This is a genomic window from Microbacterium sp. NPDC089696, from assembly GCF_044749125.1.
Classification (GTDB): Bacteria; Actinomycetota; Actinomycetes; order Actinomycetales; family Microbacteriaceae; genus Microbacterium.
Window position 1 is genome coordinate 1 of the sequence record NZ_JBIVHF010000003.1, and the last position, 111186, is coordinate 111186.

The 111186-nt window shown below is 69.4% G+C and carries 117 protein-coding genes and 2 tRNA genes (1 of these 119 only partly in view); 63 read left to right on the plus strand and 56 right to left on the minus strand.

What is annotated here, in order from left to right; translation table 11 throughout:
- From ACIPY8_RS16290 to ACIPY8_RS16300, 3 genes are all read left to right on the plus strand, one after another.
- Positions 1 to 509: DUF222 domain-containing protein (locus ACIPY8_RS16290; protein WP_400820407.1), on the plus strand; the 509-nt coding region annotated here is incomplete at its 5' end.
- A gap of 59 nt (positions 510 to 568) precedes the next feature.
- Positions 569 to 1612, plus strand: coding sequence for a DNA polymerase III subunit delta (holA, locus tag ACIPY8_RS16295; RefSeq protein ID WP_400820409.1), 1044 nt, complete (start codon positions 569 to 571; stop codon positions 1610 to 1612).
- On the plus strand, positions 1609 to 2304 hold the full coding sequence (locus ACIPY8_RS16300) for a histidine phosphatase family protein (RefSeq protein ID WP_400820412.1): 696 nt from the start codon (positions 1609 to 1611) through the stop codon (positions 2302 to 2304). Before holA ends, ACIPY8_RS16300 begins: the two co-directional genes overlap by 4 nt.
- A 69-nt stretch (positions 2305 to 2373) precedes the next feature.
- Here the strand turns inward: ACIPY8_RS16300 and rpsT are convergent, their stop codons facing one another.
- The gene (gene rpsT, locus ACIPY8_RS16305) at positions 2374 to 2634 is read right to left on the minus strand and encodes a 30S ribosomal protein S20 (protein ID WP_400820414.1); all 261 of its coding nucleotides are present in this window, start codon (positions 2632 to 2634) and stop codon (positions 2374 to 2376) included.
- Between the two features lie 170 nt (positions 2635 to 2804).
- Between rpsT and ACIPY8_RS16310 the strand changes: the two genes are divergently transcribed.
- On the plus strand, positions 2805 to 4109 hold the full coding sequence (locus ACIPY8_RS16310) for an MFS transporter (protein WP_400820962.1): 1305 nt from the start codon (positions 2805 to 2807) through the stop codon (positions 4107 to 4109).
- Here ACIPY8_RS16310 and ACIPY8_RS16315 read toward each other — a convergent pair.
- The 5 genes from ACIPY8_RS16315 to ACIPY8_RS16335 all read right to left on the minus strand — a co-directional run bounded on the left by ACIPY8_RS16315 (position 4081) and on the right by ACIPY8_RS16335 (position 10582).
- On the minus strand, positions 4081 to 4830 hold the full coding sequence (locus ACIPY8_RS16315; RefSeq protein WP_400820416.1) for an alpha/beta fold hydrolase: 750 nt from the start codon (positions 4828 to 4830) through the stop codon (positions 4081 to 4083). The genes ACIPY8_RS16310 and ACIPY8_RS16315 overlap by 29 nt on opposite strands.
- A 68-nt stretch (positions 4831 to 4898) precedes the next feature.
- Complete coding sequence (locus ACIPY8_RS16320) at positions 4899 to 6611, minus strand: ABC transporter family substrate-binding protein (RefSeq protein ID WP_400820418.1); 1713 nt, start codon at positions 6609 to 6611, stop codon at positions 4899 to 4901.
- A gap of 118 nt (positions 6612 to 6729) precedes the next feature.
- Positions 6730 to 8676 (minus strand): dipeptide ABC transporter ATP-binding protein, encoded by a 1947-nt coding sequence (locus ACIPY8_RS16325; protein ID WP_400820421.1) that lies wholly within the window; start codon positions 8674 to 8676, stop codon positions 6730 to 6732.
- Positions 8673 to 9599 carry an ABC transporter permease gene (locus ACIPY8_RS16330; RefSeq protein WP_400820424.1) on the minus strand — a complete coding sequence of 309 codons (927 nt, stop codon included), beginning with the start codon at positions 9597 to 9599 and terminating at the stop codon, positions 8673 to 8675. Before ACIPY8_RS16330 ends, ACIPY8_RS16325 begins: the two co-directional genes overlap by 4 nt.
- Positions 9599 to 10582: an ABC transporter permease gene (locus ACIPY8_RS16335; protein ID WP_400820426.1), complete on the minus strand. Its 984-nt coding sequence runs from the start codon at positions 10580 to 10582 to the stop codon at positions 9599 to 9601. Before ACIPY8_RS16335 ends, ACIPY8_RS16330 begins: the two co-directional genes overlap by 1 nt.
- Positions 10583 to 10822: 240 nt before the next feature.
- Between ACIPY8_RS16335 and lepA the strand changes: the two genes are divergently transcribed.
- Genes lepA through hemW form a run of 4 tightly spaced genes read left to right on the plus strand, consistent with a single transcriptional unit; the run spans position 10823 to position 15093 of the window.
- Positions 10823 to 12676, plus strand: coding sequence for a translation elongation factor 4 (gene lepA, locus ACIPY8_RS16340; RefSeq protein WP_400820429.1), 1854 nt, complete (start codon positions 10823 to 10825; stop codon positions 12674 to 12676).
- On the plus strand, positions 12677 to 13210 hold the full coding sequence (locus tag ACIPY8_RS16345; RefSeq protein WP_400820431.1) for a DUF1990 family protein: 534 nt from the start codon (positions 12677 to 12679) through the stop codon (positions 13208 to 13210).
- 10 nt (positions 13211 to 13220) lie between these two features.
- Positions 13221 to 13874 carry a DUF1990 family protein gene (locus tag ACIPY8_RS16350; protein WP_400820433.1) on the plus strand — a complete coding sequence of 218 codons (654 nt, stop codon included), beginning with the start codon at positions 13221 to 13223 and terminating at the stop codon, positions 13872 to 13874.
- Between the two features lies 1 nt (position 13875).
- Complete coding sequence (hemW, locus tag ACIPY8_RS16355) at positions 13876 to 15093, plus strand: radical SAM family heme chaperone HemW (RefSeq protein ID WP_400820436.1); 1218 nt, start codon at positions 13876 to 13878, stop codon at positions 15091 to 15093.
- Between the two features lie 15 nt (positions 15094 to 15108).
- Here hemW and ACIPY8_RS16360 read toward each other — a convergent pair whose 3' ends face one another.
- Complete coding sequence (locus tag ACIPY8_RS16360; protein ID WP_400820438.1) at positions 15109 to 16524, minus strand: carboxylesterase/lipase family protein; 1416 nt, start codon at positions 16522 to 16524, stop codon at positions 15109 to 15111.
- Positions 16525 to 16616: 92 nt separating this feature from the next.
- Here ACIPY8_RS16360 and hrcA point away from each other — a divergent pair, with 92 nt between their 5' ends.
- The 9 genes from hrcA (at position 16617) to ACIPY8_RS16405 (ending at position 24634) form a co-directional block, all read left to right on the plus strand.
- Entirely contained in the window at positions 16617 to 17648 is a 1032-nt protein-coding gene (gene hrcA, locus ACIPY8_RS16365) for a heat-inducible transcriptional repressor HrcA (protein ID WP_400820440.1), read from the plus strand.
- Between the two features lie 35 nt (positions 17649 to 17683).
- A complete protein-coding gene (gene dnaJ, locus ACIPY8_RS16370) occupies positions 17684 to 18799 on the plus strand; it encodes a molecular chaperone DnaJ (protein WP_400820442.1) in 1116 nt (371 codons plus the stop codon).
- A 13-nt stretch (positions 18800 to 18812) separates the two neighbouring features.
- Positions 18813 to 19541 carry a 16S rRNA (uracil(1498)-N(3))-methyltransferase gene (locus ACIPY8_RS16375; protein ID WP_400820445.1) on the plus strand — a complete coding sequence of 243 codons (729 nt, stop codon included), beginning with the start codon at positions 18813 to 18815 and terminating at the stop codon, positions 19539 to 19541.
- A gap of 44 nt (positions 19542 to 19585) precedes the next feature.
- Positions 19586 to 19933 (plus strand): HIT domain-containing protein, encoded by a 348-nt coding sequence (locus ACIPY8_RS16380; RefSeq protein ID WP_363370565.1) that lies wholly within the window; start codon positions 19586 to 19588, stop codon positions 19931 to 19933.
- A gap of 61 nt (positions 19934 to 19994) precedes the next feature.
- Positions 19995 to 21020 (plus strand): PhoH family protein, encoded by a 1026-nt coding sequence (locus ACIPY8_RS16385; protein WP_400820965.1) that lies wholly within the window; start codon positions 19995 to 19997, stop codon positions 21018 to 21020.
- Positions 21021 to 21057: 37 nt separating this feature from the next.
- A complete protein-coding gene (gene ybeY / locus ACIPY8_RS16390) occupies positions 21058 to 21516 on the plus strand; it encodes an rRNA maturation RNase YbeY (RefSeq protein ID WP_017202321.1) in 459 nt (152 codons plus the stop codon).
- Positions 21513 to 22805, plus strand: a complete 1293-nt coding sequence (locus ACIPY8_RS16395; RefSeq protein ID WP_400820449.1) for a hemolysin family protein — start codon at positions 21513 to 21515, stop codon at positions 22803 to 22805. Before ybeY ends, ACIPY8_RS16395 begins: the two co-directional genes overlap by 4 nt.
- Positions 22798 to 23694 (plus strand): GTPase Era, encoded by an 897-nt coding sequence (gene era / locus ACIPY8_RS16400; protein ID WP_400820451.1) that lies wholly within the window; start codon positions 22798 to 22800, stop codon positions 23692 to 23694. Before ACIPY8_RS16395 ends, era begins: the two co-directional genes overlap by 8 nt.
- Position 23695: 1 nt before the next feature.
- Entirely contained in the window at positions 23696 to 24634 is a 939-nt protein-coding gene (locus ACIPY8_RS16405; protein ID WP_400820454.1) for an NADP-dependent oxidoreductase, read from the plus strand.
- Here ACIPY8_RS16405 and ACIPY8_RS16410 read toward each other — a convergent pair whose 3' ends face one another.
- Genes ACIPY8_RS16410 through ACIPY8_RS16425 form a run of 4 tightly spaced genes read right to left on the minus strand, consistent with a single transcriptional unit; the run spans position 24635 to position 26231 of the window.
- A complete protein-coding gene (locus tag ACIPY8_RS16410) occupies positions 24635 to 25000 on the minus strand; it encodes a bleomycin resistance protein (RefSeq protein WP_400820456.1) in 366 nt (121 codons plus the stop codon).
- A gap of 40 nt (positions 25001 to 25040) precedes the next feature.
- On the minus strand, positions 25041 to 25538 hold the full coding sequence (locus ACIPY8_RS16415) for a hypothetical protein (protein WP_400820459.1): 498 nt from the start codon (positions 25536 to 25538) through the stop codon (positions 25041 to 25043).
- Between the two features lie 57 nt (positions 25539 to 25595).
- Positions 25596 to 25733, minus strand: coding sequence for a hypothetical protein (locus tag ACIPY8_RS16420; RefSeq protein ID WP_400820461.1), 138 nt, complete (start codon positions 25731 to 25733; stop codon positions 25596 to 25598).
- Between the two features lie 30 nt (positions 25734 to 25763).
- Positions 25764 to 26231: a hypothetical protein gene (locus tag ACIPY8_RS16425; protein ID WP_400820463.1), complete on the minus strand. Its 468-nt coding sequence runs from the start codon at positions 26229 to 26231 to the stop codon at positions 25764 to 25766.
- 196 nt (positions 26232 to 26427) lie between these two features.
- Between ACIPY8_RS16425 and leuA the strand changes: the two genes are divergently transcribed.
- Complete coding sequence (gene leuA / locus ACIPY8_RS16430; protein WP_400820465.1) at positions 26428 to 28182, plus strand: 2-isopropylmalate synthase; 1755 nt, start codon at positions 26428 to 26430, stop codon at positions 28180 to 28182.
- A gap of 113 nt (positions 28183 to 28295) precedes the next feature.
- Here the strand turns inward: leuA and ACIPY8_RS16435 are convergent, their stop codons facing one another.
- Complete coding sequence (locus ACIPY8_RS16435; protein WP_400820467.1) at positions 28296 to 28991, minus strand: trimeric intracellular cation channel family protein; 696 nt, start codon at positions 28989 to 28991, stop codon at positions 28296 to 28298.
- 34 nt (positions 28992 to 29025) lie between these two features.
- Here ACIPY8_RS16435 and recO point away from each other — a divergent pair, with 34 nt between their 5' ends.
- Positions 29026 to 29769 carry a DNA repair protein RecO gene (gene recO, locus ACIPY8_RS16440; protein ID WP_400820469.1) on the plus strand — a complete coding sequence of 248 codons (744 nt, stop codon included), beginning with the start codon at positions 29026 to 29028 and terminating at the stop codon, positions 29767 to 29769.
- A complete protein-coding gene (locus ACIPY8_RS16445; protein ID WP_400820472.1) occupies positions 29766 to 30569 on the plus strand; it encodes an isoprenyl transferase in 804 nt (267 codons plus the stop codon). Before recO ends, ACIPY8_RS16445 begins: the two co-directional genes overlap by 4 nt.
- Here ACIPY8_RS16445 and ACIPY8_RS16450 read toward each other — a convergent pair.
- On the minus strand, positions 30509 to 31120 hold the full coding sequence (locus tag ACIPY8_RS16450; protein ID WP_400820475.1) for an AAA family ATPase: 612 nt from the start codon (positions 31118 to 31120) through the stop codon (positions 30509 to 30511). The genes ACIPY8_RS16445 and ACIPY8_RS16450 overlap by 61 nt on opposite strands.
- Positions 31121 to 31174: 54 nt before the next feature.
- On the opposite strand from ACIPY8_RS16450, the gene ACIPY8_RS16455 reads away from it, so the two are divergent.
- Both ACIPY8_RS16455 and ACIPY8_RS16460 read left to right on the plus strand, forming a co-directional pair.
- A complete protein-coding gene (locus ACIPY8_RS16455; protein ID WP_400820477.1) occupies positions 31175 to 31861 on the plus strand; it encodes a DsbA family protein in 687 nt (228 codons plus the stop codon).
- Positions 31862 to 31985: 124 nt separating this feature from the next.
- On the plus strand, positions 31986 to 32366 hold the full coding sequence (locus tag ACIPY8_RS16460; RefSeq protein ID WP_400820479.1) for a hypothetical protein: 381 nt from the start codon (positions 31986 to 31988) through the stop codon (positions 32364 to 32366).
- On the opposite strand, the gene ACIPY8_RS16465 is transcribed toward ACIPY8_RS16460, so the two are convergent.
- Positions 32335 to 33105: a phosphotransferase gene (locus ACIPY8_RS16465; protein WP_400820481.1), complete on the minus strand. Its 771-nt coding sequence runs from the start codon at positions 33103 to 33105 to the stop codon at positions 32335 to 32337. The genes ACIPY8_RS16460 and ACIPY8_RS16465 overlap by 32 nt on opposite strands.
- 20 nt (positions 33106 to 33125) lie before the next feature.
- Positions 33126 to 33617, minus strand: coding sequence for a glutathione peroxidase (locus ACIPY8_RS16470; RefSeq protein WP_400820483.1), 492 nt, complete (start codon positions 33615 to 33617; stop codon positions 33126 to 33128).
- Positions 33618 to 33676: 59 nt separating this feature from the next.
- Between ACIPY8_RS16470 and dusB the strand changes: the two genes are divergently transcribed.
- From dusB to ACIPY8_RS16495, 5 genes are all read left to right on the plus strand, one after another.
- Positions 33677 to 34831: a tRNA dihydrouridine synthase DusB gene (dusB, locus tag ACIPY8_RS16475; protein ID WP_400820485.1), complete on the plus strand. Its 1155-nt coding sequence runs from the start codon at positions 33677 to 33679 to the stop codon at positions 34829 to 34831.
- Positions 34821 to 36206, plus strand: coding sequence for a deoxyguanosinetriphosphate triphosphohydrolase (locus ACIPY8_RS16480; RefSeq protein ID WP_400820487.1), 1386 nt, complete (start codon positions 34821 to 34823; stop codon positions 36204 to 36206). The genes dusB and ACIPY8_RS16480 overlap by 11 nt, the downstream gene beginning before the upstream one ends.
- Positions 36206 to 38074: a DNA primase gene (dnaG, locus tag ACIPY8_RS16485; protein ID WP_400820489.1), complete on the plus strand. Its 1869-nt coding sequence runs from the start codon at positions 36206 to 36208 to the stop codon at positions 38072 to 38074. The genes ACIPY8_RS16480 and dnaG overlap by 1 nt, the downstream gene beginning before the upstream one ends.
- 36 nt (positions 38075 to 38110) lie before the next feature.
- The gene (locus ACIPY8_RS16490; protein WP_400820492.1) at positions 38111 to 38884 is read left to right on the plus strand and encodes an ATP-binding cassette domain-containing protein; all 774 of its coding nucleotides are present in this window, start codon (positions 38111 to 38113) and stop codon (positions 38882 to 38884) included.
- Positions 38885 to 38980: 96 nt separating this feature from the next.
- Positions 38981 to 39056, plus strand: a tRNA-Asn gene (locus ACIPY8_RS16495).
- A 123-nt stretch (positions 39057 to 39179) separates the two neighbouring features.
- Here the strand turns inward: ACIPY8_RS16495 and ACIPY8_RS16500 are convergent.
- Both ACIPY8_RS16500 and def read right to left on the minus strand, forming a co-directional pair.
- Positions 39180 to 39695 carry a hypothetical protein gene (locus tag ACIPY8_RS16500; RefSeq protein ID WP_400820494.1) on the minus strand — a complete coding sequence of 172 codons (516 nt, stop codon included), beginning with the start codon at positions 39693 to 39695 and terminating at the stop codon, positions 39180 to 39182.
- Between the two features lie 118 nt (positions 39696 to 39813).
- Entirely contained in the window at positions 39814 to 40380 is a 567-nt protein-coding gene (gene def, locus ACIPY8_RS16505; protein ID WP_400820497.1) for a peptide deformylase, read from the minus strand.
- Between the two features lie 61 nt (positions 40381 to 40441).
- Here def and ACIPY8_RS16510 point away from each other — a divergent pair, with 61 nt between their 5' ends.
- Positions 40442 to 41446 carry a DMT family transporter gene (locus ACIPY8_RS16510; protein WP_400820499.1) on the plus strand — a complete coding sequence of 335 codons (1005 nt, stop codon included), beginning with the start codon at positions 40442 to 40444 and terminating at the stop codon, positions 41444 to 41446.
- 10 nt (positions 41447 to 41456) lie between these two features.
- Here ACIPY8_RS16510 and pgl read toward each other — a convergent pair whose 3' ends face one another.
- The 8 genes from pgl to ACIPY8_RS16550 all read right to left on the minus strand — a co-directional run bounded on the left by pgl (position 41457) and on the right by ACIPY8_RS16550 (position 51144).
- Positions 41457 to 42242, minus strand: coding sequence for a 6-phosphogluconolactonase (gene pgl, locus ACIPY8_RS16515; protein WP_400820502.1), 786 nt, complete (start codon positions 42240 to 42242; stop codon positions 41457 to 41459).
- Complete coding sequence (locus ACIPY8_RS16520; RefSeq protein ID WP_400820505.1) at positions 42242 to 43177, minus strand: glucose-6-phosphate dehydrogenase assembly protein OpcA; 936 nt, start codon at positions 43175 to 43177, stop codon at positions 42242 to 42244. The genes pgl and ACIPY8_RS16520 overlap by 1 nt, the downstream gene beginning before the upstream one ends.
- Positions 43174 to 44724 (minus strand): glucose-6-phosphate dehydrogenase, encoded by a 1551-nt coding sequence (gene zwf, locus ACIPY8_RS16525; protein ID WP_400820508.1) that lies wholly within the window; start codon positions 44722 to 44724, stop codon positions 43174 to 43176. The genes ACIPY8_RS16520 and zwf overlap by 4 nt, the downstream gene beginning before the upstream one ends.
- Before the next feature lie 20 nt (positions 44725 to 44744).
- Positions 44745 to 46352, minus strand: a complete 1608-nt coding sequence (locus ACIPY8_RS16530) for a glucose-6-phosphate isomerase (RefSeq protein WP_400820510.1) — start codon at positions 46350 to 46352, stop codon at positions 44745 to 44747.
- Positions 46349 to 47461 (minus strand): transaldolase, encoded by a 1113-nt coding sequence (gene tal, locus ACIPY8_RS16535; protein ID WP_400820512.1) that lies wholly within the window; start codon positions 47459 to 47461, stop codon positions 46349 to 46351. Before tal ends, ACIPY8_RS16530 begins: the two co-directional genes overlap by 4 nt.
- 13 nt (positions 47462 to 47474) lie before the next feature.
- The gene (gene tkt / locus ACIPY8_RS16540; RefSeq protein ID WP_400820515.1) at positions 47475 to 49574 is read right to left on the minus strand and encodes a transketolase; all 2100 of its coding nucleotides are present in this window, start codon (positions 49572 to 49574) and stop codon (positions 47475 to 47477) included.
- Between the two features lie 230 nt (positions 49575 to 49804).
- Positions 49805 to 50620 carry a hypothetical protein gene (locus tag ACIPY8_RS16545; protein WP_400820517.1) on the minus strand — a complete coding sequence of 272 codons (816 nt, stop codon included), beginning with the start codon at positions 50618 to 50620 and terminating at the stop codon, positions 49805 to 49807.
- Positions 50608 to 51144 (minus strand): hypothetical protein, encoded by a 537-nt coding sequence (locus ACIPY8_RS16550; RefSeq protein ID WP_400820520.1) that lies wholly within the window; start codon positions 51142 to 51144, stop codon positions 50608 to 50610. Before ACIPY8_RS16550 ends, ACIPY8_RS16545 begins: the two co-directional genes overlap by 13 nt.
- Positions 51145 to 51303: 159 nt before the next feature.
- Between ACIPY8_RS16550 and ACIPY8_RS16555 the strand changes: the two genes are divergently transcribed.
- Entirely contained in the window at positions 51304 to 52209 is a 906-nt protein-coding gene (locus tag ACIPY8_RS16555; protein WP_400820522.1) for a heme o synthase, read from the plus strand.
- Here ACIPY8_RS16555 and ACIPY8_RS16560 read toward each other — a convergent pair.
- Entirely contained in the window at positions 52155 to 52622 is a 468-nt protein-coding gene (locus tag ACIPY8_RS16560; RefSeq protein WP_400820524.1) for a hypothetical protein, read from the minus strand. The genes ACIPY8_RS16555 and ACIPY8_RS16560 overlap by 55 nt on opposite strands.
- A gap of 80 nt (positions 52623 to 52702) precedes the next feature.
- Positions 52703 to 53818, minus strand: coding sequence for a heme A synthase (locus tag ACIPY8_RS16565; protein ID WP_400820527.1), 1116 nt, complete (start codon positions 53816 to 53818; stop codon positions 52703 to 52705).
- A 233-nt stretch (positions 53819 to 54051) separates the two neighbouring features.
- Here ACIPY8_RS16565 and sufB point away from each other — a divergent pair, with 233 nt between their 5' ends.
- Genes sufB through ACIPY8_RS16600 form a run of 7 tightly spaced genes read left to right on the plus strand, consistent with a single transcriptional unit; the run spans position 54052 to position 60634 of the window.
- Positions 54052 to 55470, plus strand: coding sequence for a Fe-S cluster assembly protein SufB (sufB, locus tag ACIPY8_RS16570; protein WP_400820529.1), 1419 nt, complete (start codon positions 54052 to 54054; stop codon positions 55468 to 55470).
- A gap of 1 nt (position 55471) precedes the next feature.
- Complete coding sequence (sufD, locus tag ACIPY8_RS16575; RefSeq protein ID WP_400820532.1) at positions 55472 to 56677, plus strand: Fe-S cluster assembly protein SufD; 1206 nt, start codon at positions 55472 to 55474, stop codon at positions 56675 to 56677.
- On the plus strand, positions 56674 to 57000 hold the full coding sequence (locus ACIPY8_RS16580) for a non-heme iron oxygenase ferredoxin subunit (RefSeq protein ID WP_400820535.1): 327 nt from the start codon (positions 56674 to 56676) through the stop codon (positions 56998 to 57000). Before sufD ends, ACIPY8_RS16580 begins: the two co-directional genes overlap by 4 nt.
- Positions 57001 to 57771, plus strand: coding sequence for a Fe-S cluster assembly ATPase SufC (sufC, locus tag ACIPY8_RS16585; RefSeq protein ID WP_400820538.1), 771 nt, complete (start codon positions 57001 to 57003; stop codon positions 57769 to 57771).
- Positions 57772 to 57780: 9 nt separating this feature from the next.
- Complete coding sequence (locus tag ACIPY8_RS16590) at positions 57781 to 58110, plus strand: metal-sulfur cluster assembly factor (protein WP_050720744.1); 330 nt, start codon at positions 57781 to 57783, stop codon at positions 58108 to 58110.
- A gap of 2 nt (positions 58111 to 58112) precedes the next feature.
- Positions 58113 to 59267 (plus strand): MalY/PatB family protein, encoded by a 1155-nt coding sequence (locus ACIPY8_RS16595; RefSeq protein WP_400820542.1) that lies wholly within the window; start codon positions 58113 to 58115, stop codon positions 59265 to 59267.
- On the plus strand, positions 59264 to 60634 hold the full coding sequence (locus ACIPY8_RS16600; RefSeq protein ID WP_400820544.1) for an MFS transporter: 1371 nt from the start codon (positions 59264 to 59266) through the stop codon (positions 60632 to 60634). Before ACIPY8_RS16595 ends, ACIPY8_RS16600 begins: the two co-directional genes overlap by 4 nt.
- Positions 60635 to 60641: 7 nt before the next feature.
- On the opposite strand, the gene ACIPY8_RS16605 is transcribed toward ACIPY8_RS16600, so the two are convergent.
- Complete coding sequence (locus tag ACIPY8_RS16605; RefSeq protein ID WP_400820547.1) at positions 60642 to 61214, minus strand: TetR family transcriptional regulator; 573 nt, start codon at positions 61212 to 61214, stop codon at positions 60642 to 60644.
- Positions 61215 to 61268: 54 nt separating this feature from the next.
- Between ACIPY8_RS16605 and ACIPY8_RS16610 the strand changes: the two genes are divergently transcribed.
- Genes ACIPY8_RS16610 through ACIPY8_RS16620 form a run of 3 tightly spaced genes read left to right on the plus strand, consistent with a single transcriptional unit; the run spans position 61269 to position 63122 of the window.
- Entirely contained in the window at positions 61269 to 61853 is a 585-nt protein-coding gene (locus tag ACIPY8_RS16610; protein WP_400820550.1) for a biotin transporter BioY, read from the plus strand.
- Positions 61843 to 62535, plus strand: coding sequence for an energy-coupling factor ABC transporter ATP-binding protein (locus ACIPY8_RS16615; protein ID WP_400820553.1), 693 nt, complete (start codon positions 61843 to 61845; stop codon positions 62533 to 62535). Before ACIPY8_RS16610 ends, ACIPY8_RS16615 begins: the two co-directional genes overlap by 11 nt.
- Complete coding sequence (locus ACIPY8_RS16620; protein WP_400820555.1) at positions 62532 to 63122, plus strand: energy-coupling factor transporter transmembrane component T family protein; 591 nt, start codon at positions 62532 to 62534, stop codon at positions 63120 to 63122. Before ACIPY8_RS16615 ends, ACIPY8_RS16620 begins: the two co-directional genes overlap by 4 nt.
- Here the strand turns inward: ACIPY8_RS16620 and ACIPY8_RS16625 are convergent.
- The 4 genes from ACIPY8_RS16625 to ACIPY8_RS16640 all read right to left on the minus strand — a co-directional run bounded on the left by ACIPY8_RS16625 (position 63069) and on the right by ACIPY8_RS16640 (position 67033).
- A complete protein-coding gene (locus tag ACIPY8_RS16625; RefSeq protein WP_400820557.1) occupies positions 63069 to 64385 on the minus strand; it encodes an acyltransferase in 1317 nt (438 codons plus the stop codon). The two genes, ACIPY8_RS16620 and ACIPY8_RS16625, sit on opposite strands and share 54 nt — an antisense overlap.
- A 97-nt stretch (positions 64386 to 64482) precedes the next feature.
- Entirely contained in the window at positions 64483 to 65154 is a 672-nt protein-coding gene (locus ACIPY8_RS16630) for a response regulator (RefSeq protein ID WP_400820560.1), read from the minus strand.
- Positions 65151 to 66407: a histidine kinase gene (locus ACIPY8_RS16635; protein WP_400820562.1), complete on the minus strand. Its 1257-nt coding sequence runs from the start codon at positions 66405 to 66407 to the stop codon at positions 65151 to 65153. Before ACIPY8_RS16635 ends, ACIPY8_RS16630 begins: the two co-directional genes overlap by 4 nt.
- Positions 66408 to 66412: 5 nt before the next feature.
- Positions 66413 to 67033, minus strand: a complete 621-nt coding sequence (locus ACIPY8_RS16640) for a DedA family protein (RefSeq protein WP_400820565.1) — start codon at positions 67031 to 67033, stop codon at positions 66413 to 66415.
- A gap of 69 nt (positions 67034 to 67102) precedes the next feature.
- Here ACIPY8_RS16640 and ACIPY8_RS16645 point away from each other — a divergent pair, with 69 nt between their 5' ends.
- The 3 genes from ACIPY8_RS16645 to ACIPY8_RS16655 all read left to right on the plus strand — a co-directional run bounded on the left by ACIPY8_RS16645 (position 67103) and on the right by ACIPY8_RS16655 (position 69742).
- Complete coding sequence (locus ACIPY8_RS16645; protein WP_400820567.1) at positions 67103 to 67444, plus strand: CHY zinc finger protein; 342 nt, start codon at positions 67103 to 67105, stop codon at positions 67442 to 67444.
- 75 nt (positions 67445 to 67519) lie between these two features.
- The gene (locus ACIPY8_RS16650; protein WP_400820570.1) at positions 67520 to 69118 is read left to right on the plus strand and encodes an ABC-F family ATP-binding cassette domain-containing protein; all 1599 of its coding nucleotides are present in this window, start codon (positions 67520 to 67522) and stop codon (positions 69116 to 69118) included.
- Positions 69119 to 69178: 60 nt separating this feature from the next.
- The gene (locus tag ACIPY8_RS16655) at positions 69179 to 69742 is read left to right on the plus strand and encodes a pyridoxamine 5'-phosphate oxidase family protein (RefSeq protein ID WP_400820967.1); all 564 of its coding nucleotides are present in this window, start codon (positions 69179 to 69181) and stop codon (positions 69740 to 69742) included.
- A 21-nt stretch (positions 69743 to 69763) separates the two neighbouring features.
- On the opposite strand, the gene ACIPY8_RS16660 is transcribed toward ACIPY8_RS16655, so the two are convergent.
- The 4 genes from ACIPY8_RS16660 to ACIPY8_RS16675 form a co-directional block, all read right to left on the minus strand.
- Positions 69764 to 70576 carry an SURF1 family protein gene (locus ACIPY8_RS16660; protein WP_400820571.1) on the minus strand — a complete coding sequence of 271 codons (813 nt, stop codon included), beginning with the start codon at positions 70574 to 70576 and terminating at the stop codon, positions 69764 to 69766.
- The gene (locus ACIPY8_RS16665; protein WP_400820572.1) at positions 70573 to 70788 is read right to left on the minus strand and encodes a hypothetical protein; all 216 of its coding nucleotides are present in this window, start codon (positions 70786 to 70788) and stop codon (positions 70573 to 70575) included. Before ACIPY8_RS16665 ends, ACIPY8_RS16660 begins: the two co-directional genes overlap by 4 nt.
- On the minus strand, positions 70785 to 71147 hold the full coding sequence (locus ACIPY8_RS16670) for a DUF3099 domain-containing protein (protein WP_400820574.1): 363 nt from the start codon (positions 71145 to 71147) through the stop codon (positions 70785 to 70787). Before ACIPY8_RS16670 ends, ACIPY8_RS16665 begins: the two co-directional genes overlap by 4 nt.
- Positions 71148 to 71232: 85 nt before the next feature.
- Positions 71233 to 71835: a DUF4190 domain-containing protein gene (locus ACIPY8_RS16675; protein ID WP_400820577.1), complete on the minus strand. Its 603-nt coding sequence runs from the start codon at positions 71833 to 71835 to the stop codon at positions 71233 to 71235.
- 138 nt (positions 71836 to 71973) lie between these two features.
- Between ACIPY8_RS16675 and ACIPY8_RS16680 the strand changes: the two genes are divergently transcribed.
- Complete coding sequence (locus ACIPY8_RS16680) at positions 71974 to 72684, plus strand: beta-ketoacyl-ACP reductase (RefSeq protein ID WP_400820579.1); 711 nt, start codon at positions 71974 to 71976, stop codon at positions 72682 to 72684.
- Between the two features lie 43 nt (positions 72685 to 72727).
- On the opposite strand, the gene ACIPY8_RS16685 is transcribed toward ACIPY8_RS16680, so the two are convergent.
- The 3 genes from ACIPY8_RS16685 to ACIPY8_RS16695 are packed head-to-tail and all read right to left on the minus strand — an operon-like array spanning position 72728 to position 75389.
- Entirely contained in the window at positions 72728 to 73426 is a 699-nt protein-coding gene (locus ACIPY8_RS16685) for an alpha/beta fold hydrolase (RefSeq protein ID WP_400820582.1), read from the minus strand.
- Positions 73427 to 73458: 32 nt separating this feature from the next.
- Positions 73459 to 74094 (minus strand): phosphoserine phosphatase SerB, encoded by a 636-nt coding sequence (gene serB, locus ACIPY8_RS16690; protein ID WP_400820584.1) that lies wholly within the window; start codon positions 74092 to 74094, stop codon positions 73459 to 73461.
- A 53-nt stretch (positions 74095 to 74147) separates the two neighbouring features.
- The gene (locus ACIPY8_RS16695; protein WP_400820587.1) at positions 74148 to 75389 is read right to left on the minus strand and encodes a glucose-1-phosphate adenylyltransferase; all 1242 of its coding nucleotides are present in this window, start codon (positions 75387 to 75389) and stop codon (positions 74148 to 74150) included.
- A gap of 69 nt (positions 75390 to 75458) precedes the next feature.
- Between ACIPY8_RS16695 and glgA the strand changes: the two genes are divergently transcribed.
- The 3 genes from glgA (at position 75459) to ACIPY8_RS16710 (ending at position 77816) form a co-directional block, all read left to right on the plus strand.
- Positions 75459 to 76643: a glycogen synthase gene (glgA, locus tag ACIPY8_RS16700; protein WP_400820589.1), complete on the plus strand. Its 1185-nt coding sequence runs from the start codon at positions 75459 to 75461 to the stop codon at positions 76641 to 76643.
- Between the two features lie 18 nt (positions 76644 to 76661).
- Positions 76662 to 77447, plus strand: a complete 786-nt coding sequence (locus ACIPY8_RS16705; RefSeq protein WP_400820592.1) for an ABC transporter ATP-binding protein — start codon at positions 76662 to 76664, stop codon at positions 77445 to 77447.
- 111 nt (positions 77448 to 77558) lie between these two features.
- Positions 77559 to 77816, plus strand: coding sequence for a type B 50S ribosomal protein L31 (locus ACIPY8_RS16710; RefSeq protein ID WP_028501712.1), 258 nt, complete (start codon positions 77559 to 77561; stop codon positions 77814 to 77816).
- A gap of 81 nt (positions 77817 to 77897) precedes the next feature.
- Here ACIPY8_RS16710 and ACIPY8_RS16715 read toward each other — a convergent pair whose 3' ends face one another.
- The 3 genes from ACIPY8_RS16715 to ACIPY8_RS16725 are packed head-to-tail and all read right to left on the minus strand — an operon-like array spanning position 77898 to position 81489.
- Entirely contained in the window at positions 77898 to 78179 is a 282-nt protein-coding gene (locus ACIPY8_RS16715; protein ID WP_400820594.1) for a hypothetical protein, read from the minus strand.
- Between the two features lie 54 nt (positions 78180 to 78233).
- On the minus strand, positions 78234 to 79484 hold the full coding sequence (locus tag ACIPY8_RS16720; protein ID WP_400820596.1) for an alpha/beta fold hydrolase: 1251 nt from the start codon (positions 79482 to 79484) through the stop codon (positions 78234 to 78236).
- A gap of 1 nt (position 79485) precedes the next feature.
- Positions 79486 to 81489, minus strand: coding sequence for a DUF262 domain-containing protein (locus ACIPY8_RS16725; protein WP_400820598.1), 2004 nt, complete (start codon positions 81487 to 81489; stop codon positions 79486 to 79488).
- A 177-nt stretch (positions 81490 to 81666) separates the two neighbouring features.
- On the opposite strand from ACIPY8_RS16725, the gene ACIPY8_RS16730 reads away from it, so the two are divergent.
- Both ACIPY8_RS16730 and ACIPY8_RS16735 read left to right on the plus strand, forming a co-directional pair.
- Positions 81667 to 82440, plus strand: a complete 774-nt coding sequence (locus ACIPY8_RS16730; RefSeq protein WP_400820970.1) for a hypothetical protein — start codon at positions 81667 to 81669, stop codon at positions 82438 to 82440.
- A 173-nt stretch (positions 82441 to 82613) separates the two neighbouring features.
- The gene (locus ACIPY8_RS16735; protein ID WP_400820600.1) at positions 82614 to 83117 is read left to right on the plus strand and encodes a DUF3145 domain-containing protein; all 504 of its coding nucleotides are present in this window, start codon (positions 82614 to 82616) and stop codon (positions 83115 to 83117) included.
- Between the two features lie 135 nt (positions 83118 to 83252).
- Here ACIPY8_RS16735 and ACIPY8_RS16740 read toward each other — a convergent pair whose 3' ends face one another.
- On the minus strand, positions 83253 to 84656 hold the full coding sequence (locus ACIPY8_RS16740; RefSeq protein ID WP_400820603.1) for a PLP-dependent aminotransferase family protein: 1404 nt from the start codon (positions 84654 to 84656) through the stop codon (positions 83253 to 83255).
- Between the two features lie 95 nt (positions 84657 to 84751).
- Between ACIPY8_RS16740 and ACIPY8_RS16745 the strand changes: the two genes are divergently transcribed.
- Positions 84752 to 85417, plus strand: a complete 666-nt coding sequence (locus ACIPY8_RS16745) for a YitT family protein (RefSeq protein WP_400820605.1) — start codon at positions 84752 to 84754, stop codon at positions 85415 to 85417.
- A gap of 63 nt (positions 85418 to 85480) precedes the next feature.
- Here the strand turns inward: ACIPY8_RS16745 and ACIPY8_RS16750 are convergent, their stop codons facing one another.
- From ACIPY8_RS16750 to aceE, 6 genes are all read right to left on the minus strand, one after another.
- Positions 85481 to 86719: a beta-ketoacyl-[acyl-carrier-protein] synthase family protein gene (locus tag ACIPY8_RS16750; RefSeq protein WP_400820607.1), complete on the minus strand. Its 1239-nt coding sequence runs from the start codon at positions 86717 to 86719 to the stop codon at positions 85481 to 85483.
- A 90-nt stretch (positions 86720 to 86809) separates the two neighbouring features.
- Positions 86810 to 87058 carry an acyl carrier protein gene (locus ACIPY8_RS16755; protein WP_050720772.1) on the minus strand — a complete coding sequence of 83 codons (249 nt, stop codon included), beginning with the start codon at positions 87056 to 87058 and terminating at the stop codon, positions 86810 to 86812.
- A 69-nt stretch (positions 87059 to 87127) separates the two neighbouring features.
- Positions 87128 to 88129: a beta-ketoacyl-ACP synthase III gene (locus tag ACIPY8_RS16760; RefSeq protein WP_400820610.1), complete on the minus strand. Its 1002-nt coding sequence runs from the start codon at positions 88127 to 88129 to the stop codon at positions 87128 to 87130.
- Positions 88126 to 89046, minus strand: a complete 921-nt coding sequence (locus ACIPY8_RS16765) for an ACP S-malonyltransferase (protein WP_400820611.1) — start codon at positions 89044 to 89046, stop codon at positions 88126 to 88128. The genes ACIPY8_RS16760 and ACIPY8_RS16765 overlap by 4 nt, the downstream gene beginning before the upstream one ends.
- Before the next feature lie 103 nt (positions 89047 to 89149).
- The gene (locus tag ACIPY8_RS16770; protein WP_400820613.1) at positions 89150 to 90346 is read right to left on the minus strand and encodes a PucR family transcriptional regulator; all 1197 of its coding nucleotides are present in this window, start codon (positions 90344 to 90346) and stop codon (positions 89150 to 89152) included.
- A gap of 31 nt (positions 90347 to 90377) precedes the next feature.
- A complete protein-coding gene (gene aceE, locus ACIPY8_RS16775; RefSeq protein ID WP_400820616.1) occupies positions 90378 to 93104 on the minus strand; it encodes a pyruvate dehydrogenase (acetyl-transferring), homodimeric type in 2727 nt (908 codons plus the stop codon).
- 153 nt (positions 93105 to 93257) lie between these two features.
- Between aceE and ACIPY8_RS16780 the strand changes: the two genes are divergently transcribed.
- Positions 93258 to 93330 (plus strand) — tRNA-Val (locus ACIPY8_RS16780).
- 19 nt (positions 93331 to 93349) lie between these two features.
- On the opposite strand, the gene ACIPY8_RS16785 is transcribed toward ACIPY8_RS16780, so the two are convergent.
- From ACIPY8_RS16785 to ACIPY8_RS16815, 7 genes are read right to left on the minus strand one after another with little or no spacing between them, the layout of a single operon-like run.
- Complete coding sequence (locus ACIPY8_RS16785; RefSeq protein WP_400820618.1) at positions 93350 to 94141, minus strand: polyprenol monophosphomannose synthase; 792 nt, start codon at positions 94139 to 94141, stop codon at positions 93350 to 93352.
- 19 nt (positions 94142 to 94160) lie between these two features.
- The gene (locus tag ACIPY8_RS16790) at positions 94161 to 94781 is read right to left on the minus strand and encodes a class F sortase (protein ID WP_400820620.1); all 621 of its coding nucleotides are present in this window, start codon (positions 94779 to 94781) and stop codon (positions 94161 to 94163) included.
- Positions 94778 to 95935, minus strand: coding sequence for a glycosyl hydrolase family 8 (locus ACIPY8_RS16795; RefSeq protein ID WP_400820623.1), 1158 nt, complete (start codon positions 95933 to 95935; stop codon positions 94778 to 94780). Before ACIPY8_RS16795 ends, ACIPY8_RS16790 begins: the two co-directional genes overlap by 4 nt.
- Positions 95935 to 96771, minus strand: a complete 837-nt coding sequence (locus ACIPY8_RS16800) for a DUF4397 domain-containing protein (protein ID WP_400820625.1) — start codon at positions 96769 to 96771, stop codon at positions 95935 to 95937. Before ACIPY8_RS16800 ends, ACIPY8_RS16795 begins: the two co-directional genes overlap by 1 nt.
- 32 nt (positions 96772 to 96803) lie before the next feature.
- A complete protein-coding gene (locus tag ACIPY8_RS16805; RefSeq protein ID WP_400820627.1) occupies positions 96804 to 98816 on the minus strand; it encodes an ArnT family glycosyltransferase in 2013 nt (670 codons plus the stop codon).
- Entirely contained in the window at positions 98813 to 100282 is a 1470-nt protein-coding gene (locus ACIPY8_RS16810; protein WP_400820629.1) for a glycosyltransferase, read from the minus strand. The genes ACIPY8_RS16805 and ACIPY8_RS16810 overlap by 4 nt, the downstream gene beginning before the upstream one ends.
- A complete protein-coding gene (locus tag ACIPY8_RS16815; RefSeq protein WP_400820631.1) occupies positions 100279 to 100755 on the minus strand; it encodes a GtrA family protein in 477 nt (158 codons plus the stop codon). Before ACIPY8_RS16815 ends, ACIPY8_RS16810 begins: the two co-directional genes overlap by 4 nt.
- 193 nt (positions 100756 to 100948) lie before the next feature.
- On the opposite strand from ACIPY8_RS16815, the gene ACIPY8_RS16820 reads away from it, so the two are divergent.
- The 13 genes from ACIPY8_RS16820 to ACIPY8_RS16880 form a co-directional block, all read left to right on the plus strand.
- Complete coding sequence (locus ACIPY8_RS16820; RefSeq protein WP_400820633.1) at positions 100949 to 102070, plus strand: VanZ family protein; 1122 nt, start codon at positions 100949 to 100951, stop codon at positions 102068 to 102070.
- A gap of 122 nt (positions 102071 to 102192) precedes the next feature.
- On the plus strand, positions 102193 to 103068 hold the full coding sequence (locus ACIPY8_RS16825) for a sigma-70 family RNA polymerase sigma factor (RefSeq protein ID WP_400820636.1): 876 nt from the start codon (positions 102193 to 102195) through the stop codon (positions 103066 to 103068).
- 113 nt (positions 103069 to 103181) lie between these two features.
- Entirely contained in the window at positions 103182 to 104006 is an 825-nt protein-coding gene (locus tag ACIPY8_RS16830) for a flagellin (RefSeq protein ID WP_400820638.1), read from the plus strand.
- A 117-nt stretch (positions 104007 to 104123) separates the two neighbouring features.
- Positions 104124 to 105485, plus strand: a complete 1362-nt coding sequence (gene fliD, locus ACIPY8_RS16835; protein WP_400820640.1) for a flagellar filament capping protein FliD — start codon at positions 104124 to 104126, stop codon at positions 105483 to 105485.
- A 19-nt stretch (positions 105486 to 105504) separates the two neighbouring features.
- A complete protein-coding gene (fliS, locus tag ACIPY8_RS16840) occupies positions 105505 to 105921 on the plus strand; it encodes a flagellar export chaperone FliS (RefSeq protein WP_400820642.1) in 417 nt (138 codons plus the stop codon).
- A 6-nt stretch (positions 105922 to 105927) separates the two neighbouring features.
- A complete protein-coding gene (locus ACIPY8_RS16845; RefSeq protein ID WP_400820644.1) occupies positions 105928 to 106203 on the plus strand; it encodes a hypothetical protein in 276 nt (91 codons plus the stop codon).
- Between the two features lie 105 nt (positions 106204 to 106308).
- Entirely contained in the window at positions 106309 to 106656 is a 348-nt protein-coding gene (locus ACIPY8_RS16850) for a flagellar basal body rod protein FlgB (protein WP_400820647.1), read from the plus strand.
- Positions 106653 to 107045: a flagellar basal body rod protein FlgC gene (gene flgC, locus ACIPY8_RS16855; protein WP_050720808.1), complete on the plus strand. Its 393-nt coding sequence runs from the start codon at positions 106653 to 106655 to the stop codon at positions 107043 to 107045. Before ACIPY8_RS16850 ends, flgC begins: the two co-directional genes overlap by 4 nt.
- Positions 107045 to 107365, plus strand: a complete 321-nt coding sequence (fliE, locus tag ACIPY8_RS16860) for a flagellar hook-basal body complex protein FliE (RefSeq protein WP_400820651.1) — start codon at positions 107045 to 107047, stop codon at positions 107363 to 107365. The genes flgC and fliE overlap by 1 nt, the downstream gene beginning before the upstream one ends.
- A 2-nt stretch (positions 107366 to 107367) precedes the next feature.
- Entirely contained in the window at positions 107368 to 109014 is a 1647-nt protein-coding gene (fliF, locus tag ACIPY8_RS16865; RefSeq protein WP_400820653.1) for a flagellar basal-body MS-ring/collar protein FliF, read from the plus strand.
- Entirely contained in the window at positions 109011 to 110087 is a 1077-nt protein-coding gene (gene fliG / locus ACIPY8_RS16870; protein WP_400820656.1) for a flagellar motor switch protein FliG, read from the plus strand. Before fliF ends, fliG begins: the two co-directional genes overlap by 4 nt.
- A gap of 112 nt (positions 110088 to 110199) precedes the next feature.
- Positions 110200 to 110853 carry a FliH/SctL family protein gene (locus tag ACIPY8_RS16875; RefSeq protein ID WP_400820658.1) on the plus strand — a complete coding sequence of 218 codons (654 nt, stop codon included), beginning with the start codon at positions 110200 to 110202 and terminating at the stop codon, positions 110851 to 110853.
- A protein-coding gene (locus ACIPY8_RS16880) for a FliI/YscN family ATPase (RefSeq protein ID WP_400820660.1) crosses the window boundary here: on the plus strand, positions 110850 to 111186 show its start. Its footprint extends 992 nt past the window's final position; only the first 337 of its 1329 coding nucleotides appear in the window; it begins with the start codon at positions 110850 to 110852; the stop codon falls past the right edge of the window. Before ACIPY8_RS16875 ends, ACIPY8_RS16880 begins: the two co-directional genes overlap by 4 nt.

Consider the following 111186-nt stretch of genomic DNA (forward strand, 5'->3'; position numbering starts at 1 on the left):
GGATGCCGACGACCGGGGCGACCGTGATCGTCCGCGTCGGGCTCGACGAGCTCACCACCGGGACCGGGGCCGCGTCGATCGACGGGACCGATCAGTCGGTGAGTATCAGCACCTGTCGACGGATCGCGGCCAGCGGCGGGGTGATCCCGGTCGTGCTGGGCACCGCCGGGGAGATCCTGGACTGGGGGCGGGAGAAACGCCTGTTCACGAGAGCACAGCGGCTCGCGCTCGTGGAACGCGACGGCGGGTGCGTGATGTGCGGACTCCCACCCCAGATGACCAAAGCCCACCACCTGAAATGGTGGCACCGCGACACCGGACCGACGGATCTCGACAACGGGGTCCTGCTGTGCACGTCCTGTCACCACCGCGTCCACGACAACGGGTGGGACATCCACACCACCGGCACCGGAACAACAGCACGGGTCTGGCTCATCCCACCCGACACCATCGACCCCGCACGCACCCCACGCCTGGGCGGATGCGCCCGCTACGACATCGCCGCCTGACCGCGCGCCGGGTCACGCACGAGCATCGGATGTCGGAGGGCCCCGGGTAGGCTGAAGACATGGCTGCTCCGCGTTCTTCATCCCGAGGAGGAGCCGCGTCGTCCAAGATCCCGCAGGTCTCCTGGCGGGAGCCGCGCCCCGCGCCGCTCGTCCTCGTGTCCGGCCCCGAGGAGGTCTGCGCCGAGCGGGCGATCGCGGGAGTGCGCGACTACCTCCGCGCCGAGGACCCGGCCCTCGAAGTCACCGACGTCCGTGCCGACGACTACGCCCCCGGCACGCTGCTGTCGCTCACCTCGCCCTCGCTGTTCGGGGAGCCGCGCCTCGTGCGGGTCTCGGGCGTCGAGAAGTGCTCCGACGCTTTCCTGCAGGAGGCTGTCTCCTACCTGGAACACCCTCAGGAGGGCGCGACGGTCATCCTGCGGCACACCGGAGCGAGCGTCCGCGGCAAGAAGCTCCTCGACGCGTTGCGCGCTGGACAGGGCGACGGCATCGAGATCGCCTGCCCGGCGATCAAACGAGACGGCGACAGGGTCGACTTCGCCGCCGGCGAGTTCAAGGCCGCCAAGAAGCGCATCGCGCCGCCGGCCCTTCGTGCCCTCGTCTCCGCCTTCGCCGACGATCTCACCGAGCTCGCCGCCGCCTGCCAGCAGCTCATCGGCGACGTCGAGGGCGACGTCACGGAAGACGTCATCACCAAGTACTACGGTGGCCGCGTCGAGGTGTCGGCGTTCGTGGTCGCCGACACCGCGATCGCCGGCCGCTACGGAGAGGCCCTCGTCGCGCTCCGCCACGCACTGGCATCCGGCGCCGACCCCGTGCCGATGGTGGCCGCCTTCGCGATGAAGCTCCGCACCATGGCGCGTGTGGCCGGCAATCGCGAACCCAGCCGCCAGCCGGCCCAGCGGCTCGGGATGAAGGACTGGCAGGTCGACCGGGCGCGGCGCGACCTCGCCGGCTGGAACGAACGCTCCCTCGGTCTCGCGATCCAGGCGACCGCCCGCGCCGACGCCGAGGTCAAAGGTGCGGCGCGCGACCCGATCTTCGCCCTCGAGCGCATGCTCACGGTCATCGCCACACGCCAGCCCTTCGGAGGGGAATCATGAGGCTCCTGCTCATCCGCCACGGTCAGACCCCGAGCAACGTGATCGGCGCGCTCGACACCGGCCGCCCCGGTCCCGGCCTCACCGGGCTGGGACACGCGCAGGCCGCCGCGATCCCCGCGGTGCTCCACGGCGAGCGCATCGACGCGATCTACGCCTCGCCGCTCGTCCGCACGCAGCTCACGGCAACTCCTCTCGCCGCAGATCGCGGCCTTGAGATCCAGGTCGTCGAGGGCCTCGAGGAGATCTCCGCGGGGGACTGGGAGATGCACAGCGACCGCGAAGCGGTCCAGGGATACGTGCAGACCGCCCGCAGCTGGCTCACCGGCGATCTCGACGTCACGATCCCCGGCGGCGAGAGCGGCACGGAGTTCTTCGCCCGCTACGACGCGGCCGTCGCAGGCATCGCCGAGGGGCACCGAGACGGCGCGGCCGTGATCGTCAGCCACGGCGCGGCGATCCGCGTCTGGGCGGCCGCGCGCCTGCAGGACATCGACCTGGAGGATGCCGCACACTGGCGTCTCTACAACACGGGCATGTGCGTGCTCGACGGCGACCCGGTCACCGGCTGGCGGCTGGTCTCCTGGCATGAGGAGCCTCTCGGAGGCATCGACCTCGAAGACCCGTCGGCACTCGACGTTCCCGCCGAACCCGTCGGCGAGCCGGGAGAGCCCGTCGAGACTCCGGCCGGCTGACCGCATCGCACCGATACACAGAGGAAGGGCCCGTCTCGATGAGACGGGCCCTTCCTCTGTGGTCGAAGCTCAGAGAGCGGAGACCTGCTTGGCGATGGCCGACTTGCGGTTCGCCGCCTGGTTCTGGTGGATGACGCCCTTGCTGACGGCCTTGTCGAGCTTGCGGGACGCGGTCTTCAGCGCGGCCTCGGCAGCGGCCTTGTCGCCCGAGGCGACAGCGGTGCGCGCGGCGCGGACGTGCGTCTTGAGCTCGCTCTTGACGGCCTTGTTGCGCTCGTGAGCCTTCTCGTTGGTCTTGTTGCGCTTGATCTGCGACTTGATGTTTGCCACGTGTGGACGCTTTCTGTACAGGGATTGTTCGGAATGCCGGCAGAAGAAGAGGGCTTCCGCACGGCGGTCGTGAGGGAAGAACCCACACGCAAGCCAAGAGTCGAGTCTACCAGCAGTCGAGCCGTTCCCCCTAAACGGGCGCCGTCGGGTGCACAATCGGCCTTATCCGCATCAGGTCGTGCCGCCCGCACGGCCCTCCTCTCACGACGCCGACGTCAAGGAGCGCAATGACCGAGCCCGCTGCAGCGATGAGCCCCGCCTCCACGTCCACCCGCGTGGGAGCTCGATGGATCACGGTGTTCACCCTCGCCTGGCTCGCCATCTGGACCGTGCAGCTCACGCCCGTGCAGCTGCTCCTGCCCCTCCAGCTCGACACTCCGGAGGACGACTGGATCCGCGGCGTCGTCTCCTCGGGGTTCGTCCTCGGCCTCGGGGGGCTCGCCGGGATCATCGCCGGCCCGGTCGCGGGCGCGCTGTCCGACCGCGCAGGCGCCGGACGGCACCGTCGACGCCCCTGGGCTCTCGGCGGGGTCCTGCTGACCGCAGCATGCCTGGTCGTCACCGGCTACGCGGAGGGTCCCTGGGGAGTCGGCCTGGCGTGGCTCGGCGTCTCCGTCGGCGTCGCGATCTCCTCCGCCGCGTTCACGGCGCTCATCGCGGATCAGCTCCCCGTGACCCAGCGCGGCGCGGCCTCTGCGGCGGTCGGATCCAGTCAGGCCGTCGGGATCGTCCTCGGCGTCGGACTGGTCGTGCTCCTCGGCCTCGGCATCCGCGAGGGATACATGCTGCTCGCGGCGATCATCGCGTTCGTGGGATCCGCCGCCGCGCTGCTGCTCCCCGATCCGCCTGCGGAGGCGCGTCTGATCCCCGAAGGGCGCCGGTCCCGGCATCCGCTCGCCTCGCTGCGCGATCGGGATTTCGCCTGGATGCTCTCGGGTCGACTGGTCGTGAACATCGGCAACGCGCTCGGCACTGCGCTCTTCCTCTTCTACCTCCTGCACGGTCTGGATCAGGACACGGCGACGGCGCAGGACAACCTCCTGCTGCTGATCGTGGTCTACACGGTGTTCGTGGTGCTCGCCGCGGTCGTCACGGGGATCGTGTCGGATCGCACGGGCGATCGCCGCACTCTCACGGTGGCGGCCACGCTCGTGCAGGCAGCGTCCGGCGTGGTCATCGCCGTCGTGCCGTCGTTCGAGGCGACGATGATCGCCGCGGCACTCATGGGCGTCGGCTATGGCGCCTTCTCGACCGTGGGACTCGCGTTCGCCGCCGATCTGCTGCCGGACGAGAAGGACCACGCCCGCGACCTCGGAGTCGTCACCGTGACGGCAGCCCTGGGTCAGCTGATCGGTCCCGTCCTCGGCGCCGGGCTCGTGGCCCTCGCCGGCGGCTTCTGGCTCGTGTTCGTGGCAGCGGCCGTGCTGTCACTGGTCGGCGGCGTCCTCACGTCGCGGGCGCGCCGTCGTCGCTGATCTCGGCAGCCTCGATCGTGGCGATCCCGAGGCGCAGCACGGCGTTGAACACGTCCGGACGCATGGCCGTCACGAGGTGCGTAGTGCGCGGGACGACGATGAGCTCTGCGTGCGGCGCGAGCCGCTGGAACAGCGCCTCATTGATGCGCAGCTGGTCGTACTGCCCGTTCACGAACCACAGCGGGATCTCGATCCGTGCCACCGCGGTCGCGAGGTCGAGCGCCGACAGCGCGGCGAGGGCGACGTCCTGGGTGTCGAGGGCGTAGCCGCCGGCGGCGAAGTCGGGTCGGGTCTCGAGGGGTATCGTCGCCTCGAGGATGCGCTCCGTGAGCCACAGCCCGCGATCGGGCAGCCGGTCGACCGCCCGCGCGATCATCCGGTACGCGCGCAGACCGGCGCCGTGGGGGAGTGCGGTGCACGACGCGGCGATCAGCGCGGCCACCGGGGGCTTCTGCGCGCCTCCCGTGTACGCGAGCGTCAGGAGCCCACCCATCGAGTGCCCGACCAGCAGCACGGGGCCCCGAGAGGCCGCATCGCGCACCGCCGCATCGATCGTGTGCAGCGCCTCGTGCAGCGTGAAGTCCTCCGTCATGCGGGTGCCGTGACCGGGCAGATCGACCGCGACAACGGGGATCCCCGCGGCCTCCAGGAACGCGACCTGAGACCGCCACATCGTCGCAGACGTGCGGATGCCGTGCACGAGGACGATCTGAACGGTCACGTGTTCAGCATACGAAAGCGGGGCCGGTGGTTGCCCACCGACCCCGCCCTCGTGCTCAGAGAGAGTGCTTACTTCTCGTAGCCCACGTTCTCCACCGGCGTGATGCCGAAGAGGTCGAGACCCACGTAGGGCTCGGGCGTGAGGTTGGCGAGGCCTTCCTTGACGGTCCAGATCTCCGGGCCGTTGAGGACCGGGATGATGCCCCAGGTCTTCGCGAAGATCTCGGACTCCATCTCCATGGCCTTCTTGGTCTGCTCCACCGGGTCGGAGATGGTCTCCAGCTCCTCGTGGATCATCTTGTCGATCTCCTCGGTGCCGGTGCCCGACAGGTTCAGGCCGCTGTCCGAGCAGTACAGCTGGCAGAACCAGGCAGCACCGAACGGGTCGGACGACGTGAAGTTGAGGAAGAAGATGTCACCGTTCTGCGTGGTGTAGTCCTCGGCGAAGTCCGCGGACGGACGGGTGTCGATCGTGACCTCCACGCCGACCTCCTTGAGCTGCGCCTGCACGGCCAGCGAGCGGGCGCGAGCGGTCTCCGTGTCGGAGTGGACCGGGAAGACGAGCGACAGGCGCACGCCGTCCTTCTCACGGATGCCGTCAGCACCCGGGACCCAGCCGGCGTCGTCGAGGAGCTTGTTGGCGCCCTCGGTGTCGCCGTCCTTGCGACCGGCCTCTTCCAGAGCGTTCACGTAGTTCGGCTGGAACGAGAACAGCGTGAGGGAGCCGGCGGGCTCCTCGGTGTAGTTCAGGCCGTTGAAGACGATCTCCTTGACCTGCTCGATGCTGATCGCCTCGAAGACGGCCTTGCGGACCTCGAGCTCCGACAGAGCGGGGTTCGACGAGTTCAGCGTGAAGATCGCGTTCGCGGTCGCCTGACCCTTGTAGGTCTTGACGCCGTCGAGACCCTCCACCTGTGCGAGGAGCTCGGCGCTGCCGGTCTCGGCCATGTCGACCTCGCCGTTGCGCAGAGCGTTCACCGCGGCGGTCGGCTCCATCTGGATGAAGGTCACCTTGTCGAGGAGCGGAGCGTTGCCCCACCACTTCTCGTTCGGGACGAGGGTGACGACGCCACCCGTCTTGTCGTAGTCCTCGACGGTGTACGGGCCGGCGGCCCACTCCGGGTGCCAGTCACCGAGGAACGCGGTGTTGAAGAGCTCCGGGGTGTTGACGGCCGGGTGCAGGAGCTGCGAGTAGACCATCTCGGGCCAGGCGAACTCGCCCTTGAAGGTGACGATGACGTCGCGGTCGTTCTCGCCGGCCTCGACGGACTCGATCTCCTTCCAGCCGTCGGTCGCGTTCGGCTGGTACTCCTCGTTGGTGCCGTTGTTGGCTTCCCAGGTCGCCTTGAACGCGGTCACGTCGATCGGCGTGCCGTCGTTCCAGACAGCCTTCTCGTTGACCTTGAAGTGCAGGACGGTCTTGCCGTCCTCGACACCGAAGGAGTAGTCGTCGAGGTACGCGTCGTTCTTCTTGACCGTGCCGTCCGGATCCATGAGCAGGATCTGCGGGCGGAACCACGTGCCGATCTGCGTGACACGCGCGTCGCCGTCGCTGTGGAAGTAGTTCAGCTGCTCGGCGATGTTCGAGACGGGGATGCGGAGCTCTCCGCCCTCCGCCAGGTTCTCGCGGGGCTGCGGGTTGTAGTCCGCGCCCTCGACGGTCTGGGCCTCGCCCTGATCGCCGGTGCCGCCGCCGTTGCCTGCCGGCGCACAACCGCTCATGACGAGTGCGAAGGCGGCGCCGAGGGCAGCGATGCCCATCAGCTTCTGATGCCGTTTCATGGTACTCCTTAGTGCCTGTCGGCCTTACTTGGGGATGAGGGCAGAATAACTCCGCGCCTCGCGGGCGAGAGCACTTGTGCACCGATTCGTTACCGGACTGTGCATAAGTGATTCCTCGTTAACTCGCAGCCACGGCCTCGGCGTCGAAGCCCTCCACGGGCAGGATGATCCGCTCGCGGGTGCGCTCGACGTCGGGGTCGGGGATCGGGATCGCCGAGAGCAGCGCCTTGGTGTAGGGGTGCTGCGGAGCGTCGAAGACCTGGTCCACGTCGCCGTGCTCCACGAACTCGCCCTTGTACATGACGGCGACGCGGTCGGCGATGTGCCGCACCACGGCGAGGTCGTGCGCGACGAACAGGTACGACAGGCCCATCTTCGCCTTGAGCTCGTCGAGCAGGTTGATCACGCCCGCCTGGATCGACACGTCGAGCGCCGAGACGGGCTCGTCGAGGACGACGACCTTCGGGTTCGTCGACAGCGCGCGGGCGATGCCGATGCGCTGACGCTGACCACCCGAGAACGCCTGGGGGAATCGGTCGCTGTGAGCCGGGTCGAGGCCGACCAGGCTCATGAGCTCCTCGACGCGGTCGAACACGTCGTCGCGGCTCATCCCGATCGCGAACATCGGCTCGGCGATGATGTCCCACACGGTCATGCGCGGGTCGAGGGCGCCCATCGGGTCCTGGAAGACGATCTGCAGGTCCCGGCGGAGCTTGCGCTCCTCGGCTCGGTTCTTGATGTCGGCGACGCTCGTGCCGCCGATCCGGATGTCGCCGTCCTCCTGCTTCACGAGGTCCATGATCTGCAGGAGCGTCGTGGTCTTGCCGCTGCCGGACTCGCCCACGATGGCGAGGGTCTCGCCCTGACGCACGTCGAAGCTGATGCCCTTGACCGCGTGGACCTCGCCGACCTTGCGCTTGAACAGCGCGCCCTTCATGAGCGGGAAGGTCTTGTTCAGGTTGATCGCCTGCAGCGTGATGGGGCGCTCCTCGCGCGGCACCTTGGTAAGGCTGCTCTCCGGGACTACCGGTGCGGGGAACACCGGAAGCCCGCCGATCGTGCCGTCGTCGGAGATGTCCTCGGCGCGGATGCAGGCCACGGTGTGGCTCGCGTGCCCGTCGGTCGAGACGGGGAGCAGCTCGGGCTCGCCCTGACGGCACGCGTCGATCGCGATCGGGCACCGTGCCGCGAACGGGCACGCGTCCGGGAGGTCGATCAGCAGCGGCGGGTTGCCCTTGATCGGGATCAGCGGCACCTTCTCGGTCTTGTCGACGCGGGGGATCGCGCCCAGCAGGCCGATCGAGTACGGCATCCGCGTCCGGTAGAACAGCTCGCGCACGGGTGCGTGCTCGACCGGCTTGCCTGCGTACATCACGAGCACGTCGTCGGCGGTCTTCGCGACCACGCCCATGTCGTGCGTGATCATGATCATCGCGGCGCCGGTCTCCTCCTGCGCCGTGTCCATGAGCTCGAGGATCTGCGCCTGGATCGTCACGTCGAGGGCCGTGGTCGGCTCGTCGGCGATGATCAGCTTGGGATCGTTCGCCATGGCGATGGCGATCACCACGCGCTGGCGCATGCCGCCGGAGAACTCGTGCGGGAAGGCCTTCATGCGGCGCTCGGCCTCGGGGATGCCGACGAGCTTGAGCAGCTCGACGGACCGGTCCCACGCGTCCTTCTTCGAGAGTCGACGGTGCACCGTCAACGCCTCGATGAGCTGGTCGCCGACCGTGAACACCGGGGTCAGCGAGGTCAGCGGGTCCTGGAACACCATCGCCATGCCGTTGCCGCGGATCACCGAGAGATGCTTGTCGGACTTGCCGATGAGCTCCTGGCCGTCGTAGACGATCGAGCCGGTGACCTTGGCGTTCTCGTCGAGCAGGCCCATGATCGCGAGCGAGGTGACGGACTTGCCGGATCCGGACTCGCCGACGATGCCGAGCGTCTTGCCGGCCTCGAGGTCGAAGGAGACGCCGCGGACGGCATCCACCCGACCGGCCTCGGACGGGAAGCTGACCTTGAGGTCGCGGACGGAGAGGACCGTGGATGCAGGATTCGTGCTCATGCGCGACCTCCAGCCGCGGAGGTCGGGTCGAGGGCGTCGCGCAGACCGTCGGCGATGAGAGCCATCGACACGGTGAGCAGCGTGAGCGCCGCAGCCGGGAAGTAGAACAGCCAGGGGGCGCTCACAAGGGTGCTGGAGCCGTACCCGATCAGGGCGCCGAGCGACACGTCGGGCAGCTTCACACCGAATCCGAGGAACGACAGGGCGGTCTCGGTCAGCACGGCCGACACGACGCCGAGCGTGAAGTTGATGACGAGCAGCGAACCGATGTTCGGCAGCATGTGCCGGATCACGACGCGCATGCCGGACAGACCGGCATACCGGGCCGCGTGCACGTACTCACGCTCGCGGATCGACAGCGACAGCGTCCAGATGATGCGGGCGGGGAAGAACCAGCCGACGATGAAGATCATCACGAGCGAGATCACGAGCCAGTTACCGCCGGCGTCGTTCGAGATCATCGCCAGGATCAGGAAGTTCGGGACCACCATCATGAAGTGGATGATCGCGAGCATGATCCGCTCGTAGGATCCGCCGAAGTAGGCGGCCGTCGTTCCGACGATCGCGGACACGACGGTGGTGCCGACCGCGACGAGCGCGGCGATCATCATGGAGCGCTGCAGACCCACGGCGACCTGGGCGAAGTTGTCGTTGCCCGAGCCGTTCGTGCCGAACCAGTGGTCGGGCGACGGGCCCTTGCGCAGTGCGAGGAAGTCGAGATCCGTGTGGCTGTAGGGCGCGATGAGCGGTCCGACGACCGCGAACACCACGAGCAGCGCGAGGATGACGATGCCGATGACCGCGCCGCGGTTGCGCATGAAGCGTCGCGTGTAGAGCGACAGCATCGTGGTGCGCTTGCGGTTCCTCGGCTTCTCGGGCTTCTCGGTGATCTCGGGGGACACCCCGATGGCTTCCAGGGACATCAGCTCACCCGCACTCTCGGATCGAGGACGACGACGGCGACGTCGGCGAGGATGGCTCCGATCGCCGTCATCAGGGCGCCGAAGGCCGCGACTGCGACGACGCCGTGAATGTCGTTGTTGTTGAGGGTCGTGATGAAGTACCGACCCATGCCGTTCCAGTTGAAGATCGTCTCCGTCAGGACCGCGCCGGTGAACACGGCCGGGATGGTGAAGGCGACCTGCGTCGTCACGGGGATGAGCGACGTGCGCAGCGCGTGCTTGCGGATGGCCTGCTGCTTCGTCAGGCCCTTGGCGCGCGCGGTGCGCACGTAGTCGGCCTTGATGTTGTCGAGCAGGAGGGACCGCTGCAGGAAGTGGATCTGGGCGTAGCCCGTGATCACCAGACCGAGAGTCGGCAACGCCAGGTGCTGCAACGCGTCGAGGAGAACCGGGAAGAAGCCCTGCACCCCCGGACTGGACGACCCGGTGACGTAGAAGACCGTGGTGCCGACGGCGTTGTTGAAGCCGATCGCGAGCAGGACGAGCGCGAAGCCCGCGACGACGGTCGGGATGTTCATCGTGATGATGCTCGTGCCCTGGCCGATGCGGTCGGCGAGCTTGTACTGGCGGGAGGCCGTGTACACGCCGAGCGCGATGCCGAGAACTGTCGTGAGGATCGTGGCACCGAGGACCAGTTCGGCGCTGACCCAGACGCGGTACGCGACCTGCTCGTTCACCGACTCGCCGGTCGGGCCCAGGCCCCAGTCCCAGCGGAGGATGATCCCGGAGAACCACGTCCACCAGCGCTCGATGAGCGGGACGGACTCGCTGAGGTTGCGCGGGCGGAGGAGATTGTCGATCTGGTCGGCGGAGAGCGGGGGACGCCGGCCGACGTAGTTGTTCTCCGGATCGAGATACAGCCAGGCGAGGAAGTAGGTGATGTTCGTCGCGATGACGATCATCATCAACCACCCCAGCAGGCGGCGCACGAGATACTTGATCAAGGTGTTGATTCTTTCTCTTTTACAGACGCGCGCGGGATCTGCCGACGCAACGCTGAGCCGGAAAGACAGTCAATCACCATCTGCCGATCTGCGCGACACGACGCCTGCACCTGGTCTGTGACGGAGTCTTATCGCTCACGGGATCCGGTGTCACGGATTGCTCCCGGGCAACTTCGCGAGAATATCACCGCATCGGCCGAATCGGGCATTAGCCTCCCCTCACCGTAGAATCGTCGGGACATGTCACCACGCGCTCTCACCCCGCTTCAGCCTGCCGCGACGCCTGCGACGCAGATCCGCAACTTCTGCATCATCGCGCACATCGATCACGGCAAGTCGACCCTCGCCGACCGCATGCTCCAGATCACCGGCGTGGTCTCCGACCGCGACATGAGGGCGCAGTACCTGGACCGCATGGACATCGAGCGCGAGCGCGGCATCACGATCAAGAGCCAGGCCGTGCGCATGCCGTGGGAGCTCGACGGCGAGACGTTCGCGCTGAACATGATCGACACCCCGGGGCACGTGGACTTCACGTACGAGGTGTCCCGCTCGCTCGCCGCGTGCGAGGGCGCGATCCTGCTCGTCGACGCGGCGCAGGGCATCGAGGCCCAGACGCTCGCGAACCTCTACCTCGCGCTCGAGAACGATCTGCACATCATCCCGGTGCTCAACAAGATCGACCTCCCGGCCGCGGACCCCGACAAGTACGCCAAGGAGCTCGCCTCCCTGATCGGCGGGAAGCCGGAGGACGTGCTGCGGGTCTCGGGCAAGACCGGCGTCGGCGTCGAGGACCTGCTCGACCGCCTCGTGCAGGAGATCCCGGCCCCGGTGGGCGATGCGGATGCTCCGGCTCGCGCCATGATCTTCGATTCCGTGTACGACGCGTACCGCGGCGTCGTCACCTACGTGCGCATGGTCGACGGCAGCCTGTCGCCGCGCGAGCGCATCCAGATGATGTCGACCGGTGCGAACCACGACGCCCTCGAGGTCGGCGTGTCGAGTCCCGAGCCGATCCCCACCAAGGGGTTGGGTGTGGGCGAGGTGGGTTACCTCATCACGGGTGTGAAGGACGTGCGCCTGTCGAAGGTCGGTGACACGGTCACGGCGGCGCGCAAGCCCGCGACCGACGCGCTGGCGGGGTACACCGACCCCAAGCCGATGGTCTTCTCGGGCATCTACCCGATCGACGGCAGCGACTACGCCGAGCTCCGTGAGGCGCTCGACAAGCTCAAGCTCTCCGACGCGTCGCTCCAGTACGAGCCCGAGACCTCGGTGGCCCTCGGTTTCGGCTTCCGCTGCGGCTTCCTCGGCCTGCTGCACCTGGAGATCATCACCGAGCGCCTGTCGCGCGAGTTCGGCCTCGACCTCATCACGACCGCGCCCAGCGTCATCTACGAGGTACTGACGTCGGACACCGGTGAGACGGTCACGGTCACCAACCCGAGCGAGTACCCCGACGGGCGGATCGGCTCGGTCGCCGAGCCCATGGTGAAGACCGCGATCCTGCTGCCGAAGGACTACGTCGGCACGGTCATGGAGCTGTGCCAGTCGCGTCGCGGCTCGCTGCTCGGCATGGAGTACTTCTCCGAGGAGCGCGTCGAGCTGCGCTACATGATGCCGCTCGGCGAGATCGTGTTCGACTTCTTCGACCAGCTGAAGTCCAAGACGCAGGGCTACGCCTCTCTGGACTACGAGCCCGCGGGCCAGCAGGAGGCCGACCTCGTGAAGGTCGACATCCTCCTCCAGGGCGAGAAGGTCGACGCGTTCAGCTCGATCGTGCACCGGGACAAGGCCTACGCCTACGGCACGATGATGGCCGAGCGTCTGCGCAAGCTCATCCCTCGGCAGCAGTTCGAGGTGCCGATCCAGGCGGCCATCGGCGCCCGGATCATCGCCCGCGAGACGATCAGGGCGATCCGCAAGGACGTCCTCGCGAAGTGCTACGGCGGTGACATCACCCGCAAGCGCAAGCTCCTCGAGAAGCAGAAGGAGGGCAAGAAGCGCATGAAGATGGTGGGTCGCGTCGAGGTCCCCCAGGAGGCGTTCATCGCCGCGCTCTCCGGCGACGTCGAGGGCAAGGACAAGAAGTAGATGGCGTTCCCGCGGTACGAGCGGGGAGCGACACGGCATCCGCTCGTCAGGGTGCCGGCGGGGATGCGGGTGGATGAACGATCGCTCCCGGTCCCGTCCGACGCGCAGGACGACGTCGCCGCACTGATCCGCTCCTGGGAGTTCAAGCGCCGAGTGGGTTTCGGCACGCCCGAGGGGTCGCCGGCCGCGGGGCGCGAAGGGCTCCTGTCGAAGCGCGTGCTCGGCGTGCTGTTCCGCGAGCCGGTCCGGGTGGTCTGGGCCGCCGAGAACGGGTTCGGGTACGAGACGATGCCCGGGCACCCTCTCTACGGTGAGGAGTCCTTCGTGCTCGACGGAGGAGTCTTCACGGCCAGGTCGATCTCGATGCCGGCCACCCTCGGCTGGCGCCTTCTCGCGCCGGCGCTGCGGCTCCTGCAGCGCTCGACCCATGCCCGATACATCCGTGTCGTCTCCGACGAGGTGGCCCGGATCCGCGACTCGCGTCCGGGGCCGCTTGGACATCGGTCGGGTCACCGTCCAGGCGACCCCGGGTAGGCTGGACGGCATGCGGCGCGGGACTTTCCGAGACGACACGGTTGACTATGCGGCTGTGGGTGCGACCCATGCGCCCGATCTCATGCAGTATCCGCCGGAGCGCAGCATCCCTGCGGAGAACTCCTGGCGGATCGGCAGCGGCGAAGAGCGCTTTCAGACCGCGGGCGAGTCGTTGCTGACCTGGACGGCGCAGCGCGCTGCCGGGCTGACCGTCGAGGACGTGCGTCCTGCGCCCGGCCCGGCGTACGCGGGCGTGAGCTTCGACGCCGAGGGAACACCGATCGCGCCGAGCAAGAACGAGGTCGAGCAGCGGTTCGACGCCGAGGGCACGCCGTTCGCCGGCCCCGGCATGACGCTGCGCCTGCGCGGCCGCGTCGCCAACATGAGCGCCGACGCCGAACTGCGCGTGATCTCCGTGACCGAGGAGAAGCGGCGAGTGGGTCTCGTGCTCGGCACAGTAGGCGGCTCCGTCGTGCGCGGCGAGGAGCTCTTCGACATCGAGTGGCGCGAGGACAACGACGAGGTGTGGTTCACGGTGCGCGCCTTCGACGCCCCGAACTCCGTGCTCTATCGCACGATCCCCGCGCTCCTGAAGCGTCGGCGGCGGGAGCTGTTCGCGCGGTACCTCCGCGCGATCTCCCCGATGTACGCGACTCCCGTCTGAGATGGCGGGTCCTCTTCCCCTCGGCGACCCGGCCCCGGCCGACGGACGGCTCCCCGCCGATCTGCCGATCGACGCGAACGTGCCGTTCTCCGCGTACCTGCACATCCCGTTCTGCAGTGTGCGCTGCGGGTACTGCGACTTCAACACGTACACCTCGAGCGAGCTGCGCGGCGCGAAGCAGGAGGACTACGCCTCGACGCTGATCACCGAGATCGACCTGGCGCGTCGGGTCCTGACGGATGCCGGGGCGCTGCGACCCATGGACACCGTGTTCTTCGGGGGCGGCACACCGACGCTGCTGCCCGCCGGCGACCTCGCGCGGATGCTGGGCGCGGCGACCGAGGCGTTCGGACTGGCCGACGGCGCCGAGGTGACGGTGGAGGCCAACCCCGACACCGTCACGCCCGAGGTCGCCCGCACACTCGCAGATGCGGGAGTGACGAGGCTGTCGGTCGGGATGCAGTCGGCTGTGCCCCATGTGCTCGCCGCGCTGGATCGCACCCACCGTCCGGAGAACGTGCGCACCGCGGTCGCGGCCGCGAAGGACGCCGGACTCGCGGTGAGCGTCGACCTGATCTACGGTGCACCGGGGGAGTCCCTCGCCGACTGGGAGGCGTCGCTCGACGCGGCTCTCGCCTTGGAGTCCGATCACATCTCCGCGTACGCGCTCATCATCGAGGACGGCACGAAGCTCGCGAGGCAGATCCGCCGCGGCGAGGCGCCCACCCCCGACGACGACCTGCAGGCCGACATGTACGAGCTCGCCGACGCGCGTCTCGCGGAAGCGGGGTTCGAGTGGTACGAGGTGAGCAACTGGTCGCGGACTCTCGACCAGCGGTCGCGGCACAATCTCGCGTACTGGCGGGGGAGCGACTGGTGGGGCTTCGGCCCGGGTGCGCACAGCCACGTCGCCGGCCTCCGGTGGTGGAACGTCAAGCACCCCGCCGCGTACGCGCAGCGCCTCGCCGCGGCCGAGTCCCCGGCCGCGGGCACCGAGCGTCCCGACGCGGAGTCGCGCATGCTGGAGCGCATCCTGCTGCTCAGCCGCATCCGAGAGGGGATAGCCCTCGACGACGTGCAGGCCGACAAGCGCAGCCGCGTCGCGGGTCTCATCGCCGACGGCCTCGTGGACGGTCCGGCCGCGGTGCGCGGGCGCGTGCAGCTCACTCTGCGGGGCCGTCTGCTGGCCGATGCCGTGGTGCGCGAGCTCACGGACTGAGGGCGTGTCCGGGCGTCAGGGCAACAGATCCATGCCGTCGGTGCGTCGCTGCGGCACCGTCGCGCTCCGGGCGTCGAAGAGCCGCGTCGTCCGCTCCGCTCCATAGGCGGGCCATCCCGGATCGCCCGTCGTGATGAACGAGATCCACGCGCGGTGCATCTCGTCGGCCAGCTCCTGCGGAGGCGCATCGCCCGCCAGCCGCCGGGTCTCCGGATCGTCGAGCCGGTCGAACACGAAGCCGAGTTCGAGGGCATGTGCGGCGCGGAGGTCGCGCACCGGACTGCGCCACGCGAACTCGTACACGTAGGTCGGTGCGCGCCGCGCACGGGCGACCCGGGTGAGGGGCGCGCGCAACAGGAGGTCGGTCGCGAGCTGCCCGAAGATCTCGCCCGTCGAGGCCCCGGGGAAGGCGGAGCGGTAGGCGGCGACGGCGCGGCGCGGGATCCGCATCGCGAGACGCGCGATCAGGAGTTGAAGCCCGCTGATCTTGCCGAGCGCCTCCGGTGTGAACCACAGCCTGTACTCATCGGTGTTGGTGCCGATCAGCACGGGCACGTCGATGTCGGGGATCACCTCGTGCGGAGATCGGGGAAGGGACTCCTCGTCGAGCGCGAACTGGAAGCCCGGCGCCCCACCGAGCGGGGACGAGCCGGCGGACTGCTCGCGCCGGGCGTCGAGCAGCTGCTCGGGGCTCACGCCGAGGAACGCGTCGCGGTCGCGTGCGATGCCGAGCCGCTTCGCGAGCTGCGCCGTGACGCGGCCGGCCTTGGCCACAGGCTGCGCCTCCAGAGGGGCGGACTCGATGATCGCGCGGGCGATCAGTGCGCGGGATTCGTCCCGGGCGAGCAGACCGGCGACGATCGCCCCTCCCGCGGATTCGCCCATGACCGTGATGCGTGCAGGATCGCCGCCGAAGGCTGCGCCCTCGCGGTGCGCCCAGGCCAGACCCGCGGCGGCGTCGCGAAGCCCGAGGTTGCGCGGAGCGCCGTCGAGCACCGAGAAGCCCTCGGAGCCGAGGCGGTAGTTGATCGAGACGAACACGATCCCGGCGCGCGCGAACGCCGTGCCGTCGTAGAGGGAGAGCGCCGCGGTCCCGCGTTCGAGCGCGCCGCCGTGGATCCAGAGCACGACCGGCGCTCCCGCCGCGTCGCGCGGCGCCCACACGTTGACGGTGAGGATGTCGTCACCCGGGATCTGGACCGACCCCAGCAGCTCGCCGATCGCTCCCGGGTACCGGCTCTGCGGAGCGGTCGGCCCGAACGAGGTCGTCTGCCGCACGCCGGACCAGGGCTCGGCGGGCTGCGGAGCACGGAACCGGAGATCCCCGAAGGGAGGTGCGGCGTACGGGATGCCGAGGAATCGGCGGACGTCGCCGACGATCTCGCCGCGGACGATCCCGGTCGTGAGAGTGGCATCCGTGGCGTCGCTCATGATCGTCATCGTAGAGGCGTTCCGCGCATCGTCCGCTGCGGCGGGTAGAATTGGCACTCGAAGTCGGTGAGTGCCAGGCGAGGGGAGATGCGATGGTCAGCGAACGAGGCCTCCAAGTGCTCCGCGCGATCGTGCAGGACTACGTCGAGACCCATGAGCCCGTCGGCAGCCGATCCATCGTCGACCGCTACTCCTTCGGCGTGTCGGCCGCGACGATCCGCAACGACATGGCCCTGCTCGAGGACGAAGAGCTCATCGCGGCGCCGCACACCTCGTCGGGGCGCGTGCCCACCGACAAGGGCTATCGCGTGTTCGTCGACCACCTCGCACAGTTGCGACCGCTCTCCGTCGCGCAGCGCACCGCGATCGAGTCCTTCCTCACGGACCCCGCGGACCTCGACGACCTCATGGCGCGCACCGTCCGTGTGCTCACCCAGCTCACGGGACAGGTCGCTCTCGCGCAGTACCCGTCCTTCGCACGCGCGCAGCTCACGCACATCGAGCTCGTCGCCCTCGCCCCGAACCGTGTGCTGATCGTCCTCGTGACGGACGCCGGCGGCGTGTCGCAGCGCATGGCACAGCTGCCGTCCGACATCGACGAGGCCGACATGGGTCTGCTCCGCGCTCGGCTGTCGGCGCTCCTCACCGGGCGGGCGGTCAGCGATGCGGCCGAGCGGATCCGGCTGCTGAGGGACGGCGACGAGCATGCGCACGACGCCGTGCTGCGCGCGCTGGCGACCGTGATCGTCGAAGAGCTCGGGACGTTCCGGCAGGAGCGCCTCGTGATGGCGGGCGCCGCCACGCTCGCGCGACGGGAGCACGACTTCCGCGGCAGCATCCATCCGCTCCTGGAGGCGATCGAGGAGCAGGTGACGCTCATCCGCCTGATGAGCGAGATGGAAGCGGACGCGCACGGCCTCGCGGCGAGCATCGGCGCGGAGAACGCGTCGTTCGGGCTCGACGAGGCGTCGATCGTCGCGAGCAACTACGCCGCGCGCAGCGGCACGGCACGCGTCGGGGTCATGGGCCCCACGCGCATGGACTATCCGAGCAACCTCGCGGCGGCGCGGGCCGTGGCCCGCTACCTGTCGCGGATGCTCGACGAGGACGAGGCGTCCCGCTGACGCGGGCGCCGGAGAACACACGCAGAAGGGCCATTGTGGCGGACCACTACGAGGTACTGGGCGTCTCGCGCGACGCTTCCACCGACGAGATCAAGAAGGCGTACCGGCGACTGGCGCGCCAGCTGCACCCGGACGTGAATCCGGGGGAGGAGGCCGCGGAGAAGTTCAAGCTCGTCACGCACGCGTACGACGTGCTGAGCGACGACGACTCGCGACGCCGCTACGACATGGGCGGCGGTGACGGCGCGTCGGGCAACTTCCAGGGCTTCGGCGGGTTCGGCGACATCTTCGAGACGTTCTTCGGTGCGGCGCAGGGGGGCGGACGCGGGGCACGCCCCCGGTCTCGGCGCGAACGCGGACAGGACGCGCTCGTCCGCGTCACGCTCGACCTCGGAGACGTCGTGTTCGGCGCCCACCGCGACATCGAGGTCGACACCGCGGTGCTGTGCGAGACCTGCAACGGCTCGTGCTGTCAGGAGGGCACCTCGCCCGTCACCTGCGACATCTGCGGCGGCTCGGGTCACGTCCAGCGCCAGGTGCGCAGCCTTCTCGGCAACGTCGTCACCTCGCAGCCCTGCGGCACGTGCGAGGGCTACGGCACGACCATCCCCTATCCCTGCGGCACCTGCGGCGGACAGGGACGCGTCCGCTCGCGGCGCACGGTCTCGCTCGACATCCCGGCGGGCGTCGAGACAGGACTGCGCCTGCAGCTCCCCGGCTCGGGCGAGGTCGGGAAGGCCGGCGGCCCGAACGGCGACCTGTACGTCGAGGTGACCGTGAACCCGCACCCCGCGTTCAGCCGTGACGGCGACGACCTGCTCGCGACGCTCGAGGTCGCGATGACCGACGCGATCCTCGGCACGGAGACCACCATCCAGGGGCTGGACGGCGAGGTCGATCTCGAGATCCGCGCCGGTGTGCAGTCCGGCGACGTCCTCACGATCAAGGGACGCGGGATCACCCCGCTCCGCGGGACCCAGCGCGGAGACCTGCGCGTCGGCGTGCAGGTGCTCACCCCGACCAAGATCGACTCCGCTCAGCGCGCGCTGATCGAGGATTTCGCGAAGAAGACCAAGGCGCCGGCGCCGCAGCTGGCCCAGTTCCAGCAAGGCCTCTTCTCGAAGCTCCGCGACCGCTTCCGCTCGCACTGACCCGGAGGACGCCATGGCCCTGCACTTCCTCGTCGAGAGCTCCTCGGACGCTGTCGTGGGCGACGTCGTGTCGCTCACCGGCGCCGAGGCGAAGCACGCCGCCGTCGTACGACGCCTCCGCGTCGGCGAGGACGTCACGGTGGGCGACGGCGCGGGCGTCTGGCTGACCGGCACGGCCGAGCAGGTGTCGCCGTCGCTGGTGGACGTCCGTGTGTCCGCCCGACGGGTCGATCCGGCGCCGCACCCCCGGCTCGTGCTCGTGCAGGCGCTCGCGAAGGGCGACCGCGACGAGCTCGCGGTGCAGGCAGCGTGCGAGCTCGGCATCGACGAGATCGTGCCCTGGCAGGCGAGTCGCAGCGTCTCGCGCTGGGAAGGCCCCAAGGCCGTCAGGGGGCGTGAGCGCTGGGCGACCATCGTCCGCGAGGCCGCGAAGCAGGCGCACCGGTCCTGGGTGCCCGAGGTCGCATCGCCGGTGTCCACGAAGGACCTCGCCGCCCGCGCGGCCACGCAGCGGGTGCTGCTGCTCGACCCGACGGCTCCGGTGCGGCTCTCCGAGATCGAGCCCGACGGTCGAGACATCGTGCTGGTCGTCGGCCCCGAGGGTGGGATCTCCGACCCCGAGATCGAGACCCTGGTCGAGGCGGGGGCCGAGCGCGTGCTTCTCGGAGACACAGTTCTGCGCACGTCGACGGCAGGACCGGCGGCCGTGGCGGTGCTCTCCGTCGCACTCGGACGCTGGTGACGGCGCACCCGTCCTGGTGCGTGCACGGTCGGTAGACTGGGATCATGTCCGAACCCTCGATCTTCACGCGCATCCTCGACGGCGACATCCCGGGTGAGATCCTGCTGGACACCGGCCGGGTGTTCGCGATCCGGGACATCGACCCGCAGGCTCCGCTGCACGCGCTCGTGATCCCCAAGACCGCGGAGTACCGCGACGTCACGGAGCTCGCCGCCGGAGACCCCGGTCTGCTCGCCGAGATGGTCGCCGCGGCGAAGCAGCTCGCGACCGAGCACGCGAACGGCGAGTACCGCCTCATCTTCAACAACGGCGCGAGCGCCGCCCAATCCGTCTTCCACGTGCACGCCCATGTGCTCGGCAACATCGAGGAGAACAAGCTCGTTGGCTTCTGACCACGACAACACCCCCACCGACGGCGACGTCACCGAGCGGTTCTACGCCGACGGCGTCGCGATGGTGCAGCTGCTCGGCCCGCAGGACCGTCTGCTCCGCATGCTCGAGAAGGAGCACCCGGACGTCCAGGTGCTGGTGCGCGGCAACGAGATCACGCTCAGCGGCGCGGCGGACGCGGTGGCACGGGCCAAGACCCTCGTCGACGAACTGCTCACCATGACGAGAGCCGGACACGACCTCGCCCCCAGCGACGTCTCCAATTCGGCGCGCATGCTCCGCTCCGACGGGGGCCCCCGTCCCAGCGAGGTGCTGGGTGAGGCGATCCTGTCGACGCGCGGCAAGGTCATCCGCCCGAAGACGCTCGGGCAGAAGGAGTACGTCGACGCGATCGAGGAGAACACGATCGTGTTCGGCATCGGTCCCGCCGGCACCGGGAAGACCTACCTCGCGATGGCCAAGGCCGTGCAGGCGCTGCAGCGCAAGGAGGTCACGCGGATCATCCTGACGCGTCCAGCCGTGGAGGCGGGGGAGCGGCTCGGGTTCCTGCCCGGCACCCTGACCGACAAGATCGACCCGTATCTGCGACCGCTCTACGACGCGCTCAACGAGATGATGGACCCCGAGATCGTGCCGCGCCTCATGGCCACGGGCACGATCGAGGTCGCCCCGCTCGCCTACATGCGCGGACGCACGCTCAACGACTCGTTCGTGGTGCTGGACGAGGCGCAGAACACGACGCCCGAACAGATGAAGATGTTCCTCACGCGACTCGGCTTCGGCACGCGCATGGTCGTGACGGGCGACATCACCCAGGTGGACCTGCCGCAGGGTGCCTCGGGCCTCCGACTGGTCACGCGGGTGCTCGACGGCATCGACGACATCCACTTCTCCCGGCTCACGAGCGACGACGTCGTGCGCCACTCGCTCGTCGGCCGCATCGTCGATGCGTACAGCGAGTACGACGAGCGTCGCACGGCGCAGAGGCACGAGCGCGAGCAGGCGGCGGAGTTCGCCAACCGCGCCGAGCGTCGCGGTGCGCAGCGGCCGGGACCCCGAGACCGGATGCCGAAACGAGGCATCTCCTGATGACACGAGCACTGCCCCTGAGGAAACGAGCACAGTCATGATCGAGATCAACAACGAGTCGGCCATCGACGTCGACGAGACCGTGCTGCAGCGCCTCACCGACTTCAACCTCGCCCAGCTCCACGTGAGCCCCGACGCCGAGGTCGCCATCGTCCTCGTCGACGAAGGCGCGATGGAGGCGCTGCACGTGCAGTGGATGGACGAGCCGGGACCCACAGACGTCCTGAGCTTCCCCATGGACGAGCTCCGACCCGGCACGGAGGACCGTCCGACGGCCCCGGGGCTCCTCGGCGACATCGTGCTGTGCCCCCAGGTCGCCGAGACGCAGGCGCAGGCAGCAGGCCACACCCTCATGGACGAGCTGATCCTGCTGACGACGCACGGTCTGCTGCACCTCCTGGGCTTCGACCACGCCGAGCCCGACGAGGAGCGTGAGATGTTCGGACTGCAGAAGGAGCTCATCCAGGGCTTCGCCGCAGCTGAACGTCGACGATGACCGCGGCCCTCCTGCTGGCGGGAGCCGTCCTGCTCGTCGCCTTCGGCGGCCTCATGGCGGCGATCGACGCGGCGTTCGGAGTCACCTCGCGTTCCGACATCGAGGAGATGGCGGCCGAAGGACGCAACGCACGCCAGCTCGCGCGCATCGCCGCCGATCCGGACGCCCACGTCAACTCCGTCGCGTTCATCCGCGTGCTCGCCGAGGTGACCGCGGCCGTGCTCGTCACCGTCGCGTTCACGATCCTCATCGAGAACAACTGGCTCGCGATGCTCGCGGCGGCGGTGCTCATGACCGGCATCACCTTCGTGCTCGTCGGAGCGAGCCCCCGCTCCTTCGGCCGCCACCACGCCGATGGGATGCTGCGGGCCAACGCCCCCATCGTCCGCGGCCTCCGCATCATCCTCGGGCCGCTCGCGCAGGGGCTCGTGCTGCTCGGCAACAAGGTCACTCCGGGCGGCGGCCGCAGCTCCTTCACCTCGGAGGAGCAGCTGCTGAGCATGGTCGACGAAGCCGCCTCGAACGACCTCATCGAGGCCGACGACCGCGACCTCATCCATTCGGTGTTCGACTTCACCGATCAGTTCGTGCGCGCCGTGATGGTGCCGCGCACCGAGATGGTCACGGTCGACGCGACGGCGACGACGGACGAGGCCATGACGTTGTTCCTGCAGCGCGGCGTCTCGCGCATGCCGGTGGTCGACGACGAGGCCGACGACGTCGTGGGAGTGCTTTACCTCAAGGATCTCGTGCAGTTCGCGTATCGCGACGAGAACGCCTGGCGCGCGGCATCCATCCGTCCGATCTCGCGTCCGGCCACGTTCGTCCCGGAGTCGATGCGCGCCGAGACGCTGCTGCAGCAGATGAAGCGCGACGCGGTGCACGTGTGCCTGGTGATCGACGAGCACGGCGGCATCTCCGGCCTCGTCACGCTGGAGGACCTCATCGAGGAGCTCGTCGGCGAGATCGCGGACGAGTACGATCAGGTGTCGGCGGAGGTCGTCGAGCTCGGCGAGGGCAAGTACCGCGTCAGCTCGCGGCTGTCCTTGGAGGACGTGGGCGACCTGTTCGGCCTCGAGCTCGAGGACGAGGACGTCGACTCCATCGGCGGACTCCTCGGCAAGACCCTCGGACAGGTGCCGCAACCGGGATCCACCGCCGCGGTGCACGGTCTCGCGCTCACGGGAGGCGCCTCGCGCGGCCGGGGGCGCGGCATCGCGACCGTGTTCGTCGAACGGGCGGCACCCGAGCAGACACCAGACCACGACAGGGAGCGGAACGATGACTGAGCACACGCGGAGCGGGTTCGTGACCTTCGTCGGGCGCCCCAACGTCGGCAAGTCGACACTGACCAACGCCCTCGTCGGCGAGAAGATCGCCATCACGAGCGAGAAGCCGCAGACCACGCGTCGTGCGATCCGCGGGATCGTCAACCGCCCGGACGGTCAGCTCGTGATCGTCGACACCCCCGGCATCCACAAGCCGCGCACTCTCCTGGGCGAGCGACTCAACGACCTCGTGGAGCAGGTGCTCGGCGACGTCGATGTGATCGGCTTCTGCGTGCCCGCGACGGAGAAGGTGGGGCCGGGCGATCGCAGGATCGCCGCCTCGCTCGACGGCTACCCGCGGGCGAAGAAGATCGCGATCGTGACGAAGACGGACGCCGCCTCGCGCGACGAGATCACCGAGCGTCTCATGGAGGCCGACGCGCTGCGCGAGGACTGGGCGGCGGTCATCCCGCTGTCCGCACTGACCCGCGACCAGCTCGAGGTGCTCACGGACGAGATCCTCACGCTCATGCCGAAGGGTCCCGCGCTGTACCCGGAGGACGTGAAGACCGACGAGTCCGTCGAGGACCGCATCGCCGAGATGATCCGCGAGGCGGCGCTGCACGGCGTGCGCGACGAGCTGCCGCATTCGATCGCCGTGGTCGTCGACGACATCGCCCGGCGCGAGGACAGCGACCTCACCGACGTGCACGCCTCGATCGTGGTCGAGCGCGACAGCCAGAAGGCGATCATCATCGGGCACAAGGGCAGCCGTCTGCGAGACGTGGGAGCGCGGGCCCGATCGGGCATCGAGGAGCTGCTCGGGACCCGCGTGTTCCTCGGACTGCACGTCAAGGTCGCGAAGGAATGGCAGCGCGATCCCAAGCAGCTCGGTCGACTCGGGTTCTGACATGCACGCCCGGCAGTGGATCGCGCCCACGTGGGGGTCGCCCGAGACCTGGCGGTTCGAGGACGTCGAGGTTCCGGCACCCGGGTATGGCGAGATCACGGTTCGAATCCGTGCAGCCGGCGTGAATCCCGCGGACGCGAAGCACGTCGCCTCGGCGCGACCGGGGGTCGAACTGCCCGTCGCGATCGGCTATGAGGTCTCCGGCGAGGTCGTCGCCATCGGTCCGGACACGAGCATCGGCTCGGGTGCCGTCGCGATCGGCGACGAGGTGCTCGCGTTCCGCGTGCAGGGCGGGTATGCGACGGCGCTCACGTTCCCCGCCGAGAAGGCGTTCCACAAGCCGGCGGCGTTGACGCACCCCGAGGCCGCCAACCTCCTGCTCGCCGGGACGACCGCGGCCGAGATGCTCGCGGTCACGGGAGCTGCCGCGGGGGAGACGATCCTTCTGCACGGCGCCTCGGGCGCTGTGGGCGTGAGCGTCCTCCAGCAGGCGCGGTTGAGCGGCATCCGGGTGATCGGCACCGCGAGCGAGGAGCGGGCCGACGTGGTGCGCTCGTTCGGCGGCATCCCGGTGCTCTACGGTCCGGGGCTGGTCGAGCGTGTCACCGCCGCCTCCGAAGCCCCGATCGCTGCGGCCCTGGATGCCGTCGGCACGGACGAGGCGATCGACGCGTCGCTCGCGCTCGTGTCGGATCGCCGGCGCACCGTCACGATCGCAGCGTTCGGACGGGCCGAGGCGGAGGGGATCATCGCGATCGCCGGGTCGATGCCCGCGAGCGCGCGATTCCGCGACGACATCCGCGGCGAGCTGGTGGATCTCGCGGCGCAGAGGCATCTCGTGGTCCCGGTGGCCAGGACCTTCCCGCTGGAGGAGGCGCCCGCCGCGCTCGACCTCGTGCTCGGCGGGCATCCCGGCGGCAAGGTCGCGCTGATCCCCTAGCTAGGAGTCGTTCTCGATCAAGTGCAACTGCGTCCCGTCGGGGTCGATGAGGAATCCCGCTCGCTGACCCCACGGCTGGTCACGCACGGGATGCAGTCGGGGACGGCCCACGGGCTTCTCCACGACCCCGGTCGCGCTGATCTGCCGGTACAGTTCGTCGACGTCGTCGACCCGGATGCTGCACATGGAGTCGCTCTTCTCGGGCACGAGGTCCGGGTACTCGAAGAACTCCAGCTCGAGCTCTCCTCGCCGGAGGATCAACCACCCCTCGTCCCGGTACGTCGGCACGAATCCGAAACCGCCGTAGAAGGCGATCGTCACCTCGAAGTCACGGGACGGGAGATTCGGCACCGCATGATCGGTCATGCCGGAAGCCTAGCCATCCGACCCTCCGCGCCGACACGCCTCAGAGCGGCGCCGTGAGCACGACTGCCGCCGTGCACAGGAGCGCTGCAACCACGAAGCACCATCCGGAAACCACGAGGACAAGCATTCGCGCGACTCCGTCGACCTCGGAGGGCAGGTAGATTTCGCCGGCGTGATCTGTCAGCCGCCGCGCCGCCAGCCGTGTGAGGCGGTGCCGTGCCAGGAGGATGACCGATGCGACCAGTGCCAGGAACGCGGCGGGGAACAGCAGTAAGAAGAACTCCCCGGTCTGGGTTCCCCTGTTGCCGTCCTTCTGCGTCAGCGCGGCGGAGACGACGAAGGACACTCCGAACGCCACGAAGATCGCGCCGAGAAGCCGCGTCGACCACGGCCGTGCTGAGGCATTCACCACCGCTCCGCGATGGGGGCTGACCACGTAGTTCCCGGCGACGAGGATGTCCGCCAGCTGGCGCGAGAAGACGACGAACGTGAGACCGATCGCGACGGTGAACCCGCCGAAGAGGAACCCGCCCGTCATCCGGACTCACTCGTCGCGTCTCGCATGAGGAAATGATGACACAGGCTCCGACACGCCTCAGTCGACCTCGCGCAGTGCGGAGTCGACGATCACGACGCCTTCGCCGTACGCCGCGTCCATGCTCGTCTGCAGCGAGCCGTCGTCCCACGGCACCACCACGCGCACGTAGCCGTCCCGGACGCCGACCGTCAGCAACCGCTCGCCACTGGTGCGCGCGATCTCGTCCTATATCCGTGTGAGGTCGGCCGCCGGAGTCGTCCCGTCGACGCCGCCCGTCGGATCCTCCGGAGCGACCGGATCGAACAACGCGAGCATGATCGGCGGGTCGGTCACGGCGAACCGCTCGCCGTCGTATGTGCCGTAGACGGCATACGCACCCCAGGTCGTCTCGCCGCTCGATTCGTTCCCGTCGAGACCGTCCCAGGTCCACCCGTCGATGGGGATGCCGTGGCACTGCGGCGGATACGACTCCATGATCGCGCCGAGGCACAGCCGCACGTCCCCGGCGCTGTCGATCACGGTACCGACGCCGATCACCCGGCCGTCGGGCGGCGCGACCTCGGTCGTCTCCCCGGAGGGTGACGCCGTGCTCGTCGGAGGCGACGATCCGGGACCGGCCGCGCACGCCGAAAGGGCGAGGAGGCCCGCCATCAGACCGGCGGCGAGAGACAGGCGACGCTGCGTGATGCTCATGACAGAGAGTGTCGAGCGACCCGTGATCGTCTCAGACCCCGGTCGTACCGCTTCGAGCATCCTGCTACCATGGCCGCATGCCTTTCGGCGGTCTGCTTCTTCTTAGCTGCCGCGACGAGTCCTGAGAGCTAGGGCCTCCCTCGTCGCGGCGCTCGTGTTGGCCCGAACACATTCCTGACGAGAGAAGAAGCCCCTCATGAAGAACACTCAGCGCCCGTCGGCGATGCCGGTCCACAAGTACCGGCCGTTCCACGAGCAGATCTCGGTGGACCTGGCCGACCGCACCTGGCCCGATGCCCGCATCACCGAGGCACCCCGCTGGTGCGCGGTCGACCTCCGCGACGGCAACCAGGCACTGATCGACCCCATGTCGCCCGAGCGCAAGCGCGTCATGTTCGAGCTGCTCGTCAGCATGGGCTACAAGGAGATCGAGGTCGGCTTCCCGTCCGCGAGCCAGACGGACTTCGACTTCGTGCGTCAACTCATCGAAGAGGGCCTGATCCCGGACGACGTCACGATCCAGGTTCTGACGCAGGCGCGCGAGCATCTGATCAAGCGCACCTATGAGGCGATCGCCGGCGCGAAGCAGGCGATCGTGCACCTCTACAACTCGACGAGCGTGCTGCAGCGCGAGGTCGTGTTCCGCACCGACAAGCAGGGCATCATCGACATCGCGCTCGAGGGCGCGCGACTGTGCCGGACCTTCGAGAAGACGATCCCCGACACGCAGGTGTACTACGAGTACTCGCCCGAGAGCTACACCGGCACCGAGCTCGAGTTCGCCGTCGACATCTGCAACCAGGTGATCGAGGTCTTCGAGCCGACGCCCGACCGCAAGGTCATCATCAACCTGCCCGCGACGGTCGAGATGGCGTCGCCCAACGTCTACGCCGACTCGATCGAGTGGATGAGCCGCCACCTCGCGCACCGCGAGAACGTCATCCTGTCGCTGCACCCGCACAACGACCGCGGCACGGCGATCGCGGCGGCCGAGCTCGGTTACATGGCCGGAGCGGACCGCATCGAGGGATGCCTGTTCGGCAACGGCGAGCGCACCGGCAACGTCGACCTCGTCGCATTGGGCATCAACATGTTCACGCAGGGCATCGACCCGCAGATCGACTTCAGCGACATCGACCAGGTCAAGCGCACCGTCGAGTACTGCAACCAGCTGCCCGTGCCCGAGCGCAGCCCCTGGGCCGGCGATCTCGTCTTCACCGCGTTCAGCGGCTCGCACCAGGACGCGATCAAAAAGGGCTTCGAGGCCATGGCCGTCACGGCCGAGGCGAAGGGCGTCACGGTCGACGAGATCGAGTGGGCCGTGCCGTACCTGCCGGTCGACCCGAAGGACCTCGGCCGCTCGTACGAGGCCGTGATCCGCGTGAACTCGCAGTCGGGCAAGGGCGGCGTCGCCTACCTGCTCAAGGCCGACCACGCGATCGACCTGCCCCGCAAGCTGCAGATCGAGTTCTCCGGCGTCGTGCAGGCGAAGACGGATGCCGAGGGCGGCGAGGTCACGAGCGAGCAGATCTGGTCGGTGTTCAACGACGAGTACCTGCCCGCGGCCGACTCCGAGGCCAAGTGGGGACGCTTCGAGCTGCTGGCGACGCAGACCCGCAGCGACATGTCCGGCGACGTGGAGCTCGATGTCACGCTGCGGGACGACGAGCAGCAGCTCGCGGTCACGGGTTCGGGCAACGGCCCCATCGCGGCGTTCATCGAGGTGCTCCGTGCGCAGGGCTTCGACATCACGCTGTACGACTACGTCGAGCACGCCCTCAGCTCGGGCGGCGACGCGCAGGCCGCGGCTTACGTCGAACTGCAGATCGGTGACCAGCGCCTGTGGGGCGTCGGCATCGACGGCGACATCTCGACCGCGTCGCTCAAGGCGATCGTCTCGGGTGTGAACCGCTCGATCCGCACGCGCCAGAACGAGCTCGCCGCGGTCTGACGTCCGACGGGTCGCAGCGCGTTTCGTCTCGCTTCGCTCGCTCAACGACCGGAGGGTTCTCCTTCGGTCGTTGAGCGAGGAGCGCAACGACGAGACGAAACGCGCCGCGGCGCTCAGTCGAGACCGGGCTTGACGATCGGGATGACGCCGGTCTCGGCGGCCACCTTGCGACGGTAGAGGCGGCGCTGTTCCGGCAGTGACACGTCGAAGCTCACGGCGAGCACGCGGATCACGGCGGTCACGGCGATGCCGATCACGGCGGCGAGGGGGATTCCCATCCCGAGGGCGTGTGCGATCACGATGAACGCCGATCCTCCGCCGGCCGCCACCGCGTAGAGCGACCCGACGTGCATGATGGCGGTCGGGAGGCCCATGAGCATGTCGCGCAGCACGCTGCCGCCGACGGCCGCGCAGACGCCGATGAACACCGCGGGCACCTCGGGGATGCCGAGCGCGAGGGCCTTGCTCGTCCCGAAGGCGCCGAACATCCCGATCACGATGGCGTCCAGCCCGACGATGACCTTGTTCAGCCGGGTGAAGAGCCCGGCGAGCAGCATCCCGAACAGCGCTGCACCGGTCGCGGTGACGAGATACCACTGGTTCTGCAGGGTCGCGGGGGTCTGGCCGAGCAGGATGTCGCGGATGAGACCGCCGCCCATCCCGATCATGATCCCGATGATCGCCACGCCCAGCCAGTCGAGTCGACGCTGGCCCTGGAAGCCCGAGGCGAACAGCGCTCCCTGGACTCCGCCGAGTCCCACGCCGAGGAGATCCGCCCAGAACGGAATGATGAAGAGCGGTTCGGTCACCCGTCCATTGTCGCGCACGGAGGATAATCGAGGGGTGCCCACCTATCGAGACGAAGCAGTGATCCTGCGCACCCACAAGCTGGGTGAGGCCGATCGCATCGTCACGATGCTGTCGAGGCGTCACGGCAAGGTGCGAGCGGTCGCGAAGGGTGTGCGTCGCACGTCGTCGAAGTTCGGCTCGCGGCTCGAGCCCTTCATGGTCGCCGACGTGCAGCTGTATCAGGGTCGGTCGCTCGACATCGTGCAGCAGGCCGAGTCTCTCGGCGCGTACGGCGCCGACATCGCCTCGCACTACGACCGCTTCACCTCCGCGAGCGCGATGGTCGAGACGGCCGACCGCCTCAGCGACTCGGAGGCCACGCCCGAGCAGTACCTCCTTCTCGTGGGCGGGCTGCGAGCGCTGTCGCGCGGAGAGCACGAGCCGCGCAGCATCCTCGACTCCTACCTCCTGCGCGTGATGGCGCTGTCGGGCTGGGCGCCCTCGCTCGGCGACTGCGCCCGCTGCGCGGCGCCGGGCCCGCACACGACCTTCGTCGCGCAGCTGGGAGGACTCGTCTGCGGTGACGACGCCCCCGCGGGAAGCCCCCGTATCGCCGACCGCACGCTTCAACTGCTGCGCTCGCTCATGGCGGGAGAGTGGGACGTGATCGACGCGGCATCCGTCGCCGACACCTCTGCGGCCTCCGGCCTGATCGCGGCCTACGTCCAGTGGCACCTCGAGCGCGGCATCCGCTCGCTCGCGCACGTGCAGCACGACCCCCGAGAAGGAGCACGGTGAGTCCCAAGCCGTACACGCACAAGGATGCCGTGGCCTACCGCCCGCTCGACTGGACCGGCGTGCATCCGCCGGCCTTCCCGGCCGTGCCCGAGCACGTCGCGATCGTGATGGACGGCAACGGCCGCTGGGCCAACCGGCGCGGACTCAACCGCATCGAGGGCCACAAAGCGGGCGAGGAGGTGCTCCTCGACGTCGTCGCCGGAGCGATCCAGGCGGGTGTGAAGCACCTGTCGGTGTACGCGTTCTCGACCGAGAACTGGGCGCGCTCGCCCGAGGAGGTCCGCTTCCTCATGGGCTACAACCGCGACGTGCTGCACCGTCGCCGCGACCAGCTCAACGAGTGGAACGTGCGCATCCGGTGGGCCGGTCGCAAGCCGCGTCTCTGGGGCAGCGTGATCACCGAGCTGCAGCGGGCGGAAGAGCTCACGAAGAAGAACACCGGACTGACGCTCACGATGTGCGTGAACTACGGCGGACGCGTCGAGCTCGTCGACGCCATGCGCTCGATCGCCTCCGAGGTCGCCGCCGGACGCATCAAGCCGAACGCGATCACCGAGAAGATGATCCGCCGGCACCTCTACGTGCCCGACATGCCGGACGTCGACCTGTTCCTGCGGAGCTCGGGGGAGCAGCGCACCTCGAACTTCCTGCTGTGGGAGTCGGCGTACGCCGAGATGGTGTTCCTCGACACCCTGTGGCCGGACTTCTCCCGTGAGGAGCTGTGGCGCGCGATCGGCATCTACCTGTCGCGCGACCGACGCTTCGGCGGAGCGATCGACACGCCCGACGCCTCGGCCTGAGCCCGCAGCCACCGCTCGGTCTCGCGCGGATGCCGCAGCCGCACGATCGTCAGGTGCGGGAACTCGACCTCGGCCACCGGCATCCGCTCGGTCCACTTGTGGATCGTCTTCGTCTGCCAGGCGAGGATGTTCTCCTCGGGGTCGCCCTGGAACATGCGCCAGATCGGCTTCTCGACGTTGCCGTTCCACATCTTCGTACGCAGGATGCTTCGGCTCACGGTTCGTCGCAGCAGGCGTGAGCGCACGACGCGGAACGGATAGTCGAGCCAGATCACCAGATGTGCCCGCGGCGTGAGGATGAGGTCGGTGCCCTTGCTCGTGTACTGCCATTCGGTGACCCAGCGGTCTTCGGCGGCGAACGCGCGTACATCGTCGAGGAACGTCGGCCGCGGTGTCCAGTTCTCGCCGTGGAACAGTCCGTCGATCTCGGTGTGGCGCAGGTTCCAGAGCGCGGCGATGCGACGCGAGAGCGTCGTCTTGCCTGAGCCGGTGACGCCCGCGACCAGCACGCGTTCGGGCACGCGGGGGAGCGGGTCGTCGGCGGAGAGCATCCGAGAATCCTACCGAGCGGAATAGGCCGGACGAGGATGGGGTTGGATGACAGTGTGACTGACGCCATCTCCATCGACATCTGGTCCGACATCGCCTGCCCGTGGTGCTACATCGGCAAGCGCAACCTCGAGAAGGGCCTGGAAGCCGTCGCCGGCGATGACGATGTGCCTCAGGTGAACATCACCTTCCACTCGTTCGAGCTCTCACCTGACACCCCCGTCGACTTCGACGGCGACGAGATCGACTTCCTCGCCGGCCACAAGGGCATGCCCCGCGAGCAGGTCGAGCAGATGCTGTCGCACGTCACCGGCGTGGCCGAGAACGCCGGCCTGCAGTACCGCTTCGACCTCCTGCAGCACACCAACACGGTCAAGGCGCACGAGCTCCTGCACTTCGCGAAGGCGAACGACCTGCAGCACGAGATGGAGGAGCGGCTCATGTCCGCGTACTTCACCGAGGGCAAGCACGTCGGCCGCGTCGACGACCTCGTCGAGCTCGCGGTCGAGGTGGGATTGGATGCGGAGGAGGCGCGTGAGGCGCTCGAGTCCTCGCGTCACCTGCAGGACGTCCGCCAGGACCAGGCGCAGGCTCAGGCCTACGGCATCCAGGGCGTCCCGTTCTTCGTGATCGACGGTCAGTACGGCATCAGCGGCGCCCAGCCGCCCGCGGCGTTCGAGAACGTTCTGCGCGACCTGTGGGCCAAGCGCGGCGACGTCGAGCCCGAGGTCGCCTCCGCCTGACTGCTGGCCGCACCGATCGCACGACTGATCTATATCGGTCGCACGTCGCCTTCATCTGCGCGCGGTGTTAGCGTCCTGCGGGGTGTGATCCTCCATCCCGTGGACGGGCGGAGCGAGGGCTGGCATGAGATCGACCCGCGCGTCCATCGCGCTAGTGGTGCTCGCCGGGTGCCTGGCGGGGTGTTCGAGCGATGTCGAGGACGCGACACCGATCGGCTCATGGGTGGGATCGACGATCCAACAGCTCGAAGAGTCGCTACCCGCGGACACGGCCTATGTCGTCTATGACGTGAGTCTGCCCGTGGTCGACAAGGAGCCCCGCTACGGGACTGCGGGCGGCGGCACGAACGATCGGTGGATCATCGTCGCATCGTGCGGAGAACAGACTCAGCTCGCCGTGGCGGTGCTGAACGTCGAGGACTACACGGATCGAATCGGTGCCCGTGCGACGAAGCGGGACTTCGATGGCCTCCTCACCGAGTGCTCTCCGACCACTGCGCCGTGAGGGCGTCAAGCCAGACATCACGGTGGGCCGCGACGTAGTCGACGGCGGCCGACCAGTGTGCGCCATGGCCGTCGACGTACATCGATGACCAGGGCTCGCGCCCGATCTCGTGCGAGGAGCGCAGCAGGTCGAGCATCGCTGTGGCGCGGTCCCGCATGGCATCGGGGAGCTGTGAACGCAGCTCGTCGTCCGCAGCGTATCCGTCGACGAAGGCGCGCAAGTCGGCGGCGGCGACGGCCGGGGCGTCGTGCACCCGCGACAGCGTGAAAGCCTGCGCGGCATACGCGAGGTCCCACAGGCGTGTGCTCGGTGCCGCGGCGTCCCAGTCGATGAACACCCATCGCTCGCCCGTGAGGAGGTTCCACGGGGCGAGATCGTTGTGGCAGATCAGGTCCGCTCCCGGTGCCGGGATCGCCGTCTCCCACACGGCATCCGCTGCCGGGGTGAACTGCGAGGCGGTGTCGTGGATCGCGCGCACCAGCGCACCTGCGCGATGCAGCTCGGCGGACGTCAGGCGCTGGGCGTCGAGCGCGAGGACACCGGGGACGAACTCGAGGATCTGGCGCCCCTGATCGTCGCGCCCGAGCGGCTCCGGGGCGTCGATGCCGCGGTCGCGCAGTGCGCGGACGAAGGCGTGCACGCTCGGCGTCGAGTCGCTCCACGCCTTGCGGACGGTCCCGCCGACTCGGCGCACTTCGCCGCCGGCGTTGCCGCCGGAGAGCTCCTCGTCGTCGTGCACGCGCTCCGTACGGCGGATGCTCAGCGCGTGAGAGCGGCTTCGATCGCCCCGACGATCTCGGGGGCGTCAGGCTTCTGCTTCGGGCGGAAGCGGATCACGTCGCCGTCCGGCAGCACGAGGAACTTCTCGAAGTTCCACTCGACGCGGCCGGCCTTGCCGCCGGCGTCCTCGGTCTTCTTGAGCGCCTTGTAGAGGTCGGCGGCGCTCCGCCCGTTCACCTTGACCTTGTCGTTGATCGGGAACGTCACGCCGTAGGTGGTCGAGCAGAAGTCGAGGATCTGCTCCATCGACCCCGGCTCCTGGCCGAAGAACTGGTTGCAGGGGAAGCCGACCACGCTGAACCCGCGGTCGCCGTACAGGCGCTGCAGCTCCTCGAGCTGCTCGTACTGCGGGGTGAGTCCGCACTTCGACGCGACGTTCACGACGAGCACGACCTCGCCCAGATCATCGAGCGTCTTCTCGTTGCCGTCGGCGTCGAGGAAGGGGATGGAACGCACTGCGGGATCGGTCATGTTCACAGCTTAGGTCGATGCGCCACTCCGGGCTCCGTGTCTGGGAGAATGGAGGGGTCATGACTGTCGCAACCGCCCCCGTTCCCACTCTCCGCATCGGCCCGATCGCGCTCGACGTCCCCGTCGTCCTCGCGCCCATGGCGGGGATCACGAACACGGCCTTCCGTCGACTCTGTCGCGAGTACGGTGCCGGGCTGTACGTGAGCGAGATGATCACGTCGCGGGCGCTCGTCGAACGCAACGAGACCACCATGCGCCTGATCCGCCATCACGAGTCGGAGACCCCACGGTCGATCCAGTTGTACGGCGTCGACCCGAAGACGATCGCGGATGCCGTGCGCATCATCGTCGCCGAGGACCACGCCGACCACATCGACCTCAACTTCGGCTGCCCCGTTCCCAAGGTCACGCGCAAGGGCGGCGGCGCGGCCCTGCCGTGGAAGTCGTCGCTCTTCGCCGACATCGTCACGCAGGCCGTGAAGGCCGCGGGCGACATCCCGCTCACGGTCAAGATGCGCAAGGGCATCGACCCCGACCACCTGACGTTCCTCGACGCCGGTCGCGCGGCCGAGGACGCCGGAGCCGCAGCCGTCGCACTGCACGCCCGCACCGCGAGCGAGTTCTACTCGGGCTTCGCGGACTGGAACGCGATCGGCGAGCTCAAGCAGGCCGTGACCAGCATCCCCGTGCTCGGCAACGGCGACATCTGGTCGGCGGACGACGCCGTGCGCATGATGGCGCAGACCGACTGCGACGGCGTGGTCGTCGGGCGCGGCTGCCTCGGACGCCCCTGGCTGTTCGGCGAGCTCGCGAACGCGTTCGGCGGGGAGGGCAAGACCGTCGACGCCACTCTCGGGTTCGTCGCGGCCGCGTTCAAGCGCCACGCCGAGCTGCTCGTCGAGTTCTTCGAGGACGAGGATCGCGGCTGCCGCGACGTCCGCAAGCACGTCGCCTGGTACTTCAAGGGCTATCCGGTCGGCGGCGACATCCGCACCGGCCTCGCGACGGCGTCCAGCCTGCAGGAGATCGACGACCTGCTCGGACAGCTCGACCACTCGGCCCCCTATCCTGGTGCGGATGCCGAAGGACAGCGCGGCCGCTCCGGTCGACCCAAGCGTCCTGCGCTGCCGGACAAGTGGCTGGAGTCGCGCGAGCTCGCGGCGTCGGCATCCGAGATGATGCGAGGTGCGGAGATCGAGAACAGTGGCGGTTGAGGGCCGGGGATCGGTACGGTCCGACGGCTACGACCAGCGGGACGCGGAGCGCTTCTTCGCGGAGACCCACCGATCCGAGCGCGACGACTTCGCACGCGACCGTGCTCGGGTCCTGCATTCCGCGGCGCTGCGCCGCCTCGCCGCCAAGACGCAGGTGCTGAGCCCGGCGAGCACGGCGGACTTCGCCCGCAATCGACTGACGCACTCGCTCGAGGTCGCCCAGGTCGGCCGTGAACTGGCGACGGCGCTCGGCGTCTCCGCGGACGTGGTCGACACGGCCTGTCTGAGCCACGACCTCGGTCACCCGCCCTTCGGACACAACGGCGAGCGGGCGCTCAACGAATGGGCCGAGCCCATCGGCGGGTTCGAGGGCAACGCGCAGTCGCTGCGCATCCTCACCCGACTCGAGGCCAAGGCGATCGACGACGACGGCCACTCGGTAGGACTCAACCTCACGCGCGCGAGTCTCGACGCCACCTGCAAGTACCCCTGGACCGTGGACAGCCCCGTCCCCGATCCGGGCGGACGTCTCAAGTTCGGCGTGTACCCCGACGACGAGGCGGTCTTCCGCTGGATGCGCGAAGGGGCGACCAAGCGCCTGCGGTGCATCGAGGCCGAGATCATGGACCTGTCCGACGACATCGGGTACTCGGTGCACGACTTCGAGGATGCGATCGTCAACGGGTACGTCGACGTCGCCCAGCTCTCCGATCCCCGCGCTCACGAGGCCCTGATCGACCGCATCCAGCAGTGGGTCGGCTACGACTTCACCCGCGACGAGCTCGCCGACGCCCTGTACCGGCTGTCGTCGCAGCCGATGTGGCTCACCTCGTTCGACCGCTCCCGTCGTGACCTCGCGAATCTCAAGAACCTCACGAGCGACCTGATCGGCCGTTTCGCCCGCGCCGCAGTGTCCGCGACGCGCGACGCGTACCCCGGGGCGGTGCTCACCCGCTACAACGCGCACGTCGTGGTGCCGCGCGTGGTCGAAGCCGAGATCGCCGTGCTCAAGGGCATCATGGGCCAGGCGATCGTGACGATCGAAGCGCGCAAGGGCGTCTACAAGGAGCAGCGCCGAGTGCTCACGCGGCTCGCCGACGCGCTGTGGTCCACTGACGCGCTGTGGTCGGCAGGAGTCGACGTCCTCGAGCCGGCGTTCTCCGCAGACTTCCTCGCCGCGACGTCGGACGCCGAACGCGCCCGTGTGATCGTCGACCAGATCGCGAGTCTCACCGACCAGAGCGCGATCGACTGGCACAACCGTCTCGTGGGAGAGATCGACCCCGCCGAGGTGGGCATCTGGACGCCGCGTCACGCACGCCCCGGCGCCCGCGTGCACACGCCTCCCGCGGCAGTCATCGAAGGCGCACGCTGATGCCCCGCATCCGGCAGGCCGACGTCGACGAGGTGAAGGCCCGCACCAACATCGCCGACATCGTGGGGGAGCGCGTCGCGCTGAAGTCCGCGGGAGTGGGGTCGCTCAAGGGCCTCTGTCCGTTCCACGACGAGAAGAGCCCGAGCTTCCACGTGCGCCCGCAGGTCGGGTACTACCACTGCTTCGGCTGCGGGGAGTCCGGCGACGTGTACTCGTTCCTCCGCGAGATGGACCACGTGAGCTTCACGGAGGCGGTGGAACGACTCGCCGGCCGCATCGGCTACACCTTGCACTACGAAGACGGAGGGGCGGCTCCGGAGACCAGCGGGCGCAGCCGCCTGTACGCGGCCAACACCGCGGCGGCGGAGTTCTTCCGCGCGCAGCTGCTGACGCCGGATGCCGAGGCGGGACGCCGGTTCCTCGGCGAACGGGGTTTCGACGCCGGAGCCGCCGCGCACTTCGGTGTGGGGTTCGCCCCGCGCGGATGGGACGGGATGCTCAAGGCGCTGACCGCGCAGGGGTTCACCCGTGAGGAGCTTCTGACGTCGGGGCTCGTGTCGCAGGGGCAGCGCGGCGTGTACGACCGTTTCCGCGGACGCCTGGTGTGGCCGATCCGCGACGTCTCCGGCCAGACGATCGGCTTCGGCGCCCGAAAGCTCTTCGACGACGACCAGGGGCCGAAGTACCTCAACACCCCCGAGACGCCGATCTACAAGAAGGCCCAGGTCCTGTACGGGCTCGACCTCGCCAAGCGCGACATCTCGCGCGGCGATCCTCGTCGCGTGGTCGTGGTCGAGGGGTACACCGACGTCATGGCCTGTCACCTCGCAGGACTCACCACCGCGATCGCGACGTGCGGCACGGCGTTCGGCACCGACCACATCAAGGTCCTGCGCCGCGTGATGGGCGACGACAACGCCTCGGGCGAGGTCGTGTTCACGTTCGACGGCGATGAGGCGGGGCAGAAGGCCGCGCTGCGTGCCTTCACCGAGGACGACCGGTTCAACGCCCAGACGTTCGTGGCCGTGGCACCGGACGGACTCGACCCGTGCGACCTGCGGCTGCAGCGCGGCGACGCCGCGGTCCGTTCGCTCATGGACTCCAAGCAGCCCATGTTCGAGTTCGCGATCGACCGCAAGCTCGGCGGCTTCGACCTCTCCACGGTCGAGGGACGGGTGGGCGCCCTGCGCGCCGCAGCCCCGATCGTCGCCGAGATCCGCGACCGCCTGCTGCGCCCCGGATACGAGCGCGTCCTCGCTCGTCGACTCGGCATGGATCCCACCGAGGTGCACGGCGAGGTCGAGCGTGCGGCGCGCAGCGCATCGTCGTCGACCAGGACGGAGACGAACCGGCACGAGCCGGTCGCCGTCGAGTCGGTGCAGGGCGGATCGGGCTTCGCACCCGTCACGCTCGCGAGCCTTCCCCGCAATCCGGACGTCGGCGTCGAGCGAGATGCGCTGATGGGCGTGATGCAGTACGGACACCGGCTGGATCAAGCCCTCGTCTCTCGCGCGCTCGGTGCGCCGTTCCGCACGCCGGGTCTCGACGCGGTGCGCGAGGCCGTCGCGGCGGCACCGGACCGCACGAGGGCCGGCTGGGTCACCGACGCCGTCAACTCCGTGCGCGAGCCGTACCGCTCCCTCGCGGGGGAGTTGCTGATGACCCCGTTCCCCGCGAGGGACGAGGAGGGCGCGGTCGTCTCGGCCACGGACCTCTCCCGGCGGCTGATCATGCGCGGCCTCGAGCACGAGAAGCAGGAGCTCCTGGGAGCCGTGCAGCGCGTGCCCGCCGACTCCGACGGCGGACGCGCGCTCCGCATGCGACTGCGTGACATCGACGTGGAACGGCAGCGGTTCGCCGAGTCGTAACGGCCCGGGTCCCTGCCCGCAGGGCAGGATGGAGACATGTCCTCTCGGCCCGAATCGACCCATGCGATCGAATGCTCCGACCTGGTGATCGATCGCATCGGCCACAGCGGACCCACGCGCGCGATCGACGGCGTGACGTTCGCGCTCCCGCCGGGAGACCTGATCTGCGTGGCCGGCCCCACCGGATCGGGAAAGTCGACGCTCGTGGCCGCTCTGGCCGGATCGACCGACCCGTCCGTGCGCGTCGTCGGAGGAAACGCCCAGGTGTGCGGTGTCGACATCCGTCGCCCGGGCCGCCGTCACCGTCTTCTGACGTATCGCACGGGGTTCGTGCCGCAGGGGGCGGGCGCCGACCTGCCGCCACAGCTCACTGTCAACGAGGTCATCGCCGAGCCGATCCTCATCCGCGAGAAGCGCGTCAACTCGAAGGCGCTGTCGATCCGCGTGGCGACGCTGCTCGACGAGCTGCACCTCCCGCTCGGCACGGCGGCCAAGTTCCCCTACGAGCTCAGCGCGGGCATGCGGCAGCGTGTCGCGATCGCCCGGTCTTTCGTGCTCGAGCCCCGCGTGCTGATCGCCGACGAGATCCTCGCGAACCTCGACCTCGAGGTGCGCCCCGTCGTGTTCGACGCGATCACCCGTCGCCGCAAGGAGCAGGGGATGGGCGCCCTCCTGGTCACGAACGACGCCGACTTCATCCGCGAGCTGAACGCCGAGACGCTCATGCTCCGCGGCGGGCACGTGGTCGCCCGCGGTGTGGGCAAGGACCTGCTGTGGGCGCCGAACGCCGAGGCGGATTCTCAGCGCTGACGCGTGCGACGTCGACACGCCCGATGTGCGGCCCGTGTCACGAGCACGCTCCGGAGTTTGCTAGGATTGACGAGTTGCCCGCGCAGCGGAGCACATTCCTCGGTAGCTCAATTGGCAGAGCAGCCGGCTGTTAACCGGCAGGTTCTTGGTTCGAGTCCAAGCCGGGGAGCCAATACCCCTGATTCTCCTGGAGAGTCAGGGGTTTTCCCTTTCTCAGGGCGTTTTCGCGCAGATGCCCATCGACGCAGAGAGGGCCACGCCGATCGGCGTGGCCCTCGCTGCGTCGACCGTGGGATCAGCGCGCGGTGCCCGCGAGCGAACCCGTGGTCTGACCGGCCGAGTCGAAGATGATGCACTGGATGACGCGGTCGTTGTACTGGTCCCAGGTGTCCTTCGTCGGCGTGATGGTCGTCACGTCCAGAGCGGAGTCCTGGTAGCCGATGCCGACGAAGCTCGTGTAGGCGTCGCCGATGCACTCCTGCGATGCGGCGTCGATGTCGGTCTCCGAGAACTCGCCGTCGGGCATCGTGATCTCGTAGTAGACCTCCTGGTCGTGCGGCTCGCCGCACGGCACGACGTCGATGTCCTCGAGCAGACCCGTGGGGCTGTCCATCGTGCAGTCGCCGACCTTGAGCGAGAAGATGTCGATGTTCGCGCTCTCGGTGACCTGGCCGGTCTCTTCGTCGCGGTCCGCATCGCCCGAGCCCCCGCCCAGGATGCCGTTCAGCGCGCTGCAACCGGTCAGAGCGACCGAGAACGCCACGGCGGTGCCGGTGAGCGCGAGTGCGCGTCGCGTGCGCAGTTTCATCATGATTTTCCCTCCCAGAACGTCTTGGTGGGAGATATCGATATATCCCCCCGGAAGACGCTATCCGGGTCGGAGTCTGTGATGCAACTCCAAGGAGCCTGTGCTCCAGCTGGGAATGAGGTCAGCCCTCGAGGTCGTCGACGCCGGGCATCCAGCTCGCGCCCGGGCGTCCCCACCCACGCTTCCTCGCGATCTTCTGCACGGTCTTCCAGTCGCCGTCCGAGAGGCGGTCGACGTAGAGGATGCCGTCGAGGTGATCGAACTCGTGCTGCATGATGCGCGCCCGCCAGCCGTCGACCGCGATCTCCACCGGCCGTCCGTCCAGATCCGTGCCGGTCACGCGCACGCGTTCGGAACGGCGCAGCGCGAACCGTTCACCGGGGAAGGAGAGGCATCCCTCGGACTCGAGGTCGTCGTCGGGGGCGCCGGGCTCGAGCGGCACCATCCACAGCTCGGGGTTGATGAGCACGCCGCGCCACGGCTGCTCGTCGTCGTCGACGTAGGTGTACGTGTAGATGCGCAGCGGGACGCCGACCTGCGGTGCCGCGAGGCCGACGCCCGGTGCCGTGTCCATCGTCTCGAACATGTCCGCGACGAGGATGCGGATCTCCTCGGTGATCTCCTCGACGGGCGAGGCGGGGGAGTGCAGGACGGGGTCGCCCATGATGCGAATCGGAAGTACAGCCACGCCATAACCCTACTCGGCGCGGATCGGCGGGTAGGGTCGTGATGTGAGCATTGCGGTGTGGATGACTGGGGCTGAGGACATCACCGACCAGCTGGTCGGTGTCTTCCAGAACCCCAAACTGCTCCTCGGCATCCCGCTCGCCCTCGCCGGGGCCGTGTTCATGTCTCTGGGCGCGCAGTATCAGCACCGCGGTGTGGAGAAGGTCGAGCGGCTCAGCGGCGCCGAGGGCACGAGCGGCCTCAGCGGCGGACAGCTCAAGGCGCTCCTCACCCGCCCGTCGTGGCTGGTCGGGACCCTGATGCTCGGTCTCGCTATCGTCTGCCAGCTCGCCGCGCTCTCCCAGGCGCCGCTGATCGTCGTGCAGCCGCTCGGCGCGATCGCCCTCGTCATCACGACCCTGCTCAATGCGCGGATCTCCGGTCACTCCCCGACCCGGCAGTCGATCACCGCGATCGTGTGCTGCGTCGGCGGCATCTTCCTCTTCGTCTCCTTCGCGGCGCTCTTCGCGACCGAGAAGAAGATCGGCGACAGCGAGCTCTTCACGATCCTCGCCATCCTCCTGGTCGTCATCATCGTGCTGGGCGCCTGCTGGCTCGTCCTGCGCCACCGCATGCGCGCGCTGTTCTACGTGATCGGCGCCGGCATCCTCTACGGTTTCGTCGCCACGCTCGCCAAGGCCGTGATCAACCGCATCGAGGCGGGCAACTTCGAGTGGATCACGCTCGTCTGCGTGATCGCTCTGGTCGCGGCCGGCGCGGTCGGCGCGTACTTCGTGCAGACCGCGTACAGTTCGGGTCCGCCCGACCTCGTGATCGCCGGCCTCACGGTCGTGGACCCGCTGATCGCCGTGCTCATCGGCATGGTCGTGCTCGGCGAGGCTGCGGCCGCACCGCCGTGGGTGCTCGTCATCTTCGGTGTCGCCGGCGCGATCGCGGTCTGGGGTGTCGTCGGACTCGCGCGCTATCACCCACAGGTGCTCAGCGAGAGCCAGGAGCTCCCGATCGTCCGGGGGAGCGACGGCACGGGCACGCCGGAACAGCCGGCATCGACCGACGACCGGCCCTGATCGTCTGCGGTCAGTAGGACTGATCGATGAGGTCGGGGGAGACCTCGGACGCGGCAGCCTCGTCGACGAAGAACACCGTGCGCTTGCGGCCCTTGGCGCCCGCAGCGGGGACGCTGGAGTAGCTGGCTCCCGCGAGTGCGAGGCCGAGCGCCGACGCCTTGTCGGTGCCCGTGAGCACGAGCCACACGCGCTTGGAGGCGTTCAGCACCGGGCGGGTGAGCGTCACACGCTCCGGCGGCGGCTTCGGCGAGTTCCGCACCGGGAGCGCGGCGGCATCGGTGACGGTGACCTCCGGGCGGTCGGGGAAGAGCGACGCGATGTGTCCGTCCGGCCCCACTCCGAGGAAGCACACCGCGAAGGAGGGCCACGGGTGCTCGTCGGTGCCGAAGCGTGCGAGCTCCGCCGCATAGGCCGCTGCGGCCTCGTCGAGGGTCATGCCCTCGTCGGAGGGAGCCACCTCATGGATGTTCTCGGCGGGCACGTCGATGTGGTCGAGCAGTGCCGCACGGGACTGGACCGCGTTGCGATCCGCGTCCCCCCGGGGCACGAAGCGCTCGTCCCCCCACCAGAAGTGCACGAGCGACCAGTCGATCGATGCGGTCCGCGGATGCTCGAGCGCGGCGCGCAGGACCGCACCGCCCATCGAACCGCCCGTGAGGGCGACGTGGGCGATGCGGCCGTTGCGCGTGCGAGCGCGAAGACGTGTCAGGAACCGGTCAGCGACCCGCTCGGCGACGGCGGCGGGAGTGGCCTCGACCACGACCCGCTTCTCTGCGGGCGCTGACTGCGACGACATCATGCTCCTGTCTCGGGCGGACCCAGCTTCTCCCAGCCCTCGGTGATCACTCGACCGTACAGGACATCGGGGTCGAGGCGACGCAGCTCCTCGGCGAGGCACTCGCGCAGCGTGCGCCGCGGCAGGTGCAGGTCGTGGTCGGGCTGACCGGGCTGGGTGAGCACGGCGTCGCCCGGCGCGGGACGCTCGAGCAGGATGTCGCCGGACGCGCGGGTGAGGCGCACCGACTTGATGCCCTCCTCCCAGTCCTTCGGGTTCTCGTACGACCACGTGACCGGGACCTCGAGCGCCATCTGCAGCCATGCGGCCAGGAGGGCGGTCGACGGCGAGGCGGACGCGCCGCGCACCTCGACACCGGTGACCTCCTCGTACGGCGGCTGGTCGAGCACCGCGGCGAGCTGCTCGCGCCAGTGCGTCAGACGCGTCCACGCGAGGTCGGTGTCTCCCGGAGCATGCGTACGTCCGAGGAGGGCGAGACGGTCGCGCACGTCCGGCGAGGTCGCGGCGTCCGTGATGCGACGCTGCGCGATCCTGCCGAGCGGCGAGGTCGCCGGCGAGGTCGGGGCCTCTTCGGGCCACCACGCCACCACGGGGGCGTCGGGCAGCAGCAGACCGGTGACGAGGCTCTCCTCGTTGCTCGCGGCGGCGCCGTATGCGCGCAGCACGACGACCTCGCTCGCTCCGGCGTCGCCGCCGACCCGGATCTGCGCGTCGAGGTGTGCCTCGCCGTCGCCCGTGGTGAGCACGATGACGCGCATCGGGTGCTCGCGCGAGGCGTCGTTCGCGGCGTCGATGGCAGCTTCGGCCACGCCGTTGCGCGCCGAGATCACGAGGGTGAGGACGCGTCCGAGGGCGACGGCGCCGCCCTCCTCGCGCACCTTGACGAGCTGCTTGGCGACCTGGCTGACGGTCGTGTCGGGAAGGTCGATGATCACGGTCGTCTCCAGACTCGTCCGTCGCGGGCCAAGAGGTCGTCGGCGGATGCCGGACCCCACGAACCGGGTGCGTACTGATCCACGGGGCCGCCCTCGGCGGCCCAGAACTTCTCCACGGGGTCGAGGATCTTCCAGGAGAGCTCGACCTCCTCGTGACGCGGGAACAGGGGCGGGTCACCCAGGAGCACGTCGAGGATCAGTCGCTCGTACGCCTCGGGGCTCGCCTCGGTGAACGCGTGGCCGTAGCCGAAGTCCATGGTCACGTCGCGGACGTTGGTGCCGTTGCCGGGGACCTTCGACCCGAAGCGGATCGTCACGCCCTCGTCGGGCTGCACGCGGATCACGAGAGCGTTCTGCCCCAGCTCGGACGCGTTGGAGCGGCCGAACAGGTGCTCGGGAGCGCGCTTGAACACCACGGCGACCTCGGTCACACGACGACCCAGGCGCTTGCCGGTGCGCAGGTAGAACGGCACTCCGGCCCAGCGGCGGGTGTCGATCTCGAGCTTGATGGCCGCGTAGGTCTCGGTCGCGGACTGCGGGTTCATGCCGTCCTCGTCGAGGAACCCGGTGACCTGCTCGCCGCCCTGCCAACCGCCGGCGTACTGCCCGCGGGCGGTCGCGAGGGACAGGTCGTCCGGCACGTGCACCGCCGCGAGGACCTTCTCCTTCTCGGCGCGCAGGTGCGCGGCCGACAGGCTGATGGGCTCCTCCATGGCGGTGAGCGCGAGAAGCTGCAAGAGGTGGTTCTGGATGACGTCGCGCGCGGCGCCGACACCGTCGTAGTAGCCGGCACGGCCGCCGACGCCGATGTCCTCGGCCATCGTGATCTGCACGTGATCGACGTAGTTGCGGTTCCAGATCGGCTCGTACAGCTCGTTCGCGAAGCGCAGAGCCAGGATGTTCTGGACCGTCTCCTTGCCGAGGTAGTGGTCGATGCGGAAGATCGAGTCCGGCGCGAACGCCACCTCGAGCGCGGCGTTCAGCTCGCGAGCCGACTCGAGGTCGTGTCCGAACGGCTTCTCGATCACGACGCGGCGCCAGCACTCGTCGTCGTCATCCTCGCCACCGACGAGGCCCGACTCCTTGAGCTGCTTCGCGACGAGCGGGAAGTCCTTCGGCGGGATCGACAGGTAGAACGCGTGGTTGCCCATCGTGCCGCGTTCGACGTCCAGCTGATCGACCGTCTCGCGCAGCTTGCGGAACGACTCGGGGTTGTCGAACTCGCCCGACACGAAGCGGATGCCCTGCAGCAGCTGCGCCCACGTCTCCTCGCGGAACGGGGTGCGAGCGTGCTGCTTCACGGCGTCGTACACGACCTGCGCGAAGTCCTGGTCCTCCCAATCGCGACGAGCGAAGCCCACGAGCGCGAACCCGGGCGGCAGCAGACCGCGGTTGGCCAGGTCGTACACGGCCGGCATGAGCTTCTTGCGGGAGAGATCTCCGGTCACACCGAAGATCACGAGGGCGCTGGGCCCCGCGATCCGGTTGAGACGGCGATCATCGGGGTCGCGCAGCGGGTTGTGCGCGCGCGAGATGGGAACGGACATCAGCGGGGGATTCTCCTGAGTTACTTCTGAGCTGCTTCGAAGAGGGTGAGCACGTCGGCCGACGAGTCGGTGATCGTCAGGGAGACGACCGGACGACCGTGCTCGGCGAGGACAGCGGCGTCGCCGGCTGCCTGCGCCTCGATGAGCTGTCCGAAGGTGAACGGACGCTCGGGGATCTCGAGATCCACATCGGTGCGCTCCAGGATCTGGAGGTACACGCCCTGCGCGGGACCGCCCTTGTGATACTGGCCGGTCGAGTGGAGGAACCGAGGGCCCCAGCCGAACGTCGTCGGGCGACCGGAGTCGGCCGCGACGAGTTCGCGGAGTCCCTGCAGCTGGGGCAGGTCGAGACGATTGACATACGCCTGGATCGAGACGTAGCCGTCGTCGGCGAGGCGCGCCCAGAGCGCATCCATCGTGCCCTCGATCGTGCCGGACGACGCCAGCGCGGGATCCGACACGCGCACCTCGACGCCGTTCTCGACGAACGCCGGAGCCGTGGGCTCTGGCCGCGCGTCGAGGAGGCCGCGTGCGGCGACCTTCGCGGACTCGACGTCGGGCTGGTCGAACGGGTCGATGCCGAGCAGGTGCCCGGCGATCGCCGTCGCGTACTCCCACACGATGAACTGCGCGCCCAGCGTGCCGCTCACGAGGATCTCGCCCTGGTGACGCTCACGCAGGTGGAACTCGTCGGCGTCGTCGACCAGGCGCACGATCTGCAGGTCGGCGGGCTGTGCGTCGAGCTCGGGGGAGACGGGCAGCAGAACGACGGGCAGGATGCCGGTGGCGTCCTTGCCGGTCGACTCGGCGATCAACTGCTCGATCCAGTCGGGCAGGCCCTTGATGTGCGTGCCGTCGGTGATCAGCCCGAGCTTGTCGCGCCGCGGCGAGGTCGCGGCGATCGCGGCGGCCAGACGCAGCGCGGGGTTCTCGGCGGAGTCGACCGCGACCTCCAGCAGCGATGCCTCGGCCTCGTTCAGGAGCTCGTCGATGTCGACGCCGGCCAGCCCCGAGGGGACGAGACCGAACGCGGTGAGCGCCGAGTAGCGGCCGCCCACGTTCGGGTCGGCGGTGAAGACGCGGTAGCCGGCCTCGCGGGCCGAGGCCTCCAGCGGAGAGCCCGGGTCGGTGACGACGACGATCCTCGTGGCGGGGTCGATGCCGAGATCGCGGAAGGCGGCCTCGAACGTGCGGCGCTGCGAGTCGGTCTCGACGGTGGACCCGGACTTGGAGGACACGACGAGGACCGTCTCCTGCAGACCGTCGTCGAGTGCCGAGAGCACCTGGCCGGGGGCCGTGGAGTCGAGGATCGTCAGGGGCACACCCGCCGTCTGCGCGATGACCTCGGGAGCGAGCGAGGAGCCGCCCATGCCCGCGAGCACGACCCGGGTGACGCCGTGGCCCCGCAGCTCGTCGCGCAGAGCGATGATCTCGGACACAAGCGGACGCGAGACGGAGACCGCCTCGACCCATCCGAGCCGGATCGCCGCCTCGGCCTCCGCGGCGGGACCCCACAGGGTGGAGTCGCCGCCGGTGAGGCGCGAAGCGACCAGATCGCGGACGAGCGCCGGAACGGCCTCGTCGATCGCGACACGCGCCGCTCCCGACGCGTGGATCGCGAATGTCATCGCTGCGCCTCCAGCGCCTCGGTCACCTGACCGAGGAGGTCGTGCCACGAGTCGATGAACTTGGCGACGCCCTCGTCCTCGAGCACCTGCGTGACGTCGTCGAAGTCGATGCCCGCCTCGGCGAGACCGGCGAAGACCTCGCGGGCCTCGTCGTAGCCGCCCGTGATCGTGTCACCGGTGACGACCGCGTGGTCGAAGGTCGCGTCGAGGGTCTTCTCGGGCATCGTGTTGACGACGCCGGGTGCGACGAGCTCGGTCACGTAGAGCGTGTCGGGGAGCGCCGGGTCCTTGACGCCGGTCGACGCCCACAGCGGGCGCTGCGGGTTGGCGCCGGCGGCGACGAGGGACTGTGCGCGCTCCTCGGCGAACTTCTGCTCGAACAGCTCGTACGCGAGACGGGCGTTCGCGAGGCCGGCCTTGCTCTTGAGGGCCTCGGCCGCGTCGGTGCCGATCGCCGCGAGGCGCTTGTCGGTCTCGGTGTCGACACGCGACACGAAGAACGACGCCACGGAGTGGATCGTCGACAGGTCGATGCCGGCGGCCTTCGCGGTCTCGAGGCCCGTGAGGTACGCCTCGATGACCTCGGCGTAGCGCTCGAGGCTGAAGATCAGCGTGACGTTGACGCTGATGCCGGCGCCGATCGCCTCGGCGATGGCCGGGAGGCCCGCCTTGGTCGCGGGGATCTTGACGAGCAGGTTGGGGCGGTCGATCTTGGCCCACAGCTCCTTGGCCGACGCGACGGTTCCCGCGGTGTCGTGCGCGAGGTCGGGGGAGACCTCGATCGACACGCGGCCGTCGACGTGGTCCGAGGCCTCCCACACGGGGCGGAAGACGTCGAGAGCGGCAGCGACGTCCTGCGTCGTGGCCGCGAAGACGGCCTCCTCGGCGCTCGCGCCGGACGCGGCGAGCTCGGTCACCTGAGCGTCGTACGAGGTGTCGTTCTTGTCGGTGATCGCGTTCGCGAAGATCGTCGGGTTCGTGGTGACGCCCACGACGTTCTTCGTGTCGATGAGGCTCTGCAGGTTGCCGGAGGAGATGCGCGTGCGCGACAGGTCGTCGAGCCAGATGCTGACGCCGGCTGCTGCGAGGTCTGCGGTGGGGGTGCTCATGAGTTCTCCTTGATCAGTGGGCGTTCTCGGCCAGGGTCTCGCGCGTGGCCGCGACGACGGCCTCCGTGGTGATCCCGAACTTCTCGAAAAGGGTCTTGTAGTCGGCGGACGCGCCGAAGTGGTCGATGCCGACCGAGCGGCCGCGGTCGCCCACGATGCCGCGCCAGCTCAGCACGGAGCCCGCCTCGACGGAGACGCGCGCGGTGACGCTCTTCGGCAGCACGGACTCGCGGTAGGCGGCGTCCTGCTCGTCGAACCACTCGAGCGAGGGAGCGGAGACGACGCGGACGTTGACGCCCTCCTTCGCGAGCTCGGCGCGCGCGTTCACCGCGAGCTGCACCTCGGAGCCGGTGGCGACGATGATCGCGTCGGGCGTGCCGTTCGGGGCCTCGGCGAGCACGTACGCGCCCTTCGAGACGTTGTCGGCCGACGCGAAGACATCACCGGATGCCGCGCCCTCGCCGCGCTCGAACACCGGGATGTTCTGACGGGTCAGCGCGATGCCGGCGGGACCCTCGGTGCGGCGGAGGATCTCGAGCCACGCGGCCGAGGTCTCGTTCGCGTCGGCGGGGCGCACGACGGTGAAGTTCGGGATCGCACGGAGCGTCGCGAGCTGCTCGACCGGCTGGTGCGTGGGGCCGTCTTCGCCGAGGGCGACGGAGTCGTGCGTCCAGACGAAGATGCTGGGGACGTTCATCAGGGCGGCGAGACGCACCGGCGGGCGCATGTAGTCGCTGAAGATGAGGAACGTGCCGCCGAAGGCGCGCGTCTTGCCGTGCAGGACGATGCCGTTGACGATGGCGCCCATGGCGTGCTCGCGGATACCGAAGTGCAGCACCCGGCCATAAGGGCTTCCCGACCACTCGTGCGTCGACCACTCGGCCGGGATGAACGACCTGGCGCCCTTGATGGTGGTGAGGTTCGACTCGGCGAGGTCGGCGGATCCGCCCCAGAGCTCGGGGAGCTCCGCGGCGAGGGCGTTGATGACCTGGCCGGAAGCGGCGCGCGTGGAGACGTCCTTGCCGCTCTCGAACACGGGGAGGGCGGAGCCGATGCCCTCGGGGAGCTCGCCGGCCTCGAGGCGGTCGAGGAGCTGCTTGCGCTCGGGGTTCGCAGCGGCCCAGGCGTCGAACGACTCCTGCCAGGCGGCGCGCTCCTCGGCGGCACGGGCGGCGAGGCCACGCGTGTGCTCGATGACGTCGTCCGCGACCACGAAGCTCTTCTCGGGGTCGAAGCCGAGGACCTTCTTCGTGGCGGCTAGCTCGTCGGCGCCGAGGGCGGAGCCGTGGATCTTGCCGGAGTTCTGCTTGCCGGGCGACGGCCAGCCGATGATGGTCTTAAGGATGATGAGCGACGGCTTCGAGGTCTCGCCCTTGGCGGCCTCGATGGCGGCGTGGAGCTCGGCGACGTCCTCGACGTACTCGCCGGTCTTCTTCCAGTCGACCGTCTGCACCTGCCAGCCGTAGGCCTCGTAGCGCTTCGCGACGTCCTCGGTGAAGGCGACGTTCGTGTCGTCCTCGATGGAGATCTGGTTGGAGTCGTAGATCGCGATGAGGTTGCCGAGCTGCTGGTGACCCGCGAGCGAACCGGCCTCGCTGGTCACACCCTCCTGCAGGTCGCCGTCGCCGGCGATCACGTAGATGTGGTGGTCGAAGGGGCTCGTGCCCTCGGCGGCCTCGGGGTCGAACAGGCCGCGCTCGTAGCGGGCGGCGTACGCGAAGCCGACGGCCGAGGCGAGCCCCTGTCCGAGCGGGCCGGTCGTGATCTCGACGCCCTTGGTGTGGCCGTACTCGGGGTGGCCCGGCGTGAGCGAGCCCCACGTGCGCAGCGCCTCCAGGTCGCTCAGCTCGAGACCGAAGCCGCCGAGATAGAGCTGCACGTACTGGGTGAGTGAGGAGTGACCCGCGGAGAGGATGAAGCGGTCGCGGCCGAGCCAATCGACGTCGGTCGGGTCGTGACGGAGCACGCGCTGGTACAGCAGGTACGCGGCGGGAGCCAGGCTCATCGCGGTGCCGGGGTGGCCGTTGCCCACCTTCTCCACGGCGTCCGCAGCCAGCACGCGAGCGGTGTCCACCGCGCGCCGATCGATCTCATCCCACTGCAATTCCGACACGGTGAAGCCCTTCTTCAACAGTTCGATAGCGCCCGGATCACCGCATCGCGGTCCGCTTCGTCACGGAGAAGGTGGATGTGCGCCGGGCGCGCGAGTCCCCCCAGCATAGCGCCGGGGGTGGACGCCGTTTCCTCCCTTTACAACGTCGGGAGAGTCGGGTAATTCCCTCTTGGGCTGGGTGATCCGGGATGCCGTGGGATCGCGTCCCACGGCCGGCGGGACGCGATGTCTCAGCAGCCGGGTGCGCCCGGATTCTCCGCGCACGTGTGCGCCACGAGGGCGGTTCTCGCCTCGAGAACGCGGATGTCGCGCGCCGGTCCGTCCGTGCGGATCTCCCCGGCGACCGGGAACCATCCGGCGCTGAGATCGACCTCCGCCGAGTACCGCACGTCGACGTCGGCGCGATACGTGCCGCGCTCGCTATAGACGTGGCTCGTCGGCGTCGCGGTGAACTGCGCCTGACCGAGCGCGGCCCATGTGCGACCGGGCTCGCTCAGCGATGCCGAGGCGCCGTCGCCGTACGTGTAGTCGTACCCCACGGGGGTGAAGCGCACCGTGATCGGCAGGCCGAACAGCGTGCCGGAGACGGTCTGCATGGACGCGGCGCCGACGAAGTTCGCGGGCATCCCCACGATCGCGACGTCACCGGGCTCCGTCGACGCGGCGAGGGGCGGCGGTGCGAATCGGGCGAGATCGGCGATCGTCACGGCCGGGACGCCCGGGGGAGGGGCAGGTGTATTCGGCTGATTGCGCACGCGCTCGAAGCAGGTCGCGAACTCCCAGTCGTCGAGGCATCGCTCGAGGTCGGACCGCGGGTCAGTGGGTGCGGGGTCCGTCGGGCGGTCGCCGTTCCGAGGACGCCCCGACGCGGGCGGCCCGCCGGGCTGCTGCTTCGTGCCCGAGATCGTGAGCGCCGTGCCGTCGGTCGAGGCGCAAGTTCCGAGGGCTGCTCGCTCGCCCGTCGAGCATGCAGCAGAAGCGGGGACTGCGGCGGACGCGGCCATCACGAGGCTCGCCGCTATAGAGGCGGTGGTTATGAGGCGCACGAAGTCGCCTCGGCTTCAGTCTCTTCTGTGATCAGGAATGACGTATCGACGTAGACAAATCTGACCGCTTGCGCGATCACGGATGGTCGATCGATCGGTGTCACGATGTCACCGTCCTGGTCGAGCGTTTCGGACTCTGAAAGGTCGATGCATGCCGTTGCGGACACTTGGACGCCGGTCGTCATGTGTTCAACGTGACCAAGGATTAGGTCCGTGACCGCCACAGTTCCCTGCAGGCTCAGTCCGTTGCCGTCGAGATACTCCTGTCCATCAATGTCGCTTTCGAGCGCCCGTCCGATGAGGTAGTTGCGCGGGTTTGGAATGGACCTCCCGGCGGCTCGAGCGTTCAGTGCCGCGATGTACGCCCGGTACACCTCCTCGGCGGCAGCGAAGGCCTCTTCGTCGCTCGCGAATGCGGGCGTGGGGGTCGGTGTCGGTGCGGGGGACGGGGCGCACCCGGACAGCATCCCGCCGACCGCGAGTGCGCCGATGGCGATGAGCGAGAGGCGGCGGCGGAGAAGCATCCGGTCACGGTAGTCGGATCGGCCGGGCCCGCGTCCGCGTTATCCACAGGTCGGATCCTCGACCAGCGGGAGTGGTCGTGCCCGGGACGCCCTCGCGCGTGTCGTAGACTGGGAAATGCTGTCGTGACGTGTGCGGAGGAGGCGATCGAGATCTCGACGATGTCTGATCAGACCGTTGTGAAGAAGACCTTCGGTCGTACCGTGAAGGCGTACGTCGCCCTCACCAAGCCGCGCGTCCTCGAGCTGCTGCTCGTGTCGACCGTTCCCGTCATGTTCCTGGCCCAGGGCGGGCTCCCGAACATGTGGCTCGTGCTCGCGACCGTCATCGGCGGCGCCATGAGCGCCGGGTCCGCTGCGGCGTTCAACATGTACCTCGACCGCGACATCGACGCGCACATGCACCGCACGTCGAGCCGCCCCCTCGTGACGGGCGAGATCACGCCGCGCGGAGCACTGATCTTCTCGTGGACGCTCGCGATCCTGTCGACCGTCTGGCTCCTCGCGACGACGAACTGGCTGGCCGCCTCTCTCTCCGCCTTCGCGATCTTCTTCTACGTCGTGATCTACACGATGATCCTCAAGCGCCGCACCGAGCAGAACATCATCTGGGGTGGCATCGCCGGGTGCTTCCCCGTGCTGATCGGCTGGTCGGCCGTGACGGGGTCGCTCGACTGGCCGGCGTTCATCCTCTTCGCCCTGATCTTCCTGTGGACGCCGCCGCACTACTGGCCGCTGTCGATGAAGTACAAGGACGACTACGACGATGTCGACGTGCCCATGCTCGGCGTGACGCGCAACGCCTCGCAGGTCGGTCTCCAGGTCATCCTGTACGCCTGGGCGACCATCGCCTGTTCGCTGCTGCTGATCCCGATCGCGAACATGGGCCTCGTCTACACCGTCTCCGCCCTGGTGTTCGGCGGATGGTTCATCTACGAGTCGCACCGCCTGTACAACCAGGCCGTGCGGGGGAACGAGGCGCGGCCCATGCGGGTGTTCCACGCCTCGATCACCTACTTGACGCTGATCTTCGTCGCGGTCGCGGTCGACCCGCTGCTGCCCTTCTGAGACTCGTCCTCGTCGTCGGTCGTCTCGACGACCGCATCCGCTGACCCGTCTGCCGCGGTGGTGTCGACCGTCTCGGCGACGGTCGTCTCAGCGGGCGCCTCGGGGGCGGGCTCCTCGGCGGTCCAGTCGATGGGCTCGACGACGACCGGAGTCGGAGCGGGGAGCATCGCCTGCACGGCGGTGAGCGCGACCGAGAGAAGGATGCCGATGATCCCGGCGCCCAGGAGCACCGAGCCGACGACGATGAGCGACTGACCCACGTAGACATCGACGCCCGTCGCGGTGTTGTCGAGCAGCGTGCTGGTCATCGACCCCACCTGGCCGGTGACGAGCCAGCCGCCGACGCCCGCCGTGGCGAGCGAGAGCACGAGGAGGAGCCAGAAGCCGATGCTGCGTGTGAGTGACTTGTTCATGCCCGCCACGATGCAGGAGCGAGTGATGAGGCGCTGATGTGCCAGCTATGCGTGCACTGTGCGCAGAGCTCGCGGACGCGTCAGACGCGGTCGATCGCGGCCGTGGACTTCTTCAGGTGCAGCACGACGATCGTGTAGGTCGCGGCCGACAGCGAGGCGAGCACCATGTGGATGCCGACGAGCAGCGGCGGGAGTCCCTCGCGGGCCTGCCACACGCCCACGCCGACCTGCACGGCGATCGCGATCACGAGCACCAGCAGCCACTTCCGCGGTTCGAGCTTGAGCACCCAGGCCGACACCGTGAGGGCGAGCACGAGTGCCGCGAGGATGTAACCGGGCCACGAGTGCACGTGTGCGAGGACGGTCGCGTCGAAGCCGTGACGCAGCACGTCGGCGTCGCCCGAGTGCGGACCGGAGCCCGTGGTCAGCACTCCGAACACGATCGTCACCGCGAGCGCGAGGCCCGTGACGTGGCTGAGGATCGCGAACCACTGCGGAACGACCCGCTCACGCGGTCCGGGGACGGCGTGCAGGCGCGACAGGAACGCGGCGGTCACGCAGACGAGGAGCAGCGACGACGTGTAGTGGAACCCGACGATGAACGGGTTGAGGCCGGTGAGCACGGTGATGCCGCCGACCAGGGCCTGCGCGACGACGCCCACGAGCACGATCCAGGCGAGGGTGTAGAGGTCGCGTCGATCCGGTGCGGTGCGCGTGGAGTGCACCGCGGCGGCGATCACCGCGAGCAGCAGCACGCCCGTCGCGACGGGGAACGCGTGCTCGAAGAACTGCGAGACGATCAGGTAGGCCACGGCCGCCGCGACGATGCCGCCGACCGCGAACCAGAGCGTGCGCACCAGAGTCCGAGCCCCGCCGATCGTGAACAGCACCAGCAGGACGACGACGAGTGCGATCACGCCCACCACGCCGGTCATCAGGCGGTTGCCGAACTCGATGAGACCGTGGATGCCCTGATCGGCATAGATCGGCACGAGCGACTCGGGCGTGCACAGCGGCCACTCGGAGCATCCGAGTCCGGATCCCGTGAGGCGGACGGCGCCACCCGTGCCGATGATGATCGTCTCGGTGAGGAACGAGAGCCACGCGAAGATCCGCAGCATCCGCCCCCAGACGTCGGCGCGCGCGGACGCCGGTGCGAGGGCGGGGGAGGAGGACGCGATGGAGGTCTCGGGCATTGGTGTCTCCGAACCGCAGCGGACACGGCGGGCGGCCCTGTCGTCAGGCGGAACCTGTAGAATCGGATTGTTGCGATGAGCGCTGACCGCGCTGAAGCATCGTCAACAGTTTAGGCGCGATGGAAGCGCCGGTGATGAGGGCCCACCAACGGCACCCGCTCCCGCAGACTCGACGGGGATCAGGTGTGTCGGGGCGGATGACACCGTTTTGGGACCTGTGAGGAGAGTGTGTGATGTCGGATGTGCTGATCGACCGCCCGGAGCTCGACGGCCTGGGGGTGTACGAATTCGGCTGGCACGATGAGGACGCCGCAGGCGCCGTCGCGCAGCGAGGGATCTCCGAGGAGGTCGTCCGAGGGATCTCGGCGCTCAAGAACGAACCCGAATGGATGCTGAAGACCCGTCTCAAGGGATACCAGCTCTTCGGACGCAAGCCGATGCCGACCTGGGGCGCCGACCTCAGCGAGATCGACTTCGACAACATCAAGTACTTCGTGCGCTCGACCGAGAAGCAGGCGCAGTCATGGGAGGACCTCCCCGCCGAGATCCGTGAGACGTACGAGCGCCTGGGCATCCCCGAGGCCGAGCGTCAGCGTCTGGTCGCCGGTGTCGCGGCGCAGTACGAGTCCGAGGTCGTGTACCACCAGATCCGCGAGGACCTGGAGGAGCAGGGCGTCATCTTCATGGACACCGATACGGCCCTCCGCGAGCACCCCGAGTTCTTCGAGGAGTACTTCGGCACCGTGATCCCCGCGGGCGACAACAAGTTCGCCGCGCTGAACACCGCCGTCTGGTCGGGCGGCTCGTTCGTCTACGTCCCCAAGGGCGTGCACGTCGAGATCCCGCTGCAGGCGTACTTCCGCATCAACACCGAGAACATGGGCCAGTTCGAGCGGACCCTGATCATCGCCGACGAGGACAGCTACGTCCACTACATCGAGGGCTGCACGGCTCCGATCTACAAGTCGGACTCGCTGCACTCGGCCGTGGTCGAGATCATCGTGAAGAAGAACGCCCGCGTGCGGTACACGACGATCCAGAACTGGTCGAACAACGTCTACAACCTCGTGACCAAGCGCGCGGTCGCCCACGAGGGCGCCACCATGGAGTGGGTCGACGGCAACATCGGATCCAAGGTCACGATGAAGTACCCGTCGATCTACCTGATGGGCGAGCACGCCAAGGGCGAGACGCTCTCGGTGGCCTTCGCCGGTCCCGGTCAGCACCAGGACGCCGGCGCGAAGATGATCCACATGGCGCCCTACACGCAGTCGTCGATCGTCTCGAAGTCGATCGCCCGCGGCGGCGGTCGTGCCGGATACCGCGGCGAGGTCCGCGTCGACGCGAACGCCCACCACTCGGCGAACACGGTGCGCTGCGACGCGCTGCTCGTCGACACCAAGTCGAGGTCGGACACCTACCCCGCGATCGACATCCGTGTGGACGATGTCCAGCTCGGCCATGAGGCCACGGTCTCGAAGGTCAGCGAGGAGCAGCTCTTCTACCTGCAGTCCCGTGGCATGCCCGAGGACGAGGCGATGGCGATGATCGTGCGCGGCTTCATCGAGCCGATCGCGCGGGAACTGCCCATGGAGTACGCGATGGAACTGAACAAGCTCATCGAGATGGGCATGGAAGGATCGGTCGGCTGAGATGACGGCCCAGACGACGACGCCGACCGCGTCGCACTATTCGAGCGCGCACGTGGACCCCGCCGCCCAGGTGGCCGACGCCGGCTTCGTGCCGGTGCAGACCCGGTCCGAGCGCCCGCACTCGTTCGAGCCCGCCGACTTCGATGCCCCCACCGGGCGCGAGGTCAACTGGAAGCACACCCCGGTCGCGAAGCTCGCCGCTCTCCTCGTGGACGAGCCCGGGGACACGGATGCCGTGACCTACGGCCTCGACGCCGTCGAGGCGCTCCTCGAGCCCGCAGACGGGAACGCCGACACGTACGGCGAGTTCTTCCGTCCGGAGGACCTCCCCAGCGCTCTCGCCTGGAAGCACGGCCCCCGCGGTCTGCACATCCGGGTTCCGGCTGAGGCTGAGCTCGCTGAGCCGGTCCTCGTCCCGATCCAGGGCACGGGCGCCGACAAGCGCGGATTCGGACAGATCCTCATCGAGGCCCAGCCGCACTCGCGGGCGACCGTGGTCCTCGACCACTCCGGCTCGGCGCAGTACGCCCAGAACGTCGAGATCATCGTCCGCGACGGCGCTTCGCTCACCGTCATCAGCCTGCAGCGCTGGGATGACGACGCCGTGCACGCGGCCGCCCACCAGGCCACGGTCGGCGCCGACGCGACGCTCAAGCACTTCGTGATCAGCTTCGGCGGCGGCGTGGTGCGCGTCAACCCGAGCCTGGAGCTCACGGGTGCCGGTTCCGAGGGGTACATGTACGGCCTCTCCTACGCGGATGCCGGGCAGCACCTCGAGAGCCAGGTCTACCTGCACCACAAGGGTGCGCACACCAAGGGCGACGTGCTCTACAAGGGCGCCCTGCAGGGCGAGAGCGCCCACTCGGTGTGGATCGGCGACGTGCTGATCGGCCCGGACGCCACCGGTACCGACTCCTACGAGGCGAACCGCAACCTCGTCCTCACCGAGGGCGCACGCGCCGACTCGATCCCGAACCTCGAGATCGAGACCGGCGACATCGTCGGCGCCGGTCACGCCAGTGCCACCGGTCGTTTCGACGACGAGCAGCTCTTCTACCTGCAGGCTCGCGGCATCACCGAGGAGGAGGCGCGCCGTCTGGTCGTGCTCGGCTTCCTCAGCGACATCGTGCAGCGCCTCGGCATCCCCGCGCTGGAGCAGGAGCTGCTCTCCGCCATCGAGACCGAGCTCGCCGAGGTCCAGGCGTGAGCGCTCAGCGCGTGTGCGGCGTCGACGAGCTCGAGCTCGACACGCCCATCCGCGTCGAGCCGAACGGCGTGCCGATCACCGTGATCAAGGACTCCGAGGGCGTCATCCACGCCATCGGCGACACCTGCACGCACGGTGACATCTCCCTCTCCGAGGGCTTCGTCGAGGGTGACACGGTGGAGTGCTGGGCCCACGGGTCCGCGTTCTCCCTGCTCACCGGCAAGCCCCAGAACCTCCCCGCTTATGAGCCCGTTCCGGTCTACGTCGTCGAGATCGACGGCGACGACGTGCTCATCGACCCGACTGTGACGAAGGAAGTCTGAATGTCTGTTCTCGAAATCCGCGACCTGCACGTGACGGTCGAGACCGAGGCCGGGACCACCCCGATCCTCAACGGAATCACCCTCACCATGAAGACGGGCGAGACCCACGCGATCATGGGCCCCAACGGCTCGGGCAAGTCGACGCTGGCCTACACGATCGCGGGTCACCCCAAGTACACCGTGACCTCCGGCTCCATCACGTTCGACGGCGAGGACGTCCTCGAGATGAGCGTCGACGAGCGTGCCCGTGCCGGTCTGTTCCTCGCGATGCAGTACCCGGTGGAGATCCCCGGCGTGACCGTGACGAACTTCCTCCGCACGGCGAAGACCGCGCTCGACGGCGAGGCCCCCTCGATCCGTCAGTGGACCAAGGACGTCAAGGCGTCGATGGCGAACCTGCGGATGGATCCGAAGTTCGCCCAGCGCAACGTCAACGAGGGCTTCTCGGGCGGCGAGAAGAAGCGCCACGAGATCCTCCAGCTCGAGGTGCTGCAGCCGAAGTTCGCCGTGCTCGACGAGACCGACTCCGGTCTCGACGTCGACGCGCTGAAGATCGTCTCCGAGGGCGTCAACCGCGCCAAGGAGGCCACCGGCCTCGGCGTGCTGCTCATCACGCACTACACCCGCATCCTCCGGTACATCCGTCCCGACTTCGTGCACGTGGTCGTCGCGGGCAAGATCGTCGAAGAAGGCGGCCCCGAGCTCGCCGACCGTCTCGAGGACGAGGGATACGACCGTTTCCTCGACCCCGCGGCGCCCATCGAGGCGTAGGCTGATCGCATGACAGCCACCCTCACCGACGCGAAGTACGACGAGGTCACCGAGGCTCTCAAGGACGTCATGGATCCCGAACTCGGGATCAACGTCGTCGACCTCGGCCTCATCTACGATCTCGCCTGGGATGACGAGAACGATGCTCTCGTCATCCACATGACGCTCACGAGCGCCGGCTGCCCCCTCACGGACGTGCTCGAGGATCAGACCGCCCAGGCGCTGGACAAGGTCGTCGACCGGTTCCGCATCAACTGGGTGTGGATGCCGCCGTGGGGCCCCGAGCGGATCACGGACGACGGGCGCGACATGATGCGCGCGCTCGGCTTCGCGATCTGAGGATGCTCGAGGTCACCGCGCTCCCGCTCGCAGAACTGCGGGAGCGCAGCAGCGAGAAGTGGCGCGAGTACCCGGACGACGTGCTGCCGCTCTTCGTCGCGGAGACGGACTTCCCTCTCGCCCCCGAGATCACGAAGGCCCTGCAGCGCGCCCTCGAGACGGGGGACACCGGCTATGTGGCCTCGCGCAGCCCGCTCGCCGAGACGTACGCGGCCTTCGCGCGGCGACGGTTCGGGTGGGAGGTCGACCCGGCGCGGGTGCGCACGACCGCCGACGTGAGCATGGGGATCGTCGAGATCCTGCGACGCGTCACGCAGCCGGGGGAGCGCGTCGTCGTGATGCCGCCGATCTATCCGCCGTTCTTCGACCTCGTGGACGAGGCCGGGGCGGAGGTCGTCCGTGTGCCGTTGCGCGATACCGGGACCGTGTGGGAGATCGACCTCGACGGCGTCCGCGCCGCTCTCGAGGACGGTGCGAGCGCGATCCTTCTCTGCAACCCGCACAACCCGACGGGGACGGTGCACCGGCGCGACACCCTCACGGCGCTCGCGGAACTCGCCGCGGAGTTCGGCGTCGCCGTCGTCTCCGACGAGATCCACGCCCCGCTCGCGCAGCCGGGCACGGGCTTCACTCCCTTCCTCGACGCGGGTGACGCCGCGCGCCGCGTCGGCTACGCCCTCGTGAGCGCCAGCAAGGCGTTCAACCTCGCCGGTCTCAAGTGCGCGCTCATGGTCACTGCCGTCGACGAGACGAGCTCCGTCGTGCGCGGGCTGCCGGTGGAGGTGGAGTGGCGCACGGGACAGTTCGGTCTCCTCGCCGCCGTCGCCGCGTTCTCCGAGGCGAGCGATACCTGGCTCGATGGACTGCTGAACACGCTCGACGCGAACCGCGTGCTGGTCGAGGATCTCCTCGCCTCGCGACTGCCGCAGGCGAGATACCGCATCCCGGATGCCGGATACCTGGCGTGGATCGACCTGTCCGAGCTCGGCTGGGGAGACGCCCCGGCGAGGCGCATCCTCAAGGACGCACGGGTCGCCCTGAGCTCCGGCCCGACCTTCGGCGCCGAAGGGGCGGGGCACGTGCGCCTGAACTTCGGCACGAGTCCGGAGATCCTCACCGAGGCCGTCGAGCGCATCGCGTCGCTCGCCGGCCGATGAGCGACTCGGCCGCGCCCGCGTCGATCTGGGACCGGGAACGGCTCTGGGTCACGGCCGGGTCCGTCGCACTGATCTTCCTCGCCGCGATCGAGGCTCTCGCCGTCACGACGGTCATGCCGATCGTCAGCGAGGCGCTCGACGGGCAGGCGCTGTACGCCGTGGCGTTCGCCGGGACGCTCGCGACGAGCGTGATCGGCATGGTCGCGGCCGGAGCCTGGTCGGACGCCCGCGGGCCTCGTGGCGCGCTCTACGTCGCCGTCTCGCTCTTCATCGTCGGACTGCTGCTGTCGGGATTCGCCGTCACGATGCACCAGTTCCTCATCGGCCGGCTCGTCCAGGGACTCGGAGCCGGCGGGCAGACCGTGGCGCTGTACGTGGTGGTCGCGCGACTGTATCCCGCGCATCTGCACGGCCGTGTGTTCGCGGCGTTCGCCGCGGCGTGGGTCGTGCCGTCGATGGTGGGGCCGTTCCTCGCGGGCGCCGTCGCGGAGTACCTCGACTGGCGCTGGGCGTTCCTCGGAGTGGCGGTGCTCACGGCTGTCGCGTTCGCCGTCATCGCGGTGCGTCTGCGCGCGCTCGACCTGGGGCACGGCGAACCTCAGGACCGTCGGGCTCTCCTGGTGCGGCTCGTCCTGGCCGTCGTGGTCGCGGTCTTCGCGGTGCTGGTCGGTTTCAGCGCCGACATGCCCGTGCCGGTCGGCTGGCCGGTGGCGCTCGGCGCGATCGTGGTGATCGCCGTCGCCGTGCTGCCTCTGCTTCCTCGGCGCACGCTGCGGGCCGGACGTGGTCTTCCGAGCGTCGTGCTGATGCGCGGTATCGCGGCCGGCGCGTTCTTCGCCGCCGAGGCGTACATCCCGTACCTGCTGATCGAGCGCTACGGGTTCAGCGCGACGTGGGCGGGCATCGCACTCATGCTCGCCGCGTTCGCGTGGGCGGGGGCGTCGCAGCTGCAGGGTCGCTTCGGTGATCGACTGGGGAACACGCGGATCACGCTGATCAGCCTGTCCTGCCTGCTCGTCGCGATGCTCGCGGTGCTCGTCGCGGCCCTCGGGACGGTGTCTCCCGCGCTCGTCATCGTGGGCTGGGCGTTCGCCGGCGGCGGCATGGGTCTGCTCTACCCGCGGCTCACGGTCCTCACGCTCGCGTACTCGACTCCGGGCAACCAGGGCTTCAACTCGTCGGCGCTGTCGATCTCGGACTCCACGGGAGCGGCCGTCGTGATCGCTCTCGCCGGTCTGGGTGTCGCGACTCTCGGGGGAGGGGCGGATGCGTTCGCCGTGGTGTTCGCGTTCTGCATCGCCCTCGCGCTGGTCGGGTTCCTGCCGGGGCTGCGCCTGGGGCACGCGGCGGAGTCCGCGACGGACTGACCGGCTCTCAGGCCCGCGCGGCGGGGGAGCGCTCGACGCCGGAGAGCGCAGTGACTCCGAGGTCGAACACCCGATCGAGCCCGGCGGTCACGTCGAGCGGTCCGTCGGCGGGCAGGGCGCCGTAGCTGTCGGCGTGCATGCGCTGCTGCACGAGCGTGGCGTGACCGAGGACGAAGTGCAGGAGCGCGGCCGCGCGATCCTCGGCGTCGTCGACGTCTGACCGACGCAGTGCTGCGATGAGCGCGGTCTGCGCGAGGAAGGACCCCCGTCGCAGCGCGTAGGTGCTGAGCACGAGCTCGGCGCCGTCGCGGTGGGCGAACAGGGCGTCGCGGATCGCCCGCGCTGTCGCGAGCACGTCGGTCTCCGACGAGCCGATCGCCGCGGTGATGCGGTCGCTGAGGTCGGCCAGGAGGTCCTGCTTGCTGGCGAAGTGCCAGTAGAGCGCGCTGGGCTGCACATCGAGGCGGGCGGCGATCCGACGCATCGACAGATCGGCGAGGCCCACCTCGTCGAGGAGGGCGAGGGCGGTGCGCGCCACGCTGTCACGGTCGTGCCTGATCGAGTTGTGCTCGGGGCTCATGCTCTGAGTATAGTGAACACCGTTCAGGTGAACACTGTTCAGGAAGAAGGAGACATGACCACTCCCCGTAGCGACATCGGTCGGGACCTCGCCCGTGTGGCGGTCTTCGCCGCCCTCATCGTCGTGCTCGGCACTGTGACCGTTCCGCTGCCGGGCGGTGTGCCCATCACCGCGCAGACGCTGGGTGTGATGCTCGCGGGCACGGTGCTGGGACCGCGGCGCGCGCCCCTCGCCGTGCTCCTCGTCCTCGTGCTCGCCGCGATCGGGCTCCCCGTGCTCGCCGGCGGACGCGGCGGGCTCGGAGTCTTCGTCGGTCCGACCGCCGGATACCTGCTCGGCTGGGTGGCGGGAACCATCGTGATCGGGCTCATCGTTCACCGCGCGCGCATCACGTGGTGGCGCACCGCTCTCGGCGCCGTGGTCGGCGGCATCCTCGTCGTCTACGCGTTCGGCATCCCGGTGCAGGCGCTGGTGCTGGGCGTCGACCTCGCGCCGACCGCGCTGTCGAGCCTCGTGTTCCTCCCCGGCGACCTCCTCAAGGCCGCGGCGGCGACCGTGCTCACCCTGGCGCTGGTGCGCGCCTACCCGCCGGCGTTCGGGAAACGCCCGGTCGTGGTGGCCCCCGCGCGTGCGGCCTGAGACGCGCGTCGGGGCCATCTCCGTCGACGCGGTGAGCGTGCAGCGTGACGGGCGCGACATCCTGCACGAGGTGAGCATCGAGCTCGACGCCCCGCGCATCGCGGTCGTCGGGGCCAACGGGTCGGGCAAGTCGACGTTCGCGCGGTTGCTCAACGGACTCGTGGCTCCGACGACCGGTCGGGTCACGGTGCACGGCCTCGACGCGCAGCGGGAGGTCCGCGAGATCCGCCGACGTGTGGGCTTCGTCTTCACGGATCCGCAGGCGCAGATCCTCATGCCGACGCCGGCCGAGGACCTCGCCCTGTCGGTGCGCGGGCTCTCCCGCGACGAGACGCAGCGCCGGGTGCGGGAGGCACTCGCGGAGCACGGGCTGGCGGCCCACGCCGACACGCCCGCGTCCGCCCTGTCCGGCGGTCAGAAGCAGATGCTCGCTCTCGCGTCGGTGCTCATCGCGCGCCCGTCGGTGATCGTGGCCGACGAGCCGACGACGCTGCTCGATCTGCGCAACGCGCGGCGGATCGGCGACCTTCTGCTCGCACAGGACGCGCAGGTCGTGATCGTCACCCATGATCTCGAGCTCGCCGGTCGCTGCGATCAGGCGGTGCTGTTCGACGAGGGCCGGATCGCCGCGTCCGGTGAACCCGGGGATGTCATCGACGCCTATCGGAGGACGTGCGCGTGATCCAGCTCTACCGGCCGGGATCGAGCGTGCTGCACCGTCTGCCGGCGGCAACCAAGCTCGCAGCCCTCGCGGTGATCGCGGTCGTGCTCTCGGCGGTCCCGCACAGTCCGCTCAGCATCGCGCTGGTCCTGCTCGCCGTGGCGATCCTGTTCCTGATCGCCCGCCTTCCGCTCCGTGTGCTCGCAGTCGAGGTGTGGCGCCTGCGGTGGCTCGTGCTCGTGCTCGGCATCGCACTGTGGATCTTCATGTCCCCGGAGGTCGCGGCGATCAACACGGGACGCATGGTCGCGCTGATCCTGCTGGCGAGCCTGCTCACGATCACGACGCGCATGGGTGATCTCCTGGCGGTGCTGCGCCGACTGCTGAGGCCGTGGCGTCGCGGCGTGGATGCGGATGCCGTCGCCATGACGCTGTCGCTCACGATCGCGATGATCCCCGTGGTGGCAGGGTTCGCGACGGCCATCACGGAGGCGCAGCGCGCCCGCGGTGTGCGGCTCGGCATCCGGACGGTCGTCCCGCTCCTGGTGCGCACGCTACGCCACGCGGACGATGTCGGGGACGCCCTCGCCGCGCGCGGGCTGGCGTGAACGTCGCGCGAGGCGCAGCGCCGCCAGCAGTCCGAGCACCGCGACTCCGGCGGTGACCGGAGTCGTGCCGACGACGAGCAGCAGGGCGACGACGCCGACGCCGGTCCCCGTCGCGAGCGCGAGACGCCGGTGGGAGCCCGTCGCGGCGGGTGCCGGCCGGTTCTCGAAGCGTGTCAGCGCCACGGCGACCAGTGCGCTCAGCACCAGCGCCGCGAGGAGCCACACCGGGCGACCCGCCCACCACGCGGCGCTGCTCGGTTCGGGGAGGACGGTACCGGTGGCGAGCGCGTGCAGCGCCACCGCACCGGCCATCGCGAGCAGCATCGGCATGTGCCACAGGTAGATCGTCATGGTGCGGCGGTTGACGAAGTCGGAGAACCGCGCCGCGATCGGACGGCGACTGAATCGCGCGATCCGAGCGCGGAACAGCGACACGAGCGTGAGGTGCACGATGCCCACGAGCAGCAGAGCGCCGGTGGGCGGATTGATGTTCGCGACCAGATCGGGGGAGTAGATCCCCGTGACGAACGCGCCGATCAGGGCCGCGAGGGCGGTCGTCGCGGCCGCGACGCGAGCGCGGCGGCTCAGGGCGTCGATCGTGCCGTCCGCGAGGAAGAACCCCAGTTGCTGCAGCGTCAGCCACACGAACGCGAGATTCAGGAAGCCGAGTCCGTCCGCTCCCGTGTGAGCGCGGACGACGTCGACGAGGACGGCCGCGCCGGCGAGCAGCCCGAGAGCCGCGACCGGCGCACGACGATGCGCGGCGGCGAGCGACGGGAGCAGCGCCTGGCAGAGGAGGAAGACGCCGAGGAACCACAGAGGCTGCGCGAAGCGGAAGCCCGCGATCGCCACGAGATGCCCGGGGACTCCGGCGACGAGCAGAGCGGCGAGCAGGACACCGGCCACGCCGATCACGAGCACCGCCGGTCGCAGCAGGCGGTGGATGCGGGCGGCCACGAACGCGGCATCCGTGTGCCCTCGCTCACGCCCTCGGCCGTGGGCGAGGAAGCCCGCGAAACCGCCGATCACGAAGAAGAGCGGCATGACCTGCAACGCCCAGCTGACCGGCAGGATCCACCACGTGCCGTCGCTCGCGTTCTCGAACACGGGCCCCGCGTCGGTCACGGTGACGCCCACCATGATGGCGTGCAGCAGCACCACACCGGTCACGCAGAGCGCTCGGAGGAAGTCGATCGCGGTGTCGCGACCCCGGGGCGCGGATGCGTGCGGGCTCGATGCCGGCGGTGCCTCGACGATGGCCATGTGTCCTCCTCGGTTGGGGTGTCCGAGGAGCGTAGGAAGCGGGTGTGCGGCGGCGGATCACCCTGCGGGGCTGTTCCACCCCCTACCGCGGGATGATTCAGGACGCCGGTTCGACGAGGCCGGTGTCGTAGGCGAGGATCACGGCGTGCACGCGATCGCGGAGCCCGAGCTTCGACAGCACCTTGCCGACGTGCGTCTTCACGGTCTGCTCGGCGATGAACAGCTCTGCGGCGATCTCGCTGTTCGAGCGTCCGCGGCCGATCTGCACCAGCACCTCGCGCTCGCGCTCCGTCAGGTCGGCGAGCACCGTCTGGGAGCGCGGCGCCGGAGGACGGCGGCCCGCGAACTGCTCGATCATGCGTCGAGTCACGCTGGGGGCGAGCAGCGCGTCGCCGGCGGCGACCACCCGCACCGCGTGCACGAGCTCCTCCGGCAGCGCGTCTTTCAGGAGGAACCCGCTGGCTCCGGCCTCGAGCGCGTCGTAGACGTAGTCATCGATGTCGAACGTCGTGAGCATGAGGATGCGGGGCACGTGCGCCGCCGGGTATCCCGGCCCGAGGATGCGCCTCGTCGCCTCGATGCCGTCGAGCTCGGGCATCCGCACGTCCATGAGGATCACGTCGGGATCGAGGCGTGCCGCGAGCGTCACGGCCTCGGCGCCGGTGGCGGCCTGCCCGGCGACGCGGATGCCGTCGTGGGCGTCGAGCAGCGCGGCGAAACCCGCTCGCACCATGGCCTGGTCGTCGGCGATGAGCACGGAGATCGTCATGGGTTCCCCTCGGTGCCCGCCGACGAGGTGCCGGACGGGTCGGATGCGGTCGCCGGGAGCGCGGCGGAGACCTCCCAGCCTCCGTCGCTCGTCGGCGCCGCCGTGAACGTCCCGCCGAGGAGCTCGACGCGCTCGCGCATGCCGCGCAGCCCGTGCCCGCCGCTCCTCGTTTCGTCGACGCTCTCGGGGCGGCCGTTGCGGACCCGGACGGTCACGCTCGCCGCATCCGCCTGCACGCGCACCGTCACGGGTGTTCCGCGGGCGTGCCGCACGGCGTTGCTCAGCGCCTCCTGCGTGATGCGGTAGGCGGCGATCTGCACGGCGGTCGAGGCGTCGCCGATCGCCCCGGTGATCTCCAGGCCGACGGTCACCCCCGCACGGCGGATCGTGTCGACGAGTGCGGGGATGTCGTCGATGCCCTGCTGCGGCGCGAGCTCCGCGGACTGGTCCTCGGTGCGGAGGACCCCGAGCATCCGCCGCATCTCCGTCAGAGAGGAGCGGGCGGTCGCCGCGATGCTGTCGAACTCCGTCGCGGCCGTCTCGTCGAGCTCGGGGAGGCGGTAGCGCGCGGTCGACGCCTGCACCTGGATCACCGACATGCTGTGCGCGATGACGTCGTGCAGCTCACGGGCGATGCGCGTGCGCTCCTCGACGAGTGCGCGACGCGACTCCTCGAGCGCCGAATGCTCGCGCTCCTTGGTGAGCTCTTCGGATACGCGGAGGCGGCCGGCGACGAGCGCCGAGATGAGATAGGTGGCGAGTGCGACCGAGGCCGTGACGATGAGGTTCGCCGTGACGTTCGCGGCGGCGCCGCTCGTCGCCACGACCTCGGGGTGCAGCAGGGGAGCGGCCAGGGATCCCAGGGCGCCGATCGTGAGCGGGAACGCGCCGAGGCGGGCGCCGTGTCGGAACGTGACCACGCCGACGAGCAGCACGAAGGACAGCAGGGCCGGCACGGACCACGGCCACGGCGCCTCGGTCGCGAGACGGGCAGGGACGAGCAGAGGCACCGTGAACGCGGAGACGCAGAACAACAGGACGGACCAGCGCGGTCGCGCCACGGCGAGCAGCGGGGCGCCGCACACCGCAGCCGCGAGGATGAAGGCGAGGGGGAGCGCGACCCCGTAGAGCGCCGCGAGCAGCGGCACCAGGGTCGAGTACAGCACCACGACGGCCGCGCCCAGCAGTGCGAGCGCCACGGTGCGCCGACGGATGCGGGGCGCACGGTCGGTCTGCTGCCGTGATCGTGCCATGAGAGTCATCCTGCCAGCTGCGGCACGCGCTCCCGACGACGCCGAGCCGCCGCGATGCGGTCGATCACGATTCCGAGAGCCAGCGCGACCGCGATCCCGATCGCCGCGCTGATGAGCGGCTGATCCTTGATCCAGCTCCCCGCGAGGAGGCCGATCGCGAGGCTCAGGATGCTCCAGCTCGCGCCTCCGATGAGGCTGAGCGGGACGAAGCGACGCCACGAGAACCCGAGCGCTCCCGCCGACATGTTCACCGCCACCCTTCCGACGGGGATGTACCGGGCGCCGAGGATGAGCGCGGCACTGCGATGGTCGAGAGCACGGCTCGCGTGCGCGAACGCGGCAGCGACGCGTGGACGTCGCATCCATCCCCATCGGGTGGTCCCGACCCGGCGACCGATCGCGAAGGCGATGTTGTCCCCGAGGGCCGCGGCGACCGCGGCGATGAGACCGAGCGGAACCAGCATCCACAGCGCCCCGGTCGACGCCGCCACGGCGGCCGCGGCCACGAGCACCGTCTCGCTGGGCACCGGCGGGAAGAAGCCGTCGATCACGGTCACAGCGAACAGCACGAGATACAGCCACGGCGACGCGACGGTCTGCAGAATGAGCTCGTTGATAACATCCACCCGAGAAGGCTAGGAAGCAGGAGGCCCGTGGGACATCACCCTGGAGTATCGACCGCATCCCTCCGGAGAGTGACATCGCCGGAGTCGATGCTGATCGGCGACACTCTCGTGCGAGGCCTCCTGGTCGACGACCGCACGAGGTGCGAGCACTATCACGGCCCCCTCGACGTCATCGCTCTGCGCTTCGCCTGCTGCCGCGAATGGTATCCGTGTCACGAGTGCCACACCGCGGTCGCCGACCACCCTGCCTCGCAGTGGTCGATCGAGGAGCGCCGCGAGGCGGCGGTCCTCTGCGGGGAGTGCGGGACGCGCCTGCGGATCGACGACTACCTCGACATCGAGCGGTGTCCGAGCTGTCGTGCCGGCTTCAATCCCGGATGCCGGCTGCACCACCGTCTGTACTTCGACTGAGCACCCAGTCGCGGGATCTATACTGGGAGGCTGGTCGCTCGACCGCCTCCCCCCCCTGACGAACGGACATCCGCTGTGCTCGCCGTGCACGAACTCGAGATCCGCGTGGGCGCACGCCTCCTCATGGAGAACGTGTCGTTCCGCGTCAACGACGGCGACAAGATCGGACTCGTCGGGCGCAACGGCGCGGGCAAGACGACCCTCACGAAGGTGCTCGCGGGCGACGTGCTGCCCTCCGGCGGCAGCGTCACACGATCGGGAGAGCTCGGCTACCTCCCGCAGGACCCCCGGTCCGGCGACCCGGAGATGCTCGCGCGCACCCGCATCCTGGACGCCCGCGGGCTGGGCAGTCTGGCCCTCGGCATGGCCGAGGCGACCGTCGCGATGGGATCCGACGACCCGGCCGTCGCCGACAAGGCGATGAAGCGCTATGCACGTCTCACCGAGCAGTTCGAGGGTCAGGGCGGATATGCCGCGGAGGCCGAGGCCGCATCGATCGCGAACAACCTGTCGCTGCCCGACCGCATCCTCGATCAGCCGCTCAAGACGCTCTCGGGTGGACAGCGCCGGCGCATCGAGCTCGCCCGCATCCTGTTCTCCGACGCGGACACCATGATCCTCGACGAGCCCACCAACCACCTCGACGCCGACAGCGTCGTGTGGTTGCGCGAGTTCCTCAAGAACTACAAGGGCGGCCTGATCGTCATCAGCCACGACGTCGAGCTCGTGGGCGAGACCGTCAACCGCGTGTTCTACCTCGACGCGAACCGCCAGGTCATCGACGCGTACAACATGAACTGGAAGAACTACCTCCGTCAGCGCGCCGCCGACGAGGAGCGCCGCAAGAAGGAGCGCGCGAACGCCGAGAAGAAGGCGACCACGCTGCAGCAGCAGGCCGCCCGCTTCGGCGCCAAGGCGTCGAAGGCCGCCGCCGCGCACCAGATGATCGCCCGCGCCGAGAAGCTGCTCGCCGGGCTCGACGACGTCCGGCAGGAGGATCGCGTCGCGAAGCTGCGGTTCCCGAAGCCGGCCGCATGCGGCAAGACGCCGCTCATGGCGTCCGGCCTGTCGAAGTCGTACGGCTCGCTCGAGATCTTCACCGACGTCGACCTCGCGATCGACCGCGGCTCCAAGGTCGTGGTGCTCGGACTCAACGGTGCGGGCAAGACCACGCTGCTGCGGATGCTCGCCGGCGTCGACGCGCCCGACACCGGGCAGCTCGAGCCGGGGCACGGCCTCAAGGTCGGCTACTACGCGCAGGAGCACGAGAACCTCGACGTGAACAGGTCGGTGCTCGAGAACATGGTCTCGGCCGCCCCGCACATCACCGAGACCGAGGCCCGCAAGGTGCTCGGATCGTTCCTGTTCACGGGAGACGACGTCCTCAAGCCCGCCGGCGTGCTGTCGGGCGGGGAGAAGACGCGTCTGTCGCTCGCGACGCTCGTGGTCTCGTCGGCCAACCTGCTGCTCCTCGACGAGCCGACCAACAACCTCGACCCCGCCTCGCGCGAGGAGATCCTCGGCGCGCTCGCGCACTACGAGGGCGCTGTGGTCCTCGTCTCGCACGACCCCGGCGCCGTGCAGTCGCTCAACCCGGAGCGCGTGCTCATCCTGCCCGACGGCGTCGAGGACATCTGGAACCAGGAGTACCAGGAGCTGATCGAGCTCGCCTGACCGGCCCGGTCCCCGTCACCGCGCGTGGCCTAGGCTCGAACCGTGACGCACCGCGATTCGATGCTCGACTCCCGCCTCAACGACGGGTTGCGGGGCAGGCATGCCCTCACCGGCGATGCGCCCGTCTGGGATCTCGAGGCGCTTCCCGACGACCCCGCAGTGCTGTTCGCCGAATGGATGGAGGAAGCCGACGCTGCAGCGGTCCCGGAGCCGCACACCGCCACGCTCGCGACGGTGGATGCCGAGGGCGTGCCGGATGCGCGGACCCTCATCCTCAAGCGTGTCGACGCTCGCGGGTGGGCGATCGCGAGCACGCGGTCCTCGCGGAAGGGGGCGCAGCTCGGCGCCGTCCCGGCCGCAGCGCTGAACTTCTGGTGGCAGCCGCAGGTCCGCGCCGTGCGTGTACGCGGTCGAGTGGAAGAGGCGACGGCCGAGGAGAGCGCCGCCGATCTCGCAGCCCGGTCCCCGTCCGCCCGCGCGCGCGTCTCCGAGGGGGACTGGGTGCTCTGGCGCATCGTTCCCGATCGCATCGAGTTCTGGCAGGGCTCACATGATCGCCGCCACACCCGCGTCGTCTACGTGCCCGTCGGGTCCGGCTGGTCGCACACCGTCTCCGTCGAGTGAGCGGGCAGACCCGCAGGGTGCTCAGCGCGCGTCGAGCAGCTCGTCCTCCACGTCCGCGTCGGCGTCGCGGCGCCGGGGCTTCTTCTCCGGTACCGGGCGCCCCTCGACCTCTTCGCGGTGCTTCACGATCTCGGTGCGGATGATGTAGCCGATGAAGATGAAGCCCATCGCGGCGAACAGGATCCACTGGATCGCGTACGACAGGTGGGGCCCGGGGTCGTCGGTGGGGGAGTCGAACCCACCGAGCGCACCTTCACCGGCGGGATCCTCGCTGACGATCTGGCCGTAGGCGCTCGTGACGACGTCGCCGCCCACGCGGTCGGCGATCGACGGCACGTGGATCGTGGGGACCTGTCCTTCGGGGGCGCCTCGCCCCGAGGCGGGGAGCTGTTCGCTCGGCCGCAGGCGCACGACCACTTCGACCTCTCCGGAGGGCGGCGCAGGCACCGCGTCCGGGGAGTCGCCGTCGCCGGGCGGCACCCAGCCGCGGTCGACGATGAACACTCGTCCGTCGACGTCGCGGAACGGCACGAGCACCTCGAAGGCGCTCGTGCCGCCGTGCGGACGGTTGCGCACCAGGAGCTGTTCGTCGGCGAGATACTCGCCCTCCAGCAGGACGGGGTGCCACACGTCGCCGGGGTCGAGCTCGCCGTCGACGCCGATGAGGTCGGCGAGCGGCACGGGCGCCGCGTCGTAGTTCTTCTCGACCAGAGCGATCTGCTCGGCGCGGGACTCGTTGCGGTCGAACTGCCAGTGGGACAGGAACGCACATGCGACGGCGAAGCCGATCGCGATCAGGACGTACACGGTCCACCGGGTCATACGCGCGCTCATGAGGCGGCTCCGTCTCTCGTCGCCGCCGGGAGCTCCCGGACGGTCACGGGGAAGTCGCGCGCGGCGAGGTAGTCACGCAGGAAGGCCACATGCTCGGGGCACGCGAGCCAGATCTTCTCGCGATCCTCGGCGTGGATGCGCGGGTTGCGCCAGACGACCTGGGAGACGGCCGCGTCCCGGCATCCGGCACGCGAGCATTCGAGTCCACTCACGCGCGATCCTGGTCGCTCTCGCGGATGGTGATGATCCACGGGTCGTCGTTCGCGGCTTCGGGTGCCGCCTCCGGCTCCGGCGGCCGCGGCGCCTCGATCTCCTGCACGGGGGACTCGGCGGTCGTCTCGGTGCTGTCGCTGCCGGCGTTCGCGAACACGACGGCGATGTAGGGAAGGACAGCGGCGGCGATCGCGAAGACCCACGTGTACCAGCCGTAGGGCTGCACGAACATCATGAGGCCGAAGCACACGATGCGGATCGTCATCGTGAGGGCGTACCGGCGCACGCGGTGGTCACTCTCGGCCTGCGGCGACTGCGGCAGGGAGGTGACAGCGGGGACCAGGCGCTTGCTCTTCACGATGAGTCCAGCCTACGCCGCTGCGGGGCGTACGGCATGCCGATCCGAGGGTGGGCTCCCGCCGGATCCGACCCGACGGAGGTGCTCAGGTGGCGAAGACGAACGGCAGTGAGAACGCGCCCAGGAACAGGAAGCTCAGAACCGTCATGACGAGTCCGACCACGAGGAATCCGACCATGACGTAGCCCATGATGAGACCGGCGAACGCCATGCCCCGTCCGCCGATCGCCGGATTCGCCTTGGTCTGGCGCAGTGCCATGTGCCCGGTGATCACCGCGACCACGGAAGCGATCAGGGGGACCAGCGCCCAGAACAGGACCACGCCCGCGATACCGCAGATGAGCGACGTGATGGCAAGACCGCTCGTCGGACGGGGCGCGGGGTAGATCGTCGCCGGGTAGGCCTGGTAGGAGCCGGGCTGCTGCACGGGTGCCGCGGCGGGGTAGACCGGCTGCGCGGGGGCGCTGCCGTAGGCGGGCGCGCTGCCGTACGCGGGGGAGGTGCCGTAGGCGGGTGCGGCACCGGGGTACGCCTGGGTCGGTGCAGCGGGCGGCGCGGAGGGGATCCCCGGGTACGTCGGCGCCGGTGCCGCGGCGGGAGACGCCGCGTACGGCGGGGCCGGGGGTGCGGCGGGAGGCGGAGTCGGCTGCTGCCCGTCGGAGGAGGTGGGGATGCTGTTGTCGCTCACGCTCGTGCCTTTCGTCGCGTTCAGCGTTCCAGTCGGACCGGCTCCGTGTCAAACACGTCACGGGTGCCGCACGCGATGCGACGGCTAGGATCGATGGCGACCCGGCCGTCGACCCGTGCGGCCAGATCTGGAGTGGAAATGAGTTCTGAGCGCGTCGTCCTCGTCACCGGCGGCAACCGCGGCATCGGCCGTGCCATCGCCGAGCGTTTCGTCCGTGACGGCTACCGCGTCGCGGTCACCGCCCGCAGCGGCGAGGGCCCCGAAGGGACCCTGACCGTGCGCGCCGACGTGACCGACTCCGCGTCCCTCGACGCCGCGTTCACCGAGGTGGAGCAGCAGCTCGGCCCGGTGGAGATCCTCGTCGCGAACGCGGGCATCACGAAGGACACGCTGCTCCTGCGCATGAGCGAAGACGATTTCGACAGCGTGGTCGCGACGAACCTCGGTGGCAGCTTCCGCGTCGTCAAGCGCGCGTCGAAGGGCATGCTCCGCGCACGCTTCGGTCGCATCATCCTCATCTCCAGTGTGGTCGGACTCCTCGGCTCGGCGGGACAAGTCAACTACGCGGCGTCCAAGAGCGCCCTGGTCGGCTTCGCGCGATCGATCACCCGCGAGCTCGGCAGTCGCGGGATCACGGCGAACGTCGTGGCCCCCGGATTCATCGAGACCGACATGACCGCCGAGCTCCCCGAGGAGACTCAGGCGCAGTACAAGGCCAGCATCCCCGCCGGCCGTTTCGCGACGGCCGACGAGGTCGCGGGCGTCGTGACGTGGCTCGCGAGCGACGACTCCGGCTACATCTCCGGCGCCGTGATCCCGGTCGACGGCGGTCTCGGCATGGGGCACTGACCCTCACGCCCTCGCCTCGTCACAGGCCGACCGGCTCGGTCGGTCAGGAGCGTCGCGTGACGGCGGCGTCGATGAGCTCGGCGAGACGGTTCGGGACGGAGAACTGCGGCCAGTGGCCGGAGCCGATCCGCACGACCTCCGCGTCGGCGATGGCCGTGAACTCCGCACCGTAGGGTCCCCACTGCTCGAGCTCCGAGCGCAGGGTGTCTTCGTCGAGGCCGCCCATCAGCAGGGTCACCGGCACGCGGTGGCGTCCGCCGTCGAGCGCGATCGGGTCGGTCGGCACCTTCGCGGGAACGCTCTGCGTGAGCGGCGCCGTGCGCGCCCTGGTCTCCTCGTCCAGATCGTCGACGTCCTCCATGGGGAAGAAGTCCCAGCCGGGGAAAGGGATCACCCCGTCGACGACCGCGAACTCGCTGATGCCGAAACCCGAGGGCGGCGGCACCGTGTCGACGAAGACCACGCGCGAGACCGCATCGGGTCGGGCGTCCGCGACGCCCCAGGCCACATTGCCGCCGCCGCTGTGGCCGACGACCACGACCGGTCCGCCGACCGCGTCGACGGCGGAGACCCCCGACGTCACCCAGTCCGCGATGCCGATGTCCGCGGACTCCTCGACGGCCGCGCCGACGCCGGGCATCGTGAGGGCGTGCACGGTGTGCCCCGCGCGCTCCAGGTCGGCGGTCACGTCGGTCCAACTGTCGGCGTCGAGCCACAGTCCGGGGATGAGGATGATGTCCATGGCCCGACGATAGACGGGGCCTCCGACATCCGCTAGGGCAGCAGCGGCACGACCGCGGAGAGGTCCTGCGGCCCGACGACGAGACTCGCGGCGGCCCGCACGGCGGGCTTGGCGTTGAACGCGAGGCCGAGGCCGGCGACGCCCATCATGAGCAGGTCGTTCGCGCCGTCGCCGATCGCGATCGTCGCATGGCGGGGGACGCCGAGCTCGTCCGCCCACTCCTGCAGAGAGGCCGCCTTGGCCGCGGCGTCCACGATCTCACCGTCGACGCGACCCGAGAGGGCGCCGTCCACGACGTCGAGGCGGTTGGCGCGCCAGCGGTCCACGCCGAGCCGGGGAGCGATGTCGTCGAGGACCTCGTGGAACCCGCCGGAGACCACCCCGACCACGCCGCCGCGCGCATGCACGGCGGCCGTGAGCTCGAGCACGCCGGGTGTGGGCTCGACGCGGGCGCGCACGCGATCCAGTCCCTCCAGGGGGACGCCCGCGAGAGCGGCGACCCGCGAGCGCAGGCTGGTCGCGAAGTCGACCTCGCCGCGCATGGCGGCCTCGGTCGCCGCCTGCACCTCCGCGCGACGTCCCGCCTCGTCGGCGATCAGCTCGATCACCTCGTTGCGGATGAGGGTGGAATCGGCATCGAGGACGACGAGGAAGCGCACGGAGGTCACGCTCCGAGCCTAGCGAGCACCGGGAGCGACGCCGTGCGCGATGACGGCGACCGTCACGGCTCGATGAAGACGCCCTTGCCCACGACCGTGATGCCGGACTCCGTCACCGTGAAGCCGCGAGCCAGGTCGCGCTCGCGATCCACTCCCACCGTGGCGCCGTCGGCGAGCACGACGTTCTTGTCGAGGATCGCCCGATGCACCCGGGATCCCGCGCCGACCTGCACGTGGTCGAAGAGCACGGAGTCGGTGATGGTCGACCCGCCGCCCGCGAGCGTCCACGGACCCACCACGCTGCGTTCGAGATGCGTCCCCGACAGCACCGACCCGAGCGAGACGATCGAGTCGATCGCGTTGCCGATGCGGCCGACCGAGTCGCGCACGAACTTCGCGGGAGGGGAGTTCACCGCCTGCGAGTGGATCGGCCACTCCATGTTGTAGAGGTTGAAGATCGGGAGTGTCGAGATCAGGTCGCGGTGCGCGTCGAAGAACGAGTCGATCGTCCCCACGTCCCGCCAGTACGAGCGATCACGCGGAGAGGAACCCGGCACGTCGTTCTGCTTCATGTCGTAGTAGCCGGCCTCGCCGCGGTCGACGAAGTACGGCACGATGTCGCCGCCCATGTCGTGGCCCGACGTGGGGGACTCGCCGTCCGCCTCGACGGCGGCGATCAGTGCGTCGGCGTCGAAGATGTAGTTGCCCATCGAGGCGAGGACCTCGTGGGGCGAGTCGGAGAGGCCCTCGGCGTCCGTCGGCTTCTCGAGGAACTGCTTGATGCGGCCCGTCTCGGTGTCGGCGTCGATCACGCCGAACTGCGAGGCCAGGGCGAGGGGCTGCCGGATGCCGGCGACCGTGGCCTTGGCTCCGGACTCGATGTGCGCCTCGAGCATCTGCCGGAAGTCCATGCGGTACACGTGGTCGGCGCCGATGACGACGACGATGTCGGGCTTCTCGTCGTTGAGGAGGTTCATGCTCTGCAGGATCGCGTCGGCGGAGCCGGAGAACCAGCGCTTGCCCAGCCGCTGCTGCGCGGGCACGGAGGCGACGTAGGAGTCGAGCAGCGCGGACATCCGCCAGGTCTGCGAGATGTGCCGGTCGAGGCTGTGGGACTTGTACTGGGTCAGCACGACGATCTGGCGCAGGCCCGAGTTGATGAGGTTCGAGATCGCGAAGTCGATCAATCGGTACTGACCGCCGAACGGCACGGCGGGTTTGGCCCGGTCAGCGGTCAGTGGCATGAGCCGCTTGCCCTCACCGCCGGCGAGGATGATACCGAAGACCTTCTTTGGGGCTGACATGACCCCACCTTAGATGCCACGGGGCTCGCGTCACTAGCATCTGGACAAGCGAGTCACTAGCGTCTAAGAATGCGCGTCGAGATGCTCACGAAGGAATACCCGCCGGAGATCTACGGGGGTGCCGGAGTGCACGTCGCCGAGCTCGTCTCCGCGCTCCGCGAGAGAGTGGAGGTGACCGTCCGGGCGTTCGGCGCGGACCGTGACGAGCGGGGGACGTTCGCGTACCGCACGCCGTCCGGACTCGCCTCGGCGAACCCCGCACTGCAGACGCTCGGCACCGACCTCGAGATCGTCGCCGCGATCTCCGACGCCGATCTCGTGCACAGCCACACCTGGTACGCGAACTTCGCCGGACACATCGCGTCGCAGCTGCTCGGGATCCCGCACGTCCTCACGGCGCACAGCCTCGAGCCCCTGCGTCCGTGGAAGGCCGAGCAGCTCGGCGGCGGCTATGCGGTGTCGAGCGGCATCGAGAAGCTCGCCTACGAGAACGCCGCCGCCGTCATCGCGGTCAGCGCGGGGATGCGCGCGGACATCCTGCGCAGCTACCCCGCCGTCGACCCCACCCGCGTGCGGGTCATCCACAACGGGATCGACGTCGAGAAGTGGCGCCCCGTGCGCGACGAGGCGTTCCTGCGGTCGATCGGCATGGATCCGACCCGACCCTCCGTCGTGTTCGTCGGGCGCATCACGCGCCAGAAGGGCCTGCCGTACCTGCTCCGCGCCGCCCGTCTGCTCCCGCCGGAGGTGCAGTTGATCCTCTGCGCCGGCGCGCCGGACACCCCCGAGATCATGACCGAGGTGCAGGACGGGGTGCGTCTGCTGCAGCAGACGCGCGACGGGGTCGTCTGGATCGAGCGGATGCTCCCGCGCGACGAGCTCTCGGCGATCCTCACCGCCGCGACGACGTTCGTGTGCCCCTCGGTGTACGAGCCGCTGGGGATCGTGAACCTCGAGGCCATGGCCTGCGGCGCCGCGGTCGTCGGCACTGCGACCGGGGGCATCCCCGAGGTCGTGGCCGACGGGGTCACCGGGAGGCTCGTGCCGATCGAGCAGGTGCAGGACGGCACGGGGACGCCCGTCGACCCGGAGCGGTTCGTGTCGGATCTGGCTGCGGTGCTCACCGAGGTCGCCGCGGATCCGACGCGCGCCCGCGAGTACGGCGACGCCGGACGGGAACGTGCGCGCGCCGACTTCAGCTGGGCGGCGATCGCCGACACCACGCGCGCGCTGTACGCGGAGCTGACCGCCTGAGCCGATAGGCTGGAGAGCATGTCGAGCGCTCTGGAATTCACCGACGTCGTCGTGCGCCGTGAGGGCCGCAACATCATCGATCACGTGACCTGGCAGGTCGACGACGATCAGCGCTGGGTGATCCTCGGCCCGAACGGCGCGGGGAAGACGACGCTGCTGCAGCTCGCCGACACCCTGATGCACCCGACCGCGGGCACCCTGACCGTGCTGGGGGAGACCCTGGGCCGTACCGACGTGTTCGAGGTGCGTCCGCGCATCGGCTTCGCGTCGTCGGCCATGGCCAAGCGCATCCCGCGCGACGAGACGGTGCTCAACACCGTGCTCACCGCGGCGTACTCGGTGCTCGGCCGCTGGAACGAGAGCTACGAGGACATCGACGAGCGCCGCGCGCTGCGCGTCCTCGGCGACTGGCGTCTCGAGCACCTCGCCGACCGCACGTTCGGCACTCTCAGCGACGGCGAGCAGAAGCGGGTGCAGATCGCCCGCGCGGTCATGACCGACCCCGAACTGCTGCTGCTCGACGAGCCGACCGCCTCGCTCGACCTCGGCTCCCGCGAGGAGCTCCTCGCGCTGTTGAGCGGATACGCCTCGGCGCCCACGACTCCCGCGATGCTCATGGTCACGCACCACGTCGAGGAGATCCCGGTCGGCTTCACGCACGTGCTCCTCATCCGCGACGGCGGCATCGTCGCGGCCGGGCCGATCTCCGAGGCCCTGACCGCCGAGGCGCTCGGCGAGACCTTCGGCATGACGATCTCGCTGACGAGCGAGGGCGGCCGGTACGCCGCTCGCGCCGCGTCCTGAGTCCCGGCGCGGACCGGGTCGACCGATCTGATAGAATCGATCCTTGGTGCACTCAGCACCGCAGACTTCCCTCGTCCCTGGCACAATCCAGGGCAGTAGCTAAGGAATCCCATGAAGACTGACATCCACCCCGAGTACAAGGCCGTCGTGTTCCGCGACCTCGGTTCGGGCGAGACCTTCCTCACCCGTTCGACCGTCACCGGTGACAAGACCATCGAGCTGGACGGCGTGGAGTACCCGGTGATCGACGTCGAGATCTCCTCGGCCTCGCACCCGTTCTACACGGGCAAGCAGCGCATCATGGACTCGGCCGGTCGCGTCGAGAAGTTCAACCAGCGCTTCAAGGGCTTCGGCGGTTCCTCCAAGTAAGGACCTCCGCACCACGAAGGCCCCGGTTCCTCGGAACCGGGGCCTTCGTCGTGCGCGGGGGCTCCCGAGGATCAGGACCGCTCAGAGGTCGAGCGTGATCCGGTCGCCGCGGATGCCGTTCGGCGGGTCGCCGGCGACGGGAGCCGGTGCCGTGCGCTTCGTCTGGCGGTCGCGCTCCATGCCGGCGCCGTGCGCAGAGGGCATCCACACGGCCTCGAACGAGCCGCCGAGTCCTCCGCCCGGGCCCTCGTACTTGCGCTCCAGCGGCATGCGCGAGTACAGCGCGACGATCACGATCACGACCGCGATCACCACCACCAGCACGATCGCGATCGTCAGGAGCATCCCCACGGTCTCGGCCATGACACCCAGGCTACGGCGGCGTGCGTTCGTCCGCGTCCCCCCACGGGACGATGTTCAGCGGATCCGGCGACCGTGCGCGAGATCGATCAGGTGGGTGAGGACAGGGCCGGACCGGAGGCCGTTGTGCTCGTGCTCACTCGTGATCCACGGTGTGACACCGGGCAGCAGACGGGCCGTCTCGAGCGAGAACTCGAGGGGCACGTAGACGTCGTTCGCGTAGACCGCGGCCGCGCCGGTAGCGCCGGAGGTCTCGAGCGCGACGCGGTCGTAGAGGCGGGGCCACTCGAACTCGGCGAGCTCCAGCGCCACCTCGCGCCACGGCTGGAACGCGGGCACCGTCTCGGTCCACTCGCGGCGGATGTGCTCTCCCGTGAACAGGGTGACGTCGTCGCGGAAGTCGTCGGGCTCGGTGCGCTCGGCCGACCAGCGCGTCGCGTGGCCGTCGGCGTAGCTCGACTCGTGGAACGCGAAGTAGAGCGGATTGCGCCCGCCGTACGGCATCGCGTTCATGAGGTCGTGGCGGAAGGCGTTGGAGCGGTGGTCGCGCTCGAGCAGGGACCACAGGGTCTGCCACCCCTCGTTCATGCCGAGAGCGGATCCCATCGAGCGGAGCCGTGACCGGGAGACGACCTCGCCGTCGGGGAGGACGATGTCGCCGGCATCCGCGTGGTCGACGAGCCGGCGCATGCGATCGCGATGCTCGGGGAACCGACGGTAGTAGCGCTCCGAGGCGTCTCGCATCTTGTCGTAGCAGAGGGCGTAGACGTCGTCGGGGTGGCGTCCGACGGCGCTCAGCCCGCCGGTGATGAACACGTCGGCGAGCGAGCCCGCGTTCGTCGACAGGTACGCGAGCGTCGTGAATCCGCCGAAGGACTGACCGAGCACGCTCCAGGTGATCGCCCCGAGGTGCTCGCGGAACGCCTCGCAGTCGCGGACGATCGCGTCGGCGCGGAGGTGCGTGAGGTACTCGGCGACGGCGGACGAGCCGCGCGCCAGGTCGTCGTCGCCGACGGGGGTCGACAGGCCGGTGCCGCGCTGATCCAGCATCACGACGCGGTAGTGGGCGAGCGCCTCGTCGAGCCACGCGGGAGCGGTCGACGAGTGGAACGGTCGCGGTGCCTCGTGCCCCGGCCCTCCCTGGAGGTACACCAGGTAGGGGAGGTGCTCGCCGCCGTCGCGGGTCACGACACGGGCGAACACGTCGATCGTGCGCGTATCGGCCGGGTCGTCCCACACGAGCGGGAGAGTCAGGGTGTGCTCCTCGATCGCGAGGTCGAGGAGGCGGTGGACGCTGGTGGTGGTCATGTCACATCACGTTCCCGATGTAGGAGTACTTCACGAAGACCTCGGAGGCGATGCCCGCCTCATCGAGGACGCCCTGGACCGCGCTCATCATGTAGTTCGAGTCCCAGCCCATGTACAGATGGTGCGTGTCGTCGAGCTGGTCCCACTGGCCCTTCCACGCGGTCTCCTCGTAGATCGGACCGCCGTGCGCGGCGCAATAGGAGACGGCGGCCTCGCGGGTGTCGGTCCACGCGCGCCGGAACACGCGGTTGAACAGGTGCCTGACGTCGTACACCTCCCAGCGCTCGCCCCGGTACTCGACGTACTCGAACTCCCGTTCCCACCCGGCCGGCCACCCGCGGCGGCGCACGGCGTCCAGCACGGGAGTGAGGCCGTCGTCGTCGATCTCGGGCAGAGCGGGTCGTGCCCAGATGCGCAGCAGATCGGCGGTGAGCCGGATCGTGCGCGCGGAGATCGCGGCGGTGCCCCAGGTCGGGGTGTTCGCGAGCAGTGCCGTCTCGGCGACGGAGCTGCGCTCGTAGGCCGAGGCGCGCTTGACGTCGTAGGACTCCCCGAACCACCGCTCCGCGAGGTCCTGCTCGAGAAGCGTGAGGTTGCCGAGCGTCGGCGCGAGCGCACGGTGGGCGTTGCGCTCGTCGTCGGAGTAGTCGATCCACGGTCGTTCGCCGTCACCCGACCAGCTGTCGCTCGGCACGGTCGGCACGATGTGCTCGACGTCGTACTCCGCGATGTCGTCCACGCCCTCGATGCGACCGAGCACGTAGGCGGGGTGGGGGAGCTCGCTGTACTTCAGCACCGCGCTGACCCGCTCGTCGGACGGCGTGATGCGCGCGAACGCCCGGGCGAGGGCGTCGCGTCCGTTCGCACGGGCACGGCACAGTCGCGCGACGAGCCGCTCGTTCGGGAGGTTCACGAGCGTGCGGCGCAGGTACATCGCCTGGATCCACTCGAGCGTCTGCATCAGCTCCGCGCGGGGGATCAGGCCGCGCGAATGGTCGCTGTACACGCTCAGCACGAGCGGGTACGCGGCACGGCCGAAGGTGTTCACGCCCCGCAACTGGCGGGCAATCTCCGGATCGGGCTCGAGCGAGGGATCGAGCAGGATGCCGTAGATCTCGGCGTAGTGGCGCCAGACCTCGGCATCCGCCTGCAGATGCTCGACGTCGACGCGGGGGAAGGAGTGCCGGAACGCGCTGTACACGCCGTGCTCGCCGTTCGCCGCGACCTCGCGGCCCGTCGTCATGACGAGGTAGTGCCGCCAGAACGCGCCGATCGTCTCGCCCGTGTGCCGTTCGATGGGCAGCCAGAAGCGCGCCTCGACGTCGAGCTGCTCGGAGTGCGTGAGCCCCATGAGGATGTAGTTGTGGATGAGCTCGTGGTCGCGCAGCGGCTCGCCCGTGGAGTTCAGACTCTCGAAGATCTGCTGCGCGTTGGCCCCGGCGCCGAGCGTGATCGACACGTGCTCGAGCCGTCGCAGGCCGCGCCAGATCGACGCCGCCTCGTCGGCGTGCACCTGGCTGCGGAAGAACGCGTAGTTGTCGTCGAAGCGCGACTCGCGGTCGGCGTGGTCGCCGCGGTCCAGGACGACCGACTCGTACAGCTCGGCCCAGGCGTCGTGGGGGCGCAGCTTCGTGCGGGTGGTGTCGTCCGGGCGCACGAGCACGCGGGCGAGCTCGGTCGCGAGCGCGGGGTCGCTGTCGCGCACGGCGTGCTGGAGGGCGGCGACGAGCAGCATGAGCGTCGTGATCCGCTGCTGCCCGTCGATCAGGACGAGGTCGGTGTCGGCATCGGAGTCGTCGGCGGCGGAGAGGATCGAACCGATGAAGTGGCGGTGCGACGAGTCCTCCCGGGCCACGGCGCGCACATCGGCGAGGAGCTGCTCGCAGCCGCCGATGTCCCAGCGGTACTGCCGCTGATACACCGGCACGACGATGGTCGTGGAGTCCGCTGCGAGCCAATCGATCGTGTTGACGGCTGTCGCCTCGACGTTGGTCGCAGTGCTCATACTGGTGTCTCGTCCTCCCGTACCGCGGCGCGCCGAGGAGTCGCCCTGGCGCCCGGTTCAGTCTATTCGCTTATTCACGGCCACCCTCGGCGGCGCTCCCGACGCTCGCTGTTAGGCTTGCCTTATCAGGGCCTGTTAAAACGTGCTGGCCCCCGATGAAAGGACATGACCTCGATCATGGGATACATCACCTCCAAGGCGCTCGAAGACAAGGGCTTCGTCGTCCTCGACAGCTACAACCAGGAACTCGACCCCAAAGAGTGGCTGGACATCGAGTACAACGACTGGAAGTCCTCGGGCGACACGCGCTTCGCGCCGCTGGCGAGTGCGAAGGGCGAGATCGAGTGCAACGGCTTCTGGAACCACAAGCCGCCGCGCACCGACAAGGACGGCGTCTGGATCGACGAGCAGACCTCCAAGGCTCCGAACCTCACGCGCCGCGCGCAGGAGCCGGGCGCGAATGTCGGCCGCTGCCGCGTCATCGAGCTGCAGCCGACCCCGTACGGCGAGTGCCTCTACAACCTCCACCAGGACGACAACAACCGTCTGAACCCCGACGGCACCGGTTGGGTGGTCCGCGGATTCTTCAACCTCACGGACGATAAAGACAGCTTCTTCGTCCTGCGCGAGAACCGCACCGACCCGAGCATCGAGTACCGCATCGCGCTGCCCGCGGGTGCTCAGCTCATCGTCGACACGCAGCGTCTGTGGCACGCCGCCACGCACGTCGGCACCGAGCCGCGCTACTGCCTCATCACCTCGTGGACGTCGGGCCCCGAGCTCGACGCCTACATCGAGAAGTACAACGGCACGCAGGACGTCCCGAACGTCGAGGTCCCGCAGGACGTGCTCGAGGCCGGATACGCCGAGCAGGCCCGTCGCGACGCCGCCCGCGCCGCGTACTACGCCGCCAAGGGCCAGCAGGTCAAGCAGGCCATGAGCGAGGCGTAAGCGCCCCTCTCACGAAGAGCCCCGGTCGTGCGCGACCGGGGCTCTTCGCGTTCGCGAATCACACGCTTGTGATTTCCTCGTCCCTGGGCGAGAATGGGCGCATAACCGCATATCTCGCCGGATCCCGTGGTTCAGGTCGTTGGGGAAGACGCACCTGATGAAACGGAGAGATCATGGCGACGGCTCACGCACGCGGAGTGGTGTTCATCCACTCCGCACCCCGCGCGCTCTGCCCGCACCTGGAATGGGCGGTCGGACGCGCCATCGGTCGCGCCGTCAGCTTCGACTGGAGCGACCAGCCCGTGCTCGACGGCGCCCGTCGTGCCGAGTTCTACTGGGATGGCCCGGTCGGCACCGGAGCAGCTCTCGCGACCGCGATCCGCGGATGGGAGCACCTCCGCTTCGAGGTCACGGAGGACCCGACGCCGCGCAGTGACGGCGGCCGTTGGCTGCACACCCCCGACCTCGGCATCCATTACGCGCAGACGGACGCCGCCGGCAACATCGTGATCGGCGAGGACCGCATCCGCTACGCGATGGAGATCGCCGCAGGAAGCGCGATCGAGCTGCAGCGCGAGCTCGACGTCGCCCTCGGCTCGGCGTGGGATGAGGAGCTCGAGCCCTTCCGCCACGCCAGCGACGACGCCAGGGTCGTGTGGCTCCACAAGGTGGGCTGAACACCGCCGATGAGACGTGGAGCGGGGAGGCGCGAGTATCGGATGCCGGTGACGGATCCCGGACGCTGAGAAAACGTATCCCCCTCCAGATGACGAGGACCCCGCCCCGGGGACGGGGCGGGGTCCTCGTCTGCGTCAGATGACCGCCGCGTGCGGGATCGCCTCCGTGCGCGGAGTGTCACCCGCGTGGACGTCGTCCCAGGCGAGGCGCAGTCGCTCCATCGCCTGAGCGGTCCGCTCGGGGGACAGCGTGATGGGGATGCGGACCCGCCGCTCCAGCACGCCTCCGGTGGCGAACCGCGGCCCGGGCGGGAGCACGAGTCCGTGGTCGCGCGCCGCGAGCGACACCGCGGTCGAGATCGGGGAGCCGAGGTCGAGCCAGGTGGAGAGTCCGCCGGGCGTCGTCGGCATCTCCAGTCCGCCGATCCGGGCGAGCCCCGCAGCGACCGCATCCCGTCCCTGGTGCAATCGGGAGGTGACGTGAGTCGTGAGCGCGGGCATGTCCTGCAGGAGCTCGATCGCGATGCACTGTTCCAGGAGTGCCGTGCCCAGTTCGAAGGTGGGACGTGCGGCGAGCAGCCGCGCGACGAGCTCCCGGTCGGCTCTGATCCACCCGATGCGGAGGCCGCCCCAGGCGATCTTCGACATGGATCCGACCGTGATGACCTCGGGGCTGAACGCGGCGAGAGGGTGGGGCGACCATCCGCGGTCGATGTCGAGCTCCGAGGTCGTCTCGTCCGCGATCACGTGAGTGCCGACGTTGCGGGCCGTCGTGGCGACACGTGCGCGTGACGAGTCCGGAAGCGTCGCGCCGGTGGGGTTGTGGAAGTCGGGGATCAGGTACGCCACATGCGGTCGTCCGCGCAGCAGCGTGTCGGTGAGGTGCCGTTCGTCCCAGCCGTCGATGTCGACGGGGGTCGGGAGCATGCGATATCCGTGGTGATGCAGCGCCTCGCGTGCGTGGGGGAACGTGGGCTGTTCCACCAGGGCGCGCTCTCCGCGGCGCCCCAGTGTCGCGAGCACGAGGTTGAGGGCGTTGAGCGCACCCGACGTGATGATGATCTGGTCCGCGTCGGTGGGGGCGCCGCGTTCGGCGAAGCGGCGCGCGACGGCGTCACGAAGCTCAGGCAGGCCTCGCAGCGAGTACCCGCTCGTCCCGCGGAGCGCGGCGAGACGCGGCAGCGAGCGCACCGTGGCGTCGTACAGCCCCGGCGTCGAGTCCATGGAGGCGATCGAGAGATCGATCATGGACTCGTCGTCCGCATCGATCGAGGCGGAGGTGGTGTGCGGGAGCGCGACCCTGGTGCTGCCGCCGTGCACGCGCGACACGTAGCCGTCCTGGTCCAGCAGGTCGTACACCCGAGTCGTCGTGGAGCGCGAACGGTGGAGTTCGAGCGCGAGCGCGCGTTCGCTCGGGAGCCGTTCGCCGACGGTCAGGCGCCCGTCGAGGATGAGCGCACGGATGCGGTCGGCGAGCTCGACAGCGGTGGCACCGGCGACGTTCTGCGGGCCGAGGTGCTCGACGAGTCGGGAGGTCATGTCTCCAGCATGCCGCAAAGTGGACTGAGATCATCAGGCCACTTTCTGAGCACTGGCCTCGGACGGACGGGGTGCACCCGATCCACGATGGAGGGATGCAGCTCCGTTCCCCGTTCCTCCCGATCACCGCGACGAGCCGGCGCGACCTCGTCGAGCGTCTCGCGCAGCTCGTGATCGGCCTGTTCCTCTACGGTGTCGCGCTCGGATTCATGGTGCGCGGAGGCATCGGCGTCGCTCCCTGGGACGTGCTGGCTCTCGGGGTCTCCGAGCAGTTCGGGCTCGGCTACGGATTCGTCACGGTGCTGGTGTCGATCGTCGTGCTGCTCCTGTGGATCCCGCTCCGACAGCGCGTCGGCGTCGGCACCGTCCTCAATGCGCTCCTGATCGGCCCGAGCGCCGACCTCACGCTCGCGATCGTGCCCGCGCCGCCGTCCGTGTGGATCGGCGCTCCGATGTTCGTCGGCGGTCTCGTGCTCCTCGCCTTCGCGACCGGTCTGTACATCGCGGCCGACTTCGGTCCCGGCCCGCGGGACGGACTCATGACCGGGCTCGTGGCGCGCACCGGATGGCGGGTGTGGATCGTCCGCACTCTCATCGAGGGGAGCGTGCTCGTGATCGGATTCCTGCTCGGCGGCCCCGTCGGAGTCGGCACCGTGCTGTTCGCGTTCGGGGTCGGTCCGCTCGTCGGTGTGTTCCTGCCGTGGGCCACGCGCGTGCGCGCGGCGAGGTCGGGGCAGCTCGCGCGCCCCGCGTCCGCCTAGCGCCGCGCGTACAGAAGAGGCGGCCCGGGAAGGTTCCCGGGGCCGCCTCGCTCGTCGTGCGGGTCAGAGCTCGTTCGCGAAGACCGCGACGGCGTTGTGCCCGCCGAACCCGAAGGAGTTGCTGATCGCGATCTGCGGGCCGTCTCCCAGCGGCTGCGCCTCGCCCGAGAGCTTGAACGGCACCGCGGGGTCGGGCTCGGTCATGTTGATCGTGGGCGGCGCGACGCGGTCGCGCAGCGCCAGCAGGGAGAAGATCGCCTCGAGCGCACCGGTGCCGCCGAGGAGGTGACCCGTCGACGCCTTGGTCGCCGACACGGGGATCTCGTCGATCCGGTCGCCGAAGACCTTGCGCAGGGCGACGTACTCGTTGGGGTCGCCCACGGGCGTCGACGTGGCGTGCGCATTGATGTGCGTGACCTGGTCGGCCGTGATGCCCGCACCCTCCAGAGCCTGCGTCACAGCGCGCGCGGCGCCGTTGCCCTCGGGGTCGTTGCCGGTGATGTGGTACGCGTCCGCCGTGACGGAGCCGCCGAGCACGTAGCCGTAGATCTTCGCGCCGCGGGCCTTCGCGTGCTCCTCGGTCTCGAGGATCAGGGCGGCCGCGCCCTCGCCCATCACGAAGCCGTCGCGGTCGATCGCGCCCGGACGAGAAGCCGAAGCGGGGTCGTCGTTGCGACGGGACAGCGCCTGGGCGGAGGCGAAGGACGCCATCGTGATCGGGTGGATGGCAGACTCGGTGCCACCGGCGATCACGACGTCCGCGACGCCCTCCTGCAGGTGGTCGTAGGCGTGGATGATCGACTCGGTGCTCGAGGCGCAGGCGCTCACCACGGTCTGGGCGTAAGCGCGGGCCTCGAACTGCAGCGAGAGGTTGCCGGCCGCCGCGTTCGGCATGAGCATCGGCACGGTGAGGGGCATCACACGACGCGGGCCCTTCTCACGCAGCGTGTCCCACGCGTCGAGGAGCGTCCAGAGGCCGCCGATGCCGGTGGCGAAGTCGACGCCGAGGCGCTCGGGGGCGACGTCGGGCGAGCCGGCATCCGCCCAGGCCTCGCGCGCCGCGATCAGCGCGAACTGCGAGGACGGGTCGAGACGCTTTGCCTCGTGACGGGGGAGGACCTCCTCGGGACGGACGATCGCCTCGGCGGCGAAGGTCACGGGCAGCTGGTACTGCTCCACCCAGTCGTGCTCGAGAGTGCGGGCGCCGGACTTCCCGGCGAGGAGGTTCGTCCAGTTCTCGGGGGCGGTCCCGCCGATGGCGGACGTGGCGCCGATGCCGGTGACGACGATGCGCTTGGTCATGAGTGGTTCCTTGTCAGGCGGGTCGAACGGAAGACGGGCAAGGCAGAGGATGCCACGCCCCGCGGATGCGGGGGTGGCATCCTGGCGGGATTACTCCTGGCCTGCGACGATGAAGTCGACGGCGTCGCCGACCGTCTTGAGGTTCTTGACCTCGTCGTCCGGGATGGTCACGCCGAACTTCTCCTCGGCGTTGACGACGATCGTCATCATCGAGATCGAGTCGATGTCGAGGTCGTCCGTGAACGACTTCTCGAGGGCGACCTCGGAGGCGTTGATGCCGGTCTCGTCGGTGATCAGCTCTGCGAGGCCGGAGAGGACCTCATCCTTGGTGAAAGCCATTGTGGTCTTCCTTTTCTTACGGGGTTGATTTCGGAACCGTGGAACAGTCTAGGGAAAGTCCGGGCGTTCTCAGGGGAGGACGACGACCTGTGCGGCGAAGACGAGCCCGGCGCCGAAGCCGATCTGCAGGGCCAGCCCCCCGGAGAGCTCGGGGTTCTCGGCCATCAGACGGTGGCTCGCGAGCGGGATCGATGCGGCAGAGGTGTTGCCCGTGGTCTCGATGTCTCGAGCGATCACGGTCGACTCCGGCAGGCCGAGCTGTTTGGCGAACTCGTCGATGATCCGCATGTTGGCCTGATGCGGGATGAACGCCGCGATGTCGGCCGGCTCCACGCCCGCCCTGTCCAGCGCCTCGCGAGCGACCTTCGCCATCTCCCAGACGGCCCAGCGGAAGACCGTCTGGCCCTCCTGGCGCAGCGTCGGCCACGGCACCTCGCCGTCGCGGAACTCGGTGAGCGTGCTGTTCATGCCCACGGCATCGGCCTTGGACCCGTCGGAGCCCCACACGGCCGGGGCGATCCCGGGGGTGTCGCTCGGGCCGATCAGCGCCGCGCCGGCGCCGTCGCCCAGCAGGAAGGAGATGCTGCGGTCGGTCGGGTCGACGATGTCGGAGAGCTTCTCCGTGCCGATCACGAGCGCGTAGCGTGCGGCGCCGGCCCGGATGAGCGCGTCGGCCTGCGTGACCGCGTACGCGTAACCGGCGCACGCGGCGTTGATGTCGTAGGCGGCGGCGGGGTTGGCACCCACGCGGTCGGCGACGATCGCCGAGACGGACGGCGTCTGCTTGGGGTTGCTGATCGTAGCGACGATCACGAGGTCGACCTGATCCGCCGGGACTCCTGACTTCTCGATGGCCTCGGCCGCGGCCGTGGTGGCCAGGTCGATCGCGTCCGTGCCCTTGTCGGCGCGAGTGCGGGTCACGATGCCGGTGCGCTGACGGATCCACTCGTCGCTCGAGTCGATCGGCCCGACGAGGTCGTCGTTCGGCACGGCGTTCTCGCCGCGTGCGGCACCGTACGAGTAGATGCGGGTGTACGCGGGGCCCGAGACCTGGGTCAGGGTGACGCTCATGCTGCTTCTCCGTTCAGCAGCGCGACGGCCGCGTCGAGATCGTCGGGAGTCTTCACGGCGACGGTGGGGACACCGCGCAGACCGCGCTTCGCGAGGCCGGTCAGCGCGCCGGCCGGAGCCAGCTCGATCAGGCCCGTGATGCCCTGGTCGGCGAACGACGCCATGCACAGGTCCCAGCGCACGGGCGAGGAGACCTGGTCCACGAGGTACGTCAGGGCGGTCGAGCCGTCGGACACGACGGAACCGTCGCGGTTGGTCCACAGCGTGATCGTCGGGTCGGCGGGCGTGACGGCCGACACGGCCTCACGCAGCGCGTCGACGGCGGACGACATGTACGAGGTGTGGAAGGCGCCGGCGACCTGCAGCGGTACGACGCGGGTGCCCTTCACGGGCTCGCTCGCGAGGGCGTCGAGCCCGGCGAGCTCGCCGGCGACGACGATCTGGCCGCCGCCGTTGAAGTTCGCGGGGGAGAGCCCGAGTTCGGTGAGTCGGGTGAGCAGGGTCTCCTCGTCGCCTCCCAGTACCGCGCTCATGCCGGTCGGGGTCTGCGCAGCGGCATCCGCCATCGCGCGACCGCGGATGCCGACGAGACGCATGCCCGTCTCGGCATCGATCACGCCGCTGTTCACGAGCGCGGCGATCTCGCCGACCGAGTGCCCGGCGACGCCGTCGGCGCGGCGCCCTGCACGGGCCTCCAGCGCGGTGGCGGCGACGAGGGACGCGGCCACGATCAGCGGCTGCGCGATGCGCGTGTCGCGGATCGTGTCGGCATCCGACTCGGTGCCGTGCTGGCGGAGATCGACCTGCGCGGCGTCCGAGTAGGCGGCGATGCTCTCAGCCGCACCGTCCAGCTCGAGCCAGGGGGAGAGGAAACCGGGGGTCTGCGAGCCCTGTCCTGGGCATACGACGACAATCACATCCCCAAGTCTGCCAACGATCGAGCGGAAGCGGTGGATGATTCATCACAAGTTTCGGAAGAACCCTTGTGAGTGACGCACAGATACGGCGTGTCGTGTGTGTTCAGCGCGGCGGACGACGCGTCGGAACGCGCCGTCGAACCTGATCCGCCGCACCGATCGACCCGAGGATGAGCGCGGTCTGCAGGATCAGCGCCTCGCGCGGCCCCGTCGCGTCCCAGCCGATGACCTCGCTCACGCGCTTGAGGCGATACCGCACCGTGTTCGGATGCACGAACAGCTCTCGTGCGGTCGCCTCGAGCGACCGACCGTTGTCGAGATAGCTCCACAGCGTCGTGACGAGGTCCGTCGAATGCGCCTGCAGGGGACGGTAGATGCGCTCGATCAGGGTCTGCTTGGCGAGCGGGTCGCCGGCCAGCGCGCGCTCGGGCAGCAGATCGTCGGCGTCGACGGGGCGGGGAGCGCTGCGCCAGGCGCGGGCGACCGCGAAACCGGCGAGCGCTGCACGCGCGCTCTGGCTCGCGTCGACGAGCGCGGCGACAGCCGGACCCAGCACGACGTACCCCGGTCCGAACGACGGCTCGAGCCGCGCGGCGATCTCGTCGAAGCCGAGCTCCGGCTCGTCGTCGTCCTGCCCGGGCACGCGGGCGCGGCCGATGACCAGCACGAGGCGCGAGCCCTGCACGCCGATCAGCACGTCGATCGAGAGCTTGCGCGCCGTGCGACGCACCAGGTCGACATCGAACTGCGGGGGCGTGGTGCCCACGAGGACGGCGACCTCTCCGTGTCCGTGCCAGCCGAGCGCCGCGATGCGGCTGGGAAGCTCCTCGTCGGCCTCGCCCGTGAGGATCGAGTCCACCACGAGCGCCTCGAGTCGCGCATCCCACAGACCGCGGGCCTCGGCGGCCCGGGCGTACACGTCGGCGGCTGCGAAGGCGAGATCGCGCGAGTACAGGAGGATCGCCTCGCGGAGATCCTCGCCGCGCCCGGCGACACGCTCCTCGGTGACCTCGACCGTGACGCGGATCAGCTGCAGTGTCTGCTGAAGGCTGACGCTGCGAAGCAGCTCCCGGGGAGCCGCGGCGAAGATGTCGGCCGCGATCCACGGGGTCGAGGTCGGGTCGTCGTACCACTGGATGAACGAGGTGATGCCGGCCTGAGCCACCAGCCCGACCGCAGAGCGGCGGGCCGGTGGCATGTCGGCGTACCAGGGGAGCGTGTCCTCCAGGCGCTTGATCGTCACCGAGGCGATGTCACCGGAGATCCGGCGCAGCCAGGTGAGCGTCGCGGCCTTGTCCATTCCGCGTGGAGACGATGCTGTCACCGATGGCTCAGCTTTCGCCGCCCGCGTTACCGCTCGTGCCCGCGTTCACATCGTGGAGGCGGTACTTCTCGATGGCCCGCGCGGCCAGCGACCGGTCGACGGTGCCCTCCTCGGCGAGCGCCTGCAGCGTGCGCACGACGAGCGACGGACCGTCGATCTTGAAGTACCGGCGGGCGGCGGCGCGCGTGTCCGAGAACCCGAAGTCGTCGGCACCGAGCGTGGCGTAGCGGTTCGGGACCCACGGACGGATCTGGTCCTGCACGGCGTGCATGAAGTCGCTCACCGCGACGACCGGACCCTCGGCGCCCTGCAGCTTCTGGGTGAGGTACGCCGTCTGGGGCTCCTCCTCCGGGTACAGGAAGTTGTGCTCGTCGGCCGCGAGGCCGTCGCGGCGCAGCTCGGTCCAGGACGTGACCGACCAGACGTCGGCCGAGACGTTCCAGTCGTTCTTGAGCAGCTCCTGCGCCTCGAGAGCCCACGGCAGGCCCACGCCCGACGCGAACAGCTGAGCACGGGGGCCGTCGCCGTCGCCGACCGAGACGCGGTGGATGCCGCGGACGATGCCGTCGACGTCCACATCCTCGGGCTCGGCGGGCTGCACGAGCGGCTCGTTGTAGACCGTCATGTAGTACATGACATTCGGGTCCTCGTGCTTCCCGCCGTACATCCGCTCGAGACCGGACCGCACGATGTGCGCGATCTCGTAGCCGTAGGCCGGGTCGTAGGAGATCGTCGCCGGGTTGGTCGACGCGAGTAGGTGCGAGTGCCCGTCGGCGTGCTGCAGGCCCTCACCCGTGAGGGTGGTGCGGCCCGCGGTCGCGCCGATGATGAAGCCGCGCGCCATCTGGTCACCGGCGGCCCACTGGGCGTCGCCGGTGCGCTGGAAGCCGAACATCGAGTAGAAGATGTAGATCGGGATCAGCGGCTCGCCGTGCGTGGCGTACGAGGTGCCCGCCGCGGTGAAAGCCGCGAGAGCGCCGGCCTCGTTGATGCCGACGTGGACGATCTGGCCCTGCGGGCTCTCCTTGTAGGCCAGGAGCAGCTCGCGGTCGACCGACGTGTAGTGCTGGCCGTTCGGGTTGTAGATCTTCGCGGTCGGGAAGTACGCGTCCATGCCGAACGTGCGCGCCTCGTCCGGGATGATCGGCACGATGCGGTGGCCGAACTCCTTCGTGCGCAGCAGGTCCTTGAGCAGGCGGACGAACGCCATGGTCGTGGCGATCTCCTGCGTGCCGGAGCCCTTCTTGGGCAGCGCGTACGCCGCGTCGTCCGGCAGCGACAGTCCGACGTGCGTCGAGCGGCGCTCGGGCAGGAAGCCGCCGAGAGCCTTGCGGCGCTCGAGCATGTACTGGATCGTCTCGTCCTGGGGGCCCGGGTTGTAGTACGGGGGAAGGTACGGGTTCTCCTCGAGCTGCGCGTCCGTGATCGGGATGTGCATCGTGTCGCGGAACGTCTTGAGGTTGTCCAGCGTCATCTTCTTCATCTGGTGGGTCGCGTTGCGTCCCTCGAAGTGCGGGCCGAGGCCGTAGCCCTTGACCGTCTTCGCCAGGATGACCGTCGGCTGCCCCTTGTGCTCGGCCGCCGCCTTGAAGGCCGCGTAGACCTTGCGGTAGTCGTGGCCGCCGCGCTTGAGGTGCCACACCTGGTCGTCGGTGTAGTCCGAGACCAGGGCGGCGGCGCGCTCGTCCTTGCCGAAGAAGTGCTCGCGGACGTACGCGCCGGACTCGGCCTTGTACGTCTGGTAGTCGCCGTCCGGCGTCTGGTTCATGATGTTGAGCAGTGCGCCCTCGGTGTCACGGGCGAGCAGGTCGTCCCACTCGCGGCCCCAGACGACCTTGATGACGTTCCAGCCGGCGCCGCGGAAGTACGACTCCAGCTCCTGGATGATCTTGCCGTTGCCGCGGACGGGGCCGTCGAGGCGCTGCAGGTTGCAGTTGATCACGAAGTTGAGGTTGTCGAGGCCCTCGTTCGCGGCGACCTGCAGCTGGCCGCGGCTCTCGATCTCGTCCATCTCGCCGTCGCCGAGGAACGCCCACACCTGCGAGGACGAGGTGTCCTTGATGCCGCGGTTCTCGAGGTACTTGTTCGACATGGCCTGGTAGATCGCGTTGATCGGGCCGAGACCCATCGACACGGTCGGGAACTGCCAGTAGTCCTGCATCTGGCGCGGGTGCGGGTACGAGGGGATGCCGAAGGGCGCCTGCGACTGCTCCTGGCGGAAGCCGTCGAGGTGCTGCTCGGTCAGACGGCCCTCAAGGAACGATCGGGCGTAGATGCCGGGGGAGGCGTGGCCCTGGATGAAGATCTGGTCGGCGCCTCCGGGGTTGTCGGCACCGCGGAAGAAGTGGTTGAAGCCGACCTCGTACAGCGCCGCGGAGGACGCGTAGGTGGAGATGTGCCCGCCGACGCCGATGCCGGGGCGCTGCGCGCGGTGCACCGTGACGGCCGCGTTCCAGCGGATCCAGGCGCGGTAGCGGCGCTCGATCTCCTCGTCACCGGGGAACTCGGGCTCGTTCTCGACGGCGATCGTGTTGATGTAGTCCGTGGTCGGGACCATCGGCACGCTCAGGTGCAGCTCCTTGGAGCGCTTGAGCAGGCTCAGCATGATCTCGCGTCCGCGGCCATGCCCCTTCGCCTCGACGAGCTCGTCGAGCGACTGCTGCCACTCGCCCGTCTCTTCCGGATCGCTGTCGAGGTTGCCCTGGGAGTACGGATCCTGGTCGTGCACAGTCACGGGGGAGCCTTTCGTCATGCTGGCAGGTCATGCCAAGGAAACGGGAAGCGACGCGGGCAGCCTTGTCGGCTGTGCACAACGCGTGCCCCCCTCAGCCTATCCCTCTTCCACGACATGGGTGCGCATCGGGTCGTCTGTAGACTGAACCCACCAGGGCCTTTAGCTCAGCTGGTAGAGCGCCACGTTTACACCGTGGATGTCGTCGGTTCGATCCCGGCAGGGCCCACCGTGAGTCGTGGAGAGGCTCAGGGGCGCACCGGCGGCAGCATCCGATGCGAGAGCGCGCGCACCGACCGCAGCCGCTGTCCGTGCCGGAGGAACAGCGCGATCGCCGACAGGCGGCGACGCAGACCCCACCAGGTCACGAGCGACAGGGACTCGGTCACGATCGCGCCGCTCATCTTCGATTCGCCGTGCTCGCGCTCCACGAACGTGATCGGCACCTCGACGACACGCAGCCCGCGCTCGAGAGCGCGCCAGAGCAGGTCGACCTGGAAGCAGTAGCCCTGGGACGCGACGTGGAGCAGGTCGATCCGTCGCAGCGCGGCAGCGCTGAACACGCGGTATCCGCCGGTGGAGTCGCGCACGTCGATCCCTAGCGCCAGTCGGGCGTACAGGTTCCCGCCGCGGCTCAGGATCTCGCGGTGGCGGGACCAGTTCACGACCGTGCCGCCGGGCACCCAGCGGGAGCCGAGGACCAGGTCGTGGTCGATCAGCTGCTCGACGAGGCGGGGCAGCTCCTCCGGGCGGTGCGAGCCGTCGGCGTCCATCTCGACGAGGGCCCAGTAGTCCCGCTCCAATCCCCAGGCGAACCCGGCCAGATACGCGCCGCCGAGCCCGTTCTTCTCCTCCCGATGGAGCACATGGACCTCGGGATGCCGCGCAGCGAGGTCGTCGGCGAGCCGGCCCGTGCCGTCGGGCGAGGAGTCGTCGACGACGAGGATGTCGGCGTCGACCGAGGCCAGCACCCGCCCCACGATCGACTCGAGGTTCTCGATCTCGTTGTACGTGGGGATGATGACGAGCGTCTCGTTCACGGTGTGTCCTTTCGAGGGGTCAGGCGCGGAGTTCCGCGAAGACGATGAGGTTGTCGAGGTAGTGGCCGGTGGAGGAGTCGAACACGCCGCCGCAGGTGATCAGCCGCAGCTCAGGGGTCGGGACGTTGCTGTAGACGGATGCGGTGGGGAACTCCGCCTTCGCGGACTGCGCGGTCCCGCTCACCACGAACGTGGCCGCCGACCCGTCGGACAGAGTGACGACGATCTCGTCACCTGCCGCCAGGGTGCCGATCGCGGCGAAGACAGCGGGCGCGGTGGGGGAGTCGACGTGTCCGGCGATGATCGCGGGACCCACCTCGCCGGGCACGACTCCGCCCGCGTACCAGCCCGCGAGGTCGTAGTCGACGGGTGCGCCGAGGCGTCCGTCGGCGCCGAGCGCGAGGTCCTCGAGCGCGGAGTCGACTCCGATCGCCGGTATCTGCACGCGAGTCGGGACCGCCTCCGTCGCCGGAGCCGTCGACGCGCTCGGGTCCTGGAGTCCTCCGGCCGAGAAGCCGTCGGGCGCGGCCGTCACGATCGGTGAGGAGGCGGCACCGGAACCGCACGCGGCCAGGAGCAGGGCGACAGTCAGCGCTCCCCCCGCCCCCAGCGCGCGTGCGGCGCCGATCCGGGCGCTCATGACGCGCTCGTCCCGCAGCCGCCCAGGGTGTCGTCCGTGAGCATCGCGGTCGAGAGCATCACCCATGCGGCGCCGTAGTACGTCGGGTACTCGGCCGAAAGCTGCGCGGCGCGCTCGAGGTCTGCGGTCGCTGCGTCGTCGTCGCCGGCCGCCTGCGCGGATGCCGCACGTGCGGTGTATCCGAATGCCGACTGCTCCGACACCAGCGGGCCTCCACCGAGGTCGAGACGCGAGGAGAGCTCCTTCTCGCGATCCAACGTCTCCAAGGGCATCGCGGCGAGCGAGACATCGCTCGGGGTGCATGACTCGGCGTACCGGAGCATCAGCCGCGGTGCGTCGAACGCGTACTGCACGGGGTCGCCTTCGCCGAGCGGACCGGGCATCGGCTCGATCAGACCGTCGCTGTGGATCTGGGCCCAGTCCGGTGGGAGGTCGGTGGCGCCGAGGATCTCGGTGGTCACGGCGGCGCTTCCCGCCTGCAGCTCCGCCCAGCGCGGGTCACCGGTCGCCCCGCCGAGGATCTCGTAGGCGACGGGTGACGCGTAGCTGGGGTTGTAGGCGTACGGCTCGCGGTCCGCAGCCCAGAGCCCCGGCAACAGGATGCGTCCGCGCTCGGTGACGACGGTCATACGATCCGCGATCACGGTCGCGAGGTCCACGCCCGCCTGACGCAGGTCGTCGCGTCCGAAGCGGTCCCCGGCGAGGACGAGCGCCCGCGCGGCGTCGAGGTCGGCGTCGGACGCAGGCTCGTCGTCGACGACCTTGCCGTCCTCCCACCGCCACGCCATCAGCCCGTCGGAGCGCACCAATTCGTCCTCGGTCCACGTCCAGATCTCGTCGAACCGCTTCTCGTCGTCTGCGATCACGGCGGCGAAGAGCCCGTACGCCTGTCCTTCGCTCACGGTGTCGCCTCCCTCGTCGTGGCGTACGACTCGCCCGTCGTCGACCCAGTCGTCGAGGAACGAGGTCGCGAGCTCCGCGGCGTCGAGCTTCGGCGCCTCGGCGTCCGAGGCGGGAAGCGGGGTCGAGGTCGTGTCCGGAGCCGTTTCGGGCGGACCGTGGTCGGACGAGAGTGCTCCGACGGCCAGGACGGCTGCTCCCGCGGTCACCACGACCGCTCCCGCTGCGATCCCGAGCAGTGCGGCGCGGCGCATCAGAGGATCCCTCCCAGGAGCTTGGCCGGCGCCGCCGGTGTGTCGTCTGCGGCGGCGAGGAAGCCGCCGCCGGTGTCGACGCCGCCGTCCGGCACATCGCCGACGGACGCGCTGTCGAGGATCGGCAGGATCGTCAGCCCGCCATTCGCTGTGTCGAGCACGAAGAGCGTCGTGACGCTGCCCGGCGCGACCGAGACGTCGGCCGTGTCGGACACGCCCTCGCCCTCGAGGTCGAGCGACCAGTCGCCCGCCGGGATCTCGGCGTATCCGGTCGCCGAGCCCGCCTTCGCGTCGCGGGCGATCGCGTCGCCCTGAGCGGTCGTGACATCGACCTCGGGAGTCAGCGTGGACGCCTGGATGAGGCGGATCCGCGCGGAACCCGCGGCGGGTTCGGTGAGGTCGTCGTCGAACGAACGCACCTGCAGATCGGCGGTCGGGCCGTAGGCGGCGACGGTCGTGGCTGTGCCCGCGTCGACGGTCACCGTCTCGGAGATGACGGGCACGCTGGATCCGGAGGCGCCGGCCGGCACCATGCTGACGGTGTACGTCCCCGCCGGGAGCTCCTCGTAGGGCGAGACGTCGCCGTAGCCGACGCCGTTCAGTTCGAACAGCGTCGATCCGCCGCTCACGGCCGAGACGCGTACGTCGACGGACTTCGTGTCCGGAGAGAGGTGCCCGAGGCGCAACCAGCCCGCCTGCTCGTTCACGGCTGCGGGCGCGGCGGTCGAGCTGCTCGGGGCGGCGGCGGCCGAGAGTGGGGCCGCGACGGTGACGAGAAGCGCGGTCGCGCCGGTCGCCAGTACTGCTTTCAGGTGCGGGAATCGTGAGGTGTTCATGATGTGCTCCTTTCAGGGGGGTGGTGCCGGGGTCAGGGCAGCGTGGGCTGCAAGGAGACCGAGTAGCGGAGGACGAGGTCGTCCCCGTCGATCTCGACCCGCGAGGGTGCATAGGCATCGGTCAGGGAGTCGACGAAGGCCTGAGCCTCGTCGCTGAGGCCACCGTCGACGATGGTCGGAGTGCCGCCGATGGCCGAGAGAGCGAGCTGCCGGAACGACATCCCGTCCTCACCCGGGACGACCGGGAAGCCCGATACCGTGACGGAGCCGGATCCGGCGAGGGTCGCGAGGATCGCGATGATGCGGGCATCCACCTGACCTGCGACCAGACGGTCACGATCGGCGTCGCTGACCGCCACCTCGGGGTTCGTGGCGAGCTCTGCGCCCAGCGACGCGCGGGTCTCCTCGGCGTCGTCGGCGGTGATCGCGGCCTGCTCCGCGCCGTCGATCGTCACGCGACGCACTTCGACGGCCTGGGTTCCCGAGCCGAAGGACGCGACGACGACGGAGTTGTCGATCGCCTCCTGCACCTGGGGGAAGGCACCCGGGAACGTGCGCATCGAATCCGTGGTGACTACGTAGTCCGCGTCGCGCCAGCCGTTCGGCGACAGGGCCTGCACGGCGGGGTCGGTGTCGAGCTTGTAGTACCAGACGACGTTGTCACGATCCCATCCGGCCTTCACCAGGTCGACCCACATGGCGTCGTCGACGATCACGCGCTGGTCGGTCGAGGCGTTGTCCTCGAGCCACTCCTGCGCGCCGCGCAGCGGGGCGTCGAGGTCGGCGAGGATGAAGCCACGCAATTGCGTCGTCCACAGAGGGACAGCGACCACGGCGACGACGGCCGTCACGGCGACCGCACCGATCGCGAGGCGCCGGTGCGACGCGCCCTTGCGCCTGATCCGCGCGACGGCCAGGTCCGTCACACCGGCGATCAGGAGCGCGCCGAACGGGATCAGCATGATGACGTAGGGCACGGGCAGGTACCCGCCGGGGCGGAACATGAACGCGGTCATCGCGAGCAGCAGCACGGCGTAGGGACGGAAGCGCGGGATGAACACGGCGGCGACGGCGGCGAGCAGGCTCAGCACGATGAACACCGGATCGAGCTGCCACCACATGCCGAGCGTGCGGTTGATCAGAGAATCCGGGTCGAGAATCGATCCGCTGCCCTCGCGGGAACCCAGCTGGAACGTCACACCGTCCATCAGACTGACTCGGCCTGCGCCGCTGAACAGCTCACCCTTGACCGCCGCGAGGAGCAGATAGCTGCCTCCGATGAGGCCCAGGACGCTCGCGGCGACGGACAGCGTGTAGCGACGTGTCTCGCGTCGTGCCGAGCGGACCATGACCCAGATCAGGATCGGGAGCGCCAGCAGGAAGGTCTCCTTGGTGAGCACGGAGATGCCGAACGCGACGGCCGACCCCGCGAACGCGGCGAGCTGACCGCGACGGTTCGTCGCCAGGAAGAACGCCAAGAGCAGCCACGGCACTGCGACGTTGTCGAGGTAGACGGTGCGATGGAACTGGAGAGCGAGCGGGGAGAGCGCGAAGACGAGTCCTGTGATCGCCGCGGCGGGACGCGACATGCCCAGGCGACGCGCCAGCATCCACAGCAGCACGACCGCGATCAGGGACGCCACCAGCACGGCCTCCCGGCCGGCGAGAACAGCGATGTCCCAGCGCGCGAACGCTCCGGTGAGCTGCGTGTACCCGGCGATCTGGAGCCAGCCGAGCGGGGGATGGTCGTACCAGTACGTGTAGTGGGCGAGCTCGCCCAGGTGGGTGACGGCCCACGCCTGGGCTGTGTACGTCCCCTCGTCGTCGATACGCTGCGGCGATCCGCCGACGTTGAGGAAGTTCACGACCGCGCTGACGAGGAGCACGGGGACGAGCCAGACGAGTGCGCGCGCGTGGTCGCGGAACCACTGCCCGGTGCGACGGGTCGCCTCGCCGAATACGCCCATCGGCCTGCGGCGCGTCGTCGGACTCTGATCGCTCTCTCCGACGTCGACGGAGTCGGGGCGTTCCAGCGTGGTCGTCATGCTGCGGCCTCCTCTGCGATGCGGTTCCCACGGACGTCGATGAACGGCGACTCCTCGCGATGAGCTCCGGTGTGCTCGGTCTTCTCCCAGCCGCGTTCGCCGCGGAGCTCGCGGTGGACGGCGCGGATCGCGGCACCGGCGAGCAGAACCTGGAACGGGATGGTCCCCAGGACGAGGCGGACGTAGTCGATCACCCTCACTCTCTGTCGGTACAGTCGACCGAACTCCCCGAGCCCGGCGATCTCGACGGCGACGGTCACGATCGTGGGTGCGAGAGGGATGAAGGTCAGCAGCGCGACCGCCGTCGGGACCTTGACGACGAGGATCAGGAAGACCGACAGCGGGATCAGCAGTCCCGTGGCCGCCTGCAGGAACGGCATCGCGAGCATGTACCGCGCGAACAGGCGCTGTCCCCGGGTGGGGAGGGAGCGCCATTCGCCCTTGCGGAGCACCTGCAGGAAGCCCTGGTTCCAGCGCGTGCGCTGTTTGTAGAAGGACTTCAGCGTGCCGGGGGTCTCCTCCTTCGTGACGTACTCCGGGCTGTAGGCGACCGCGACCTCCTCGCCCTGACTGGAGAGTCGGACGCCGAGTTCGCAGTCCTCCGCGAGGCACTCGGCGTCCCATCCGTCGTTCCGCTCGAGCGCCTCGCGCTTCACGAACACCGTGTTCCCGCCGAGCGGGATGAACTTCGCGCCGGCGTGGAAATGCAGGCGCGACCGGAACCAGAAGTAGTACTCGAGCACGTTGCGCAACGACCACCAGGTGGTCCGGAAGTTCATGAGCTGTACCCCGCCCTGCACGACGGTCGCGCCGGTCTCGCTGAATCGCGAGTCGATGTGGCGGAGCAGGTCGGGGTGGACCTCGTCCTCGGCGTCGAACACGCCGACGACGTCGCCGCCCGCGAAGGCGAGCGCACGGTTGAGGGCCTTCGGCTTGTTCTTCGGCACGCTGTCGTCGACGACGACCTCGATCCGGTCGGGATGCCGGTCGGCTGCCGCCCGAACGACCGCGGTGGTCCCCGGGTCGTCGTCGCCCACGATCGCGATGATCTGCACGTCCGGATGGGTCTGTGCGGCGAGCGCGTCGAGGGTCTGACCCATCACCTCTTCCTCATGCCGCCCGGGGACGAGCAGGGTGAAGGTGTGACGGGGCGCGAGCGGCTCCTTGGAGAAGGCCGTGCTGTCGTACGTGCTCTTGGATCGCCAGGCGTACAGCATCCACCACAGCGTCGTCACGGCGATCAACGTCAGGGTGAGGGCGACTGCGATCAGTCCGGAGTATCCGGCGACCGCCGCCCAGTCGATTCCGGCAGCCGTCTGGGCGGAGTCGACGACACCGGGGTCGAGCACCTCGCGGTTGGGGGTGCCGTCGGGCGCCGGTGCCTGACCGGGAGCGGGGGTCAGCAGCGGGCCCGGAGCCGGATCGGACTCGAACGAGCGTGCGGCGAAGAAGGGGGAGAGGATCACGACGTTGCCTCCTGCGGCATACGGAAGACGAGGAATCGGTACGTGAAGTACCGGAAGAGGGTGCCGAGTACGAGGCCGATCACATTGCCTGCGATGTTGTCGGCGATCGCGGAGGTGAAGCCGAGCACGTAGTGCGAGACGAAGAGGCATCCCGAGGCGATGAGGAGGCCGCCTCCGTTCGCGAGCAGGAACAGCAGCAGTTCCTTCGCGACGGCGGGACGACGCGTCGAGCGGAAGGTCACGTAACGGTGACCGAGCCACGCGACACCGGTGGCGACAGCGACCGAGACCACCTTCGCCCAGATCACCTGATCGGGCATCACGGTGGCTCGGAGCAGGTTGTAGCCGCCCACGTCGACGACGAAGGCGATCAGTCCGACGCCGCCGAAGGCGGCGAGCTGCGGGACGGCTGCCCGCACCGCGGAGGCGATGCGGGACAGTGAGGCGAATGGCGCGGAGGGGGAAAGCGTCATGCAGGGGGTTCGGACGCAACATCCCGGTCGGATTGGATTAATTCGAAGATCGGCGAAATTCGCTCGGGGCGTTGACTCCGGACTTGTCGGCGTCTATTGTGCGACGGGGGAAAACCCCCCCGGATCTGGAGTTTCCCTGCTTCTCTACCCCGTCGAAAACTCGTTTCTGCTCGTCTCTCATAGGATTGTGCGAATGGCGGGGTGGACGTGGCAGGCGTGGTTCGGGCTGATCGGCGGAGCCCTGCTCTTCTCGGCGATTCTCGTCCCGATGCTGCTCGTGCAGACGCGGCGCTACGGCGGCCTGTCGTTCCGGCGACTGCTGGGCGCCGCCGCGGTCAGCGTCTACGCGGTCGCCCTCGTGGCCTACACGCTGCTCCCGCTGCCCGATCTGCGCGCGAACTGCGGTGCGGGCGGGGGAGGCGTCGAGCTCATCCCCGGTCACTCGATCGGCGACATCCTCCGCGAGACCGAGGGCCTCTCTCTGCTGCGCACGCTCACCAGCCGTTCCACGCTGCAGGTGGTGTTGAACGTCGCTCTGTTCGTGCCGTTCGGCGTGATCGCGCGCAGGTACTGGAACCGCGGGCCGGTCGTGTCGATCGCGCTCGGCGCCCTGCTGTCGCTCGTGATCGAGGCGACGCAGCTCACCGGCGTCTGGGGTCTCTACGAGTGCGCGTACCGGGTGGCCGATGTCGACGACCTCATCGCGAACACCGCCGGGACGGCACTGGGAGTGCTGCTCGCACCGGTGCTGCTGGCCTGGATGCCGAGCTCACGGAGCCTCCGGGCCCAACGCGGGACGCCGCGACCCGTGACGGTGTGGCGTCGGTGGTTCGCGATGATCATCGATGCGTTCGCGGTGCAGGTCGTGATCACGCTCGTCTCGCTCGTCGTGCTCGTGCCCAAGCTCGTGCTGTCCGGAGGAGCGGGTCCCGGCGTGCCGGAGAACACGACGGAGCTCGCGGTGATCGCCGTCGGCGCGGTCGTCCTCGTCGTCGTGGTGCCCGCACTCGTGTCCTCGGGGGCGTCGATCGGTCAGCGGCTCGTCTGGCTCGCGCCGCACTGGGAGGGTGAGCGTCGCCCGATCGCGAGAAGCGTCGCCCGCGCCGCCGTCGTGGGCCTCCCGTACACGCTCGCCTCCACGCTCGGACAACTGCCGGACCACGCATCCGACGCCCTGCAGACCGTCGCGGGCACCGCCGGGATCGTGAGCGCTCTGGTCGTCGCGATCGCCGTCGTCTCGGTGCCGTTCACGCGCGGCCGGCGCGGGCTGTCGTTCGCGCTCACCGGTGCGGAGCTGCGCGACTCGCGCGGCTGACTCCCGACCCCGCGCGACCCCGCTCCCTGAGCGGAATGTTCAGCGCGCAAACTTTTTCTTTGGATACGGGATGTTCGTGCTATTTTCACTGATAAACCAGTTGATAGAGCTACGGAGTCACATTGCTGAGTCATTCTGCACTTTCTGTTGATTCCGCAGTACCCGTCGAAACGCCGGCATCCGCCGAGAAGCTCGCACGGGACAACATGCCGCTGGCGACGTTCCTCGCCGTCGAGAAGGCGCGGACGGCGGCCCACGTCGATCTCGACGACCTCCTCTCCGCCGCCCGTCTCGGCCTGGCCCGCGCCGCCATGACGTACGACGCCTCGCGCGGCATCCCGTTCGGGGCGTTCGCGAGCAGCCAGATCAACTGGGCCATGCTGTCGGAGATGCGTCGCGCCGACCCGGCCGGGGAGCGCGGACGGGACAAGATCGAACGCGTGCGCGCCGCATCCGAGCTCGTCCTCGCACGCACCGGTCGTGCCGCCTCCGTGGCCGAGGTCGCGCGGGAGTCCGGATTGGACGTCGACGCCGTCGTGGAGATGATGCAGCTGGACGAGATGGTCCGCGGCGCCACGAGCTTCGAGGAGCACTTCGACGCCGACACCGGACGTCAGGCGGCCGACCTCACCGACTCGCTGATCCTGCCCGAGCACGCGGTCGAGCAGAACGAGATGCGCGACATGCTGGCGAAGGTCGTCGACGCGCTTCCCACCGCGATGCAGCAGGTGATCCGCGGCATCTACATGGACGACCGCATGGTCAAGGACATCGCCGAGGAGCTCGCGGTCAGCCACGCCTACGTCTCCAAGCTGCGCACGCGCGGCCTCGCCCTCATGCGCGAGGCCATGGAGGCCTGGGAGAACGGCGCGACCGGGGATCGCTCGACCAAAGCCAAGGCGGATTTCTTCGAGGCGCTGTTCGGCGCCGCACGTCCGGTCGATGCGGTGCGCCCCGCCGCCGGCGTCCGCGCGGCAGAGCTGCTCGTCGCCGGCTGACGTCGCGAAAATCATCCGCATCCGTGGTTACGCGACACCGTCGTGTCGCGAATGTGGGATGTGCAGGTCCACGGACGGACCCGCATTCGATCCCATAACCACGGAGGAACAACATGGGTCTTCAGATCGCAACCAACGTCGGCGCACTCAACGCCTACCGCAACCTGTCGGTCAACCAGAACGACGTGTCGAAGTCGCTCGAGAAGCTCTCGAGCGGTCTGCGCATCAACCGTGCTGCTGACGACGCCGCAGGCCTCGCCATCTCCGAGGGCCTGCGCTCGCAGGTCAACGGCCTGAATGTCGCTGCCCGCAACGCCCAGGACGGCATCTCGGTCATCCAGACCGCGGAAGGCGCCCTGACCGAGGTCCACTCCATCCTGCAGCGCGTCCGCGACCTCGCGGTGCAGGCCGGTAGCGACTCGAACAACGCCGACTCCCGCACGGCCATCAAGACCGAGATCGACGCCCTGGGCGACGAGCTCACCCGTGTGGCCGCCAGCACGAACTTCAACGGCATCAAGCTGCTGAACAGCGGCGACACGCTGACGTTCCAGGTGGGCGCGGGCTCGACGGCCGCCGAGGACCAGATCGGCGTCACCCTGACCGACTTCTCGGGTCTGGGTGCGGACATCAAGGCCCTCACGGTCGACACCGCTGCCAACGCCCTCACCTCGATCGCCGCGATCGACGCCGAGATCGTCAACGTGTCGACCGCCCGCGCCGGCTTCGGTGCGGTGCAGAACCGCTTCGAGTCGACGATCAACTCGCTGCAGGTCTCGGCCGAGAACCTCGCCGCCGCGAAGAGCCGCATCGCGGATACCGACATGGCTGCCGAGATGGTCAAGTACACCGCCTCGAACATCCTGCAGCAGGCCGGCACCGCCATGCTCGCGCAGGCGAACCAGTCGGGCCAGGGCGTCCTGCAGCTGCTCCGCTGAGTCGCGGCGCGATTCGCGCACGCACTGATCGAGCATCGGGCGCCCGAGCGGACATCCCTCCGCTCGGGCGCCTGCCCGTAGGACCCCGACCACCGCACGCACGGAAGGCGCACGAGGATGAAGCTGGACGGCCTGGTCTCCGGTCTCAAGACCGGAGAGCTCATCGACGCTCTCATGAACGTGTCGGCGATCCCGAAGACGCAGATCACCGCGAAGATCACCGACCGCAACTCGATCATCACCAACCTGCAGTCGCTCAACAAGTCGCTGCAGGAGCTCATGGAGAAGGCGAAGACCGCGGGCGGGGCGTCGTCGCTCGCCGCGTTCACCGCGACCTCCTCCGCAGAGAGCATCACGGTCACCGCCGGCCCGAAGGCCAGCGCGTTCTCGACCGGCGTCGTCGTCGACGCCGTCGCCCAGTCCCACTCGCTCGTGACCGCCACCGGGGGAGCGACCGCCTGGGGCGGGACGTTCACGCTCGTCGCGGCAGACGGGACGCAGACGGAGGTCACGCCGGTGGGCACCGGTCCGCAGGAGCTCGCCAAGGCCATCAACGCGGCGAACGCCGGGGTCTCGGCCACCGTGGTCCCGGCGGGCGTCGACGGCGACGGCAAGCCTCTGTCGCGCATCCAGCTCACGTCCACCGAGACCGGCGAGGAGGCGCGATTCACGCTGCACCGCGGTTCGGCCGCGGACGTGGATGCCGGCACTTCGACGGATCTCGCGACGCAGACCGGCGCGGCGATCATCAGCCAGGGCAGCGATGCCCGCATCCGTCTCTTCGCCGGCACCGCCGCCGAGCAGAGCCTCACGAGCGCGAGCAACACGATCTCCGTCGGCGAGGACATCTCGGTCACGGTGTCGAAGGTCAGCGCCGACCCCGTGACGGTGTCGGTCGCACTCGACGCCAAAGCCCAGTCCACGACCGCCGCCGCGTTCATCAAGGAGGTGGCGACCCTCATCACGCGCATCGACAACGGGTCCAAGGCCACGGTCGGCAAGGTGGGGGAGACGACGACCCTCGGGGTCTTCACGGGCGACAGCACCGTCCGGACGCTGCGCACCGCTCTCGCCAACGCCGTGCAGAGTCCCGTCGACGGGGTGTCCCCGTCGACGATCGGCATCTCGATCGACGAGAAGGGCGTCCTCGCCTTCGACGCCGACAAGTTCGCGAAGGCGCTGGCGGACGATCCGCAGGCGACGCAGAAGGTGTTCTCGGCGATCGGCACCCGACTCGAGAGCGTCACCGACCAGTACTCGGACAAGTACGACGGGCTCCTCACCCAGCGCATCACCGGCCAGGAGACCGAGGTCAAGACGCTGAAGACGCAGGTCGAACGCTGGGACGTCCGGCTCGAGCAGCGCCGCGCCACCCTGGAACGCACCTACGCGCAGCTCGAGGTGCAACTCTCCAAGATGCAGTCGCAGTCGTCCTGGCTCGAGTCGCAGCTCGCCGGCCTCACCCCCAAGTCCTCTTGACCCCGCGGAGATCCGACGCATGTCCACGACCACCTCCCTCGCCCGCGCGAAGCAGCAGTACCTCGAGCAGCAGGTCGCCTCGGCGTCGCCCGAGCGTCTCCTCGTGCTCCTGTACGACCGACTGCTCGTCGACATCGACCGCGCCGCCGTGGCCCAGGACTCCGCCGACTGGCCCGCCGCGGGAACGCACCTCACGCACGCGCAGTGGATCGTGTCGGAGCTCAGCGCCACCCTCACCGACGCGTGGGACGGCGCCGAGCAGCTCCGCGCCGTCTACACCTACCTGACGTCGCAGCTCATCGCGGCGAACCTCTCGCACGACCGCGACGTGACGGCGGAGTGCCGGGAGATCGTCGCGCCGCTGCGTGACGCGTGGCACCAGGCCGCCGCCTCCGTGGCCTCCACGCCGCCGGCGGCGGTCTCCGCGATCGCCTGAACGGCCATGAGCGACAACCTCGCCGCGTGGCTCACCGTCCTCGACCGGTTCGAGCGCGCCCTCGACGCGGCCGACGAGCAGCTCGAGGAGGGCTTCGACGCACCGGACGGGCCCGTGCCCGATGAGCTCCGTGAGCGCGCGGAGGCCGTGCTCGCTCGACAGAAGATGATGGTCGACAGCCTCGCGATGTCGCGAGCCCACGTCGCGCGCGAGCTGGCCGCGTTGCGGCGCGTGCCGACGTCGGCGTCCGATTCGCCGGCCTATCTCGACGTGCAGGGATGACGCGGTTACGCGGCGGTCGCGCTGTCGCGATAGTGGGCCTCGAGCACGGATAGCTCGACGATTGGCCAGGGATCGGCCTCTCCCACCACGTCCCGGAGTGCCCCCGTGCTCGAATCCGTCACCTCCTCCGCGCTCATCAGCGCTCTCGACGGTCTGGCCCTGCGCCAGCGATCGATCGCCGAGAACATCGCGAACGTCAACACCCCCGACTACCACGCCAAGCGCGTCCGCTTCGAGGATGAGCTGCGCGCAGCCGTGGCCGACGGCTCCGGCACGGTCTCGCCGACCGTGCAGCGGTCCCTCGAGCCCACGCGGCTGAACGGCAACAACGTCAACCTCGACACCGAGACGCTGTCGAACATCGACACGGTCCTGCGGTTCCAGTTCGCGAGCCAGGCGATCGGCGGTCAGGCCGCGTCGATCTCGAAGTCGATCGGTCAGGCGTCCGCATGACCTTCGACGCGATCGGCATCGCCGGCACCGGGCTCACCGCGCACCGCAAGTGGCTGGATGCGCTCAGCGACAACATCGCCAACGTCAACACCGCCACGCCGCCCGGACAGGAGGCATTCCGCGAGAAGCTCGTCACGGTGCAGGCCGGCACGCAGAGCCCCGGGGTGTACGTCGCGGGCGTCGTCGAATCCGAGGCCACCCCGAAGCTCGTGTACGACCCCGAGCACCCGTACGCGAACGAGGACGGCTACGTGCAGTACCCGAACGTCGACCTCGGCGACCAGATGAGCATGCTCATCATCGCCCAGCGCGGCTACGAGGCGAACGCCGCCGTGGTCGACCGTGCGAAGACCACGTACGAGGCCGCTCTGCAGATCGGGCGCAGCTGATGAGCACGCCGATCGGCGCCGTCCCGCCTGTGGGCGTCAACCCCCTCGCGGCGCTCAGCTTCGAGCCCGGGGGAGCGGACGCCGCGTCGCCGGCCGCCGCCGGGTCCTTCGCGACCTCGCTCACCGGGGCCGTCGAGAACCTCCAGCAGCTGCAGTCCACCTCGAACGAACTCGCGGTGCAGGCCGTCACGGGCGACCTGCAGGACATCCATCAGGCGATGATCGCCTCGGCGCGAGCCTCCGTGACCCTCGACCTGGTCGTGGCGGTGCGTGACCGCAGCGTCGCCGCGTTCAACGACATCATGAGGATGCAGGCCTGACGATGCCCACCGTGCTCACCAACTACTACGGCCGCGCCAAGCAGGTCGTGTCGGGCTTCACCGTCGCGCAGCGCACGATCGCCGTGATCGGCGTGGCGCTGCTCGTGATGGGGGCGGTCGCGCTGGGGGCGTGGCTCACCCGTCCGCAGATGAGCCCGCTGTTCACCGGGCTCAGCGCCGGCGACGCCTCGGCGGTCGTCGAGCAGCTCAAGTCGGCGGGCGTCGGCTACGAGCTCACCGAAGGCGGCGCGACCATCCTCGTGCCGGACGACCAGGTCTACGCGCAGCGCCTCGCTGCGGCCTCGGCCGGTCTCCCCGGTGACACGAGCGAGGGCTACACGCTGCTCGACAAGATGGGCGTGACGGCGAGCGAGTTCCAGCAGTCCGTGACGTACAAGCGCGCGATCGAGGGCGAGCTCGCCGGCACGATCAGCGCGATGGACGGCATCTCCACGGCCTCGGTGCAGCTCGCCATCCCCGAGGAGAGCGTCTTCGTCTCGGAGACCAAGAACCCCACCGCGTCGGTGTTCGTGAAGACCCGCAACGGCTCCACGCTGAGCGACGAGAAGATCGAGGCCATCGTGCACCTCACGAGCGCGGCCGTGCCGGGGATGACCCCCGAGGACGTCGCGGTCACCGACCAGAACGGCCGCGTGCTGTCGGCCGTGGGCGCGGGCATCAGCGGAAACTCGTCGAAGCAGGCCACCGAGCACGAGGCCAAGGTCGCGGCATCCGTGAGCAGCATGCTCGACACGATCGTCGGTCCGGGCAACGCCACGGTGACGGTGTCGGCCGACGTGGCGAACTCGACCTCCGAGCGTCTCGACGAGACCTACACCGCGCCGGACGATGCGCTCAGCCCCTCGGAGCAGACCAAGACCGAGACCTACACGGGCGGCGGCGGTCCCGGCGCCGGGACGGGCGTGCTCGGTCCCGACAACATCGCGGTGCCGAACGGCACGAACGGCGACGGCGAGTACGAGTTCGAGGAGACCTCGCGCAGCAACGCCGTCAACAAGACGACCGAGAAGACGATCACTCCGGCCGGAGAGGTCACGCGACAGACCGTGAGCATCGCCGTGAACCGGGGCGAGGTCACCGGCGTGACCGCCAACCAGATCGAGGCGCTCGTCGCCTCCGCGGCGGGCATCGACGTCGAACGGGGCGACGAGATCGCGGTCGAGTTCGTGGACTTCGCGACCTCGGGGGCGACAGCCGCGGCGACCGCCTTGCAGGCCGCCGAGGCGGAACGCGCGGCGGAGATGCAGCAGGAGCTCATCCGTTCGGCGATCATCGGCGGATCCATCCTGCTCGCGGTGATCATCCTCGTCGTGTTCCTCGCCGTGCGCCGTCGCATGAAGCGTCGTGTCATGTACACGGACGACGGGCCGATCGAGTACTTCGCGACCGTGACGGAGGACGAGGAGCAGAAGCTGCGCTCGCTGCGAGACCTCAAGGATCCCGATGCCATCCCGCTGCCCGGGCCGACCAGGCTGCTGCCCTCGGCGGCCGTCGACTTCGACGAGGAGCCCGAGCCCGACAAGGTGCTCGTGGAGCGGCGTCGTCGCGAGATCGACGACCTCGCGAAGCGCGAGCCCCAGGCGACAGCCGGCGCGCTGGCCGATCTGATGGACGAGGCGACCGTATGAGCGGACTGACCGAGATGCTCGACGCCCAGGCCGACACCGTCGAGGTGTCGACCGCCGAGACGTCGGCACCGGCACCCGAGATGTCGGGGCTGCGCAAGGCCGCGATCGTGCTGATGAACATGGACAGGGCGGCGAGCGCCGAGGTGCTCCGCCATCTCGGCGAGGAGCGCTCCGAGATGCTCGCGGCCGAGCTCACGCAGCTCGGCGGTGTGGACGTGGCGTCGACGGCCCGCGCGCTCGCGGAGTTCCGACGCATCGCGACGGGCGGTTCCGTGCCGTCGCGCGGCGGGCAGGAACTCGCGACCGGACTGCTCGAGACGGCGTTCGGTCGGGAGAAGGCCGTGGGAATGGTCGGCCGTGTGATGTCGCAGGGCACCGTGTCGTTCGACTTCCTGAACGCGGCAGATCCCGCGCAGCTCGCGACGGTCCTCGAGGGGGAGCTCCCCACGACCGTGGCCGTCGTGCTCGCGAACCTGAAGGCCGACCGCGCGGCCGCCGTGCTCGCCGCGCTGCAGGATCCGCTGCGCACCGACGTCGCGCAGGCGATCGCGACCATGGGCACCGCGACCCAGGAGGCGATCTCGATCGTCGCGGACTCGCTGCGATCGCGCACCGGGGTGTTCGCGATGCGCGACAACCACGAGGCGATCGGCGGCGTGCAGCCGCTCGTCGAGATCATCAACCGCTCCGACACCGCGCTCGAGAAGTCGCTGCTCGCGAGCCTCGAAGGCCGCGACCTCGCTCTCGCCGAGGACATCCGCAGTCGCATGGTGACGTTCGCCGACATCGCGCGCCTCGAGGACCGCGACACCCAGCGGGTGCTCCGAGGCCTCGATCTGCGAGTCCTCGCGCTCGCCCTCAAGGGCGCCGACGAGCAGATCGTCGACAAGGTCAGCACGAACATGACCGAGCGCAACAAGGAGAACCTCGCCGAGGAGACGAAGGTGCTCGGACCCGTGCGGATGCGCCAGGTCGACGAGGCGCGCGCGGAGATCGTGCGCATCATCCGCGAACTCGAAGCAGCCGAGGAGATCACGATCTCCCGTGAGGACGAGGATGAGCTCGTCGAGTGAGAGGTCGGCGGTTACGGCGACGGAGCAGCGTCGCGATAGTGGTCTGCGAGCACGGATAGCTCGACCTCCGGGCCACGGACTGGCCCTCTCTTCGACTTCCGAGGTGCGCACCGTGCTCGATTCCGCCTTCACGCCGCTCGCGGTGCCGCGCGTGGGTGAGACGCCGATCGACCTGCGTGGCGAGGCCGACCGGGCACGCGCCCGCGGCTACGCCGAGGGGTTCGCCGAAGGGCGGCGCATCGCCCTCGAGCGGGCGCAGGTCGAGACGACCGCGCACGAGCTCCGGATGCAGGAGATGCAGGTCGCGTTCGTGGAGCGCGCGCAGGCGGCCCTGGATGCCGTGCGCGGTGCGAAGTCCGCGATCGACCAGCGCGTCGCGGCGGTCGCGCGGATCGACGCCGATCGCATCGAGGACCTCGCCGTGGAGCTCGCGACCGTCATCGTCGGCGCCGAACTCTCGGATCCCGCCCGCTCCGCCGGACACGCGCTGCGCCGCGCCCTCGACCAGATGCCGGTCGACCGCTGGACGCGCGTGTCGTTCAGCACCCGCGACGCCGACACCCTGCGCGCGGATGCCGCGTCGTCGGCGGCGATCGGCGATCTCGACCTCCTCTCCTCCGACGCGGTCGACGACGGCGGGTCCATCGTCGAGATCGACGACGGTGCGGTCGACGCGCGGATCGGTGCGGCGTTCGCGCGCGTGCGGGCAGCGCTGCGCGGCGACGACCCCACGGCGTCGGAGGACACCGAGGCGGCGACACCGTGACGGCCCCGACCGCCTCCTGGGAACGTGCGCTGAGCGCGGCGCGTCCGGAGCGCTCCGGCACCGTGCGCTCCGTCATGGGTCTCGGCGTCGAAGTGCGCGGCATCGACGCGGCCGTCGGCGACCGGGTGCGCATCGACGTGGTCGACGGCGATCCCGTCGACGCCGAGATCGTCGCGGTCGACGGCGCGAGCGCCCGATGCATGCCGCTGGGACGTCTCGGCGGCATCACAGCGCGCGCACGGGTCCGCCACGCCGGAGCGCCGTTGCAGGTGCCGACCGGGCGAGCGCTGCTCGGACGCGTGCTCGACGGCCTCGGACGACCGATCGACGGAA

Coding starts and splice junctions, on each gene's coding strand:
- holA (WP_400820409.1), top strand. CDS start 569: ATGGCTGCTCCGCGTTCTTCATCCCGAGGAGGAGCCGCGTCGTCCAAG.
- ACIPY8_RS16300 (WP_400820412.1), top strand. CDS start 1,609: ATGAGGCTCCTGCTCATCCGCCACGGTCAGACCCCGAGCAACGTGATC.
- ACIPY8_RS16320 (WP_400820418.1), bottom strand. CDS start 6,611: ATGAAACGGCATCAGAAGCTGATGGGCATCGCTGCCCTCGGCGCCGCC.
- ACIPY8_RS16325 (WP_400820421.1), bottom strand. CDS start 8,676: ATGAGCACGAATCCTGCATCCACGGTCCTCTCCGTCCGCGACCTCAAG.
- ACIPY8_RS16330 (WP_400820424.1), bottom strand. CDS start 9,599: ATGTCCCTGGAAGCCATCGGGGTGTCCCCCGAGATCACCGAGAAGCCC.
- lepA (WP_400820429.1), top strand. CDS start 10,823: ATGTCACCACGCGCTCTCACCCCGCTTCAGCCTGCCGCGACGCCTGCG.
- ACIPY8_RS16345 (WP_400820431.1), top strand. CDS start 12,677: ATGGCGTTCCCGCGGTACGAGCGGGGAGCGACACGGCATCCGCTCGTC.
- ACIPY8_RS16350 (WP_400820433.1), top strand. CDS start 13,221: ATGCGGCGCGGGACTTTCCGAGACGACACGGTTGACTATGCGGCTGTG.
- hemW (WP_400820436.1), top strand. CDS start 13,876: ATGGCGGGTCCTCTTCCCCTCGGCGACCCGGCCCCGGCCGACGGACGG.
- ACIPY8_RS16360 (WP_400820438.1), bottom strand. CDS start 16,524: ATGAGCGACGCCACGGATGCCACTCTCACGACCGGGATCGTCCGCGGC.
- hrcA (WP_400820440.1), top strand. CDS start 16,617: ATGGTCAGCGAACGAGGCCTCCAAGTGCTCCGCGCGATCGTGCAGGAC.
- ACIPY8_RS16375 (WP_400820445.1), top strand. CDS start 18,813: ATGGCCCTGCACTTCCTCGTCGAGAGCTCCTCGGACGCTGTCGTGGGC.
- ACIPY8_RS16380 (WP_363370565.1), top strand. CDS start 19,586: ATGTCCGAACCCTCGATCTTCACGCGCATCCTCGACGGCGACATCCCG.
- ACIPY8_RS16385 (WP_400820965.1), top strand. CDS start 19,995: ATGGTGCAGCTGCTCGGCCCGCAGGACCGTCTGCTCCGCATGCTCGAG.
- ybeY (WP_017202321.1), top strand. CDS start 21,058: ATGATCGAGATCAACAACGAGTCGGCCATCGACGTCGACGAGACCGTG.
- ACIPY8_RS16395 (WP_400820449.1), top strand. CDS start 21,513: ATGACCGCGGCCCTCCTGCTGGCGGGAGCCGTCCTGCTCGTCGCCTTC.
- era (WP_400820451.1), top strand. CDS start 22,798: ATGACTGAGCACACGCGGAGCGGGTTCGTGACCTTCGTCGGGCGCCCC.
- ACIPY8_RS16405 (WP_400820454.1), top strand. CDS start 23,696: ATGCACGCCCGGCAGTGGATCGCGCCCACGTGGGGGTCGCCCGAGACC.
- ACIPY8_RS16410 (WP_400820456.1), bottom strand. CDS start 25,000: ATGACCGATCATGCGGTGCCGAATCTCCCGTCCCGTGACTTCGAGGTG.
- ACIPY8_RS16415 (WP_400820459.1), bottom strand. CDS start 25,538: ATGACGGGCGGGTTCCTCTTCGGCGGGTTCACCGTCGCGATCGGTCTC.
- ACIPY8_RS16425 (WP_400820463.1), bottom strand. CDS start 26,231: ATGAGCATCACGCAGCGTCGCCTGTCTCTCGCCGCCGGTCTGATGGCG.
- leuA (WP_400820465.1), top strand. CDS start 26,428: ATGAAGAACACTCAGCGCCCGTCGGCGATGCCGGTCCACAAGTACCGG.
- ACIPY8_RS16450 (WP_400820475.1), bottom strand. CDS start 31,120: ATGCTCTCCGCCGACGACCCGCTCCCCCGCGTGCCCGAACGCGTGCTG.
- ACIPY8_RS16460 (WP_400820479.1), top strand. CDS start 31,986: ATGAGATCGACCCGCGCGTCCATCGCGCTAGTGGTGCTCGCCGGGTGC.
- ACIPY8_RS16470 (WP_400820483.1), bottom strand. CDS start 33,617: ATGACCGATCCCGCAGTGCGTTCCATCCCCTTCCTCGACGCCGACGGC.
- dusB (WP_400820485.1), top strand. CDS start 33,677: ATGACTGTCGCAACCGCCCCCGTTCCCACTCTCCGCATCGGCCCGATC.
- dnaG (WP_400820489.1), top strand. CDS start 36,206: ATGCCCCGCATCCGGCAGGCCGACGTCGACGAGGTGAAGGCCCGCACC.
- ACIPY8_RS16490 (WP_400820492.1), top strand. CDS start 38,111: ATGTCCTCTCGGCCCGAATCGACCCATGCGATCGAATGCTCCGACCTG.
- ACIPY8_RS16500 (WP_400820494.1), bottom strand. CDS start 39,695: ATGATGAAACTGCGCACGCGACGCGCACTCGCGCTCACCGGCACCGCC.
- ACIPY8_RS16510 (WP_400820499.1), top strand. CDS start 40,442: ATGACTGGGGCTGAGGACATCACCGACCAGCTGGTCGGTGTCTTCCAG.
- pgl (WP_400820502.1), bottom strand. CDS start 42,242: ATGTCGTCGCAGTCAGCGCCCGCAGAGAAGCGGGTCGTGGTCGAGGCC.
- zwf (WP_400820508.1), bottom strand. CDS start 44,724: ATGTCCGTTCCCATCTCGCGCGCGCACAACCCGCTGCGCGACCCCGAT.
- ACIPY8_RS16530 (WP_400820510.1), bottom strand. CDS start 46,352: ATGACATTCGCGATCCACGCGTCGGGAGCGGCGCGTGTCGCGATCGAC.
- tal (WP_400820512.1), bottom strand. CDS start 47,461: ATGAGCACCCCCACCGCAGACCTCGCAGCAGCCGGCGTCAGCATCTGG.
- ACIPY8_RS16550 (WP_400820520.1), bottom strand. CDS start 51,144: ATGCTTCTCCGCCGCCGCCTCTCGCTCATCGCCATCGGCGCACTCGCG.
- ACIPY8_RS16555 (WP_400820522.1), top strand. CDS start 51,304: ATGTCTGATCAGACCGTTGTGAAGAAGACCTTCGGTCGTACCGTGAAG.
- ACIPY8_RS16560 (WP_400820524.1), bottom strand. CDS start 52,622: ATGAACAAGTCACTCACACGCAGCATCGGCTTCTGGCTCCTCCTCGTG.
- ACIPY8_RS16565 (WP_400820527.1), bottom strand. CDS start 53,818: ATGCCCGAGACCTCCATCGCGTCCTCCTCCCCCGCCCTCGCACCGGCG.
- sufB (WP_400820529.1), top strand. CDS start 54,052: ATGTCGGATGTGCTGATCGACCGCCCGGAGCTCGACGGCCTGGGGGTG.
- sufD (WP_400820532.1), top strand. CDS start 55,472: ATGACGGCCCAGACGACGACGCCGACCGCGTCGCACTATTCGAGCGCG.
- sufC (WP_400820538.1), top strand. CDS start 57,001: ATGTCTGTTCTCGAAATCCGCGACCTGCACGTGACGGTCGAGACCGAG.
- ACIPY8_RS16590 (WP_050720744.1), top strand. CDS start 57,781: ATGACAGCCACCCTCACCGACGCGAAGTACGACGAGGTCACCGAGGCT.
- ACIPY8_RS16595 (WP_400820542.1), top strand. CDS start 58,113: ATGCTCGAGGTCACCGCGCTCCCGCTCGCAGAACTGCGGGAGCGCAGC.
- ACIPY8_RS16600 (WP_400820544.1), top strand. CDS start 59,264: ATGAGCGACTCGGCCGCGCCCGCGTCGATCTGGGACCGGGAACGGCTC.
- ACIPY8_RS16605 (WP_400820547.1), bottom strand. CDS start 61,214: ATGAGCCCCGAGCACAACTCGATCAGGCACGACCGTGACAGCGTGGCG.
- ACIPY8_RS16610 (WP_400820550.1), top strand. CDS start 61,269: ATGACCACTCCCCGTAGCGACATCGGTCGGGACCTCGCCCGTGTGGCG.
- ACIPY8_RS16625 (WP_400820557.1), bottom strand. CDS start 64,385: ATGGCCATCGTCGAGGCACCGCCGGCATCGAGCCCGCACGCATCCGCG.
- ACIPY8_RS16630 (WP_400820560.1), bottom strand. CDS start 65,154: ATGACGATCTCCGTGCTCATCGCCGACGACCAGGCCATGGTGCGAGCG.
- ACIPY8_RS16635 (WP_400820562.1), bottom strand. CDS start 66,407: ATGGCACGATCACGGCAGCAGACCGACCGTGCGCCCCGCATCCGTCGG.
- ACIPY8_RS16655 (WP_400820967.1), top strand. CDS start 69,179: ATGCTCGACTCCCGCCTCAACGACGGGTTGCGGGGCAGGCATGCCCTC.
- ACIPY8_RS16660 (WP_400820571.1), bottom strand. CDS start 70,576: ATGAGCGCGCGTATGACCCGGTGGACCGTGTACGTCCTGATCGCGATC.
- ACIPY8_RS16680 (WP_400820579.1), top strand. CDS start 71,974: ATGAGTTCTGAGCGCGTCGTCCTCGTCACCGGCGGCAACCGCGGCATC.
- ACIPY8_RS16685 (WP_400820582.1), bottom strand. CDS start 73,426: ATGGACATCATCCTCATCCCCGGACTGTGGCTCGACGCCGACAGTTGG.
- ACIPY8_RS16695 (WP_400820587.1), bottom strand. CDS start 75,389: ATGTCAGCCCCAAAGAAGGTCTTCGGTATCATCCTCGCCGGCGGTGAG.
- glgA (WP_400820589.1), top strand. CDS start 75,459: ATGCGCGTCGAGATGCTCACGAAGGAATACCCGCCGGAGATCTACGGG.
- ACIPY8_RS16705 (WP_400820592.1), top strand. CDS start 76,662: ATGTCGAGCGCTCTGGAATTCACCGACGTCGTCGTGCGCCGTGAGGGC.
- ACIPY8_RS16710 (WP_028501712.1), top strand. CDS start 77,559: ATGAAGACTGACATCCACCCCGAGTACAAGGCCGTCGTGTTCCGCGAC.
- ACIPY8_RS16715 (WP_400820594.1), bottom strand. CDS start 78,179: ATGGCCGAGACCGTGGGGATGCTCCTGACGATCGCGATCGTGCTGGTG.
- ACIPY8_RS16720 (WP_400820596.1), bottom strand. CDS start 79,484: ATGACCACCACCAGCGTCCACCGCCTCCTCGACCTCGCGATCGAGGAG.
- ACIPY8_RS16725 (WP_400820598.1), bottom strand. CDS start 81,489: ATGAGCACTGCGACCAACGTCGAGGCGACAGCCGTCAACACGATCGAT.
- ACIPY8_RS16730 (WP_400820970.1), top strand. CDS start 81,667: ATGGGATACATCACCTCCAAGGCGCTCGAAGACAAGGGCTTCGTCGTC.
- ACIPY8_RS16735 (WP_400820600.1), top strand. CDS start 82,614: ATGGCGACGGCTCACGCACGCGGAGTGGTGTTCATCCACTCCGCACCC.
- ACIPY8_RS16740 (WP_400820603.1), bottom strand. CDS start 84,656: ATGACCTCCCGACTCGTCGAGCACCTCGGCCCGCAGAACGTCGCCGGT.
- ACIPY8_RS16745 (WP_400820605.1), top strand. CDS start 84,752: ATGCAGCTCCGTTCCCCGTTCCTCCCGATCACCGCGACGAGCCGGCGC.
- ACIPY8_RS16750 (WP_400820607.1), bottom strand. CDS start 86,719: ATGACCAAGCGCATCGTCGTCACCGGCATCGGCGCCACGTCCGCCATC.
- ACIPY8_RS16755 (WP_050720772.1), bottom strand. CDS start 87,058: ATGGCTTTCACCAAGGATGAGGTCCTCTCCGGCCTCGCAGAGCTGATC.
- ACIPY8_RS16760 (WP_400820610.1), bottom strand. CDS start 88,129: ATGAGCGTCACCCTGACCCAGGTCTCGGGCCCCGCGTACACCCGCATC.
- ACIPY8_RS16770 (WP_400820613.1), bottom strand. CDS start 90,346: ATGGACAAGGCCGCGACGCTCACCTGGCTGCGCCGGATCTCCGGTGAC.
- ACIPY8_RS16790 (WP_400820620.1), bottom strand. CDS start 94,781: ATGAGCGCCCGGATCGGCGCCGCACGCGCGCTGGGGGCGGGGGGAGCG.
- ACIPY8_RS16795 (WP_400820623.1), bottom strand. CDS start 95,935: ATGCGCCGCGCCGCACTGCTCGGGATCGCAGCGGGAGCGGTCGTGGTG.
- ACIPY8_RS16800 (WP_400820625.1), bottom strand. CDS start 96,771: ATGAACACCTCACGATTCCCGCACCTGAAAGCAGTACTGGCGACCGGC.
- ACIPY8_RS16805 (WP_400820627.1), bottom strand. CDS start 98,816: ATGACGACCACGCTGGAACGCCCCGACTCCGTCGACGTCGGAGAGAGC.
- ACIPY8_RS16815 (WP_400820631.1), bottom strand. CDS start 100,755: ATGACGCTTTCCCCCTCCGCGCCATTCGCCTCACTGTCCCGCATCGCC.
- ACIPY8_RS16820 (WP_400820633.1), top strand. CDS start 100,949: ATGGCGGGGTGGACGTGGCAGGCGTGGTTCGGGCTGATCGGCGGAGCC.
- ACIPY8_RS16830 (WP_400820638.1), top strand. CDS start 103,182: ATGGGTCTTCAGATCGCAACCAACGTCGGCGCACTCAACGCCTACCGC.
- fliD (WP_400820640.1), top strand. CDS start 104,124: ATGAAGCTGGACGGCCTGGTCTCCGGTCTCAAGACCGGAGAGCTCATC.
- fliS (WP_400820642.1), top strand. CDS start 105,505: ATGTCCACGACCACCTCCCTCGCCCGCGCGAAGCAGCAGTACCTCGAG.
- ACIPY8_RS16845 (WP_400820644.1), top strand. CDS start 105,928: ATGAGCGACAACCTCGCCGCGTGGCTCACCGTCCTCGACCGGTTCGAG.
- flgC (WP_050720808.1), top strand. CDS start 106,653: ATGACCTTCGACGCGATCGGCATCGCCGGCACCGGGCTCACCGCGCAC.
- fliE (WP_400820651.1), top strand. CDS start 107,045: ATGAGCACGCCGATCGGCGCCGTCCCGCCTGTGGGCGTCAACCCCCTC.
- fliF (WP_400820653.1), top strand. CDS start 107,368: ATGCCCACCGTGCTCACCAACTACTACGGCCGCGCCAAGCAGGTCGTG.
- fliG (WP_400820656.1), top strand. CDS start 109,011: ATGAGCGGACTGACCGAGATGCTCGACGCCCAGGCCGACACCGTCGAG.